This window comes from Actinomadura barringtoniae, assembly GCF_017573505.1.
GTDB classification, from domain to species: Bacteria; Actinomycetota; Actinomycetes; order Streptosporangiales; family Streptosporangiaceae; genus Spirillospora; species Spirillospora barringtoniae.
On sequence record NZ_JAGEOJ010000001.1, the window covers coordinates 55883 to 171225 of the forward strand.

At 70.6% G+C, this 115343-nt stretch carries 98 protein-coding genes and 1 tRNA gene (2 of these 99 running past the window's edge); 39 read left to right on the plus strand and 60 right to left on the minus strand.

Translation table 11 applies throughout. The features are described from left to right. Nucleotides 1-153, minus strand: the start of a protein-coding gene (locus J4573_RS00270; protein WP_208253138.1) for an MFS transporter. Its footprint begins 1212 nt before the window's first position; only the first 153 of its 1365 coding nucleotides appear in the window; it begins with the start codon at nt 151-153; its stop codon lies off the left edge, out of view. An 86-nt stretch (nt 154-239) separates the two neighbouring features. On the opposite strand from J4573_RS00270, the gene J4573_RS00275 reads away from it, so the two are divergent. Further along, a complete protein-coding gene (locus tag J4573_RS00275) occupies nt 240-989 on the plus strand; it encodes a TetR/AcrR family transcriptional regulator (RefSeq protein WP_208253139.1) in 750 nt (249 codons plus the stop codon). A gap of 87 nt (nt 990-1076) precedes the next feature. Here the strand turns inward: J4573_RS00275 and J4573_RS00280 are convergent, their stop codons facing one another. Continuing rightward, nucleotides 1077-2156 (minus strand): hypothetical protein, encoded by a 1080-nt coding sequence (locus J4573_RS00280; protein ID WP_208253140.1) that lies wholly within the window; start codon nt 2154-2156, stop codon nt 1077-1079. 63 nt (nt 2157-2219) lie between these two features. Next, the gene (locus J4573_RS00285; protein WP_208253141.1) at nt 2220-4835 is read right to left on the minus strand and encodes a valine--tRNA ligase; all 2616 of its coding nucleotides are present in this window, start codon (nt 4833-4835) and stop codon (nt 2220-2222) included. 124 nt (nt 4836-4959) lie between these two features. Between J4573_RS00285 and J4573_RS00290 the strand changes: the two genes are divergently transcribed. The 3 genes from J4573_RS00290 (at nt 4960) to J4573_RS00300 (ending at nt 7584) form a co-directional block, all read left to right on the plus strand. Next, nucleotides 4960-5910 (plus strand): hypothetical protein, encoded by a 951-nt coding sequence (locus J4573_RS00290; RefSeq protein WP_208253142.1) that lies wholly within the window; start codon nt 4960-4962, stop codon nt 5908-5910. Between the two features lie 242 nt (nt 5911-6152). Beyond that, nucleotides 6153-6968, plus strand: a complete 816-nt coding sequence (locus J4573_RS00295; protein ID WP_208253143.1) for a sensor histidine kinase — start codon at nt 6153-6155, stop codon at nt 6966-6968. After that, complete coding sequence (locus J4573_RS00300) at nt 6931-7584, plus strand: response regulator (protein ID WP_208253144.1); 654 nt, start codon at nt 6931-6933, stop codon at nt 7582-7584. Before J4573_RS00295 ends, J4573_RS00300 begins: the two co-directional genes overlap by 38 nt. 79 nt (nt 7585-7663) lie before the next feature. On the opposite strand, the gene J4573_RS00305 is transcribed toward J4573_RS00300, so the two are convergent. The 3 genes from J4573_RS00305 to J4573_RS00315 are packed head-to-tail and all read right to left on the minus strand — an operon-like array spanning nt 7664 to nt 10180. Then, nucleotides 7664-8101: an ArsR/SmtB family transcription factor gene (locus J4573_RS00305; RefSeq protein ID WP_208253145.1), complete on the minus strand. Its 438-nt coding sequence runs from the start codon at nt 8099-8101 to the stop codon at nt 7664-7666. 17 nt (nt 8102-8118) lie between these two features. Continuing rightward, the gene (locus tag J4573_RS00310) at nt 8119-9246 is read right to left on the minus strand and encodes a serine hydrolase domain-containing protein (protein ID WP_208253146.1); all 1128 of its coding nucleotides are present in this window, start codon (nt 9244-9246) and stop codon (nt 8119-8121) included. Nucleotides 9247-9301: 55 nt separating this feature from the next. Beyond that, nucleotides 9302-10180, minus strand: coding sequence for an alpha/beta fold hydrolase (locus J4573_RS00315; protein WP_208253147.1), 879 nt, complete (start codon nt 10178-10180; stop codon nt 9302-9304). Between the two features lie 55 nt (nt 10181-10235). Between J4573_RS00315 and J4573_RS00320 the strand changes: the two genes are divergently transcribed. Beyond that, nucleotides 10236-10766: a helix-turn-helix domain-containing protein gene (locus tag J4573_RS00320; protein WP_208253148.1), complete on the plus strand. Its 531-nt coding sequence runs from the start codon at nt 10236-10238 to the stop codon at nt 10764-10766. On the opposite strand, the gene J4573_RS00325 is transcribed toward J4573_RS00320, so the two are convergent. Together J4573_RS00325 and J4573_RS00330 are read right to left on the minus strand one after the other, a co-directional pair. Then, nucleotides 10720-11478, minus strand: a complete 759-nt coding sequence (locus tag J4573_RS00325; protein ID WP_208253149.1) for an enoyl-CoA hydratase/isomerase family protein — start codon at nt 11476-11478, stop codon at nt 10720-10722. The two genes, J4573_RS00320 and J4573_RS00325, sit on opposite strands and share 47 nt — an antisense overlap. 58 nt (nt 11479-11536) lie before the next feature. Continuing rightward, a complete protein-coding gene (locus J4573_RS00330) occupies nt 11537-11947 on the minus strand; it encodes an ATP-binding protein (protein ID WP_208253150.1) in 411 nt (136 codons plus the stop codon). Between the two features lie 143 nt (nt 11948-12090). Here J4573_RS00330 and J4573_RS00335 point away from each other — a divergent pair, with 143 nt between their 5' ends. Then, the gene (locus tag J4573_RS00335) at nt 12091-12858 is read left to right on the plus strand and encodes a DUF5919 domain-containing protein (protein WP_208253151.1); all 768 of its coding nucleotides are present in this window, start codon (nt 12091-12093) and stop codon (nt 12856-12858) included. On the opposite strand, the gene J4573_RS00340 is transcribed toward J4573_RS00335, so the two are convergent. The 9 genes from J4573_RS00340 to tig form a co-directional block, all read right to left on the minus strand. Then, complete coding sequence (locus tag J4573_RS00340) at nt 12837-13619, minus strand: phytanoyl-CoA dioxygenase family protein (RefSeq protein ID WP_243772269.1); 783 nt, start codon at nt 13617-13619, stop codon at nt 12837-12839. The two genes, J4573_RS00335 and J4573_RS00340, sit on opposite strands and share 22 nt — an antisense overlap. Further along, nucleotides 13612-13773 (minus strand): MarR family transcriptional regulator, encoded by a 162-nt coding sequence (locus tag J4573_RS53490; RefSeq protein ID WP_307796475.1) that lies wholly within the window; start codon nt 13771-13773, stop codon nt 13612-13614. Before J4573_RS53490 ends, J4573_RS00340 begins: the two co-directional genes overlap by 8 nt. 60 nt (nt 13774-13833) lie before the next feature. Beyond that, nucleotides 13834-14808, minus strand: a complete 975-nt coding sequence (locus tag J4573_RS00350) for a D-alanyl-D-alanine carboxypeptidase family protein (protein ID WP_208253152.1) — start codon at nt 14806-14808, stop codon at nt 13834-13836. A gap of 59 nt (nt 14809-14867) precedes the next feature. Continuing rightward, nucleotides 14868-16160 (minus strand): sensor histidine kinase, encoded by a 1293-nt coding sequence (locus J4573_RS00355; protein WP_208253153.1) that lies wholly within the window; start codon nt 16158-16160, stop codon nt 14868-14870. Between the two features lies 1 nt (nt 16161). Continuing rightward, on the minus strand, nt 16162-16911 hold the full coding sequence (gene cseB, locus J4573_RS00360; RefSeq protein WP_208253154.1) for a two-component system response regulator CseB: 750 nt from the start codon (nt 16909-16911) through the stop codon (nt 16162-16164). Between the two features lie 258 nt (nt 16912-17169). Beyond that, entirely contained in the window at nt 17170-18444 is a 1275-nt protein-coding gene (gene clpX / locus J4573_RS00365) for an ATP-dependent Clp protease ATP-binding subunit ClpX (RefSeq protein WP_208253155.1), read from the minus strand. A gap of 173 nt (nt 18445-18617) precedes the next feature. After that, nucleotides 18618-19268 carry an ATP-dependent Clp protease proteolytic subunit gene (locus J4573_RS00370; RefSeq protein ID WP_243772339.1) on the minus strand — a complete coding sequence of 217 codons (651 nt, stop codon included), beginning with the start codon at nt 19266-19268 and terminating at the stop codon, nt 18618-18620. Nucleotides 19269-19333: 65 nt separating this feature from the next. Beyond that, nucleotides 19334-19966: a ClpP family protease gene (locus tag J4573_RS00375; protein ID WP_243772340.1), complete on the minus strand. Its 633-nt coding sequence runs from the start codon at nt 19964-19966 to the stop codon at nt 19334-19336. A 325-nt stretch (nt 19967-20291) separates the two neighbouring features. Continuing rightward, entirely contained in the window at nt 20292-21818 is a 1527-nt protein-coding gene (gene tig, locus J4573_RS00380) for a trigger factor (RefSeq protein ID WP_208253156.1), read from the minus strand. Nucleotides 21819-22070: 252 nt separating this feature from the next. Here tig and J4573_RS00385 point away from each other — a divergent pair, with 252 nt between their 5' ends. Then, entirely contained in the window at nt 22071-23165 is a 1095-nt protein-coding gene (locus J4573_RS00385; protein WP_243772271.1) for a DMT family transporter, read from the plus strand. Between the two features lie 121 nt (nt 23166-23286). On the opposite strand, the gene J4573_RS00390 is transcribed toward J4573_RS00385, so the two are convergent. The 3 genes from J4573_RS00390 to J4573_RS00400 all read right to left on the minus strand — a co-directional run bounded on the left by J4573_RS00390 (nt 23287) and on the right by J4573_RS00400 (nt 31398). Further along, complete coding sequence (locus J4573_RS00390) at nt 23287-26310, minus strand: ABC transporter substrate-binding protein (protein ID WP_208253157.1); 3024 nt, start codon at nt 26308-26310, stop codon at nt 23287-23289. A gap of 96 nt (nt 26311-26406) precedes the next feature. After that, on the minus strand, nt 26407-29052 hold the full coding sequence (locus tag J4573_RS00395) for a Tex family protein (protein ID WP_208253158.1): 2646 nt from the start codon (nt 29050-29052) through the stop codon (nt 26407-26409). Between the two features lie 27 nt (nt 29053-29079). Beyond that, nucleotides 29080-31398, minus strand: coding sequence for an MMPL family transporter (locus J4573_RS00400; RefSeq protein WP_208253159.1), 2319 nt, complete (start codon nt 31396-31398; stop codon nt 29080-29082). 289 nt (nt 31399-31687) lie between these two features. Between J4573_RS00400 and J4573_RS00405 the strand changes: the two genes are divergently transcribed. The 3 genes from J4573_RS00405 to J4573_RS00415 all read left to right on the plus strand — a co-directional run bounded on the left by J4573_RS00405 (nt 31688) and on the right by J4573_RS00415 (nt 35865). Then, nucleotides 31688-32992, plus strand: a complete 1305-nt coding sequence (locus J4573_RS00405) for a sensor histidine kinase (protein ID WP_307796425.1) — start codon at nt 31688-31690, stop codon at nt 32990-32992. Next, nucleotides 32944-33588, plus strand: coding sequence for a LuxR C-terminal-related transcriptional regulator (locus tag J4573_RS00410; RefSeq protein WP_208253160.1), 645 nt, complete (start codon nt 32944-32946; stop codon nt 33586-33588). Before J4573_RS00405 ends, J4573_RS00410 begins: the two co-directional genes overlap by 49 nt. Before the next feature lie 438 nt (nt 33589-34026). Next, a complete protein-coding gene (locus J4573_RS00415; RefSeq protein ID WP_243772272.1) occupies nt 34027-35865 on the plus strand; it encodes a glycosyl hydrolase family 18 protein in 1839 nt (612 codons plus the stop codon). 252 nt (nt 35866-36117) lie between these two features. Here the strand turns inward: J4573_RS00415 and J4573_RS00420 are convergent, their stop codons facing one another. Then, nucleotides 36118-36906, minus strand: coding sequence for an SDR family oxidoreductase (locus J4573_RS00420; protein WP_208253161.1), 789 nt, complete (start codon nt 36904-36906; stop codon nt 36118-36120). Nucleotides 36907-36999: 93 nt separating this feature from the next. Between J4573_RS00420 and J4573_RS00425 the strand changes: the two genes are divergently transcribed. Further along, complete coding sequence (locus J4573_RS00425) at nt 37000-37638, plus strand: TetR/AcrR family transcriptional regulator (RefSeq protein ID WP_208253162.1); 639 nt, start codon at nt 37000-37002, stop codon at nt 37636-37638. A gap of 1185 nt (nt 37639-38823) precedes the next feature. Here the strand turns inward: J4573_RS00425 and J4573_RS00430 are convergent. Next, nucleotides 38824-39261, minus strand: coding sequence for a spore germination protein GerW family protein (locus J4573_RS00430; protein ID WP_208253163.1), 438 nt, complete (start codon nt 39259-39261; stop codon nt 38824-38826). An 86-nt stretch (nt 39262-39347) separates the two neighbouring features. Between J4573_RS00430 and J4573_RS00435 the strand changes: the two genes are divergently transcribed. Continuing rightward, on the plus strand, nt 39348-40163 hold the full coding sequence (locus J4573_RS00435) for an alpha/beta fold hydrolase (protein WP_307796426.1): 816 nt from the start codon (nt 39348-39350) through the stop codon (nt 40161-40163). Nucleotides 40164-40207: 44 nt separating this feature from the next. Further along, nucleotides 40208-40705 (plus strand): hypothetical protein, encoded by a 498-nt coding sequence (locus J4573_RS00440; protein ID WP_208253165.1) that lies wholly within the window; start codon nt 40208-40210, stop codon nt 40703-40705. A gap of 40 nt (nt 40706-40745) precedes the next feature. Here the strand turns inward: J4573_RS00440 and J4573_RS00445 are convergent, their stop codons facing one another. Both J4573_RS00445 and J4573_RS00450 read right to left on the minus strand, forming a co-directional pair. Beyond that, nucleotides 40746-41717 carry a hypothetical protein gene (locus J4573_RS00445; RefSeq protein WP_307796427.1) on the minus strand — a complete coding sequence of 324 codons (972 nt, stop codon included), beginning with the start codon at nt 41715-41717 and terminating at the stop codon, nt 40746-40748. After that, complete coding sequence (locus tag J4573_RS00450; RefSeq protein WP_208253166.1) at nt 41714-42622, minus strand: hypothetical protein; 909 nt, start codon at nt 42620-42622, stop codon at nt 41714-41716. The genes J4573_RS00445 and J4573_RS00450 overlap by 4 nt, the downstream gene beginning before the upstream one ends. 316 nt (nt 42623-42938) lie before the next feature. On the opposite strand from J4573_RS00450, the gene alaS reads away from it, so the two are divergent. Continuing rightward, complete coding sequence (gene alaS, locus J4573_RS00455; RefSeq protein WP_208253167.1) at nt 42939-45617, plus strand: alanine--tRNA ligase; 2679 nt, start codon at nt 42939-42941, stop codon at nt 45615-45617. A 288-nt stretch (nt 45618-45905) separates the two neighbouring features. Here the strand turns inward: alaS and J4573_RS00460 are convergent, their stop codons facing one another. Beyond that, nucleotides 45906-47105, minus strand: a complete 1200-nt coding sequence (locus tag J4573_RS00460; RefSeq protein ID WP_307796428.1) for an MFS transporter — start codon at nt 47103-47105, stop codon at nt 45906-45908. Nucleotides 47106-47178: 73 nt separating this feature from the next. On the opposite strand from J4573_RS00460, the gene J4573_RS00465 reads away from it, so the two are divergent. Then, on the plus strand, nt 47179-48336 hold the full coding sequence (locus tag J4573_RS00465) for an ROK family protein (RefSeq protein WP_208253168.1): 1158 nt from the start codon (nt 47179-47181) through the stop codon (nt 48334-48336). Between the two features lie 67 nt (nt 48337-48403). Continuing rightward, nucleotides 48404-48580, plus strand: a complete 177-nt coding sequence (locus J4573_RS00470) for a hypothetical protein (RefSeq protein ID WP_208253169.1) — start codon at nt 48404-48406, stop codon at nt 48578-48580. On the opposite strand, the gene J4573_RS00475 is transcribed toward J4573_RS00470, so the two are convergent. Then, nucleotides 48581-49222 carry a TetR/AcrR family transcriptional regulator gene (locus tag J4573_RS00475; protein WP_208253170.1) on the minus strand — a complete coding sequence of 214 codons (642 nt, stop codon included), beginning with the start codon at nt 49220-49222 and terminating at the stop codon, nt 48581-48583. A gap of 96 nt (nt 49223-49318) precedes the next feature. Here J4573_RS00475 and J4573_RS00480 point away from each other — a divergent pair, with 96 nt between their 5' ends. Both J4573_RS00480 and J4573_RS00485 read left to right on the plus strand, forming a co-directional pair. Then, a complete protein-coding gene (locus tag J4573_RS00480; protein ID WP_208253171.1) occupies nt 49319-50755 on the plus strand; it encodes a DHA2 family efflux MFS transporter permease subunit in 1437 nt (478 codons plus the stop codon). A gap of 82 nt (nt 50756-50837) precedes the next feature. Beyond that, complete coding sequence (locus J4573_RS00485) at nt 50838-51053, plus strand: hypothetical protein (protein ID WP_208253172.1); 216 nt, start codon at nt 50838-50840, stop codon at nt 51051-51053. Nucleotides 51054-51058: 5 nt separating this feature from the next. On the opposite strand, the gene J4573_RS00490 is transcribed toward J4573_RS00485, so the two are convergent. Both J4573_RS00490 and J4573_RS00495 read right to left on the minus strand, forming a co-directional pair. After that, nucleotides 51059-52108 carry an aldo/keto reductase gene (locus J4573_RS00490; protein WP_208253173.1) on the minus strand — a complete coding sequence of 350 codons (1050 nt, stop codon included), beginning with the start codon at nt 52106-52108 and terminating at the stop codon, nt 51059-51061. A 95-nt stretch (nt 52109-52203) separates the two neighbouring features. Then, a tRNA-Pro gene (locus tag J4573_RS00495) sits at nt 52204-52277 on the minus strand. A gap of 417 nt (nt 52278-52694) precedes the next feature. On the opposite strand from J4573_RS00495, the gene J4573_RS00500 reads away from it, so the two are divergent. Further along, nucleotides 52695-53408 (plus strand): permease prefix domain 1-containing protein, encoded by a 714-nt coding sequence (locus J4573_RS00500; RefSeq protein ID WP_208253174.1) that lies wholly within the window; start codon nt 52695-52697, stop codon nt 53406-53408. A 371-nt stretch (nt 53409-53779) separates the two neighbouring features. Here the strand turns inward: J4573_RS00500 and J4573_RS00505 are convergent, their stop codons facing one another. Continuing rightward, nucleotides 53780-54445 carry a hypothetical protein gene (locus tag J4573_RS00505; RefSeq protein ID WP_208253175.1) on the minus strand — a complete coding sequence of 222 codons (666 nt, stop codon included), beginning with the start codon at nt 54443-54445 and terminating at the stop codon, nt 53780-53782. A gap of 256 nt (nt 54446-54701) precedes the next feature. Then, nucleotides 54702-56138 carry a multicopper oxidase family protein gene (locus tag J4573_RS00510; protein ID WP_208253176.1) on the minus strand — a complete coding sequence of 479 codons (1437 nt, stop codon included), beginning with the start codon at nt 56136-56138 and terminating at the stop codon, nt 54702-54704. Between the two features lie 313 nt (nt 56139-56451). Between J4573_RS00510 and J4573_RS00515 the strand changes: the two genes are divergently transcribed. The 4 genes from J4573_RS00515 to J4573_RS00530 all read left to right on the plus strand — a co-directional run bounded on the left by J4573_RS00515 (nt 56452) and on the right by J4573_RS00530 (nt 60611). Beyond that, the gene (locus J4573_RS00515) at nt 56452-56919 is read left to right on the plus strand and encodes an anthrone oxygenase family protein (RefSeq protein WP_208253177.1); all 468 of its coding nucleotides are present in this window, start codon (nt 56452-56454) and stop codon (nt 56917-56919) included. A gap of 4 nt (nt 56920-56923) precedes the next feature. After that, nucleotides 56924-57262: an antibiotic biosynthesis monooxygenase family protein gene (locus J4573_RS00520; RefSeq protein WP_208253178.1), complete on the plus strand. Its 339-nt coding sequence runs from the start codon at nt 56924-56926 to the stop codon at nt 57260-57262. After that, the gene (locus J4573_RS00525) at nt 57255-58259 is read left to right on the plus strand and encodes a methyltransferase (protein WP_208253179.1); all 1005 of its coding nucleotides are present in this window, start codon (nt 57255-57257) and stop codon (nt 58257-58259) included. The genes J4573_RS00520 and J4573_RS00525 overlap by 8 nt, the downstream gene beginning before the upstream one ends. 192 nt (nt 58260-58451) lie before the next feature. Further along, on the plus strand, nt 58452-60611 hold the full coding sequence (locus tag J4573_RS00530; protein WP_208253180.1) for an MMPL family transporter: 2160 nt from the start codon (nt 58452-58454) through the stop codon (nt 60609-60611). A 173-nt stretch (nt 60612-60784) separates the two neighbouring features. Here the strand turns inward: J4573_RS00530 and accB are convergent, their stop codons facing one another. Then, nucleotides 60785-61243: an acetyl-CoA carboxylase biotin carboxyl carrier protein gene (gene accB / locus J4573_RS00535; RefSeq protein ID WP_208253181.1), complete on the minus strand. Its 459-nt coding sequence runs from the start codon at nt 61241-61243 to the stop codon at nt 60785-60787. Nucleotides 61244-61415: 172 nt separating this feature from the next. Between accB and J4573_RS00540 the strand changes: the two genes are divergently transcribed. Next, nucleotides 61416-62645, plus strand: coding sequence for a cytochrome P450 (locus J4573_RS00540; protein WP_208253182.1), 1230 nt, complete (start codon nt 61416-61418; stop codon nt 62643-62645). Between the two features lie 118 nt (nt 62646-62763). Here the strand turns inward: J4573_RS00540 and J4573_RS00545 are convergent, their stop codons facing one another. After that, nucleotides 62764-63942 carry a nucleotide disphospho-sugar-binding domain-containing protein gene (locus tag J4573_RS00545; RefSeq protein WP_208253183.1) on the minus strand — a complete coding sequence of 393 codons (1179 nt, stop codon included), beginning with the start codon at nt 63940-63942 and terminating at the stop codon, nt 62764-62766. 254 nt (nt 63943-64196) lie between these two features. Here J4573_RS00545 and J4573_RS00550 point away from each other — a divergent pair, with 254 nt between their 5' ends. From J4573_RS00550 to J4573_RS00565, 4 genes are read left to right on the plus strand one after another with little or no spacing between them, the layout of a single operon-like run. Further along, nucleotides 64197-70637 carry a type I polyketide synthase gene (locus J4573_RS00550; protein WP_208253184.1) on the plus strand — a complete coding sequence of 2147 codons (6441 nt, stop codon included), beginning with the start codon at nt 64197-64199 and terminating at the stop codon, nt 70635-70637. Nucleotides 70638-70693: 56 nt separating this feature from the next. Beyond that, on the plus strand, nt 70694-71155 hold the full coding sequence (locus J4573_RS00555; protein ID WP_208253185.1) for an anthrone oxygenase family protein: 462 nt from the start codon (nt 70694-70696) through the stop codon (nt 71153-71155). A 22-nt stretch (nt 71156-71177) separates the two neighbouring features. Further along, the gene (locus J4573_RS00560; protein WP_208253186.1) at nt 71178-71933 is read left to right on the plus strand and encodes an SDR family NAD(P)-dependent oxidoreductase; all 756 of its coding nucleotides are present in this window, start codon (nt 71178-71180) and stop codon (nt 71931-71933) included. 1 nt (nt 71934) lies between these two features. After that, nucleotides 71935-72816, plus strand: a complete 882-nt coding sequence (locus J4573_RS00565; RefSeq protein WP_243772274.1) for an NAD(P)-dependent oxidoreductase — start codon at nt 71935-71937, stop codon at nt 72814-72816. 86 nt (nt 72817-72902) lie between these two features. On the opposite strand, the gene J4573_RS00570 is transcribed toward J4573_RS00565, so the two are convergent. After that, nucleotides 72903-73745, minus strand: a complete 843-nt coding sequence (locus J4573_RS00570) for an SDR family NAD(P)-dependent oxidoreductase (protein WP_208253188.1) — start codon at nt 73743-73745, stop codon at nt 72903-72905. After that, nucleotides 73742-75436 (minus strand): FAD-dependent monooxygenase, encoded by a 1695-nt coding sequence (locus J4573_RS00575; RefSeq protein WP_208253189.1) that lies wholly within the window; start codon nt 75434-75436, stop codon nt 73742-73744. The genes J4573_RS00570 and J4573_RS00575 overlap by 4 nt, the downstream gene beginning before the upstream one ends. Before the next feature lie 166 nt (nt 75437-75602). Here J4573_RS00575 and J4573_RS00580 point away from each other — a divergent pair, with 166 nt between their 5' ends. Continuing rightward, nucleotides 75603-76790: a cytochrome P450 gene (locus J4573_RS00580; protein ID WP_208253190.1), complete on the plus strand. Its 1188-nt coding sequence runs from the start codon at nt 75603-75605 to the stop codon at nt 76788-76790. 79 nt (nt 76791-76869) lie between these two features. On the opposite strand, the gene J4573_RS00585 is transcribed toward J4573_RS00580, so the two are convergent. The 15 genes from J4573_RS00585 to J4573_RS00655 form a co-directional block, all read right to left on the minus strand. Continuing rightward, nucleotides 76870-78540, minus strand: a complete 1671-nt coding sequence (locus tag J4573_RS00585) for an FAD-dependent oxidoreductase (RefSeq protein ID WP_208253191.1) — start codon at nt 78538-78540, stop codon at nt 76870-76872. Continuing rightward, entirely contained in the window at nt 78533-80503 is a 1971-nt protein-coding gene (locus J4573_RS00590) for an AfsR/SARP family transcriptional regulator (RefSeq protein ID WP_307796429.1), read from the minus strand. Before J4573_RS00590 ends, J4573_RS00585 begins: the two co-directional genes overlap by 8 nt. A 158-nt stretch (nt 80504-80661) precedes the next feature. Then, a complete protein-coding gene (locus J4573_RS00595) occupies nt 80662-81573 on the minus strand; it encodes a hypothetical protein (RefSeq protein WP_208253193.1) in 912 nt (303 codons plus the stop codon). A gap of 173 nt (nt 81574-81746) precedes the next feature. After that, entirely contained in the window at nt 81747-83108 is a 1362-nt protein-coding gene (locus J4573_RS00600) for an acetyl-CoA carboxylase biotin carboxylase subunit (RefSeq protein WP_208253194.1), read from the minus strand. Between the two features lie 16 nt (nt 83109-83124). Then, on the minus strand, nt 83125-84831 hold the full coding sequence (accA, locus tag J4573_RS00605; RefSeq protein ID WP_208253195.1) for an acetyl-CoA carboxylase carboxyltransferase subunit alpha/beta: 1707 nt from the start codon (nt 84829-84831) through the stop codon (nt 83125-83127). 62 nt (nt 84832-84893) lie between these two features. Further along, entirely contained in the window at nt 84894-85277 is a 384-nt protein-coding gene (locus tag J4573_RS00610) for an antibiotic biosynthesis monooxygenase family protein (RefSeq protein ID WP_208253196.1), read from the minus strand. Beyond that, nucleotides 85274-85606, minus strand: coding sequence for an antibiotic biosynthesis monooxygenase family protein (locus J4573_RS00615; protein WP_208253197.1), 333 nt, complete (start codon nt 85604-85606; stop codon nt 85274-85276). The genes J4573_RS00610 and J4573_RS00615 overlap by 4 nt, the downstream gene beginning before the upstream one ends. Before the next feature lies 1 nt (nt 85607). Further along, the gene (locus J4573_RS00620; protein WP_208253198.1) at nt 85608-86360 is read right to left on the minus strand and encodes an SDR family NAD(P)-dependent oxidoreductase; all 753 of its coding nucleotides are present in this window, start codon (nt 86358-86360) and stop codon (nt 85608-85610) included. Next, a complete protein-coding gene (locus J4573_RS00625) occupies nt 86357-86833 on the minus strand; it encodes an SRPBCC family protein (RefSeq protein ID WP_208253199.1) in 477 nt (158 codons plus the stop codon). The genes J4573_RS00620 and J4573_RS00625 overlap by 4 nt, the downstream gene beginning before the upstream one ends. Nucleotides 86834-86836: 3 nt before the next feature. Further along, complete coding sequence (locus J4573_RS00630; protein WP_208253200.1) at nt 86837-87088, minus strand: acyl carrier protein; 252 nt, start codon at nt 87086-87088, stop codon at nt 86837-86839. Nucleotides 87089-87098: 10 nt separating this feature from the next. After that, nucleotides 87099-88388 (minus strand): ketosynthase chain-length factor, encoded by a 1290-nt coding sequence (locus J4573_RS00635; protein WP_208253201.1) that lies wholly within the window; start codon nt 88386-88388, stop codon nt 87099-87101. Further along, entirely contained in the window at nt 88385-89656 is a 1272-nt protein-coding gene (locus J4573_RS00640) for a beta-ketoacyl-[acyl-carrier-protein] synthase family protein (protein WP_208253202.1), read from the minus strand. The genes J4573_RS00635 and J4573_RS00640 overlap by 4 nt, the downstream gene beginning before the upstream one ends. Continuing rightward, nucleotides 89653-90021 (minus strand): TcmI family type II polyketide cyclase, encoded by a 369-nt coding sequence (locus J4573_RS00645; protein WP_243772275.1) that lies wholly within the window; start codon nt 90019-90021, stop codon nt 89653-89655. Before J4573_RS00645 ends, J4573_RS00640 begins: the two co-directional genes overlap by 4 nt. Before the next feature lie 138 nt (nt 90022-90159). Further along, the gene (locus tag J4573_RS00650) at nt 90160-91338 is read right to left on the minus strand and encodes a nucleotide disphospho-sugar-binding domain-containing protein (RefSeq protein WP_208253203.1); all 1179 of its coding nucleotides are present in this window, start codon (nt 91336-91338) and stop codon (nt 90160-90162) included. Nucleotides 91339-91383: 45 nt separating this feature from the next. After that, nucleotides 91384-92439: a ketoacyl-ACP synthase III family protein gene (locus tag J4573_RS00655; RefSeq protein WP_208253204.1), complete on the minus strand. Its 1056-nt coding sequence runs from the start codon at nt 92437-92439 to the stop codon at nt 91384-91386. 197 nt (nt 92440-92636) lie between these two features. Here J4573_RS00655 and J4573_RS00660 point away from each other — a divergent pair, with 197 nt between their 5' ends. Beyond that, nucleotides 92637-93842 carry a DegT/DnrJ/EryC1/StrS family aminotransferase gene (locus J4573_RS00660; RefSeq protein ID WP_208253205.1) on the plus strand — a complete coding sequence of 402 codons (1206 nt, stop codon included), beginning with the start codon at nt 92637-92639 and terminating at the stop codon, nt 93840-93842. A gap of 81 nt (nt 93843-93923) precedes the next feature. Here the strand turns inward: J4573_RS00660 and J4573_RS00665 are convergent, their stop codons facing one another. Further along, nucleotides 93924-95396, minus strand: coding sequence for a sialidase family protein (locus J4573_RS00665; protein WP_208253206.1), 1473 nt, complete (start codon nt 95394-95396; stop codon nt 93924-93926). Continuing rightward, nucleotides 95393-96178, minus strand: a complete 786-nt coding sequence (locus tag J4573_RS00670) for a SchA/CurD-like domain-containing protein (protein WP_208253207.1) — start codon at nt 96176-96178, stop codon at nt 95393-95395. Before J4573_RS00670 ends, J4573_RS00665 begins: the two co-directional genes overlap by 4 nt. A 296-nt stretch (nt 96179-96474) precedes the next feature. Between J4573_RS00670 and J4573_RS00675 the strand changes: the two genes are divergently transcribed. The 3 genes from J4573_RS00675 to J4573_RS00685 all read left to right on the plus strand — a co-directional run bounded on the left by J4573_RS00675 (nt 96475) and on the right by J4573_RS00685 (nt 99885). Continuing rightward, the gene (locus J4573_RS00675) at nt 96475-97950 is read left to right on the plus strand and encodes an outer membrane protein assembly factor BamB family protein (protein WP_279575318.1); all 1476 of its coding nucleotides are present in this window, start codon (nt 96475-96477) and stop codon (nt 97948-97950) included. Nucleotides 97951-98123: 173 nt separating this feature from the next. Continuing rightward, nucleotides 98124-99086, plus strand: coding sequence for an ATP-binding cassette domain-containing protein (locus J4573_RS00680; RefSeq protein WP_208253791.1), 963 nt, complete (start codon nt 98124-98126; stop codon nt 99084-99086). Nucleotides 99087-99117: 31 nt separating this feature from the next. Further along, on the plus strand, nt 99118-99885 hold the full coding sequence (locus J4573_RS00685; protein WP_307796430.1) for an ABC transporter permease: 768 nt from the start codon (nt 99118-99120) through the stop codon (nt 99883-99885). A gap of 190 nt (nt 99886-100075) precedes the next feature. Here the strand turns inward: J4573_RS00685 and J4573_RS00690 are convergent, their stop codons facing one another. The 3 genes from J4573_RS00690 to J4573_RS00700 all read right to left on the minus strand — a co-directional run bounded on the left by J4573_RS00690 (nt 100076) and on the right by J4573_RS00700 (nt 102529). Beyond that, nucleotides 100076-100396, minus strand: coding sequence for a PadR family transcriptional regulator (locus J4573_RS00690; RefSeq protein WP_208253209.1), 321 nt, complete (start codon nt 100394-100396; stop codon nt 100076-100078). A gap of 190 nt (nt 100397-100586) precedes the next feature. After that, nucleotides 100587-102209, minus strand: coding sequence for a multicopper oxidase family protein (locus tag J4573_RS00695; RefSeq protein ID WP_243772277.1), 1623 nt, complete (start codon nt 102207-102209; stop codon nt 100587-100589). Between the two features lie 44 nt (nt 102210-102253). Then, on the minus strand, nt 102254-102529 hold the full coding sequence (locus J4573_RS00700; protein ID WP_307796432.1) for a DUF6059 family protein: 276 nt from the start codon (nt 102527-102529) through the stop codon (nt 102254-102256). 250 nt (nt 102530-102779) lie between these two features. Here J4573_RS00700 and J4573_RS00705 point away from each other — a divergent pair, with 250 nt between their 5' ends. From J4573_RS00705 to J4573_RS00720, 4 genes are all read left to right on the plus strand, one after another. Continuing rightward, a complete protein-coding gene (locus J4573_RS00705) occupies nt 102780-103844 on the plus strand; it encodes a glucose-1-phosphate thymidylyltransferase (RefSeq protein ID WP_208253211.1) in 1065 nt (354 codons plus the stop codon). A 100-nt stretch (nt 103845-103944) separates the two neighbouring features. Continuing rightward, nucleotides 103945-104328, plus strand: coding sequence for a SchA/CurD-like domain-containing protein (locus J4573_RS00710; protein WP_208253212.1), 384 nt, complete (start codon nt 103945-103947; stop codon nt 104326-104328). A gap of 77 nt (nt 104329-104405) precedes the next feature. After that, the gene (locus J4573_RS00715) at nt 104406-104825 is read left to right on the plus strand and encodes a cupin domain-containing protein (RefSeq protein ID WP_208253213.1); all 420 of its coding nucleotides are present in this window, start codon (nt 104406-104408) and stop codon (nt 104823-104825) included. A 306-nt stretch (nt 104826-105131) separates the two neighbouring features. Further along, complete coding sequence (locus tag J4573_RS00720; protein WP_208253214.1) at nt 105132-106550, plus strand: sigma-70 family RNA polymerase sigma factor; 1419 nt, start codon at nt 105132-105134, stop codon at nt 106548-106550. 43 nt (nt 106551-106593) lie between these two features. Here the strand turns inward: J4573_RS00720 and J4573_RS00725 are convergent, their stop codons facing one another. After that, entirely contained in the window at nt 106594-107853 is a 1260-nt protein-coding gene (locus J4573_RS00725; protein WP_208253215.1) for a PucR family transcriptional regulator, read from the minus strand. A gap of 189 nt (nt 107854-108042) precedes the next feature. Between J4573_RS00725 and J4573_RS00730 the strand changes: the two genes are divergently transcribed. Continuing rightward, nucleotides 108043-108855, plus strand: coding sequence for a DUF6585 family protein (locus tag J4573_RS00730; protein ID WP_208253216.1), 813 nt, complete (start codon nt 108043-108045; stop codon nt 108853-108855). Nucleotides 108856-109050: 195 nt separating this feature from the next. Here J4573_RS00730 and J4573_RS00735 read toward each other — a convergent pair whose 3' ends face one another. Next, nucleotides 109051-110640: an MFS transporter gene (locus J4573_RS00735; RefSeq protein WP_208253217.1), complete on the minus strand. Its 1590-nt coding sequence runs from the start codon at nt 110638-110640 to the stop codon at nt 109051-109053. A 75-nt stretch (nt 110641-110715) separates the two neighbouring features. On the opposite strand from J4573_RS00735, the gene J4573_RS00740 reads away from it, so the two are divergent. Further along, entirely contained in the window at nt 110716-111198 is a 483-nt protein-coding gene (locus J4573_RS00740; RefSeq protein WP_208253218.1) for a winged helix-turn-helix transcriptional regulator, read from the plus strand. Between the two features lie 178 nt (nt 111199-111376). Here the strand turns inward: J4573_RS00740 and J4573_RS00745 are convergent, their stop codons facing one another. The 4 genes in view from J4573_RS00745 to J4573_RS00760 are tightly spaced (at most 7 nt apart) and all read right to left on the minus strand, a layout consistent with a single transcriptional unit that may run on beyond the window. Further along, nucleotides 111377-112057, minus strand: a complete 681-nt coding sequence (locus J4573_RS00745) for a GTP-binding protein (RefSeq protein WP_208253219.1) — start codon at nt 112055-112057, stop codon at nt 111377-111379. Further along, entirely contained in the window at nt 112038-112445 is a 408-nt protein-coding gene (locus J4573_RS00750) for a DUF742 domain-containing protein (RefSeq protein WP_208253220.1), read from the minus strand. The genes J4573_RS00745 and J4573_RS00750 overlap by 20 nt, the downstream gene beginning before the upstream one ends. Before the next feature lie 7 nt (nt 112446-112452). After that, nucleotides 112453-112872 carry a roadblock/LC7 domain-containing protein gene (locus J4573_RS00755; RefSeq protein WP_208253221.1) on the minus strand — a complete coding sequence of 140 codons (420 nt, stop codon included), beginning with the start codon at nt 112870-112872 and terminating at the stop codon, nt 112453-112455. Then, a protein-coding gene (locus tag J4573_RS00760; protein WP_208253222.1) for a nitrate- and nitrite sensing domain-containing protein crosses the window boundary here: on the minus strand, nt 112869-115343 show its 3' portion. 477 nt of this gene lie beyond the right edge of the window; 2475 of the gene's 2952 nt are visible here — the last part of the coding sequence; the start codon falls outside the window, past its right edge; the stop codon is at nt 112869-112871. The genes J4573_RS00755 and J4573_RS00760 overlap by 4 nt, the downstream gene beginning before the upstream one ends.

A 115343-nucleotide genomic window follows, 5' to 3' on the forward strand; every position in this document is an offset into this window, starting at 1 on the left:
CGCCCAGGTCGCGGCCGCCGGTGAGACGCCGAACTCGCGGCCGAACGCGGGCAGCGCGGCCAGCACGATCGTCTGGGCGAGCGCGGCGGACAGCGCCGCCGCCATCAGCGCGGGCACCATCAGGTCGTCCCGGCGCCTCCCCCACATCCCCATGTGCGACCCCTTCCGTGCGATTTAGGTTAGGCAAACCTAATTCTTGCGGACAGTTGTCCGCAAGAGGGTCGGATAGCGTTCGTTCCGTGACCGAGCCAGACGCTTCACCGACCGCCTCCCCGACCGCGCGGCGGGCCTGGGGCAGCCTCAGCCGGGCGGAGATCGTCGCCGCGGCGCTCGACATCGCCCGCGGCGAGGGCATGGCGGCGCTGACGATCCGGCGGCTCGCGTCCGAGCTGGGCGCGAGCCGGATGGCGCTCTACCGGCACGTGGAGGACAAGGAGGCCCTGGTCGACCTCGTGCTGAACGCGATCGCCGAGCACGACGTGGTCCCGCCCGACATCGAGGACGGGCCCTGGCAGGACCGGCTGCGGCGGCTGGCGGCGGGTATCCGGCGCGAGCTGCTCGCCTACCCGGGCATGACCGACGTGCTGATCTCACGGTCGTACCACGGGCCCGGGGCGCTGCACCTGGTGGAGACGATCCTGCGGGTGCTGGCGGACGCCGGGCTGGACGAGCGCCGGTCGGCACGGCTCTACCTGGTCTTCATCGACCTCGTGCTCGGCCGTCTCCACCGCGAGCTGCACGCCGATCCGGTCGGGCACCACCGCAACGCCAACATCGTGGCCGTGGCCGAGCGCAGCGACGGCGACCATCCCCGGCTGCGCGCCGTCGAGCCGTACCTGCGGGACGTCAGTGCGGCGGACGTGCTGGAGGCGGAGCTGGACATGTTCATCCTGGCCGTGGAGACGGCCGCGGAGGCGTCCGCGAAGGCGTCCGCGAAGGCGTCCGGGGAGACGGCCGCGGAGGCGGTCGCCGGGCGCGAGTCCCAGTGAATTCGACGAGCAAATCCGCTGTCCTTTATTCACCCCAATTCAGGGCGAATGAAAGCGGGCTGAATAACGGCTGAAGGTGCGGCGGGGTCAGAAGCGCTTGTCGAGGTCGCCGCGCATCTTGCCCATGAGCGCCGCCATGCCCGCGATGTCGGGGATCGGCGTCGGCATGTTGGTGGCGATCACGCCGAACGAGCCCTTCGTGGCCCAGGCGCAGTAGACGTGCACGTCGCTGAGGACCTGGAAGGTGCCGCACACCGCCTGGCCGCCGCCCTTGCCCGGCGCCTCGGTATTGGCGGTGAGGGCCGTGCTCGGCTTGACCTTGTTGAGGAACTCCAGCGGGTCGCCGGTGTCGGTGACGCCGCCGACGAACAGGAGCTGCTGCGGGCCCACCAGCGGCGCGGAGTAGACGGCGACGGCGTTGCCCGGCTCGTCGGCCCCGGCGGCGCGCACGCCCGCCATGACGAACGGGTAGGCGGCGGTGGCGGCGGGCAGTGCCGTGGTCCTGTTGAGGCCGCCCGCGACGCCGGCCGCGCCGACGACCCGCTTCTTCTGCACGGGCGTCGCGGTGCGGCCGTCGGCGGGCTTGAGGATCAGGTAGCCCGCGACCGCGACGATCACCAGCCCGACGCCGACGGCGAAGATCGCGCCGAACACCCCGGCCGTGGAGCGCTTCTTCCTGGGCCGGTCGGACGGCATCACCGGGTAGCCGCCGGACGTCTGCGGCCCCGGCTCCAGCACCGGGTAGCCGCCCGAGGTCAGCGACCCCTCGGACATGATCGGATATCCCCCGGTGCCGCCGTTGGCTCCGGAGGCGTACGCGTCCTGCCGCACGACCGGATAGCCGCCCGAGGCCAGGGACTCGTCGCTCACGATCGGGTAGCCGCCGGACGCCACCGGCTCGTCGTGGATGACGGGGAACCCGCCCGTGCCCGACATGCCGTCCGGCAGGTCGTCCGGCACGATCGGGTACCCGCCGGTGTTCGACGGGTCGTCCGAGACGATCGGATAACCGCCCGAGGCCGACACCGACGCCGGCGGGTCGGAGGGCGCCCGCATCCACCAGGGACCGTGCCCCGGATCGTCCAGCCCGGCGTGACCGGGGTCGTCGAGACCCGCGGCGTCCTCCGGCGCATCGGGCATGTCCGGTTGGGCAACCGACTCCGCCATCTCACCCCCAGCGTCGACAATCCCGCCCATAAATGCTCACCGGGATCGTAGCCGGAGATCCACTCACGCGCCGGGCAGAGCGGCCAGCTGGGCCTCCAGGCGCCGGATGTCGCTCTCGGCCTGGGCCAGACGCTCACGGTTCTTGGCGACGACGTTCTCGGGCGCCTTGGCCATGAACGCCTCGTTCCCCAGCTTCTTGTTGGTCTGCTCGACCTCCTTGCGCGCCGCGGCCAGGTCCTTCTCCAGCCGCTTGCGCTCGGCCGCGACGTCGATCGCCCCGGCGGTGTCGAGCTGGACCGTCACGCCCTCGACGGGCAGCGAGGCGGTCGCGGAGAACGCGTCGCCGGGCGGCGTCAGGCGCAGGAGGGAACGGATGCCCTCCTCGTGGCCGGCCAGCGGCGAACCGTCGAAGCTCAGCGCGGCCGCGACCTTCTGGCCGGGCTTCAGGCCCTGGTCGGCGCGGAACCGGCGGACCTCGGTGACCAGGCGCTGGAGCGACTCCACGATCGCCGTGGCGTCCTTGTCCAGCCGCGCCTCGTCGGCGGACGGCCACTCGGCCAGGACGAGCGTCTGCTCGCCGGTCAGCGACGTCCACAGCTCCTCGGTGACGAACGGGGTCACCGGGTGGAGCAGCCGCAGCAGCGTGTCCAGCACCTCGCCCAGCACGCGCCGGGTGTTGTCGGCGCGGTGGTCGTTCAGCTGCACCTTGGACAGCTCGACGTACCAGTCGCAGACCTCGTCCCACGCGAAGTGGTAGAGCGTCTCGCAGGCCTTGGCGAACTCGTAGTTCTCCAGCTGGTCGTCCACCTCGGCCACGACCGTGTTGAGGCGCGACAGGATCCAGCGGTCGATCGTGGTGAGCTCGCCCTCGGCGGGCAGCTCGCCGCGCACGTGCGCGCCGTTCAGCAGCGCGAAGCGGGTGGCGTTCCACAGCTTGTTGCAGAAGTTGCGCGAGCCCTGCGCCCACTCCTCGGCCACCGGGACGTCGCCGCCGGGGTTGGCGCCGCGCAGCAGGGTGAAGCGGGTCGCGTCGGCGCCGTAGCGCTCGATCCAGTCCAGCGGGTCGACGACGTTGCCGAACGACTTGGACATCTTCTTGCCGTGCTGGTCGCGGACCATGCCGTGCAGGACGATGGTCTTGAACGGCTCGACGCCGTCCATCGCGTACAGCCCGAACATCATCATCCGGGCGACCCAGAAGAACAGGATGTCGTAGCCGGTGACGAGCGCGGACGTCGGGTAGAAGCGCTTCAGGTCGGCGGTCTCGTCCGGCCAGCCGAGCGTGGAGAACGGCCAGAGCGCCGAGGAGAACCAGGTGTCCAGGACGTCGGTGTCCTGCGTCCAGCCTGCGGGCGGCTCCTCGTCGGGACCCGCGCAGAACGTCTCGCCGTCCGGGCCGTACCAGACCGGGATGCGGTGACCCCACCACAGCTGGCGGCTGATGCACCAGTCGTGCATGTTGTCGACCCAGGCGAAGTAGCGCGCGGCCATCTCCGGCGGGTGGATCTTCACGCGGTCGTCGCGGACGGCGTCACCGGCCGCCTTGGCCAGCGGCTCGACCTTGACGAACCACTGCAGCGAGACGCGCGGCTCGACGACCGTGGAGCAGCGCTGGCAGTGGCCGACGGCGTGCTCGTACGGGCGGATCTCCTTGACGATCAGGCCCTGCTCGCGCAGCGCCGCGACCACGGCCGGACGCGCCTCGAAGCGGTCCAGTCCCTCGAAGGGGCCGTGCGCGGTGATCACGCCGCGCTCGTCCAGGATCGTGATCGAGGGCAGCGAGTGGCGGCGGCCGATCTCGAAGTCGTTCGGGTCGTGCGCCGGGGTGACCTTGACCGCGCCGGTGCCGAACGCGGGGTCGACGTGCTCGTCGGCCACGATCGGGATGCGGCGGCCGGTCAGCGGCAGCTCGATGTCGGTGCCGACCAGGTGCCTGTAGCGGTCGTCCTCGGGGTGCACGGCCACGGCGGTGTCGCCGAGCATCGTCTCGGCCCGGGTCGTCGCCACCACGACGTCGTCGGAGTAGCGGATGGAGACCAGCTCGCCCTCGCGGTCGGCGTGCTCCACCTCGATGTCGGACAGGGCCGTCAGGCAGCGCGGGCACCAGTTGATGATCCGCTCGGCCCGGTAGATCAGCCCGTCCTCGAACAGCCGCTTGAAGATCGTCCGGACGGCGCGGGCGCGGTCGTCGTCCATGGTGAACGCCTCGCGGGCCCAGTCGACGCTGTCGCCCAGCCGCTTCATCTGGCCGAGGATCCGGCCGCCGGACTCGGTCTTCCACTGCCAGACCCGGTCCACGAACGCCTCGCGGCCGAGGTCGTGGCGGGACAGGCCCTCCTTGGCCAGCTCGCGCTCGACGACGTTCTGGGTGGCGATCCCGGCGTGGTCCATGCCCGGGACCCAGGCGGTCTCATGCCCCTGCATGCGGCGCCGCCTGATCAGCGTGTCCTGGATCGAGTGATCCAGGGCGTGACCCATGTGCAGCGATCCGGTGACATTGGGCGGGGGGATAACAATCGAGAACGCGGGGGCCTCGGGGTGCCGAGCAGCGTCGGCGGCGAAGTAGCCTGCGGATACCCAGCGTTCGTAGAGCCTGCCCTCGACGTTCGCCGGCTGGTACTGGGTGGGCAGGTCGACATCGGCGGCCCCCGGGCCGCTCTGACTGCTGGGCTGTGTCACGGGCCCAGATTCTACGGGGAGGCGGCAGGTAGAACGCGCCGCCTCGGACAAGCGTCAAAAGAAGAGCACTAACGGCCGGTAGGTCCTTCGCGTGAGCCCGCCCGGCGCTAGAGGAGATGACGACATGAGCGGTTGGAACCCCCCGCCGGGCCAAGGCGGTCAGGGTGGCTACGGCCAGCAGCCTCCGCAGGGTCCGGGTGGGTACGGCCAGCAGCCGCCTCAAGGCCCGGGTGGATATGGGCAGCAGCCTCCGCAGGGCCCCGGCGGCTATGGGCAGCAGCCGCCTCAGGGGCCTGGGGGCTATGGCCAGCAGCCCCCGCAGCAGCCGGGTTGGGGCCAGCCTCCGGGCGGTCCCGGTGGCCCCGGTGGCTATGGCGGGCAGCAGCCGCCTCCCCCCGGTGGCGGTTACCCGCCGCCCGGCGGGATGCCCGGCGCCCCGCCCCCGTACGGCCAGCCGACCAGCCCGTACGGCCCGCCCAAGCGCAAGTCGAGCGCCGGCCTGATCATCGGCCTGGTGGGCGGCGGCCTGGTGCTGGTCGTGGTCCTGGTGATCGTGGTCGTCGCCGTGTCCAGCAGCGGCGGCGGCAAGAAGTACGACATCGGTACCCCCTCGACCGCCGCGGGCCTGTCCCGCGACACCGCCACCGAGGCGGGCCTGTCGACCACGATCTCCTCGATCCGCAGCCAGATGGAGACCTCGGCCCGGGGCAAGATCGACTCGTTCAGCTCCGCGTTCTACAAGGACCCGAGCGGCACCTCCAGCGGCACCACCCCGGCCGGCGTGATGTTCATCGGCGGCACCGGCGACCTGGGCGGCCAGTCCGACGACTTCATCAAGGGCTTCAAGGAGGCCGCGTCCCGCACCGGGACGCCCGCCACCGACACCGACCCGGGCTCGCACGGCGGCCACGCCGCCTGCGCCCAGATCAGCCGCGTCGGTGTGACGATCTCCGAGTGCGCCTGGGCGACCGACAGCACCTTCGGCGTGGTCGTGCCGACCTCGCCCAACTCCTCGGTGTCCTCCACCGCCGACCTGATGCGCAAGTTCCGCGACGATGTGGAGACCGAGAAGTAAGTCTCCGCGGTGAGACTTTCCTGATCGCCGAGTAACGATCTGATCACCGGCCGGAGCGGCCGGGGACCGGCTGCCGGCCGGCGTGCGTCCAAGGTTCCGGATGCGCGCCGGCCGAGCCGTTTTGAAGATCAGAATGCGTTTTCCCGTACCGGCCGGGACACAGGTCACCTGACATCGGGTCACCGCGGCAGGCAGGGTGTCCGGGACATCCGCACACCGGCGCGCAACGGGAAGGGGGCGGGATGCGAGTCGCACTGGCGCGCACGGCCGGGTTGGCCGGGGCGTTCGCGGCCGGCGCTACCGCGGCGCACATCACGAGCATCCCGCACCTGGTGCGGCTCACCGCGAGCCTGCGCCGATCGCGCGCGAGCATCCTGGCGGCCCACGAGGAGGAGCGGCGGCGCCTCCGGCACGACCTGCACGACGGGCTGGGCCCCACGCTGGCCAGCCTCGCCATGTCGCTCGACGAGGCCCGGATCGCGCTGGTCAAGGATCCCGACCGGGTGGAGCCCATGCTGGCCGAGCTGCGCGACCGGCTCGCCGACACCGTCGGCGACGTCCGCGAGATGGCGCACGGCCTGCGCCCGCCCGCGCTGGACGACCTCGGCCTGGTCGCCGCGATCGAGTCGCTCGCCGAGGGCACCTGTGAACGGGTGGACGTGCGCTTCGACGGCGACCCCGACGGCCTGCCCGCCGCCGCGGAGGTCGCCGCGTACCGGATCGTGGAAGAGGCCCTGACCAACGTGCGCAGGCACGCCCGCGCGGCCTCCGCGATGGTCCTGATGAGCCGCGGCATCGATCTGCGGCTGATGGTCGCCGACTCCGGGCCGGGCCTGCCCGAGCGGCCCAAGAACGGCTCGCGCTGCACGCGCGGCCTCACCGCGATGCAGGAATGGGCCGCCGAGCTCGGCGGCGGGTGCACAATCACCTCTCGTGCGGGGGGCGGAACCGTGGTGTCCGCGCGACTGCCCCTGACACTGCCCGATACGATCGGTTTTCGATCCGTAAAGGCGGGCGATCATGAGCACAGAGGCCATCCGCGTTCTCATCACCGATGACCACCCTGTCTTCCGGCAGGGTCTGAAGGGTCTGCTGGTGGCGCTCGGCGTCGAGGTCGTCGCCGAGGCGGAGAGCGGCCCCGAGGCCGTACGGCTGGCGGCCGAACTGCAGCCCGACGTGGTGGTCATGGACCTCCACATGCCGGGCGGCAACGGCATAGAGGCCACCCGGACCATCACCCGCACCAGCCCCCGGATCGGCGTCCTGGTGCTGACGATGTTCCGCGACGACGACTCGGTCTTCGCCGCCATGCGCGCCGGTGCCCGCGGCTACCTGCTGAAGGAGTCGGGCGCCGAGGAGATCGCGCGGGCCGTACGTGCGGTCGCGGCGGGCGAGGCGATCTACGGCCCGGAGATCGCGCGCCGGGTGCTGGCCTACTTCACCGACATGCCCGACCCGCGCCAGGCCGCGTTCCCGCAGCTGACCGAGCGGGAACGGGAGGTGCTGGAGCTGATCGCCCAGGGCCGCAGCAACGCCGACATCGCCGCCGCGCTCTTCCTCAGCCAGAAGACCGTGCGCAACCACGTGTCCAACATCTTCATGAAGCTGCACGTGGCCGACCGCGCCCAGGCGATCGTGCTGGCCCGCGAGGCGGGCCTGGGCGGCAACGCCTAGGGAGCCAGCGGCGACACCTAGGGAGCCGGCGGCGACGCCCAGGGACCAGCGGCGATGCCTGACGGTCCGACCGTTCGGGCTACAGGTCTTCGCCTTCGACGGCCGGGGTGCTGCAGCGGTCGTCCTCCGGCGGCGGGCCCATCCCGATCGTCAGGGTCTCGGGCTGCGGCTCGGGGATGGCGAGCAGGCCGGTCAGGCGCTTCAGCGTCGCGGGCCGCAGCCAGTAGTAGACCCACGTGCCGCGGCGCTGCGACTCGATCAGCCCGGCCTCGCGCAGCACCCTCAGGTGATGGGAGATGGTCGGCGCGGTCACCCGGAACTCGTCGGTGAGCTCGCAGACGCAGACGCCCGCGCCCTCCCGGCGGCCGTTGCGATGGGCGCCGATCAACGACAGGAGGCGGAGGCGGATCGGGTCGCCCAGCGCCTTGAACATCCGCGCCAGCTCGTGTGCTTCGCGCTCGCCGACGGCCTCCTCGACCAGGGGCGAGCAGCACACGAGACCCACTTGTGTCTGCATGGAACCAATCTGACACGTCAGGCGGCGTACTGCCAGAAATCGTGCATGTGCTGGGGCTGGACGGGGCCGTTGGCCGCGAGTTGCGTGAGCAGGATCGTCACGGTGCCGGTGGACGGGGTGAGGTGCGCGGCCGTTCCGGTGCCGCCGACCCAGCCGTAGCGGCCCGGGACGTTCCACGGATCGACGGGCGCGACGTCGACCGAGCCGCCATAGCCCCAGCCTTGGCCCTCCAGGTAGAGCGCGCCGCCGTCGCGCTGCGCCTGCGTCAGCTGGTCGGTGGTCATCAGCCGTACGGACTCGGGTGACAGCAGGTCGCCGCCGTTGGCGAGCAGCATCCTGGCGAACGTCAGCCAGTCGTCGGCGGTCGAGACCAGGCCACCGCCGCCGGACGCGAACGCCGGGAGGGTGCTCCACTGGCCGTCCGGCCCGTCGAGCAATTCCAGGCCGTCGTTGTAGTAGCCGGTGAAGCGGTCGCGATCCGCGGCCGGAACGGCGAAGCCGGTGTCCTTCATGCCGAGCGGCTCGAAGATCCGCTCGGCGAAGAAGTCCGGCAGGGTGCGGCCCGTGACCCTGGCGATCAGGACGCCTTGCAGGTCGGAGCCGGTGTGGTAGAGGAAGGCCTCGCCCGGCTGGTGGAGCAGCGGGATCTTGGCATACGCGGCCATCCATTCGTCGGGCGGCGAGACGCGCTGCGGATCGCGGCCGTGCTTCTGCTGCCCCTGCTCGGCGAGCATCGCCACCTGCGGCGCCGACATCAGCTCGGCCGCGGGCCAGCCGAGGCCGGAACGGAAGGTGAGCAGGTCCTCGACCGTGATCGGGCGGAGGGCCGGGACCACGTCGTCGACCGGGCTCTGCGGCGTCCGGACGACCATCGGCGCCGCCAGCTCGGGCAGCCACCTGCCGATCGGGTCGTCCAGCGCGATCCGGCCCTCCTCGACCAGCATCATCACCGCCGTGGCGGTGATCGGCTTGGTGATCGAGGCGATCCGGAAGATCGAGTCCCGGGCCATCGGGATGCCGCGTTCGAGGTCGGCCGACCCCGCCGTCGCCACCTCGACCCGGTCGCCGCGCGCCACCAGGCCCACGGCCCCGGGCAGCGTCCGGTCGTCCACGTACCTCTGCAGAACGTCATGCAGCTCGGTCATCAACCCACCTTCTCGTATGCGCGGTCGATGAGGAGACTCCGGGCGGATCAGAAAGTCATCGCGCGGCGGTGAGGAGATCGTCGATGGCGTGGAGTACGGCGTCCCGCCGTTCCTCGTGCGGGTAACCGTGCCCGGCGTCGTCGAGAACGCGGTGCTCGCCGCGCGGGACCGAGGCCGCGAGCCGGGCGTGGAGGTCGAGCTTGGTCTCGTGGGTCTTGCGCACGATCTCCTCGGACCAGAGCGCGGCCTGGGTGGCGTCGTGGCCGGCGGCGGTGATCACGATGAGCGGGACGTCGGGCAGGGCCGGGGCGTTGCGAAGCTCGTCGGAGACCTCGTCGTAGAGGTTGTTGTCCTCCAGCATCGCGTTCCGCCAGGAGGCGAGGCGGTAGTCGACGAGCGGACCGCGCACGTCGTCCGGCCAGGCGGCGAAGTGCTTGTCCAGGGTTACCCGCGCCTGTTGAAGCTGTTCCGCGGTCAGGTCGGGCAGATCCTCGGGGCGCTTCATCTGCTCTAGCTTGTCCAGGACTTCCTGGGGAGCGTCCGCGGTGAGGTCCTCGTGGAAGGGGTCCAGCAGGAGCAGCCCTGCCACGTCGTTCGGGAAGCGGGCCGCGAAGAGCCTCGCATAGACACCGCCTAGCGAATGTCCGACCAGCACGTACGGGCCGGGCACTTCGGCCACCCGCAGGACGTCGCTCAGCTCGGCGGCCACGGCCGCGCCCGTACGAGGCAGTGGGGCCCGGTCGCTCCAGCCCGTGCCCGCCCGGTCGTAGATGACGCTCGTGGTCACCTCGGCTACCCGGTCGTGGGTGTTGATGTAGTCCAGCCCGACCAGGCCCGCGCCCGGGAGGAACACCACCGCCGGTCCCCCGCTTCCGGTCCGGTACAGCATCAGCCGGCGGTCTCCCACCTCGTACAGACGACCCAACGGCGGCATCGCGCCCTCCATTCTCAACTTTGAGAAAGGTATCAGTCATGAGAACATGAGCGCCATGGACACGGTCGACCTTCTGGTGCACCCGGTACGGCTGCGCATCGTGCACGCGCTCTCGGGCGACCGGACCCTCACCACGACCGACCTGTGCGCCCTGCTCCCGGATGTCTCGAAGGCCACCGTCTACCGGCACGTCGCGCTCCTGGCCGACGCCGGCGTCCTCACGGTCGCGGGCGAGCAGCGCGTCCGGGGCGCGGTCGAACGCAGCTACCGCCTGGACCGCGCCCGTGCCGCGCTGAACGCCGAGTCGGCCACGCCCGACGACCACCGCCGCGTATTCGCCACCGCCATGGCGATCCTGCTGGCCGAGTTCAATGCCTACCTGGACCGCGATCCCGACCCCGCCGCCGACGCGGTCGGCTACCGGCAGCACGCGGTCTGGCTGAGTCCCGCCGAGCTGAACGACCTGATCAGCGGCATGCGCGAGGCGATCGTTCCGCACCTGTCGAACGAGCCGTCACCCGAGCGGACCCGGCACCTGCTCAGCCCGATTCTGTTCCCCGCCGAGGACTCACCGTCCGGTCCATGAACGCCTGGATCCGCCCGTCGGTGGCCGCCCTCGCCCAGAGCTCCTCGACCATCGGCTCGTCGATCGCGTCGATCCGCGCGTTCGCCTCCCGCCGGAACTGGGCCTTGGTGTGGCGGAAGGTGTCGGCCGGGATGGCGGCCAGCTTCCCGACCGCGCTCAGCGCCCGTTCCGTGAGCGCGTCCGGCTCGCACACCTCGTCCACGAGCCCGAGCTCCAGCGCTGCCCCGGCATCGTGGTTGGCGCCGTCAAGGATCAGTTGGCGGGCTCTGACGGACCCGACCGCGAATCCCATGATCTCCAGCGCCGACCGCGGAAACGGCACTCCGACCAGCAGCTCCGGGACGCCGATCGTTCCACCCGCCATGACCCGGTGATCGCACGCCGCCGCGAGCACGCAGCCGCCCGCGATCGCGTGCCCGTTGATCCCCGCGACCACCGGCTTGCCCAGATCGAAGATGGCCCGGAACGCTCCGCCGAGCGCGGGCAGGTACTCCTTCACGTAGGCGCCGCCGCCCTCGACCACCCGCTTCAGGTCGACGCCCGCTGAGAACGCCCGACCGCTCCCGGTCAGCACCACCCCCCGCGCGTCGCCCTCGTCCAGGTCGCGCATCGTCCGCTCGATCGCCTGGCAGAACTCCAGGTCCAGGGCGTTCACCTTGCCGTGGGCCAGCCGCACGACCGCGATCCCGCCCACCACGTCGACCTCGATCACCGCGTTCTCCCGCCTCGCGAACCAGACCTTCCGGGCATCATGACACCGTCGGCCAGCCTCAGGTGCCGACGTCCCGCAGCCACATCGCCCAGATGGTCTTGCCGCCCCCGCCCCGCGGATCGATGCCGAACTTGTCGGCCATGTGGGAGGCCACCCACAGTCCCCGCCCGCCCTCCGCCTCCAGGTCCAGCCCCTTCGGCATCTCGGGAATGACGTTCGAGCAGTCCCAGACCTCCAGCCGCAGCCAGATGCCGCGCAGGTAGAGGCCGATCTCCACCTCGCTGCCCGGCACCTCCTTCCAGGCGTTGGTCACCAGTTCCGTCACCACGAGGGCGACGGTCGGCGCCAGCCGCGAGAGACCCCAGTTCTCGAGTGCGACCTCGGCCAGCTTGCGCGGAACCCGTACCGTTTTCGCATCGATGCTCAGAACGAGCCGGTAAGAGCGGTCGTCCGGAATACCTGGGGGCATATCGTCTCCGAACTGCAGGCCGTAATCCCCTCTCAGACTGCCGCCGGTCGCGGGACGGTCACACAGCGTTCTCGGGACGTCTGGGACGTTTCCAGCTACCTTCAACAAAGGTCCCGACTGTCCTACGCTCAAGGCGGACGACAATGCCGAACGACGCACTCCGGCAAGCCATGGCCGAGGCTCACCTCACGGAAGCGGCTCTGGCCGAACGGTGCGGCGTGGACACCAAGACGGTCAGTCGCTGGGTGGCCAGCGACGGGCGTCTTCCGCACGCCAGGCATCGATGGGCGGCGGCGGAGGCGCTAGGAGTTGATGAGGCCATGCTCTGGCCGCACGGCATCCGCAGGAACCTCAAGACCGGACCCGATCGGGAGATCGTCGCCACCTACCCCTACCGTTCCGCCTGCCCCCGATCGGTATGGCGGACCCTCATCACCGACGCCGAGCAAGAGCTGACCTTCGCCGGCTTCACCAACTACTTCCTCTGGCTGGAGCAGGCCAACCTGGGCACGGCCCTGCGCCGCAAGGCCGAACGAGGCTGCCGCGTACGTTTCCTGGTGGGCGACCCCGACGGCGAGGTCACCCGCCGCCGCGAGGCGGTCGAAGGCGTTCCCCTGACCGTGGGCACCCGCATCCGCATCACGCTGGCCGAGCTCAGCAAGCTCGACGGCACCCCCAACCTGGAGGCCCGCTTCGGCGACGAGCACATCGCCATGAGCGTCTTCCGCTTCGACGACGACATGCTCGTCACGCCCCACCTGGCCCGCCTGGTGGGGCACGACTCCCCGATGCTCCACCTCAGGCGCTGCCAGGAGGACGGCCTCTTCGACCGCTTCGCCTTCCACGTCTCCGAACTCTGGGACATGGGCCGCCCGGTAGACCTTTCCGCCTACGCGGCCCCACCCGAGTAGCCGAGCCTGAGCCGGATCGCCTCCTCGACAGCCGAGTAGCGGCCATCCGCCCGTTCCAGAGTCAGTTCCGCATCGCCGGCAGGCTGAAGGGGCGGCTGCGCCATGAAGCGCGGCTCGTTCCCCCGATGCGGCTGCGCGGCATGCACCAGGAACGGGTGGCACAGGTAGACGTCCCCCGCCCGTCCCGTCGCGTACGCCACACGCCGGTGCTCGCTCGCGGGAACGGCCTGCCTCGCCAGCCCCATGAACGAGAGCCCCTCATCACCGGCGCCCTTCAGGATCGCCGGCACATCCAGATGCGAGCCCACCCGCACACGCGTGGGCGCGTCGTTCTCCCCCACGTCCGAGAACAGAAAGAGCATCAGCAGCCGCCGTCCCCTCGACGCCAGGTTGATCCGGTAGCTCATGAAGTCGGAGGGGTCCTCCCCCGGGAAACTCCCCTCCACGTGCCAGCCGTCATCGCCGGGCGCGTCATCGCTGGGGAAGCGCACGGGAAACGTGCCCAAGCTGCCGCGCGCCGCCCATCGTCCCTCCCCGACCAGCGCATCGAACGCTTCATGCAGGCGCGGCGTATTGGCGGCCTCCCGGAAGGGCTCCTGCACGTAGTCGCCCAGCCGGACCACCGGCTGAGTCCAGGTGGACCGGTCGCCCGAATCCGCCCCCGTATCCCGCCACAGAATCTCCCGGCACGCCGTCACAAGCTCCCCAGGAACCGCCTGCTCAAGTCGCACGAAGCCGTCGCGGATGAAGTCGTCACGCATGATCCCCAGCATGCCGACCCGCCCCCGCGGGCGGCCAACCAATTTCAGACCCCGAGGACCTTGGCGAGCGGCGATCGTCCGGGTTGCGCTCGCGCCGGACGAATCCAGACCGTTCCAGGTCGTCACACAGGTTCACCATGACGCTGCGGTCGATGCGCCCGCCACCAAGTCCTCCACTGGGACCGCTGGTGACGAGGCAGGACGAGGCAGAACGCTAGGGGCGGGCGGCGACGATGCGCTGGGCGGCGGTGACGAGGCGGTGACTCCTGATCACGGCCGCCGCGAGAGTCTGTTCGGCGGGCTTGCCCGTCAGCTGGCCGAGGACCACCCCGAAGATCAGGGGACTGCGGCCGTTCTCCGGGTCGGAGTGGGCGGCCCACATGAGGCAGCCGCCCGAGGAACTGCTGGAGCCGGTCTTGAGGCCGATCACCCCGGACTTGCCGAGCAGCCGGTTGGTGTTGTCGACCGGTCCCTCGATGCCGGGGACGATGACGCTGGGCGTGGCGACGATCGCGCGCAGGACCCGGTCGCGCATGGCCCGGCGGGCGAGCTTGAGCTGGTCGGCGGCGGTGCTCCGGGTGTCGGTCTCGTAGCCGCTCGCGCCCGTGTAGCGGGTGTCGGTCATGCCGAGGGCGGAAGCGGCCCGGTTCATCTTCTGGACGAACGCCTCCTGGCTGCCCGAGTCCCAGCGGGCGAGCAGGCGGGCGACGTTGTTCCCGGACGGCAGCAGCATCAGGTAGAGCAGCTGGCGCTCGGTGAACCGCTGTCCCTCGCGTACGGGAGCGGTCGACTCGTCACGGTGCCCGGCCTCCTTGGCGGCCTGGCCGTCCACCGTGATGGCAGGCCCCTCCGCCGAGCCGCGCAGCGGGTGGTCCTTGAGGATCACATAGGCGGTCATCACCTTGGTGAGGCTGGCGATCGGCACGGGCTTCCGGTCGCCGCTGGAGCCCAGCTCCCCGACGCCCTCGGCATGCACGATCGACTGACCCTCGTCCGGCCAGGGCATTGTGGACGTGCCCGGCCTGCGGTCCTTGGTGTCCCGGCCACCGGTGACCATCGCGTACGAGTAGGGCAGCATGGCGGCCAGGGGGATGAGCAGAGCCGCGGCGACGAGCAGGTGGGCGAGGGGGCTGCGGAAGCCGAACCGGACGCCCGTGCCGGAGTCGGAAGCCTTCCTTGGTAGGTCCATGCCGACCAAGGTGCGCGAGCCGGTCATCCGCGGCGCCGCGACCGCGGCTCAACCAGTGATCAGCTGTGTATCGGCCGTGTATCAGCCTCGGGCAGCCGGAGAACGGCCACGGCGCCGCCGTCGGGAGCGTTGGCGAGGGTGAGGTCGGCGCCGAGCACCCGGGCCTGGCCCAGGGCGATCGTCAACCCGAGCCCGTGCCCGCGCCCGCGTTCGGCAGCCCCGGTCCGGAACCGCTGCGGCCCCTCGTCCAGCAGCACGGCGGGAAAGCCGGGCCCGTGGTCGCGGACGACGATCGTGGCGCCGTCCACCCGGACCTCGACCGGGGCGCGGCCGTGCTTGTGAGCGTTGCCGACGAGGTTGGCGACGATCCGGTCCAGCCGGCGCGGGTCGGTGTGCACGGTGGCGGTGTGCCCGGTCGCGGTGTGCCCGGTCGCGGTGTGCCCGGTGGCGGGGCCGGTGGTGAGGAACGAGTCGAGGCCCGTTCGCGCGAGGGAGTCCTCGACGACCGCCACCAGCGGGACGGCGCGGAGATCGGCCTCCTCGGCCCCGGCGTCGAGCCGCGAGATCTCCAGCAGGTCCTCGACGAGCCCTCGCAGCACGCTCACCCGGTCGCGGACGAGCGTGGTCGCCTCGCCGTCCGGCAGCAGCCCGGCCGAGGTGACCAGGCCCATCAGCGGGGTCCGCAGTTCGTGGGCGACGTCGGCGGTGAAGCGCTGCTCGGTCAGCAGGCGCCGCTGCAGGGACGCGGCCATCGAGTCGACCGCCTCGGCGATCGCCGCGATCTCGTCACCGCCGCGCCCGCCGCCGATCCGGGCGTCCAGGTCCCCGCCGGCGATGCGCCGGGCGGTGCCGGCCACGCGGCGCATGCGGCGGCTGAGGAACTCGGTCGCCGCGGCGGCGAACGGAACCACGACCAGAAGGGCGACCAGGACGGCCTTGACGATGCTCCGGTCGAAGGCCTGGAGGCTCTCCTGCCTGGGGCTCATGTCGATCCTGGCGGCCACGACCTTGCCCTCGAACAGCTGCCCCGCCCACATCCACGGCCCGCCCGGCGACTGGTCGTCGTACCAGGCGGCGGGCCAGCCGTGTTCGGCGCCCAGCCGGCGGAGCTGCGAGGGGACCCCGACTCCGACCTGCAGCGCTTTCTTCTTCGGGCTGGATCCCGTGTCGGCCACCGCGGCCTGCACCGCCTCGATCGCCTCTCTCTTGCCCTCGTCCTGCTGGCGTTCGGCGGTGGCGCGGTGCACGAGCAGGCCGACGACCAGCGCGACGGCGCAGGACGACACGGCCACCAAGGCGGCGATCTTCCAGCCCAGCGAACGCCAGTTGAGCAGTGCCCGGACGGCCTCCATCTCAGCGCCTCAGCTTGTAGCCGAAGCCGCGGACGGTCTCGATCCGCTCGGCGCCGATCTTGCGCCGCAGCCGCTGGACGCACAGGTCGACGACGCGGCTGTCGCCGTCCCAGCCGTAGTCCCACACGTTGCGCAGGAGCGTCTGGCGGTCGAGCACGATGCCCGGGTGCGCGGCGAACTCCAGGAGCAGCCGCAGCTCCGTAGGCGACAGTTCGATCCGTTCGCCGCCCCGGAACACCTCCAGGGAGGCGGTGTCGAGGGTGAGGTCGCCGAAGCGCAGCCGTTCGGCCGCATGATCGGCCGCGGGTTCGGCGGCCGGAACGGCGTCGGGGGTGAAGCTGGCACGCCGCAGCAGCGAGCGGATGCGGGCCACCAGCACCGGAACGTCGACCGGCTTGACCACGTAGTCGTCGGCTCCCGCCTCCAACCCCGTCACCACGTCGAGGGCGTCACCGCGGGCGGACATCATCAGGATGGGCACCAGGCTGACCTCCCGCACCCCGCGGGTGAGGCTGATCCCGTCCAGCTCGGGCAGCATCACGTCCAGGAGCAGCAGGTCATGGCCGCCCTCGCGGGCCCGTTCCAGGCCGGTCATGCCGTCCGCGACGGCGGTCACCGCGTAGCCGTACCGTTCCAGCGCCATCGTGACCGACTTGCGGATCACCTCGTCGTCCTCGACGAGCAGCACCGCCACCGGGGCCTGCGCGGACGCCGCACCGCCGGCGGATGCCGCACCGCCACCGTTCGCCATGCCGTCCCCTCCCACCGCGATACGTCGCCCGCCCGCCGGTGTCCCGCCGACCGCTGTCCCGCCTGCCGGTGTCCCGCCCGCCGATGTCTCGCCGACCGCTGTCCCCTGCCGATTCCCTTGATCGACGTTACCGGCCGTGAGGTGGCGGCGGTGACCACCGGAAGGGGGACGGAGGGGAACGGCGCCTCATACCGTGGGCCTACACGGCGAAGGAGCAGTGGGCCGCGTTCGCGGGCCACTGCTCCTTGGGATCGTTCGCTATGCCGACTTCTCGCGAGGCTCGCGCTTGGTGCGCTCGCGGGGGACGAGGGTCGGGTTGACGTGCTCCAGGACCGCCTCGCGGGTGATGACCACGCGGGCCACGTCCACGCGGGAGGGGACCTCGTACATCACCGAGAGGAGGACCTCCTCCATGATGGCGCGGAGGCCTCGGGCGCCCGTGCCGCGGAGGATGGCCTGGTCGGCGATCGCCTCGAGGGCGTCGTCGGTGAACTCCAGGTCGACACCGTCGAGCTCGAAGAGGCGGTGGTACTGGCGCACCAGCGCGTTCTTGGGCTCGGTGAGGATGTTGATCAGCGCCTCGCGGTCCAGGTTGTGGACGCTGGTGATGACCGGGAGGCGGCCGACGAACTCGGGGATCATGCCGAACTTGAGGAGGTCCTCGGGCATGACGTCCGCGAGCACGTTCACCGACTCGTCGAACTCGGTCTTGGAGCGGATCACGGCGCCGAAGCCCATGCCCTGCTTGCCGACGCGGGATTCGACGATCTTCTCCAGGCCGGCGAAGGCGCCGCCGCAGATGAACAGGACGTTCGTCGTGTCGATCTGGATGAACTCCTGGTGGGGGTGCTTGCGGCCGCCCTGGGGCGGAACGCTCGCGGTGGTGCCTTCCAGGATCTTCAGCAGAGCCTGCTGGACGCCCTCGCCCGAGACGTCGCGGGTGATCGACGGGTTCTCGCTCTTGCGAGCGATCTTGTCGACCTCATCGATGTAGATGATCCCGGTCTCGGCCTTCTTGACGTCGTAGTCGGCCGCTTGGATGAGCTTCAGGAGGATGTTCTCGACATCCTCGCCTACGTAGCCTGCCTCCGTCAGCGCCGTGGCGTCCGCGATGGCGAACGGGACGTTGAGGAGTTTGGCGAGCGTCTGCGCGAGCAGCGTCTTGCCCGATCCGGTCGGACCCAGGAGAAGGATGTTCGACTTGGCCAGCTCGACCGCGTCGTCTCGTGAGTTGTCGCCGGACTGGATGCGCTTGTAGTGGTTGTAGACGGCGACCGACAGGGCCTTCTTCGCCGTGTCCTGCCCGATGACGTAGGAGTCCAGGAACTCGTAGATCTCCCGCGGCTTGGGCAGGCTGTCCCACTTGAGGTCGGAGGTCTCGGAGAGCTCCTCCTCGATGATCTCGTTACAGAGATCGATGCACTCGTCGCAGATGTACACGCCCGGACCCGCGATGAGCTTCTTGACCTGCTTTTGGCTCTTTCCGCAGAACGAGCACTTGAGCAGGTCACCACCGTCGCCGATGCGTGCCACCCAACTGTCTCCTTTTCGTGGGGCCGCCCGCCTGAGAGGTTGCGGCGCAGCTCGGTTGCGTCCCGAAGGCTCTCGACGTTGGACTCGACGTTACCGCCTCCAACGGACTTGGTAAGCCCCTCGCCCGGAAGTGTGACGACCGGGCTGGGGGTCTCCCTCGTCCGTATGCCGTCTCAGGACGACACTACCTCGGCTCGCTTCTTCCTGCTGGAGAAGACATCGTCGATCAGACCGTACGCCTTGGCCTCGTCCGCTGTCAGAATTTTGTCACGTTCGATGTCGTGCCGGACGTCATCGATGGTCTTGCCGCTGTGCTTGGCCAGGATCTCCTCGAGCAGCTCGCGGATCCGCATGATCTCGCGGGCCTGGATCTCGATGTCGCTGGACTGGCCGTAGGTGCCCTCGGTCGCCGGCTGGTGGATCAGGATCCGGGAGTTGGGCAGCGCGGCCCGCTTCCCCTGGGTCCCGGCGGCGAGGAGAACGGCGGCGGCCGAGGCGGCCTGGCCGATGCACACGGTCTGCACGTCCGGCTTGACGAACTGCATCGTGTCGTAGATCGCCGTCATGGCGGTGAACGAGCCGCCGGGCGAGTTGATGTAGATCGAGATGTCGCGGTCCGGGTCGATCGACTCCAGCGTGATCAGCTGGGCCATCACGTCGTTGGCCGACGCGTCGTCGATCTGGACGCCGAGGAAGATGATCCGCTCCTCGAAGAGCTTGTTGTACGGGTTCATCTCCTTGACCCCGTACGTGGTGCGCTCGACGAAGGACGGGATGATGTAGCGGTTGTCGACGGGCATCGGGGCCCGCCCACCGGCCGCCATCACATCGGTGATGTTCGGCCTGATCAGGTCGCTCACTGCATGCCTCCGATAAGTGATTCAGGTCGTCAGGAGACGGGGCCCTCGGAGGGCACCTGGGTCGCGCTCTCCACCACGTGGTCGACGAGGCCGTAGTCCTTGGCCTCGGCGGCGGTGAACCAGCGGTCGCGGTCGGAGTCGCGCTCGATCTGCTCCAGCGACTGGCCGGTGTGCTCGGCGATCTTCTCCGCCAGCGTCTTCTTCACGTAGAGCATCTGCTCGGCCTGGATCTTGATGTCCGAGGCCGTGCCGCCGATGCCGCCGGACGGCTGGTGCATCATGATCCGCGCGTGCGGCAGGGCGTACCGCTTGCCGGCGGTGCCCGCGCACAGCAGGAACTGTCCCATCGACGCGGCCAGGCCCATGCCCACCGTCACGATGTCGTTCGGGACGTACTTCATGATGTCGTAGATCGCCATGCCGGCGGTGACGGAGCCGCCGGGCGAGTTGATGTAGAGCGTGATGTCGCGGCGGCCGTCCTCTGCGGACAGCAGCAGCAGCTCGGCGCAGATGCGGTTGGCGATGTCGTCGTCGACCTGCTGGCCGAGGACGACGATGCGCTGGCGCAGCAGGCGCTGGAAAAGCTGCTCGCCCAGAGGGAGCAGGGGCGCTTCGGCCACCCGCGCCTGGATCGGCGACGACTCATCGAAAGTCGGAGGCATGCTCACCGGGTGTTCCTCCGGTCCTTTAATCGGTTCGGATGATTGGACATTAACGCGCTGACGGCACCGTTCACGCCGCGAGGGCCGCCTTTTCGCCAGGGGCGTACCGGAGCATCAAGATCTCGGAAACGGGAACAAGAACGCCCCGTACCCCTTCGCGGGGGTACGGGGCGTTCGACGACGAACCTGAGGGCGGCCTGGAGACGGCCTGAGAGGCCCCTGAAGGGCACCCCAGGGCCGTACGGCACCTCGCGAGGCGTTCAGCGGCCCTGAGCCTTCACACCGGCTCTGGAGCGCGCCGACCGCGCTGCGTGCGCTGAGTGCGTCAGGCGTCCTTCTTGGCCTCGGCGGCCTCTTCGGCGTCCACGGCCTCGGCGGCGGCCGCGTTGGCCTCCTCGGCGGCCTTGGCGTCCGCGGCGTCGGCCTCGGCGGCGTCCTCCGCGTCGTCGGCGATCTCCTGGGCCTCGGCGGCGACCTCGGCCTCGGCATCGGCCTCGCTCTCGACCTCGATCGTCTCGCCGGTCTCACCGTTCAGCTCGGTGCGCACGGCGTCGACGTCGATCACGTTGCCGGACTCGTCCTTGATCACGACGTTCTCGACCACGAGGTTGAGGGCCTTGCTGCGCAGGACCTCCGACACGATCGCCGGGAGCTGGTTGTTCTCGGTGAGGTACTGGGCGAGCTGCTGCGGCTGGACGCCCATCTGCATCGCCTGCGTGACGACGTACTCGCTGAGCTCCTCGTTCTCGACGCCGAGCTCCTCCTGGACGGCGAGCTGGTCGAGCACGAAGCCGCCCTTGACCGCCAGCGCGGCGGCGTCGGCGACCTCCTTGTCGAACTCCTCCTCGGACTTCTCCTCGTCCTTGAGGTAGTCCTCCTTGGTCATGCCGGCCATCTGGAGCTGCTGCTCCAGCTGCTGGTTGCGGCGGGAGATCTCCTCCTCGACCACCTTGTCGGGCAGCGGGATCTCGACCTTCTCCAGCAGCGCCTCGAGGGCCTTGTCGCGGGCGTCCGACAGCTGCTGCATCTTGACCTGGCGGCCGAGCCGGGTCTGCACGTCCTCGCGGAGCTCGTCGATGGTGTCGAACTCGCTGGCCATCTGGGCGAAGTCGTCGTCCAGCTCCGGCAGGTTCTTCACCTTGACGCTCTGCACGGTGGCGGTGATCTCCGCCTCCTCGCCGGCGTGCTCGCCGCCGACCAGGGTGCTGGTGAACGTCTTGCTCTCGCCGGCCGACAGGCCGACCAGTGCGTCGTCCAGGCCCTCGACGGCCGACTTGCTGCCGACCTCGTAGGAGTAGCCACTGGTCGAGGCGTCCTCGACCTCCTCGTCGCCGATCTTGGCGGCCAGGTCGATGGTGGCGAAGTCGCCCTCCTCGACGGCCCGCTCGGCGGTGGTCAGCGACGCGAACCGCTCGCGCAGGTTGTCGATGGTCTCGGCGATCTGGTCGTCGGTGACCTCGGCGTCCTCGACGGTGACCTCGAGGCCGTCGTAGTCGGGCACGTCGAACTTGGGCCGGATGTCCACCTCGGCGGTGAACGCGAACTGGGTGCCGTCCTCGAGTTCGGTGACCTCGACGTCGGGCTGCCCGAGCACGAACAGCTCGCTCTCCTCGACGGCTCGGCCGTACAGCTCGGGAAGCGCGTCGTTGACCGCCTCCTGCAGGACCGCACCCCGGCCTACGTACTTGTCGATCAGCGGAGCGGGGACCTTGCCGGGCCGGAAGCCCTTGATCCGCACCTGCTGCGAGATCTCCTTGTACGCCTTGTCGAGGTTCGGCTTGAGCTCGTCGAACGGAACCTCGACGGTGAGCTTGACCCTCGTGGGGGTCAGCTCCTCGACATCGGTCTTCACTGGGGTAGGTCTCCTTGATCGGGCGCTGTCTCGGCCGACGGCGTTCGACGCGTGCTCAGCCAGTCAGTCTCTGGTGGGCGCGGGCACGCCGAGAACCGGCTCCGCGCCTTCGCGCGCCAAGTCTATGGGGTACGGAAGCCCGGTGCGGACACTGGTGGCCAGGAAGCTAGTGCAAACCCGCCTGAAGTTTCGTGTAACCGATGCATTACAGGCATGTGACACGCGGGACCGCAGACTGCATACTCGTTCGGGATGAACGGGATAGTTGCGGCCTTTGTGGCGACAGGGCTGTATTACGTCGGGTTCGCCATCTTCAAGCTGGCGGCCGACCGGATGGAGCCCATCCGCGGAAACCGGATCCCGCACATGGTCTGGACGATCGTGTCCAACTGGGTCTTCCTGCTCGGCCTGGCCCTGGTCCTGTGCGGACTCAGCCTGCAGATCCTCGCGCTCAGCAAGGAGTCGCTGGGCATCGCAGTGCCGATCTTCATGTCCGGCGTCATCCCGCTGATCATCATATCGATGATCTTCTTCGGCGAGCGGCTGACCGGGCGCGAATGGCTGAGCCTGCTGCTCATCGCCGCGGGCATGGCGCTGCTCACACTGTCCATCGGCAACCCGCCGCCGATCGAGGCCGTGGACGTGCCGGCATGGAAGCTCGGCGTCGTGGTCGGCCCGGCCATCCTGGTGCCACTGCTCATCATGGTCTTCGGCGACTACCGGCCCGACGGCCGGCACGCCCGGCCGGTCACCGGCATCGCGTACGGGCTGAGCTCGGGCTTCCCGGTCGGCACCGCGGAGCTGGCCATCAAGGGCTGGAGCGACTCGGGCTCCAAGGGCCTCAGCATCCTGGCCACCCCGTACCCCTACGTGACCGTGCTGGCCGCGGGGCTGGGCTTCGGCATCATGGTGATGGCCTTCCAGCGTTGCCGCGTCGCCATCGTCGCGACCGTCATGACGGTCGCCGCCAAGTCGTACCTCCTGCTCATGGGCACGTTCATGTACGACGAGCCCTGGCCGAGCGACGGCGGTCACTTCAGTCTCCGCCTGGCCGCGCTCGTGCTCGGCGCGATCGGCGTCCTGCAGTTCCCCCGGCACCGCCCGGTGGAGAACATCGAGCCGTACGAAGAGGTCCCGGCCGCGCAGGCCACGCAGCCGCCTCCGGGGATGGTGTTCCCGCAGGCCCGCGACCCGCTGGCGGGCGTTCCCCTGTCCGCGCCCACCCCCTACCCCGGCCAGCAGGCACCGCCGCCGCAGGCCCCGCCGCCGCGCAGCCCGTACGCCGAGGACCCGCTGGGCCAGTACCGCAACCAGCCCGGCGAGCAGAACCGCCGCTACCCCCGCTGACCGATCCCGGCCTGGCAGTCTGCCGTCTCGCCAGGCCTGCTGGCCTGTGCTCCCTAGGCCTGCTGGTCTGGCGTAGGGGTCCCCCGTCGTCTCGGCGGTCTCCCGGCGTCCTGGAGTGCGGCTACCTGAGGCCGATATGGGACAGGTCGTAGCCGCCGAAGTAGCGGTCGATCTTCAGGTTCGAGGTGCGGGTGCCCCGGTAGAAGAGCTCCTTGGGGAAGGCGATGGGCAGGATCGCCGCCTGCTGCATCACCTGGTCGTTGAGCTCGTTCGCCAGGCGCTGGCGCTCGGTCGGGTCGGTGGTGCGCTTGATCTGGTCGATCTTCGCGTTGATGGCGGGGTCGTTCAGCTGGGCGTAGTTGGTGCCGCTGTTGGTCGAGGTGAGGGTCCGGCCGTCGACCAGGGGACCCAGGTATCCGACGGCGGTCGGGAAGTCCGGGCCCCACGTGAGGCCCATCAGGCCGATCTGGTTCTTGCTCACGAACTGCGGGTTGCCGATGTTGGTCAGGTAATCCTTGAACGTGTAGCTCTTCACCGTCGCCGAGATGCCGGCCTTCTTCAGAGACGTCACCAGGACCTGCACTGTGGCCATGTCCTGCGGCTTGTCCGAACGTCCCGCGACGCTGATGGGGAAGCCGTCCGGCTTGCCGCACTGTTTCAGCTCGTCCCGGGCCTTGGCGGTGTCCCCGCTCGTTCCTGCCGGGTAGGGGTCGGGGCGTGCGGCACCGGGAATCGTCGGGGGGAGCAGGGAAGTGGCGGGCTCGGCGATAGAGCTGCCGCCGAGGGCGGAGACCATCGCGCCCCGGTCGACGGCGTACTCGACCGCGCGGCGGCAGTGCACGTTGTCGAGCGGCTTGGTCTTGGTGGAGATGAAGAAGAACGGGACGAAGCCGCTGTAGGCCAGGTCGGCGTTCACCTTCAGGCTCGCGTCGGCAAGGATCTTGGCGCGGACGGACGGGCCCACTCCCTTGGCCTGGACCGCGAGGTCGGTCTCGCCGCTCACCAGCTGGTTGTCCAGCGCGTTCGTGTCACCGCCGAGGGTCAGTGAGATCTGGTCGGGCAACTGACTGCGGGTGGGGTCTGTGCTCTGGTCCCAGGAGGGGTTGCGGACGAGGGTGAGCGACTTGTTCGGCTCGTACGCCTCGACCCTGTAGGGCCCTGTGGACACCGGCTTGCGCTCGTAGTCGGCGCCGTTGTCGGTGTCCTTGGCGGCCGGTACGGGAGCGGTCTGCGGCATGGCCACCAGGTAGTCGAACTCGGAGTTCGCCTCCTTCAGGTGGAAGACGACCGTGGAGTCGTCAGGTGTGGTCACGCCGGTGAACTTGTTGAGGTCCTTCTCCTTGTACGGGCCCGGGTAGGAGCCGGCGTCCAGCGTCGTCATGAAGTAGGACGGGCCGTATGGCAGCTTCTCCCGGTCGAAGGTGCGGGCGACGGCGTACTTGACGTCCTTGGAGGTGACCGGCGTCCCGTCCTCGAACTTCACGCCCTGCCGCAGCTTGTAGGTCCAGGTCTTCAGGTCGCTGCTGGGCGAGCCCGGGCTGGCCGCCAGGTCCGGGATCGGCGTTCCGGTGGCGGACTGGCCGTTATCGAACGCCATGAGCGGCCGGTAGAGAAGCCGGTCCAACTGCCAGCTGGCGCTGAAGTAGGCCTGGGCCGGGTCCAGGTAATCGAACGAGGGCATGCTGAGGCGCAGCGATCCCCCGCGCTTGTCGGACTTGTTGGCGACCGTGTTGATGGCGGCGTTGAAGCCCGTGGCCGAGGTGGTCGTGTCGTCGCCGCCGTCGTCCTTCTTCTTGTCCTTGGGAAGGTTGACGAGCACGACCGTGATGCCCGCGACGAGGGCCACGGCTGCTGCGGCGGCCGCGACCGGTATCCAGGGGCGCCGCTTCATGAGCCCGGCGCCGGTTTTGGTGGTCGGCGGTGACGTCTGGCCCCCGGAGGCCGGAGTCGTGGGCGGCCCGTAGTACGCGCCCTGCCCTTGATAGGGAGCCGGCGCCGGGGGCGCCGCGCCGACGCCCTGGAAGGGGGAAGGCGGTGGCGTGGCGGAGCCGCCGCTATCGGCCGGACCAACGGCCCACGGGACCGGGGGCGGCTGCAGAACGCCAGGCTGCTGGTGGGCTGCCTGCTGCTGTGGGTGTTGCTGCTGCTGTTGGTGTTGCTGCTGCTGCTGCGGTGGCTGCTGCTGATAGGGCTGCATCAGGCTGGCGGCCGGGCGTTCCCCGCGGAGCATCTGGAGCACCTGCTCGGCGTCCGGCCGCATCCTGGGGTCCTTGGTCAGCGCGTTCGCCACGACCTCGCGGAGCAGGGGCGGGAGCGGCCCGAGGTCCGGCGGCGCGTTCAGGATGCGGTGCATGATCGCCGGGATGGAGTCCTGGCCGAACGCGGCCAGGCCGCCCGCCGCGTAGACCATCGTCCCGCCCCAGGCGAAGACGTCGGCCACCGCGGTGATCTCGCCGCCCGCGAGCTGCTCGGGCGCCATGTAGGCGGGCGTGCCGATGACGCCGCTGGTCATCGACGCGGTGATGTCCAGCGCCCGCGCGATGCCGAAGTCGATCACCCGCGGGCCTTCGGCGCCGAGCAGCACGTTGCCGGGCTTGAAGTCGCGGTGCACCAGGTGGGCGCGGTGGATGGCGGCGAGCGCCTCCATCGTGCCGGCGGCCAGGCGTTCCAGCGCGACGCCGCTGATCGGCCCGCCGTCCCGTACCGCCGCGAGGAGGGACGGGCCGTCCACGTACTCGCTCACGATGTAGGGGACGTCGGCCTCCACGTCGGCGTCCAGCACCGCGGCCGTGTGCGGGCCGACGACCCGCTTGGTCGCCGAGAACTCGCGCGCGAAGTGGCGGCGGGCCCGCGGATCGCGGTTGAGGTGCGCGCGGAGCAGCTTGATCGCTACCAGCTGCTCCGCGGGCACCTCGACGTCGTCGGCCGGCTCGGCGTCCGCGCCCGAATCGGCCTTCTGCTGCGGAACGTCGTCGGCCGCGTCGCCATCGCCATCCCCATCGCCGGATTCCGCGGATTCGCCTTTGGCCTCGTCCTTGAAGCCGAGGTAGACGATGCCTTGCCCGCCTTCACCGATGAATCCGGTCAGGCGGTACGGACCGATGCGCTCTGGATCGCTTTCGCGCAACGGCAGGACTGTCGGCATCGTGCTGCCCCCGGTTGTCGCTGAACGTATGACCGGGCAATCATTCCGTGGACATATGCGGTTATGGAAGTGGTGTAGAGCGTTCCGTTACCTAGGTCATCGACGCTTACGGTCGTCGCCGCCGCCGGGCAGGCCCTTGTCGAGCCCGGCCCGCCGCAGCGCGTCGGCCATGGCGCCGCCGCCACCGCCGCCGCCCGAGCCGCCGGAGCCGCGACCGCCGCCGCCCTGGCTGCCACCACGGCCCTGACCGCCTTGGCCACCGCGTCCGCCTTGGCCGCCCTGACCACCGCGTCCGCCTTGGCCTCCCTGACCGCCTCGACCGCCCTGGCCGCCGCGTCCCTGGCCTCCCTGGCCGCCGCCCTGGCCTCCCTGGCCTCGCTGACCGCCCTGGCCGCCGCCTTGGGCTCCGCGACCGCCGCCGCCCTGGCCTCGGCCACCGCGGCCTCCGCCGCCACCCTGACCACGGCCGCCTCCGCCGCCGCCCTGGCGCCGTTCTCCGCCGCCATTGCCACCGCCGCCCTGCGCGGCCTCGTCGTCCAGCCGCAGCGTCAGCGAGATCCGCTTGCGCTGCAGGTCGACGTCCAGGACCTTCACGCGGACGATGTCGCCGGGCTTGACCACGTCGCGCGGGTCCTCGACGAACTTGTTCGACATCGCGGAGATGTGGACCAGCCCGTCCTGGTGCACGCCCACGTCCACGAACGCGCCGAACGCCGCCACGTTCGTGACGACGCCCTCCAGGAGCATCCCGGCCTCGAGGTCGGCGAGCTTGTCGACGCCCTCCTTGAACGCGGCCGTCTTGAAGGCCGGGCGCGGGTCGCGGCCGGGCTTCTCCAGCTCGGTCAGGATGTCGGTGACGGTCGGCAGCCCGAACGTGTCGTCCACGAAGTTCGCGGGCTTCAGCGAACGCAGCGCCGCCGTGTTGCCGATCAGGCCCTTCAGGTCGCCGCCCGCCGCGTCCAGGATGCGGCGGACCACCGGGTAGGACTCGGGGTGCACGCTGGAGGTGTCCAGCGGGTCGTCGCCGCCGGGGATGCGCAGGAAGCCCGCGCACTGCTCGAACGCCTTGGGCCCGAGCCGCGCGACGTCCTTCAGCCCTCCGCGCGTACGGAACGGGCCGTTGGCGTCACGGTGCGCGACGATGCTCTCGGCCAGGCTCTCGCCGATGCCCGACACCCGGGTGAGCAGCGGCGCGGACGCGGTGTTGACGTCCACGCCCACGGCGTTCACGCAGTCCTCGACCACCGCGTCCAGCGACCGGGACAGCTTCACCTCCGACAGGTCGTGCTGGTACTGGCCGACGCCGATCGACTTGGGGTCGATCTTGACGAGCTCGGCCAGTGGGTCCTGGAGCCGCCGGGCGATCGACACCGCGCCGCGCAGCGACACGTCCATGTCGGGCAGCTCGCGCGAGGCGAACGCGGACGCCGAGTACACCGAGGCGCCGGCCTCCGAGACCATGATCTTGGTCAGCGTGAGGTCGGGGTGCCGCGCGATCAGGTCGGCGGCGAGCTTGTCGGTCTCGCGCGAGGCGGTGCCGTTGCCGATCGAGACCAGGTCCACGTTGTGCTCGCGGGCCAGCCGGGCGAGCGTCTCGATCGACTCGTCCCACTTGCGGCGCGGCTCGTGCGGATAGATCGTGTCGGTCGCCACGACCTTGCCCGTCGCGTCCACGACGGCGACCTTCACGCCCGTGCGCAGGCCCGGGTCCAGGCCCATCGTGGAACGCGTGCCGGCCGGCGCGGCCAGCAGCAGGTCGCGCAGGTTGGTGGCGAACACCTTGACCGCCGCGTCCTCGGCGTCCTGCCGCAGCCGCGTCCGCAGGTCGATGCCGAGGTGGACGAGGATGCGCGTACGCCAGGCCCAGCGGACCGCGTCGCCGAGCCACTTGTCGGCCGGGCGGCCCTGGTCGCTGATCGCGAACTTGCGCGCGATCTCCACCTCGTAGGTGGTGCGGGCCGTCGTGTCCTCCGGAGTGGTCTCCTCGGGCTCCAGGTCGAGGTCGAGGATCTCCTCCTTCTCGCCGCGGAACAGCGCGAGGATGCGGTGCGAGGGCAGCTTGGTGAACGGCTCGGCGAACTCGAAGTAGTCGGAGAACTTGGCCCCGGCCTCCTCCTTGCCCTCGCGTACCTTCGACGTGACCCGGCCGCGCGTCCACATCTGCTCGCGCAGCGCGCCGATGAGGTCGGCGTCCTCGGCGAACCGTTCGACCAGGATCGCCCGCGCGCCCTCCAGCGCCGCCGCGGCGTCCGCGACGCCCTTGTCGGCGTCGACGTAGCCCGCGGCGGCGCTCTGCGGGTCGTTGCCCGGGTCGTTCAGCAGCAGCTCGGCCAGCGGCTCGAGCCCCGCCTCCCGCGCGATCTGCGCCTTGGTGCGGCGCTTGGGCTTGTACGGGAGGTAGATGTCCTCGAGCCGCGCCTTGGAGTCGGCGGCCATGATCTGGGCGCGGAGCTCGTCGGTCAGCTTGCCCTGCGACTCGATCGACTCGAGGATCGCGGTGCGCCGTTCGTCCATCTCCCGCAGGTAGCGCAGCCGCTCCTCCAGCGCGCGCAGCTGCGCGTCGTCGAGCGCGCCGGTCGCCTCCTTGCGGTAGCGGGCGATGAACGGCACCGTCGACCCGCCGTCGAGCAGGTCGACGGCGACCTGCACCTGCCCCTCTCGTACGCCGAGCTCGTCGGCGATGCGCTGGCTGATCGGCACCGGCGCGCCGGTGCTGCCCTGCTGGTCAATGGACGCTGTCACGACGTGATCCCGCTCTCTCCCCTGGACTTACGCCTGAGCATTGTCCAGGGAACCGGCACCTCTTGTCGCCTCGCCCGGCAAGTCGGCCTGCCGGGAGCCGCCCCGGCCGCCCCGTCGCCCGTCGCCACGCCCGTCGCCACGGCGGGTGCCGCGCCCGCTGCTGCGGGGGGTGCCGTGGCGGGTGCCACGGCCGCTGCCGCGCGAGAGGTGGGAGGGCCACCAGTTCGCCCTGCCCAGCAGGGCCATCAGCGACGGCAGCACGACGATGCGGATCACCACGGCGTCGATGAACACGGCCACGGCGAGCCCGATCCCCATCTGCTTCATGTCCATCATCCGCAGCGCGCCGAAGACCGAGAACACCGCGATCATGACCACGGCGGCGCTGGTGACCACGCCCGCCGAACGGGTGATCCCCTCCGCGACCGCCTGGCGCGTCGGCATCCCGTTCAGCGCCGCCTCCCGGATCCGGCTGACGACGAACACGTGGTAGTCCATCGACAGCCCGAACAGCACCGCGAACAGGAACAACGGGATCCAGGCGATCACGTGCCCGGTGGCGGTGAAGCCCAGCAGCCCCGCGCCCCAGCCGTGCTGGAAGATCAGCACCAGCGCGCCGAACGAGGCCCCGACCGACAGCACGTTCACCGCGATCGCCGTCAGCGCGACCACCACCGAGCGGAAGATCACGGCCATCATCAGGAAGGTCAGCAGCAGCACGAACCCGATCACCCACGGCATCCGCTGCTCCAGCCGTGCCCCGAAGTCATGGCTGTCGGCCGCCCCGCCGCCCACCCAGTGCTCGGCCCCCGCGACCTTTCCCACGGTGGACGGGACGAGGTCGGTGCGCAGCTGCTTGACCGCCTGCTGGGCCTGCTTGGAGTTGATCCCGTACGGCGTGGACAGCTTCACGGTGTGCACCTGCCTGTCGGCCGACTCCCGCACCTGGGCCCCGGGAGTTGGCACGAACAGCCGGTCTCCGTTGCCTCCTGCTCGGTCGGTCTTGGTGACCAGCCGGTGGAGGGCCTGCTCGACCTGGTTCGACTGCCCGGCCGGAGCCTGAACGACCACCAGGTGGGAGGTCGTCTCGCCGGGGAACGCGGCGGTCAGCCGGTCGTAGGACTGCATGGCCGGGATGGCGCGCGGCAGCTCGTCGGCGGTCGTCGAACGCAGATCGAGACCGAACGCGGGCAGGGCCAGCGCCGAGAGCGCGGCGACCGAGACGAGCAGCGTGGCGAGGGGGCGGCGCAGGGCGGGGCGCAGCAGCGCGGGCCACAGCCGCGGCGGGGTCGTACGGGCCTGCGTGAGGCGCCACACCACCGGAACGCGGGGCCGGTCCACGCGGCGGCCCAGCTTGGACAGGATCGCCGGCAGCACGGTCACCGAGCCCACCATCGCGACCGCCACGACCAGGATCGCGGCCGCCGCCAGCGACGAGAAGATGAGGTGCTGGGTCAGGAAGAGCCCGGCCATCGACACGATCACGGCCAGCGCGGACACGACCACCGAGTGCCCGGACGTCGCCGCCGCGATCTCGATGGCGTCGACATGCCCACGGCCCTTCGCCCGTTCCTCGCGTTCCCGCTTGAGGTAGAAGAGCGAGTAGTCGATCCCGACCGCCATCCCCATCAACATGATCATGCTGGTGGACGAGTCGTACATCGGGATCAGGTGCGAGACCAGCGCGGTCAGCCCGACCGCCCCGCCGACCGCGGTGATCGCCAGCAGCACCGGCACGCCCGCCGCGATGATCGCGCCGAACGCGACCAGCATCAGGATCAGGGTGATCGGCAGCCCGAACATGTCGGCCTTGAGCAGGTCCTCCACGAGGAGCTTGCCGAGGCCCTTCTGAACCGAGCCGTCGCCGGACTCCTCCACGCGCAGGTCAGGGTGCGCGTTCTGCACGGCCTCGGTCGCCTTCAGCAGCGGATCGACCCGGTCGGGCGCGGTCTCGGGGTCGCCGCGCATCGTGACCGGCACCAGCAGCGCGTCCCCCTTGGGCGAGGGCGTCGCGGTCCCGACCTCCGCCACGTCCGGCAGGGCCCGCATCCGCTTGGCGACCTCGGCCGCCGCCACCCGCGCCTGCCCGTGGTCGAGGGCGCCGCCCGAACGCGCCGTGATCAGCACGTTCTCCAGTGCCGGCTCCGCGACGCCGTGATCATGCGCGACCCGCGCCGCCCGCCCCGACTCCCCCGTTCCGATGTCCACCGTGGTCGCCTTGGTGGTCCCCACCGCTCCCCCGATGACCACGCACGCCACCACGAACGCGATCCACAACCCGATCGCGCGCCAAGGACGGGTCGCACTCCACCGAGCGACCCGTACGGTCACCGCTTGCCTTCCCATGGCCATGCCCTCCCGCTGAAGCCTTCGTCGGCCGGAATCCCCGCCGTCCAGGCGCCGCCGGCATCCCTGCCGGCTCGGCGCCGCCGGCATCCCTGCCGGCTGATGTCGTCGGCATCGATGATCTGGGCGAACGGGAGGGCGTTCACTGGCCCCAGCCCCCCGTGGGAGGTGGGCTCAGCTCCTCTGTTCCGGAGGGCGAAAGGGGGAGGTAGGCCTACCGCGCCGTGGATCGGCACAGGACACACTGGGGCAGGTCAGAATGGACATGATCGGACCTGGGGAGGGACCCGTGAGCGGCGAGGAGATTGACGACGGCCCCGGCGGGGTGGTGTGGCGCTGGTTCATGGCCAGCATCCGCGGCCTCGTCCTGGCGATGCTGTCGTTGGCCGCGGGCATTCCCCTGCTCGTCCTGTCGATCGTGTCGATCGCCCTGATCCCCATAGGCGTGGGCCTGGTGCTGGCACCCGCGGCACTGCTCGCGGTGCGAGGGCTGGCCGATCAGCAGCGTTCCTGGGCGGAGGAGTGGTCGGGGGTGCCGATCCGCAGGCCCTACCGTCCCGAGCCGCCCGCGTCACGCAACCCGTTCAAGCGGGTGACCTGGCTGCTGGGCGACCCGGCGACCTGGCGGGACGTGCTGTGGCTCGTGCTGAACATCCCGCTGGGACTCCTGCTCGGCATCCTGACCTGGGCCGCGTCGATCTACGGGCTGGAGGGCGTGCTGGTCGCGCCCTGGCTGCCCGACTCGGTGAACTACGGCTGGGGACCGTTCTGGCCGATCCACGACTACGGCCTGGCCGGAACGGTCGCGACGGTCGTCGGAGGCGCCGTCCTCACCGTGATCGGCCTGCCCGTGGCGCCGCGGATCCTCAAGGCGCACGCGCTGTTCTCGCAGTCGCTGCTGGCCCCGACCCGCACCCGCCTGCAGGAACGCGTTCAGGAGCTGACCGAGACCCGTTCGGAGACCGTGGACGCGTCCGCCGCCGAGCTGCGCCGCATCGAGCGCGACCTGCACGACGGCGCGCAGGCCCGGCTGGTGGCGCTCAGCATGAACATCGGCCTCGCCGAGGAGCTGATGAAGCACGACCCCGACGCCGCGCAGAAGCTGCTCACCGAGGCGCGCGAGGCCAGCGGCATGGCGCTCACCGAGCTCCGCGACCTGGTCCGGGGCATCCACCCGCCCGTGCTGGCCGAACGAGGCCTGGACGGCGGCGTTCAGGCCCTGGCGCTCACCCTGCCGCTGCCGGTCGAGGCCAAGGTCGACCTGCCCGGCCGCGCCGCCGCGCCGGTCGAGTCCGCCGCCTACTTCGCGGTCGCCGAGATCCTCACCAACACGGCCAAGCACAGCAACGCGCGCCGCGCGTGGGTCGACGTCCATTACGCTCGAGGCGCCCTCATCATGATCGTCGGCGACGACGGCGACGGTGGCGCCGATCCCGCTCGCGGTAGCGGGATGCGGGGCATCGAACGCCGGCTCGCCGCGTTCGATGGGACGATGGCGGTGACGAGCCCGCCGGGTGGACCGACCGTCGTGACCATGGAGCTGCCGTGCGCGTTGTCATCGCCGAGGACCTTGCCCTCCTCCGAGACGGGCTGATCCGCCTCCTCCAGGCGTTCGAGTTCGAGGTGGTCGAGGCCGTCGACAACGGCCCCTCCCTCCTCCGCGCGCTCATCGGCCACCGCCCCGACGTCGCCGTCGTGGACGTTCGGCTGCCGCCCACGTTCACCGACGAGGGCCTGAAGGCCGCGCTGGAGGCCCGCAAGGAAATCCCGGGCCTCCCCGTGCTGGTCCTCTCCCAGCACGTGGAGCAGCTGTACGCCCGCGAGCTCCTCAGCGACAGCTCCGGCGGCATCGGCTACCTGCTCAAGGACCGAGTCTCGGACGTGGGCCAGTTCGTCGAGGCCGTCCGCCGCGTCGCCAACGGCGGCACGGCCCTGGACCCCGACGTGGTCGCCCAGCTCCTCACCCGCCGCGCCCGCGAGGAGCCCCTCCAGGCCCTGACCGCCCGCGAACGCGAAGTCCTCGCCCTCATGGCGGAGGGCCGTTCCAACGCCGCCATCGCCGCCAAGCTCTTCATCACCGAGAAGGCGATCAGCAAGCACACCAACAACATCTTCGCCAAGCTCGACCTCCCGCCCGCCGAAGGCGACAACCGCCGAGTCCTAGCCGTCCTGGCGTACCTCAACGCGTAATTTCAGGGCTTTCACGGCCTCGGGCCCCTCGCTTGGCGGCTCGGGACCCGAACCGCAAAAGCGGCGAGCGCGACATCGCTTCGCGATCTGGCCTGCGGGCCGGTAGCGCCCTCGCGTGCATGGCTGAGGCCCACTTCGAACCGACCCCGGCCTTCAGCTGTAGCAGTGCAGGGATCCGGTCGCCCCTTTAAGGGGGCTTACGGTGGCCGTTGAATGGGCTCTCGATGCCTTTTCGTTCCGTGGCCGTGCGACTGCGGGCAGACGTCCCCAGGCAGCCGACAGGACCAGTGGAACGTGGTGAACCGGGATGTCACGGGCCCTTGATGGGCCACGTCGGCACGGTTACCATCCCCTCAACTCTTAGGAAACTTTCCTAAGCAAAGTTGCGCGCGCATCATCGGGGTTCGTATTGGTTCGGGGCGAACTGAACGGAGAACCATGTCCAGTCCCCGCGGGCGGCGAGCCGTCGGGCTCGCAAGCGTGCTGACCCTCGCGGTCGCCGGTGCGGTGGCCGCGGCCCCGCAGGCCTCCTCGGCGGCGGCCGTCACCGCCACCTGCGCCAAGACCTCCGACTGGGGCAGCGGCTTCGAGGGCAAGTGCACGATCACCAACGGAACGAGCGCCTCCATCGCGTCCTGGAAGCTGGAGTTCGACGTGCCGTCCGGCACGACCATCGGCTCCACCTGGGACGCGGTCAAGACCCAGTCGGCCAACCACTACACGTTCAACAACGCGGGCTACAACGGCACGGTCGCCGCCGGCGCCACGGCGAGTTTCGGCTTCAACGGCACTGGTACGGGCTGGATCTCCGCCTGCAAGATCAACGGCGGCGGGTGCGACGGCTCCACCGGCCCCGGCCCGGGTGACGACACCCAGGCGCCCACCGCTCCCGGCAACCTGCGTTCCACCGCCAAGACCTCCAGCAGCGTCTCGCTGGCGTGGAACGCCTCGACCGACAACGTGGGCGTCACCGGCTACGACGTCTACCAGGGCTCGACCAAGGCCGCCACGGTCACCGGCACCGACGCGACCGTCTCCGGCCTGTCCGCCAAGACCGCCTACGCGTTCACGGTCAAGGCCCACGACGCCGCGGGCAACAACTCCGCCGCGTCCAACTCCGTCTCCGTCACCACCGACGACGGCGGCACCGGCCCCGGCCCGGGCGGCGGCAAGGTGCTTGGCTACTTCGTCGACTGGGGCGTCTACCAGCGCAATTACCACGTCAAGAACATCGACACGAGCGGCTCGGCGAGCAAGCTGACGCACCTCAACTACGCGTTCGGCAACGTCACCAACGGCCAGTGCGCGGTCGGCGACAGCTACGCCGACTACGACAAGGCCTACACCGCCGACCAGTCCGTCGACGGCGTCGCCGACACCTGGGACCAGCCCCTGCGCGGCAGCTTCAACCAGTTGCGCAAGCTGAAGAAGAAGTACCCGAACCTGAAGATCCTCTGGTCGTTCGGCGGCTGGACCTGGTCCGGCGGCTTCGGCCAGGCCGCGGCCAACCCCACCGCGTTCGCCAACTCCTGCTACAACCTGGTCAAGGACTCGCGCTGGGCGGACGTGTTCGACGGCATCGACATCGACTGGGAGTACCCGAACGCCTGTGGCCTGTCCTGCGACACCAGCGGGGCCGCCGCGTTCAAGAACCTCATGGCCGCCCTCCGGGCCAAGTTCGGGTCGAGCAGCCTGGTCACCGCCGCCGTCTCCGCGGACGGCTCCTCCGGCGGCAAGATCGACGCGGCCGACTACGGCGGCGCCGCCCAGTACGTCGACTGGTACAACGTCATGACGTACGACTTCTTCGGCGCCTGGGACGCGCAGGGCCCGACCGCCCCGCACTCACCCCTCAACTCCTACACCGGCATCCCGCACGAGGGCTTCAACTCCGACGCGGCGATCCAGAAGTACAAGAGCAAGGGCGTCCCCGCAAGCAAACTGCTCCTCGGCATCGGCTTCTACGGACGCGGCTGGACCGGCGTAACGCAGAAGGCCCCCGGCGGCACCGCCACCGGTCCCGCCCCCGGAACCTACGAGCAGGGCATCGAGGACTACAAGGTGCTCAAGGGCAAGTGCCCCGCCACGAGCACCATCGCCGGCACCGCCTACAACCTGTGTGGCAGTGAATGGTGGAGCTACGACACCCCGTCCACCATCGCCGGAAAGATGAGCTACGCCAAGCAGCAAGGCCTGGGCGGCTCGTTCTTCTGGGAGCTCACCGGCGACACCTCCAACGGTGAGCTCATCACCGCCATGAAGAACGGCCTCGGCTGACGACGCGACCCCCGTCGAGCCGAGGTTGTCTCGGGGTCCCCGACCGCCGCGCCGGCCGGGGACCCCGTCTCCATCCCCCCAAAGCCCACAGCCCCAGCCCGCAGCCCCAGCCCACAGCCCCAGCCCGCAGCCCCAGCCCTTAGCGCGGCATCAAACGCGACGCATCCCCAGCATGTGGTGCCTAGCGCGTGGGCACAGCTGTGGGGACGCGATTGCTTGGAGGCGAGTCGGAATCGCATCGGTGGGCTGTGGTCAGGCGAGTGAGCCGCCGCCGTCGATGGTGAGAATCGAGCCGGTGACGTACGGGTTGGCCATCACGAAGACGGCCGCTGCGGCCGCCTCGTCGGCGGTTCCGTAGCGGCCGAGCGGCGTGGCCAAGGCGGCCTGCGCCATCTTCTCGTCGCCCTCGGTATCGGGTCCCGCGCCGGCCACGGTCCGCGCGAGCGGCGTGTCGATCACGCCGTACCGGACCGTGTTGACGCGCAGGCGGCGCGGGGCGAGCTCGACGGCGAGCTGGCGGGACAGGGGCTCCACGCCACCGGCGGCGGCGATCGTCCCCGCGAAGCCTGGGATGGGACGCATCAGCAGCGTTCCGGAGGTGAACGTGATGGACCCACCGACGGGCAGCCTGGACGCCGCTACTCGGGCCGTGGCGAGGACGCCCCAGAGCCGACTCTGAAAGTCCTCCCACGCGCCGTCGCGCGTGACCTCGGTGACCGGGGTGGGCCCACCGATCACACCCGCCGTGACCAGCACGTGGTCTACGGACCCTGCCCGCTCGAAGATCCCCTCCAGAGCGTCCAGATCGGCCACGTCGGCGGTCTCCCCGATCACCTGATCACCGCCTCCGACCCGTTCGACCGCGGCATCGAGGCGGCCCTTGTTGCGGCCTACCAAGACGACCCGGGCGCCGACGGACCGGAGCATGGCGCCGGCGGCCAGGCCGATGCCTGACGTTCCGCCGAGGATGACGACCGTGCTGCCCGCCAGGCCGTCGGGTAGCGGCGAACGAACGGGAATGGGGGCGGTTGCGGTGTCCATCGGGGAGCTCCTTCGATAAATAAACCAACCAGTTGATTTAGAGCATGGACCCGCCGACTCGAATAAGTCAACCGGGTGGTTTATTTTGGTCCCATGAGCTACGACGCGGAGGCGACCCGGCAGCGGATCTTCGATGCCGCCACCGCGGAGTTCGCCGAGCACGGCCTGGCGGGCGCCCGCATCGAGCGGATCGCCACCGCCGCCAAGGCCAACAAGCAGGCGATCTACCTCTACTTCGGCGGCAAGGAGAAGCTCTTCGGCTCGGTCGTTCGCGCCAAGATGGAAGAGATCTGCCACGCCGTCGCCCTGGACCCGACCACGTTCCCCGAATCGATCGGCAGGCTCTTCGACTGGTACGCGGAGCACCCCGAGCTACTCCGGCTGCTGCTGTGGGAGGCGCTGGAAACAGGCGACGGCCCCGTGGTCGGCGAGGAAGAACGCCGAGCCGAGTACCGGCAGAACATCAGCGAACTGGCCGCGGCCGGCGCAGGCGATGGAAGCCTCCAGGCCGCACAGGACTGGATGTTCACCGTCCTGGGCCTGGTCTCCTGGAACTTCGCGGCCCCGCAGCTGCGCCGCCTGATCCTCGACGAGCCCGACCAGAAGAAGGCCCTGGCCCGCCGCCGCGCTCACGTGATCGAGATGGCCCGTAACCTCCTCCCCGCCCGACCAGACCAACCCGCACCACCCCGCCACCCCTGGACCCACCCCGACACCCCCCGCCGCCGCTAGCCAACCGTTCACCCAACCCCGCCGCGAGCCCCACCAGACACACGCACCCCCAAGCACCCACCCGTGCAATCTCCCCCGACGCAGACGCCCCACTGAGCTCTGCATTTCACGCGCCACTTGACCGCACAGCGCCGACAACTCACCGCTGCAATCGGCGCAGCCGCGCGTCGTCCCACAGCGCTCCAAGCACCCACACGCACCCCGCCGGGCCCTGCGCACTCGCCCCGGGCGAGCTCCGCTCGGCCGCGAGCCGCACACCACCCGGCCGCCCAGCGCCCCAGCCCACCCTCGCCGCTGCAATCCGCGCGCCCTCTCGCGCCTCCGCGCACACCACCCGCGCGCCGGCCGCCGCGGCCGAACCCCTGCTGAATGGCCCCTCGCCCGCGCACCCGGACATGCGCTTCATCCGCTAGTCGAGTGCGAGGCGAGGGCGGGGCCCACGCACCGTCCCGCACCACCACACGTACTGTCGTACCGCCGCGCTCGCGCTGTACCCCGGTCCCCGGGAACACCGGCGGGGCGGTCGGGCAACGCCCGCCCGTACCCCGCTGCGTCCCGCGCACCGTCCCGCGCCGCTACACGTGCTGCCGTACTGCCGCGCGCACCGCTGCAGCCCACGCACCGTCCCGCACGGTCTCACCACGCGCCGGCGCACCGCCGCGCTCGCGCTGTACCCCGGCCTCCGGGAACACCGGCGGGGCGGTCGGGCAACGCCCGCCCGTACCCCGCTGCGTCCCGCGCACCGTCCCGCGCCGCTACACGTGCTGCCGTACTGCCGCGCGCACCGCTGCAGCCCACGCACCGTCCCGCACGGTCTCACCACGCGCCGCGCGTCACCGCAACGCACCGCGCACCAAACCGCTGCGGACACCGCTCGCGTGCACCCCGCGTCCCACGCGCCGGTCTGCACTGCCACGTGTGCTGCCGCATGCCGATGCATCCCCCGCGTCCCTCCCCGCACCCCAGTGCGCGCCGCCACACCGTCCGGGCGTACTGCCCGCCTGCCTGCAGCCCGCTGCGTCCCGCGCACCGCCGTACCGCCGCGCGGGTCGACCGCCCGCACTGGCCGCAGGCGGTTGCGGGTCGCGTGGGTCTCGTGTCGGAGTGTTGGGGCGGGGCTGTGTGTTGAGGGTGTGGGGGCTGATGTGGCGGTCGTGGGGTTTGAGGGGTGCGTGGGGTTGGGGGTTAGGGGTGGCGAAGGGTTCGGAGTTTGCGGATGGCTCGGGGGGCTGTGGCTCCTAGGACGGCTATGGCCATGGGGAGCCAGATGTCGACTAGGGGGTCGCGGATTGGTTTGTAGACGGCTGTGCCGTTGCTGATCTCGATGTAGCCGATGGGCTTGGCCATCGCGCCGCCACCGCCACCGCCGCCTCGGGAACGTTCGGCGGCCTTTTCGCCTGAGCCTTCGCCGCCGCCGAAGCCGAAGCGGACGGAGGCGACCGGGATCACTGTGATGTCGCCCTGTTGTACGGGGTCGCCGTAGACGGCCTTGGCGGTGGCGTTGCCGCCGAGGGTTGTCGCCAGGCGTTCCAGCATCTGGGAACGGGCGGCGGTCTCTGCTTGTTCGCGGGCTTCGGCTTCGCCGGGTACGGGGTCGCGGGGCTTGCTCTCGGAAACGGTCATGGCCGCCATCCCTTCGTCACCGGCCCATGTCCCTGCCTGCAACAATCGCACTAGGGCGGACGAGAAACATCAGGAGGAAACGGCCAGTGGCGGACTGGAAGCTGGACAGGACTTTTGCTAGCTCGTCGGGTGACGTTCGTTGGAACGTTCTCGGTGAGGGTGAGCCGGTTGTGCTCTGCCACGGGACGCCGTTCTCGTCGTATGTCTGGCGCGCCATAGGCCGTGCCTTGGCGGTGGAACGTTCTGTGTACGTGTGGGACATGCCGGGGTACGGCGCCTCGCAGATGTCGGACGGGCAGGACGTTTCGCTGGCCGCGCAGGGGCGGGTCTTTGCCGAGCTGATGGAGCACTGGGGGCTGAACGAGCCGCTGGTGGTCGCGCATGACTTCGGTGGGGCGGTGGCGTTGAGGGCCCATCTGCTGCATGGGGTGCGCTACCGGAAGCTCGCGCTTGTCGATCCGGTTGCGCTGGCGCCTTGGGGGTCGCCGTTCTTTCGGCTCGTGGGCGCTAATTCTGAGGTTTTCGAGCAGCTTCCGCCTGCGCTGCATCGGGCGCTCGTACGGGAGTACGTGACGTCGGCGAGCCACCCTGGTTTGCATCCGGCCACGTTGGAGGCGTTGGTGGCGCCGTGGCTCGGTGAGCAGGGGCAGGCCGCGTTCTATCGGCAGATCGCGCAGGCCGACCAGCGCTACACCGATGAGGTTCAGGGGAGGTATGGCGAGCTGGATCTGCCTGTTTTGGTTTGCTGGGGCGCTGATGACACCTGGATTCCCGTTGAGAAGGCGCACGAGTTGGCCGATGCCGTCCCGGGTGCGCAGTTGAGGCTCATTGAGGGTTCGGGGCATCTGGTGCAGGAGGATGCACCGGCCCAGCTCACGGCTGCCCTGCTCGGCTTCCTTTAGCGCGCGACGTAGAGTCCGAGCAGAGCCGTGGAAGGGAGCACACCGTGCTGCGCGCGTTCTGTTTCGCCAGTCTCGGGCTGACCGTCGAGGACCTCTACCTGATCGACCCCGATCCCGAACGGGGCGGGCATGAGCGCGGGGTACGCGTGGAGCTGCGCGTGGTGGATCCGCAGCCTTGGCGCGGTTCGCCGAACACGTCGCAGCGGATCGTCCTGGACCAGGCGTTGTGGCGTGCCGACTTTCTCGAGTCGGTGGCGGGCGGCCCGGGCACCAAGGACCGCATGCACCACCATCCCGGAATGCACGACAACCGGCCGGGGCGGCGCGTCTACGCTCCTGATCTGACCGACGATCCGATGGCCTGGCTGGAGAAGCAGCTCGGCGACCTCACGCCGCTCTTGGAGGCCGCGGACGTTCCCAACACCGCGGAGCATCAGAAGGCGGGCGCCGTGCTTCGGGACAACCTCGCCGAGATCGTGGCCACGGTGACGACCGTCCTTGGTGAGGTGCGTGCCGGGACGCTTGCCCGGCCCCCTGCGTAGGAGCAGCCAGGGAGCGACGATCTGGGTACGGCTTGGCCTGTTACTGCATTACTTGTTCGTGCGGGTGCTCGGGCGAGACGGGGCAGGTGTAGATCCATAGCGAGTAGCCGCGGCCGATGACGACTTCGGCCGGGTTGTTGCCGCAGGTCTCGTGGTCGGTGGGACGCCAGTGGCCCGTGCCGTCCCATTCGCCGCTGTCGATGCGCATGAGCAGTTCCAGCTCGGCACCGCAGGCGCAGGTGGGAAGGATCTCCGGCGGGTCGGAGAGGTTCCAGTTGGCCCAGCCGCCGACCTTCCAGCCCTCAGCGACGGACAGCCCGTAGAAGTAGCTGTGGCCCGTCGCCTCCTCCCACTGCGTGATGCGCTGGGCCAGGTCAGGCGGCAGGAGGTCGCTGTATTGATACTCGACGAGCTGCTCGGGGTGGACGACGCAGCGTTCGGGCACGTAGTCGGAGAGCTCGGCGATGGTCGGTTCTGGCTGCGCGGCCGGCGCGAGCGGCTCGCGTACGTCGGCCTCGCGACGCCATATCAACCTGACGGCCGGGCAGTAGCTCAAGTCGTCGTGGTCGAACGGGCACCAGAGGATCTGGAGCAGATCCTTGCCCGCGGGCGGCTTGAGGTCGGGTATGTCGCGCGCATAAAGCTGGGCCACGGGCAGGAGGGGCACTTCGGCCGGGGCCGAGGTGGGAGCACGGTCGTCCAGGGTCTGGAGCCGTCCGCGGAGCTCGTCGGTGAAGCCCGTGTCGCCCCAGGCCTCGCGGAGGATGACACGGCGGAGCCGCTCGTCCGCCACGTTCACCAGGTCACCGGGGTCGTGGGCGCCGGTGCAGACGGGCCACGGCTCGTCGGCCGGCCAGAGGAGCGGCCCGGCGACCGAGCTGTCGCGTACGCCGGGATCGCCCGGTCGCGGGTGCAGCCGGGTGGTGGTCTTGGCGTACGCCGCCAGCTCCGGGATCGCCGCGGCCATGTCGACGGCGCGCGGGATCGTGCGCGGGATCACGGGTTCGATCACGGGTGCGCCTCCATCCAGAGGGCGACAAGGTCGTCGGTGTACGGGGTGAGGGGGCTGGCGGTCTCCTCCTCGTGGTCGAACTCGAGACCGACCGGGCGCAGGTCGGGCAGCATGCCGCTGTGGAACGCGTCCGGCACGGGGATGCGCTCGTAGTCGCCGGGGCACCACCAGTAGACCTGCTTGGTGAGCGGCTTCTCGCCCTTCTCGTAGTGGGTGCGAGCGAGGTCCTGCATGGCCTCCATCGCCGCGAAGAGATGGGCGTCCGGGCCGATGACGTGGATGATCACGTACTCGGGGATGGGGACGGCGACGAGGGCGCCGAACGGAGCGTGGCCGTTCACGTGACGCAGGAGCAGGTGCAGGTGGGCGCTGACGTAGCGGTGCTGCTCCCCCACGTACGTGATCGGAACGCCGTAGACCTCGTCGGTCTGCACGTAGTGCGGCTCGCGGTCCAGGGACCACAGGATCGCGGCGCCGAACGCCTCGTTCTCCGAGAGGTTGCCGAGCGCGGACCGCTGGAGCGGGCTCAGGGACTCCGGGTAGTCGATCACGACCGTTTCCAGGAGGCCCGGCGCGAGCGGGCGGGCGACCAGGGAGTCGCGCAGGTCTCCCAGGTCGTCGGGGTGGTAGAGGCGCAGGCGGAGCTGGCCGGCGGCCAGGATCTCGTCGATCCCCGCCGTGTCGCGGGTGAACGCGGCGACGGCCCGTTCCACATAGTCGGCGGCGAGGCGCGGGAGCTCGGCGCGGGAGTTGACCGAGGCGCTCTGGCGGAACGCGTCGATGTGGATCGTCCAGGGGTCCATGCCCGGCTTGGTGATCTCGAGCGTGTCCCATTCGATCATGGTGGTCCGGAAGCCCCGCTCGGCGAACGCCCGCTGCAGAACTTCCCCGAAGATGTCGGACACGACTCTCCCATCGCAATGATTCAGACGATTCCGGTAATCAGCAGGCCACGCTAGCGATCTTTCACCTCAACCTCACCCGACGCGACGGCCCGGCGGAAAAGGGGAAGAGATCGGGCGGCGGTGGGCGTTACCCTGACATCCAGCGGACGTGAGGTCCGCGTCTGTCGCTACAGGAGAACGAGCAGCATCCGATGATCGGTCACGAGGCGGGGCGGCGAGCTATCCGCGCCGAGCTGGGGAACGGGTAACAGACCTTCCCGGCCCGGCTCGGCGGTGTGCGCCCATCACCCCACCGACCTCGTGAGGCGGCCGTTCCATGCGATCGACTGACATCCGCTCGACCTTTCTCGACTTCTTCACCGCGCGCGACCACAAGATCGCGCCGTCCAGCCCGCTGATCCCCGATGATCCGACGCTGCTGCTGACGGCGGCGGGCATGAACCAGTTCAAGCCGTACTACCTGGGCGAGAGCGTCCCGCCGCATCGGCGGATGACGTCCGTGCAGAAGTGCGTGCGCACCTCCGACATCGAGAACGTGGGCCGTACGACGCGGCACGCGACGTTCTTCGAGATGCTCGGCAACTTCTCGTTCGGTGACTACTTCAAGGGCGAGGTGATCGCCTGGTCGTGGGAATTGCTGACCGATCACTTCGGCCTCGACCCGGACCGGCTCTGGGTCACCGTCTTCCGGGACGACGATGAGGCGGAACGGCTGTGGCGCCGGATCGGCGTGCCCGGCGAACGCGTCCAGCGGCTCGGCATGGCCGACAACTACTGGTCCATGGGCGTTCCCGGACCGTGCGGCCCGTCGTCCGAGCTGCACTACGACCGCGGCCCCTCGTTCGGCAAGCGCGAAGGCCCAGGCGGGGGCGGTCCGGCGGTGGACGGGGAGCGCTACCAGGAGATCTGGAACCTGGTCTTCATGCACAAGCGCCGCGGCGAGGGCGACGGCAAGGACGGCTTCCCGATCCTGGGCGAGCTGCCGACGCGCAACATCGACACCGGCCTCGGCATGGACCGGCTCGCGGCGATCTTGCAGGACGTGGACACGGTGTGCGAGACCGATCTCCTCGCGCCGACGTTCCGGCTCGTTCAGGAGCTGGCGGAACGCGAGTATCCGGGCCGTGACGGCAGCGAGGAGTCGATGTCGTTCCGCGTCGTCGCCGAGCATGCGCGCTCGACCGCGTTCCTGATCGCGGACGGGGTGCTGCCGCACGGCGACGGGCGCGGGTTCGTGCTGCGCCGGCTGATGCGGCGGGCGGTACGGCACGCGCGGCTGCTCGGCGTCGAGGGCCCGGTGCTGCCCGCGCTCACCGCGAGCGTCGTCGACAACCTCGGCACGGCGTGGCCAGAGCTCGAACGGCGCCGCGACCACATCCGGAAGGTCGTCGAGGCGGAGGAGGACGGCTTCGACCGGACGCTCCGCCTGGGCTCGCGGTTCCTGGACACCGCGATCGACAAGGCGCGTTCGAACGGAACGTCGCAGCTGAACGGCCGGACGGTCTTCGACCTGCACAACTCCTACGGCTTCCCCGCGGACCTCACCCTGGACGCGGCGCGTTCGGCGGGGCTCAGCGTGGACGAGGAGGGTTTCGGCCTACTCCTGGAAGAGCACGCGCGGCGCGCGAAGGACGCGGAGCGCGACAGGAAGGGCGATGCGGTCGCGCGCCAGGACACCTACCGCAGGATCGTCGCGGAGCACGGGCTGACCGACTTCATCGGTTACGAGGCGACCGAAGGCGAGGGACGGATCCTGGCGCTCCTGAAAGGCCCAGATCTGGTCGAACGCGCAGTAGAAGGCGACGAGGTCGAACTCGTTCTGGACCGCAGCCCGTTCTATGCGGAGGCGGGCGGGCAGGTCGGCGACACCGGCACGCTCCGCACGCCGGGCGGCGGCGCCCTCCAGGTCGTCGATACCCGGCCCGGCCTGACCGGCCTGCACGTGCACACCGCGCGCGTGACCAGCGGCGAGGTCCGTACGGGCGAACCGACCGAGGTGACCGTCGACGCGGACCGCCGCGCGGCGACCGCGCGTTCGCACAGTGCGACCCACGTGCTGCACGCGATGCTGCGCAGCGTTCTCGGCGAGCACGCGACACAGCAGGGCTCGCGCGTCGAGCCGGGACGGCTGCGCTTTGACTTCTCGCACTTCTCCTCAGTCGAGCCGGGCGCGCTCCAGACCGTTCAGTCGCTGGTGAACGACTACCTCATGGACGATCCGGACGTGCGCGTGTGGGAGGCGAGCCGCGCAGAGGCGGAGGTGGCGGGCGCGGTCGCGCTGTTCGGCGAGAAGTACGGCGAGCACGTCCGCATCGTCGACATCGGCGACGCGTCCCGCGAACTGTGCGGCGGAACGCATGTGGGCCACGGCTCCCAGGCGGGCCCGGTGCACCTGGTCGGCGAGTCGTCCATCGGCGTCGGCCTCCGCCGCATCGAGGCGCTCACCGGCGCGGACGCGCTACGCCACTACGACCACCAGCAAACAGTCCTCAACGAACTCGCGACCCTCCTGGAGGTCCGCCCGGACGAGACACCCGGTGCGCTGCGCCGCCGCCTGGACGTTCTCGCTGAGACCCAGCGCGAACTCACCCGCCTGCGCCGCGCGGACCAGGCGGCGATCGGCGAACGCCTGACCTCCCGTTCAAAAAGAGCAGGGAGCGGCTGGCTGATCGCCGAGCAGGTGGACGGCGTCCCGCCCGAGGACCTCCGCTCGCTCGCGCTCACCCTCACCCACCGCGAAGGCCCAGGCGTCGTCGTCCTGGGCACCGCGAGCGAAGGCAAGGCGACGCTGGTCGCGGCGATCACCCGCGACCTCGCCGACACCGGCCTGCAGGCGCGCACCCTCCTGGCGAACGCGGGCAAGGCGGTAGGCGGCGGCGCGGGCGGCCGAGGCCCCGTCGCCCACGCGGGCGGCCGCAACCCAAGCGGCCTCCCGAACGCGCTCTCCATAGCGTCCAACGAAGCGCGCTCAGCCCTCACCACCCCAACCCCCTAACCACCCCCGCAACCCCCGGCCCGCCCGGCACCCAGCCGGGCGAGCCACTGGGCAGGCGGACCACCCGGCAGGTGCGCCACCGGGCAGGTAGACGACCGCGTTGGTAGACCGCCGAGCAGGCAGGCTGCCGAGCACCGGGCAGACAAGCCACCGGGCACGTCGGCCACCGGCAAGGCGGGCCACCGGCAAGGCGGGCCACCGCAAGCCCGGTCACCCAGCGGTGGGCTGCTGGGAGGTTGGCCGCTGGGAGGTGGGCCGCTGGAGTGAGGGCGGGTGTTTGGGGGTGGGTCAGGTTGTGGGGGTGGGGACTGGGGTTTGGTGGGGGCGGGTTGGGAGGAGGGCGCTGATGGCTCGGGGGCCTGCCAGGGCTACGAAGACGGCGAGGATGCCGGGGAGGGCCAGGGCTGCGGGGAGGGATGTCAGGTCGGCTAGGTGGCCGATGACGGCGGGGCCCGCGAGAAGGCCGCAGTAGAGGAACGTGGTGATCATGGCCAGGGCCCGGCCGGCGGCTTCTTGGCTGGCGCCTACGGAGGAGAAGGCGACAGGGACGACTGTGGCTAGGCCCGTTCCGACGAGGGCCCAGCCTGCCCAGGCGAGGGCCATCGAGGCGCCGGAGGTGAGGGGCGCGATCAGGACGAGCGCGTAGCCGCTGGCGGCGAGGCTGCCGGCAAGGCGGAGGGTTCGGGTGGCGCCGAGGCGGCCGCGGATGCGGTCGCCCAGGAAGCGCATCACGGTCATCGCGGTGGAGAAGACGGTGAAGGCGAGGGGTGCCAGGTCCGGATCGACCTCCAGGACGCGGCGGGCGTGGATGGCGGCCCAGTCCATGGCGGCGCCCTCGGCGATCGCGCCCGCGAAGACCACGGCGCCGAGGAGCAGGACGGCGGCTCGGCCTACGCTGCGGCGTTCGGCGGACTTGGCCTCGACTGGCTTGGGGCTTGTGCGGTCGTGCAGGAGCAGGGGGCCGGGGAGGAGGAAGAGGACCGCGCCGGCGATCGCGGTGATGGTCAGGAGGGTGCCGACGCCCAGGCCGCCGCGCAGGGCCGCCGAGGTGAGGAGGCCGCCCGCGGCGCCGCCCAGGCTCCACATGCCGTGGAACGAGGACATGATCGGCCGCTCGTAGACGAGCTCGACCTCGACGGCGTGCGCGTTCATGGCCAGTTCCAGCACGCCGAGGCCGAGGCCGAAGACGAAGGCGCAGGCCAGCAATACCCCGTACGAGCCCGCCAGCGCGGGGCCGAGCAGGACGAGGGCCGCGATCGGGCCCGAGATCAGGCAGACCCGGCGGCTGGACCAGCGGTCGGCCAGCCGCCCGGCGCCCTGCATGGACACCAGGACGCCCAGGGAGACCAGGAGTAGGACCGTTCCAGTGCGGCCGGTGCCGAGGTCCAGCCGTTCGTCGAGGGCGGGCAGGCTCGCGGCCCACATGCCGAACACCAGGCCGCATAGGCCGAAGTAGCAGAAAACGCCGATCCGAGCCCGTCTAGCCACATTCCCTCCCCGAATCACATAATTTGCTCGCTCCTAGAACATAATCGGGATCGACTGCTGGCACAATCGGGTGGTGACCGGAGCGACGACGAGCAGCGAGCTGCGCCAGCACAACCTGCTGCGCGTGCTCCGGGCCGTGCACGACGGCGAGGCGCGCATCACCAGGTCGGAGCTGACCCGCGACCTGGAGCTGGCCCGGGGCACCGCCGCGGTGCTGGTCGGCGACCTGGTCAACGCGCGCCTGATCCGCGAGGAGCCCGCGCCCGAGCCGCAGCGCACCCGCGGCCGCCCGACCGCCGTGCCCGGGCCGCATCCCGACGGGCCGCTGGCGATCGCGGTCGATCTCCGCGAGGACGCCTGGACGATCGCGGCGGCCGAGCTGGGCGGGCGGCTGACCGTTCTGGAGGACCGCCCGCACGACGAGAACCCCGCCGCCGACGTGCTCGCCGAGCTGGCCGCCGCCGTACGCCGGCACCGCGCCGACCTGGCGCCGCGCACGGTCGGCGTGGCGGTCGCGGCGCCCGGGCCCGTACGGGAAGGCAGGCTCCTGGACATCCCGCACCTGGACTGGCGCGACGTCGACGCGGTGGCCGCGCTGGACGGCGCGCTCCTGGACAACGACGCCACGGTCGCGGGGCTGGCGGAGGCGCGGCGCGGCGCCCTGCGGGACGCGAGCCTCGGCCTGCACCTGCACATCGAGTTCGACCTCGGCGGAACGCTCGTCGTGGCGGGCAACCCGCTGCCCGGCGCCCGCGGAACGTCCGGTGAGTTCGGCCACATGCCTCTGACCGGCACCGATGTCGCCTGCGCGTGCGGCGCGACCGGCTGCTGGGGAGTCGAGGTGGGCGGCAACGCGCTACTCAGGGCGGCGGGGCTACCCGTTCACGACCATGCGCGCGCCCTGCAGGTCCTGAAGGAGAACAAGGCCGCCGTGGACGAGGTGGCCGCTCCCCTGGGCGTCGGCATCAGCGCGCTGGTGAACGCCCTGGACCCCGGAGTGGTGACCCTGTCCGGCATGGGCCCGGGCATCCTCGACATGTCGATGGACGAGGTCCAGAAGACCTACCTGCCGGGCCTGATGACGTTCCGCCGCGAACAGCCCCCGGCGATCATCCCGTCGGCCCTGGGCACCAAGGCCACTCTCATCGGCGCCGCGGAACGAGTCTTCGACGCCTTCCTCACCCCCGAAGGCCTCACCACCTGGCACAACCGCGCCAACACCACCGTCTGACCTGCCGCGACCGAGCCGCCGCGTCTCCCTTACACTCCACTCGGACATAGACGGGGAAACGGGGCAAATGATCGACGATCCTTCTGGCTACAGCGTCGGCTGGCTGACGCTGAGCCTGATCAACGCGGGGCTGGCACAGGGCAAGGGCCGCAGCGGCTGGAACTGGTTCTTCGTATCGCTGTTCTTCGGGCCGTTCGCGACGTTCCTGATCGTCGTGTGGGACCGGCCTGCGCGCCGGACCTGATCAAACGGCTTCTGCCGGCTCCTTGCCGAAGGCGCGGAGGAACGTGTCCACGGCCGCCTTTGCCAGGTGGCGAAGCTCTTCTTCGGGGACCTCTTGGGTGCCTAGGCGGGTGCGTCGGTCCAGGGGGGCACTGAGCAGGGCGGCCAGTTGTTCGGCTGCCAGGAGCGGGTCGGTCAACTGGAGGCGGCCGGCCAGGGCCAGGCGGGCTAGGCGGTCGGCCAGGGCTTCCATGACCCGGTCGGCGGCGCGGCGCTGAACGATGTCGAGCAGGTCGGGCAGCTGGGATAGCTCGGCCGCCATCAAGCGGCGCAAGGCCCAGGAGCGTTCGTCGCAGTAGCAGTCCATCAGCGCCAGGCCGACGCTCTCCAGCCGTTCCCGCAGGTCCCCCTCCCCTGTCAGGCGTTCCACGGCGGCCATGTTCTTGGCCAGCGCGTCCTCGGCGACGGCGGCGAACGCCGCGCGCAGGAGGTTCTCCTTGTCGCCGAAGTGGTTGTAGACGGTCGCCTTCGCCACACCGGCCTCGGCGGCGACCGCGTCCACGCCCGCCTGGGCGTAGCCCTCGCGGGCGAAGACCGTGAACGCGGCATCCAGGATCGCCTGCCGTTTGTCGATGCGGCCGCGCGCGACCGTCGTTCCGCTCATGCACCGATCATACGTCCCGAGCCATGAGATTGGCCTCACGGGTCCAATTCGCTGGGCCCGGTTGCTCATGACTCGTTGGTCTCTTATGTTGAACTCATGAGTCTAGTTAACGAGAACCGGCTGGATCCCGCGCTGCGGCGGCTGGTCGCGGTGATCCTGCTGGGCGGGATCATGGGGATCCTCGACGGCACGATGGTCGCCGTAGCGGTGGACACGCTGGTCGCGGAGTTCCACAGCTCGCTGAGCACGATCGGCTGGGTCTCCACCGCCTACCTGCTGACGCTGATCGTCACCATCCCGGTCACCGGCTGGGCCATCGACCGGGTCGGCGCGAAACGGCTCTGGCTGGCCGGGCTGGTCCTGTTCGTCGCCGGGTCCGTGGCGTGCGGGCTGGCGTGGAACGTCGGCAGCCTGATCGTCTTCCGCGTCGCTCAGGGCCTGGGTGCCGGGATCCTCGACCCGCTGGTCCTGGTGCTGCTGGCGCGTTCCGCGGGACCCGCGCGTGCGGGACGGGTGATGGGCGTGATGACGGCGACGCTGTCCGCCGGGCCAGTTCTCGGCCCGATCGTGGGCGGGATCGTGCTGGACGGCCTGGGCTGGCGGTGGATGTTCCTCATCAACGTGCCCATCGGCATCGCGGCGTTCCTGCTCGCGCTGCGTGTGGTCCCGGGCGACTCTCCGGCCGAGGGACGCCCCCGGGACCGCCTCGACGTCATCGGCTTGGCCCTGCTCGCACCGGGCCTGGCAGCTCTCGGTCTGGCCCTCTCCCAGACTGCCGAACGGACCCAGATCACGGCCTGGCAGGCGCTCGTCCCTCTTCTGGCCGGGGTGCTGTTTCTGGCGGCCTATGCGATCCGTGCACTCCGCGCGCGAAAGACGCCGCCGCTGGTGGACCTGCGACTTTTCGCGCACGGAAGCTTCGCCGCGAGTGTCGCCGTCATCGCCCTCATAGGTTTGGCCACGTTCTCCGCCCTCTTCGTACTGCCGCTGTACTTCCAGCAGTTGCACGGATACGGGGCGCTCAAGGCAGGTCTCTTGGTGGCGCCCCTGGGACTGGGTGCGGTCCTGGCCGGTTCCCTCGCCGGGCGGCACAGCGACCGGATCGGCGGACGCAACCTCATCCGCCTCGGCACTCTGCTCGGCTTGGCCAGCCTGATCGGGCTCACGCGCCTGGGACCGGACACGAGCATCATCTGGCCTGCGTTGGCGGCGTTCGGGGCGGGTGTGGGTCTTGGTTCCGTGGGTGCTCCGACGATGGGCGGGCTCTACCGAACGCTTCCCGCACAGCTCGTTCCCCAGGGCAGCTCGGTCCTCTACATGCTCAACCAGCTCGGCGCCTCGATCGGCATCGCCGTGGTCGCGCTGCTCATGGAAACCGCCGGCAATCCCCTACAGGGCTTTCACCACGTGGCCTGGCTGGGCGTCGCCGCGGCCTTGCTCATCCTCGTCACCAGCGCGTTCCTGCCGGGCAAGCACACGGAATCCGCCGCCGAAGCTTCCGCAGAGGCCGTCACCGAAGGAGCATCCCGTTGAAGACCATCGTCATCACCGGCGGAACGGACGGCATCGGCAAGGGCCTGGGCCTGGGCCTGGGCCCGGACCCTAGGGTGGATGAATGAGCGACAGGGACCCCGACCCGGCGAAGAAGCCGTTCTCCAAGCGCACCCGCACCAAGGAAGGGCGCACGTACTACGACAACGTCTACGCGAGCTCCCTCGAAGAGGCGTACGAGCGGTACGGCGAGAGCCACATGGAGGGCGCCGAGGTCGACATCGTTCCGGCCGACGCCGACGACCTGGATCGAGGCGACCGCGGCCTGAGCTACCCCTGAGACCGTCAGCCGGCGGCGCGGTCGGGCTGGGGGCGGCGCCTGCGGGCGAGGTCGGTGAGGGACGTCGGGTTCCACACGGCGTCCGCCTTGAAGACGTCGGTGCCGGGCGGAACGATCTCGTCGATGCGGTCGAGGGTCGCGTCGTCGAGGGTGAGCGGGGCGCCCTTCAGCAGGCTCTCGAGCTGCTCCATCGTGCGGGGACCGATGATCACCGACGTGACCGCGGGGTGGGTGGCGGCGAAGGCGACGGCGAGTTCGGGCAGCGTGCAGCCGACCTCGTCGGCGAGCTCGGCCAGCCGCTCCACGGCGTCGAACTTGGCGGCGTTGCCGGGGATGGACGGGTCGAAGCGGAACGGCTGGCGCGCGGCGCGGCCCGAGGTCAGGTCGACGTCGCGGCCCTTGCGGTACTTGCCGGACAGGAAGCCGGCGGCGAGCGGGCTCCAGGTGAGCACGCCCATTCCGTAGCGTTCACAGACCGGGAGAACGGACCGCTCGATGCCGCGCGCCAGGATCGAGTACGGCGGCTGCTCGGTGCGCATTCGCAGGAGGCCGCGGTTCTCGGAGACGTGGTGGGCCTCGACCAGGTCCTCGGCGGGGAACGTGGAGCAGCCGAACGCCCGGATCTTGCCCTGGTGGACGAGGTCGGTCAGCGCCGACAGCGTCTCCTCGATGTCGGTGGACTCGTCGGGGCGGTGAATCTGGTAGAGGTCGATCCAGTCGGTCCGCAGCCGCCGCAGGCTCTCCTCGACCTCCTTGACGATCCAGCGCCGCGAGTTGCCGCCGCGGTTGCGGCCCTCGCCCATCTGGAAGTGCACCTTGGTGGCGAGCACGATGTCGTCGCGGCGGTCCTTCAGCGCCTTGCCGACGATGACCTCGCTCTCGCCCGCGGAGTACATGTCGGCGGTGTCGACGAAGTTGACGCCCTGGTCGAGGGCGGCGTGGATGATCCGGATGCTGTCGTCGTGGTCGGGGTTGCCGACCGCTCCGAACATCATCGTGCCGAGGCAGTGGACGCTGACTTCCATGCCTGTCTTGCCGAGCATGCGATAACGCAACGTGGCTCCTGTGCGCGGATCGTGCGGATGGTGCGGCGGAAAAGACTGCGGCCGCCGGGGCCGACTCGGCCCCGGCGGCCGCATTCTCTTCACGGTCGGGCTGGCGGGATTTGAACCCACGACCCCCGGCACCCAAAGCCGGTGCGCTACCAAACTGCGCTACAGCCCGTGATCTTCCGCGGACGCGCTGATCATGCACCCGAGGTGACCCGAGCAGTGTAGTGCCGATCAGGCCCTCCGCGCCCCTTCATATCGACGGTCAGGGGCCGGTGGCGCTCCGTGAGAACTCTTACCGTGTGCAGGCCGTCTGCAGCCCATCGATGATGATGGCACATCATGACAGATCGCCTGACATCGCGAATGGGCCTGGTCCGGGGCGCCCGGACTACGTACATTGGATTTCGGTGCACCCCCGCCAAACCTTTAGCTGTCCCCTCCGCCCGGACTCATTGATGTCCAGGTCTCAGCTGAGGAAGGAATTTCTCTTGAGCAACCGGTATGGCACGAGTAACACGAAGTTGGCTCCCCGGTGATTTATCCTGCTATGAGAAGCTCGGCGGCCTGTCCTGCCATGGAGGAACGAAGCGTGACACGGGGTCTCACGATCGTTTCCTATGTATCAGACCTGCAAAGAACGCTGACCGGCCCGCAACGCCTCAAGAAGGATCTTCTTGCGGAGGCGCGCGGCAGCCTCGAGGACGCGGCCGAGGACTACCACGAACAGGGCCACAGCCCGGCGGCCGCGGAGGAGCTCGCGGTCACCGACTTCGGCACGATCGCGCAGGTGGCACCCGGTTACCAGCGCGAACTGGCCATGGCACAGTCGGGCCGTACGGCCTGGTGGCTGCTGGTCTTCGTCGCCCTCCAGTTCATCCAGTCGAAGATCACCTGGAAGTCCACCGGCGCCTGGGACGGGCACCAGCCGAGCGACGGCTGGCTGCTGTTCAACCACGTGTGGGGCTGGGGTCAGATGATCATTCTGGCCGCCGCCGCGCTCACCGCCCTCAGCTTCCGCATCGGCGTGCGGTACATCGCCACGCCGTGGCGGCTCACCCCCTTTGTGGGCGCGGCCGCGCTGGTCATCCTGGGGGTCAAGCTGGTGGTGTCGGCCATCTTCCTCATCGCGACACCACATCTGGCGTCCGGCATCCTCGATCAGGCGCACTCGGGGCAGTACCTGCTGGTAGCACTCCCGTTCTTGCTGGTGCTCTGGATGCTCCCGAACGTCTATATCGGCCTTTCCGCGATCCGCTGCGTGACAAGCGCGAACAAGTGCGATTCGGAACTGGCCCCGATATAAACCCAGGACCGCTTAGTCCGTAATCGCATAACCCACAACCACATAGAGCGCAACCGCGTGACCGCAACCGGAAAGCCGCAATCACGTGACACGCCGCCGCTGACCGCGGCCGACGGCCACCGACCGCCACGGCCGACCGTGGCAGCCGAACGCCACGGCCAAACAAACGCCACGGCCGAACGCCGCAGCCGAACGCCGCGCCAAGGCCGAGCGCCACGGCCACGGCCACTGGCCTGGCCACAGGCACGGCCAAACGCCACCGGCCAGGGCCGGGACCAGGGCCACCGGCCAGGGCCACGGCCACGGCCACGGCCACGGCCACGGCTTGACGCCACCGACAGCGACCTGTGCCGCCGCAAGCCAGCGGTGCGTCAGGACGCGTCGGGGCCCCAGGCGGCTCTGGCCATGTAGGTGAGGAAGTCCCGGGCGCTCCGGTCGATCTCACCCTGCGCGAACACCGCCTTGCCGAGGCGGTCCCGCGTGGCGGTGAACCACTCCTCCGGACGGTCCCCGAGCACCGAGCCCACCCGGCCGCCCGAGTCGATGACGCAGGTGAGGCCGGTCGGGCACGGGCCGACGAGGATCGCGCCGAACCGGTCCAGATGGGAGTCCCGTGGCAGGGCCTCCAAGCCGGCCCGCACCTCGGCGTTGGACGTCGCGAGCAGGATGAGCCAGGGCTCGCTCCCGTCGGCCTCGTCGGCGCGGCGGCGGGCGAGCTCGAGCCGTACGAGCTCCATCACCTTCGCGCTGGTCGGCAACGTCATCAGCTCGGGCTTGGCGGGCACGTGGTGGCGCACCACCTCGAGCCCGGTGATGAACGTGAAGTCCTCGTCGGAACCGGTCAGGATCACGTCGGGATTCGACCGCGTCGAGATCAGGCCGGACAACATGCCGTACATCGCGTATACGGCTCCGATACCGGTCAGGCCGAGCCCGCCCGCACGGCAGAAGTCGATGACCACCGGGTCATCGTGTACGGACGGCAGGACCAGATCGCCCTGCTCGTCGAGCTTGGGCAATGGTGTTTTCCCGATCATGCTGTGATCAAATCCTCGGATCCGGCGATCCCACCCTCCGGGTAGTCCACTGTAGTAACCGCCTGGCTGCGTGACGTCATGGGGTGTACTCAACGCCCGGGCCGTGCGCCGCCGATGGCCGCCCACCGGACCGGCGAGCCGCCGGACCACCTGGTCACCGGCCTGACAGGTCGGTGTTCGGCGGTCGGCGGCCGGCGGTCAGCGGTGGCGGCCGGCGGGTCCCAGTCACGGCCGGCGGGCTCGGGCACGGCCCGCGCTAGTCGACGACCTCCAGCTGCGCCATCATCCCCATCGACGAGTGGTCGAGCAGGTGGCAGTGGAACAGGTAGCGGCCCGTGTAGTCCTGGTACCGCACCTTGATGCGCACCTGCCCGCCGACGGGCACCGCCACGGTGTCCTTCCAGCCCGTCTCGTGGCCCTCGACCGGCTGGCCGTTGCGGTCCAGGACCTGGAAGTGCACGCCGTGCAGGTGGATGTTGTGGGGTACGGACGGCTGGGTGTCGGGGTTCGACACGGTCCAGATCTCGGTGTCGCCGCGCTTCACGGTCTCGTCCACCCGGTCCATGTCGAACGACTTCCCGTTGATCACGAAGCCGCCGGTGGTCCGGTCGAGCTTGAAGACGATGTCCCGGTTCACGTCCGCGGCCCCGAGCCTGCGCATCGGGCGCAGCCGCGTCGGCACCCGGCTGACGTCGCGTACCGCCGAGCCGGTGACGTCGAAGCGCATGACGGGGGTGGTGGTGTTGTGGTCGAAGGTGTTCAGGACGATCTGGGTCCCGTCGGCGTAGCGCGAGAAGTCCACGACGACGTCGACGCGTTCGCCCGGCGTGAAGGTGATGCTGGTCGCCGGGATCGGCGCGGCCAGCAGCCCGCCGTCGCTGCCGATCTGGACCAGCGGGCTGCCGTCGCTCAGGCTGAGCGTGTAGTAGCGCTCGTTGGACCCGTTCAGCAGGCGGAACCGGTACTTGCGGGGAGCGACCTTGAAGTAGGGCTGCGGCTTGCCGTTGACCAGGAGCGTGGTGCGGTAACGGAAGTCGTCCATCTCGAAGACGATCTGGCCGTTGTCGTCGAACCGCGAGTCGCGCAGCATCAGCGGAACGTCGTACTGGCCCGTCGGGAGCCCGAGTGACGCTTCGGCCGGATCCTCGATGATGTAGAAGCCGGCGAGGCCGCGGAAGACCATCTCGGCTTCCATCATGTGCGTGTGGTCGTGGTACCACAGCGTCGTCGCGGGCTGCTTGTTCTCGTACTTGTAGTCGATGGTCTCGCCCGGCTCGATCGGGTCCTTCGGGTGACCGTCGTACTCGGGTGCGGTGTGGCCGCCGTGCAGGTGAACGACGGTCTCGTGCGCCATCTCGTTCTTGTGCTTGACGATCGCCCGGCGGCCCGCGCGCGCCTTGATCGTCGGCCCGGGGAACAGCCCCTCGTACCCCATGATCGTGGTCTTCAGCCCGGGCAGGACCTCGACCTGGGCCTCGCGGATCGACACCTCGTAGTAGTCGGTGGTGAGCGAGCGGTGCGTCGGCTCCAGCACCTTGGGGATGGTCAGCGGGACCGAGAACGGCGGCGGTACGGCCGCGGCCGCCCTCGCCGCCCGGGGGGCGAAGCCGTTGCGGCTCAGCCCGGTGCCCGGAACGACCAGCACCGCCCCGCTGAGCGTGGCGAGCTTCAGTACTTCTCTCCGGCTGGGCATCGAATCTCCTCGGGGGTCGGGATCCAGTCCCACAACCGTTGTGCCTGGCGCTCGAACGGCGATCCACGCTCCGCAGACACGGGACTGCGAATCGGGGTCGCCGCAGGTGAAGACGGACGGGAGATGCGGTGCGCGAGCGAGGCGATACGACGGGGACTGTTGCTTGACGCACCCTGGACCGCCCGACTCGATCGGTCGTCGAGACCGGCTTGAGCGCGGCTTGTCACCGTCCTTCACGTAGGGCGCTCGCGACGTCGCCGCCGGCACTCCGGGCGCCGCCCCGAACGACGTCCGGCTCCGTGGATGGTGAGACATGATCAGATTTCTCGTCGCGCTCGCGCTGCTCGGGACAGGGCTCTCGGCCGGGGGGCTGTCCATCGCCTCGCTCGGCGGCGCGCCCCTGCTCCTGGCGCTTCCCGTCGACAGGTACGTGCCCGTGCACAAGTTCCTCGTGACGAGGTTCGACCCGTTCATGCCCATCTGCCTCCTCACGGGACTGGTGACCGATCTCCTCCTGACGTTCTTCGGCGACGCGGGCGATGCCCGCGGCCTGTTCGCCGGCGCGGCGGCCGCCTGCTTCGCGGTCATGGTCGTCTCGCTGACCAAGAACGTGCCGATCAACAAGTGGGTGGAGAAGCTGAACCCCGACGAACTCCCGGCGGACTGGGACTCGGTGGATCCGCGGGAGCGGTGGCGGAACTGGAACGTCGTCCGCACCGGGTTCGCGGTGCTGGCGCTCGTGCTGAACGTCATCGCGGTCGCCATCCTCATCGGGCCCTGAAGCCATGGGCAGCGCCACCGACGCATCGCCGCTCTATGTGTTCGTTCACCATCGCGTCGCGCCGGAGCAGGCGGACCTGCTGCGCGGCGCCTACGAGAAGGCCGCCGAACGGCTCGCCGGTACGGCGGGCCTGCTCGGCACCGAGCTGCTGGTCTCCCCGGACGACCGGTCCCGGTACGTCCTGCTCATGCACTGGGACGGCAGGCGCCCGTTCCGGGAGTGGGCCAAGCGGGAGCGCGAGCTGGGCTATCCCTCCGCCATGCGCAAGTTCCAGGACCGGGAACGGCCCGGCGGGCATTTCGACGTCTTCAACGACCTGACACGAGTGAGGGACCTTGACTGAGCACAGCACGGCCGGGATCGCGGAACTGCGGATGCTCGGCGACATCATGACCCCGATGACCCTGCGGGTGGCCGCGACGCTACGCATCGCCGACCTCCTGGCCGCGGGCGAGCTGCCCGTGGACGAGCTCGCGGGCAAGGCCGGCGCCGACGCGGGCGCGCTCGAACGTCTGCTGCGCTATCTGGTCGCGCGCGGGATCTTCACCGAGCCGCGCCCGCGCGTGTTCGGCCTGTCCCCCGCCGCCGCGCTGCTCGCCGACGATCACCCGTCCGGGTCGCGGCGGTGGCTCGACCTTGAGGGGTTCGGCGGGCGCAGCGACCTCGCGCTCTTCGGGCTGCTGGACACGGTCCGCGCGGGCCATCCCGAGGAGAAGAGCCACAAGCCGGATCTCGACGAGAGCGTCGCGGCCTCCTACGACCTGGTCATGGAGGACCAGATCCGCAGCCGCGCACCCAAGATCGCGGCGGCGCGCGACTGGGGAACGAGCGGGCACATCGTCGACCTGGGCGGCGGCACCGGCGTGCTGCTGACCACGCTCCTGCGCACGAGCCCGGGGCTGCGCGGCACGCTCGTGGAGTTCCCCACGACCGCGCGGCGGGCCGGGCGGGTCGTCGAGGAGGCGGGCGTGGCCGAGCGGTGCGACATCGTGCCCGGCGACCTGCTCCAGGTGCCTCTGCCCGCCGCGGACACCTACGTCATGAAGGGCGTGCTGCACGGCTTCGACGACGACAACGTGGTGCGCGCCTTCGAGCGCTGCGCGGCCGCCGGCAACGAGGGCTTCCGCGTGGCCGTCATCGAACGCGTCGGGGCGCGGTCCGACGAGTTGGAGATGTTCACGGCGATGGACCTGCGCATGCTGATCCTCGGCGAGGGCCGCGAGCGCACGCTCGAGTCGTACGCCGAGCTCGCGGCCAAGGCCGGGCTCGTGCTCGACGAGGTCCATCCGCCCTGCCCCGATCGCAGCATCCTGGTGTTCATGACCGAGACCGCGTCCTGACCACCGGCGGGCCCGGAACCGCAGCCCGCCGGTGACCCGTCGCGTGATAACTTGGCTGCCTACATGTAGACAAGAAACCATATAGACACCATACGCAAACTCGATGCTGGACCGCGATCCCGCTTCGCGGTCGGGGTCAAGCGGTCGGGCTCACGCGGTTGGCGTCACGCGGTTGGGATCAAGGAGCCGACCATGTTCAGAGCGCTGGGTCGCGCGGTCGTCCGGCATCCGTGGTGGACCATCGGCCTGTGGCTGGTGGCGGCGGTGGCCATCATGGCCTTCGCCCCGAGCTTGAAGGGAACGTCGGACAACAGCGCGTTCCTGCCGTCGAAGTACGAGTCGGCGCAGGTCTCGGACCTGCTGTCCACGGCGTTCTCCGGCAACCAGAAGACACAGCCCGCCGCGGTCGTCGTGCAGCGGGGCGACAACGCCCCGCTGACCGCCGCCGACCAGGCGCGCGTCGGCGCCCTGGCCAAGGCGATCGAGGCGCGGCACTTCCCCAACGTCACGCAGGTCTACACCGGCCCGAAGCTGGCGGCGCCGGACCACTCGATCCAGATGGTCTCCGTCGCCCTGCCGAGCTCGTCGGGCAAGGGCACGGTGGAGACGCAGAACGAGGACACCGTCAAGAAGCTGCGCACGGCAGTGGGCGACCAGCTGCGCGGCAGCGGCCTCACCTACGGCGTGACCGGCCAGGTCGCCACGCAGGTGGACAACCAGGAGTCCAGCAAGAGCTCGTTCGCGCTGGTCGGGCTCGCCACGGTCGTGCTGATCCTGGTGCTCGTCCTGGTGATCTTCCGCAGCCCGCTCCTCGCGCTGATGCCGCTGATCGTGATCGGCATCGTGGTCGTCATCTCCTCGCGCCTCACCGCCATCGTGGGGAACGTCTTCGACCTGCAGTTCGACTCCAGTTACCAGCAGATCGTCCTGGTCGTGCTGTACGGGATCGGGACGGACTACATGCTGTTCCTGGTCTTCCGCTACCGGGAACGGCTGCGGGCCGGGGACGACAAGCGGACGGCGATGATCACGACCGTGGAACGGGTGGGCGAGGCGATCGCCTCCGCCGCCGGGGTCGTGGTCGTCGCGTTCCTGGTCCTGCTGCTGGCCCGGTTCAAGGCGTTCGGGGCGCTCGGCCCGAACCTCGCCATCGCGGTCGCCTGCATGTTCGTCACCTCGATGACCCTGCTCCCGGCGCTGGTGTCGGTCCTCGGGCGCGGGGCGTTCTGGCCGTCGCGGTCCTGGCGGAAGCAGCCGAAGCCCGGCATGTGGGCGCGCGCCGGCCGCCTGGTCTCCCACCGCTCCCTGGTCGCGGCGGTGGCCTCGGGCGTCGTGCTGATCGCGCTCGCCCTGCTGTCCTTCGGGTTCAAGGCCGACTACGACTTCAACGCCGGCTACCCGCAGGACACCGAGTCGGCCAAGGCCATGAAGCAGCTGGAGAAGGTGTTCCCCCGGGGTGAGCTGTCGCCCACGATCGTGCTGCTGAAGAGCCCGACCCCGGTCACCCAGCAGGAGGCCGGCGCGTTCGCCGCCAAGCTGCGGACCGGGCCGGGCGTCGGCGGCGCGCAGCCCACCGGGTGGAGCACCGACCAGAAGATCGTCAGGATCGACATGAGCCTGACCGAGAGCCCCGCCTCCGACACGGCGATCAAGCTGGTCAAGGGCCCGCTGCGCGACTACGTGCACGACGCCGCCCCGCCCGGCGCCCAGGCGATCACCGGCGGCGAGACGGCGATCTACGCCGACATCAACGTCGTCAACGACCGCGACCTGAAGGTGATCGTGCCGGTGGCCGTGGTGCTCATCGGGCTGATCCTCGCGCTCCTGCTGCGCTCGCTGGTCGCGCCGATCTACCTGGCCATCACGGTGCTGCTCGGCTTCACCGCGACGCTCGGGGCCTCGGTACTGGTCTTCCAGGATCTCGGCGGCAAGTCGGGGCTGATGTTCAACATCCCGATCGTGCTGTACCTGTTCGTGCTGGCGATCGGCACCGACTACAACATCCTGGTCGTCGCCCGGCTCCGCGAGGAGTACCGCGAGGGCCTGGAGACCAGGGAGGCGGCCCGTTCGGCGACCGAGCACGCCGGTCCGGCGGTCGGCGCGGCCGGCCTCATCCTGGCCGGTACGTTCGCCGCCCTGGTCATGTCCCCGATCGCGATGTTCGCGGAGATCGGGTTCGGGGTGGCGATCGGCATCGTGCTGTCGGCGTTCGTCGTCTCGACCGTCCTGGTCCCCTCGCTCACCGCCCTCATCGGCAAGAAGGCCTGGTGGCCCGGCGGCCGCCGGGCCGTCGCACCCTCCCCCGGCCCCGAGCAGGTCGCCGAGGAGACCGTCGAGCAGTCGGCGGGCTGATCCACCGATCCCTGATCCCCAACAGACCCCGCACCCGCACCCCGCCAAGACCCGGGCTGACCCCGTACAGCCCGTGCCTTGGCGGGGTGTCTTCTCACCGGTGAACGTCCGTAAAAGGCGACAGCGCCGGCCACTCGGCCGGCGCTGTCGCAGGTGCGGGGGGCGGTCGGGACTCAGTCCTCGGAGATGACGATGAGCGGCTGGTCGTACTCGACCGGGGTGCCGTCCGGAACGAGGATCGCGGTGACCCGGCCGTCCCGGTCGGCCTCGACCGAGTTCATCAGCTTCATCGCCTCCAGGATGGCGACCTGCTGGCCCGCCACCACGGTGTCGCCGACCTCGACGAAGGCCTTCTCGCCGGGTGAGGGCGACCGGTAGAAGGTCCCGACCAGCGGAGCGCGGACGGAGTGCTCGCCGGTCTCGGCGGCCTCCTCCGCGTCGGTCGCGGCGACGACGGCGAGCTGGACGGCCGGGCCCGCGTCGGCGGGGTCCACCCACTCCAGCTCCAGGCTCGCGTCGCCCGCGTTCACCTTGAGCCGCCGAAGCCTGCCGGCCGACTTGCCGACGAATTCGGAGGTGAGCCGATACAGCTCGGTGAGCTCGGCCGAATCGGTGACGTGGGGGTTGGACATTTCTACCCCTTCAGGCAGGCAGATCGGGTACCGGATCGCTTCATCGTGAACGGCCGCCCTCGAAGACGGCTCGAGGCCGCCTGTCACCCCGATCCCCTCGCGTCCCGGCCTGCCCGGGCCCGCCCGAGCCCGGGTGGAGCCATCCTCGAGGCGGGCTGTCGATCCTGGGACCATGCCAGCTGTCGACTTTGACCCCTTCGCTCCGGAGCACCGGCCGAATCCGTATCCGCTGTACCGGCGGCTGCGCGAGGAAGCACCCGTCTACCAGTCGCCGCGCGGCCCCTGGCTGCTGACCCGGTACGCCGACTGCGTCGCGCTGATGCGCGACGACCGGTTCGGGCACGGAACGCGCCAGCGCCTGCTCGACAAGAGCAAGTGGCGCAAGCCCGCCGAGGGCCGGGCGCTGCCGTTCATCCTGCTCGATCCCCCCGAGCACACCCGGCAGCGTGTCCTGGCCTCACGGGCGTTCACGCCGCGCGCCGTGCACCGGCAGATCCCCCTGATCGAGAAGCTCGTCGACGAGATGCTCGACGCGGTCATCGACGCGGGCGAGGTCGACCTGGTCGAGGCGTTCGCCTACCCGCTCCCGGCCACCGTGATCAGCGGGCTGCTCGGCGTGCCCGCCGCCGACCGGGAGCTCGTCCGGGGCTGGTCGAGCCTGATCGCCCGCGGCGTCGACCCCGACTACCAGTACTCGGCCGACCAGAAGCGCGAACGCGACGAGGCGCTGGCCTCGTTCGACGCCTACTTCGCCGAGCTCGCCGCCGAGAAGCGGCGCAACCCCGCCGACGACCTGCTGACCGCCCTCATCGCGGTACGCGACGAGGGCGCCGGCGGCGACGAAGGCGGCGAGGGCGAGGGCCGGCTGAGCGAGCCCGAGCTGCTCAGCATCTGCACGATGATCTATGTGGCGGGCCACGAGACGACCACCGACCTGCTGGCCAACGGGACGCTGGCGCTGCTGAAGAACCCGGAGGAGTTCCGGCGGCTGCGCGCCGACCCCGCCGGCCTGGCCGAGTCGGCGGTCGAGGAGTTCCTGCGGTACGACCCGCCGACGCAGCTCACGCGCCGCACGGCGCTGGAGGACGCCAAGCTGGACGGGCACCTGATCTCGCGCGGCGAGCAGGTGATCATCGTTCGCGGGGCCGCCAACCGGGACCCGTCGGTCTTCCCCGACCCGGACCGGCTGGACCTCGGCCGTACGCCCAACAAGCACATCGCCTTCGACGGCGGCATCCACTTCTGCCTCGGCGCGGCGCTGGCCCGGCTGGAGGGGCGGATCGCGTTCGCCGCGCTGGCGAACCGCACCAGCGACATCGAGCTCGCGACCGACGAGCCGGCCTACCGCTCCAACGTCACGATCCGCGGTCTGAGCGCGCTGCCTGTGCGCCTGCGCAGCTGATCCGGGCGGGACTGGATCCCGCGGGGAACGCTCCGCCCACGGCCTCCCCGCGGCGCCCGCCGGCCTGCAGATGACACCCCCAAGTGTCATCTGCAGGCCTCGTTCTTTTCCCAGCCGATCAGACGGACGCGGGCCGGCCAGAGGACCTCGCCTGGAGGTCCTCGATCTGGCCGACGACGCTCGACGGCTCGGGCTGGCGTTCGATCTCGTTCTTGAGCGCCTCGGCGGCGGAACGGTGCCGTACGTCGTGCAGCAGCGCGTCCACGTGCTCGCGGATCGAGTCGCGGTCCGCTTCGGCGAGGTCCAGGCCGAGCCCGGCGCCCTGCTCGGCGAGCTGCTCGGCGTTGTGCGGCTGATCCTGGATCGAGTGCAGGATCAGCTGCGGCACGCCGCACGACGCGGACGTCATCATGGTGCCCGCGCCGCCCTGGTGAACGATCGCCGAGCAGGTGGGCAGCAGCAGTTGCAGCGGCATGGACTCGATCAGGCGCGCGTGCGGCGGGAGCTCGCCCAGCAGCTTGGCCTCCTGCTTGAACTGCGCGACGATCACGTCCACGTCCATGTCGGCCAGCGCCTCGACGACGGTCTTCACCGGGTTCAGGTGCCCGGTGCGCTTGGCGTGCGTCACGCCCCAGGTGACGACGACGCGCGGCCGCTCAACGGGCTCGTTCACCCACTTCTGGGTCGAGCCGCCGCCGTTGTAGGGGATGTAGCGCATGAAGCGGCGGGGCAGGTCGCCGTCCACCTGGAGCGAGGGCGGGCACGGGTCGATCGTCATGTCGCCGTGCGGGCTCACGCCCTCCAGGCCGAACTCCTCCCACAGCGGCGCCAGGTACGGCCGTTCGATCTCCTCGCGGACACAGGTGTAGTCGGTGCCGCCCGACAGCGAGCGGATCGCGGGCACGCCCAGGTCGTTGGCCGCCTTGAGCGCGGCGTAGATGCGCGGCTCGTAGACGATGGCGTCGGGCCGGTAACTCCGCGCCAACTCCGCCATGCCGCCCGCCATGACACGCGAGCCCTCCATGAACATCCGTACCGCGGTCTCCTGCCGCGCGACCTCGCGCTCGGCGGCGGTCGCCTCGGGCGCCGCCGCCACCCGGAGCCTCGGCATGATCTCGTCCAGGTCCAGCCGCGGGCCGACGGCGGCGAACGGGATGCCGGAGTCGGCGACGACCTGCGCGCCGTCCGGCTGGGCCGCGACGCGCACGTCGTGCCCGGCGGCCATCAGCGCCCAGCCCAGCGGGACGAGCGGGAAGTAGTGCGATCGGTGCGCCCAGGTCGCGATGATGATCCTCATTCGCCGCCGCTCCTCATGTCGGTCTTTCCGCATGTCGGTTTTTCCGCGATGTCACAACGTCCCGGTCGGCACCGGCTCGAGCCCCGATCGAGCGAACCATCAGAGCGGCTTGCGAGGGGCGCCCGAGCCCGGCTCGAGCCAGGTCCCAGGGCCCGTGATTACAAAGAGCCCTGGTGCGCTGATGCCCCCGCGCGTCCGCCACCGAGCCGCCGCGAGCCGACAAGGGGCCGCGTTCCGCACGGAGGAGATGCTCGATGGACCAACTGCCCGAGCGCGAGCCGATCGCGGTCGTCGGAATAGGGTGCCGCTTTCCCGGAGCGGGCGGCGGGCCGGAGGAGTTCTGGCAGTTCCTGCGCGACGGCAAGGACGCCATCAGGAAGGTGCCCGCCGAACGCTGGGACGTCGAGACCTTCTATGACTCGGTCCCCGCGACGCCCGGCCACACGATCCAGCAGTTCGGCGGTTACCTGGACGACCTGGACCGCTTCGACGCCGGCTTCTTCGGCATCTCGCAGCGCGAGGCCGCCAAGCTCGACCCTCAGCAGCGCCTGCTGCTGGAGGTCACCTTCGAGGCGATCGAGGACGCCGGGCTGCGCGCCGAACGGCTGGAGGGCAGCCGTACGGGCGTCTTCGTCGGCGTGCACTGGGACGACAACCAGGACCTGCGGGTCGGCGACCTGCCCGAGTTCGACGTGCACACGATGCTCGGCGGGGCGCGCAGCGTGCTCGCCGGGCGCGTCTCCTACGCGTTCGGCCTGATGGGCACGAGCGTCGCGGTGGACGCGGCGTGCGCGTCGTCGCTGGTCTCGATCAACATGGCCTGGCAGAGCCTGCTCATGGGCGAGTCGGACGTGGCGCTGGCGGCCGGTGTCAACGTGATCCTGCACCCCGCGTTCAGCGTGGCGTTCTCGCAGGGCAAGATGCTCTCGCCGGACGGCCGGTCCAAGGCGTTCTCCGCGGACGCGGACGGGTTCGTGCGCAGCGAGGGCGCCGGCGTCATCGTGCTGAAGCGGCTGAGCCAGGCGCGCGCCGACGGCGACCGGGTGTACGCGGTGATCCGCGGCAGCTACACCAACAACGACGGCCGTACCAGCGGCGCGATGAGCACCCCGGCCGAGGCGGGCCAGGAGGAGCTGCTCCGCGAGGCCTACCGGATCGCGCACGTGGCGCCCGACCAGGTGCACTACGTGGAGGCGCACGGCACGGGGACGGCCGTCGGAGACCCGGTCGAGGCGGCCGCGATCGCGGCCGTGTTCGGCGAGGGCCGGCCCGCGGATCGCCCGCTGGCGATCGGCTCGGTCAAGACCAACATCGGGCACACCGAGGGCGCGTCGGGGATCGCGGGGTTCATCAAGGCGGCCCTCGCCCTGCACCACCGGGAGCTGCCGCCGTCGCTGCACAGCGAGCACCTCAACCCGGCGATCCCCTGGGACGACGTCCCCATCGTCGTCCAGCGCGAGCTGGAGCCGTGGCCGCAGGACCGCCCGCTGCTGGCGGGTGTGAGTTCGTTCGGCATCGGCGGCACCAACGCGCACATCGTGCTGGAGGGCGTCGAGGAGCCCGAGCCCGCCGCGGTTCCCGTTCCCGAAAAGGCGGGCGAAGGCGAGCTTCGGCTGCTCCCGATCTCGGCCCGTTCGGCGGAGGCACTGCGGGCGAGCGCGGGCGCGCTGGCCGAGGTGCTGCGGCCCGCGTCCGGGACCGGCGGCCTCTCCCTCGCGGACGTGTGCCGGACCAGCTCCGTGCACCGCAGCCACCACGAGCACCGGCTCGGCGTCGTCGGCGCCACGGCGGACGCGGTCGCGACCCGCCTGGCCGACTTCGCGGCGGGCGGCGCGGCGGCGGGCGGCCTGGAGGGCCGTACGCAGCGCGGCGGCAAGACCGTCTTCGTCTTCGCCGGGCAGGGAGCCCAGTGGCAGGGCATGTGCGCCGAGCTGATGCGGACCGAGCCGGTCTTCGACGCGGCGATCGAGGAGTGCGAGCAGGCGCTGCTGCCCCTGACGGGCTGGCCCCTGCGCGCCGTCCTCGCCGGTGAGCACGGCGACATCACCAAGGCCCCGATCGACATGATCCAGCCGACCGTGTTCGCGGCGCAGGTGGCGCTCGCGGCGCTGTGGCGGTCCTGGGGGATCGTGCCGGACGCCGTGGTCGGGCACAGCATGGGCGAGGTCGCCGCCGCGCATGTCGCGGGCGCGCTCTCACTCGCGGACGCGGCCCGCGTGATCTGCGGTACGAGCGGCCGCAAGCGCGAGGTCAGCAACCGCGGCGGCATGCTCGTCGTCGGCCTGCCGGAGCCGGCCGCGACCGAGATCGCCGCCAGGTATCCCGGCCGGTTGTCGATCGCGGCGGTCAACGGGCCGTCGACGACCAACCTCGCGGGCGACACCGACGCACTGCAGGAGGTCGCCGCCGAGCTGGCGGCGAACGGGACGTTCTGCCAGCCGGTCGCGATCGACGTCGCGACGCACAGCTTCCACATGGAGCCGCTGCGGGACGGCGTGCTCGGCGACCTGAAGGGGATCACCCCGGCCGCACCGAGCGTGCCGTTCCGTTCGACCGTGCCGGGCGGCGTCACGGGCGACGGGCTCGGCGCGCAGTACTGGTTCCGCAACATGCGCGAGCCGGTGCTGTTCTGGCCCGCGATCCAGGACCTGAGCGACCAGGGATACGACACCTTCATCGAGATCAGCGCCCACCCGGTGCTGCTCAGCGCCATCCGGCACGCCGAGTCGGCACCGGGCAAGATCCGGCTGCTGCCGTCCATGCGGCGCGGGCAGGAGCGCGAGGCGCTGCTGAACTCGCTCGGCACCCTCTACACCGCCGGTCGCCCCATCGACTGGAACGCCGTGCACGCGCAGGGCCGCCGGGTGCGCCTGCCCGCCTACCCGTGGCAGTACAGCAGCTTCCCGACCGGAGCCGCATCGGTGTCGAACGGCGGATTCGGCACCTCCGGCACGGCGGCGTCGGGCGGCGGCGGGCACCCGCTGCTCGGCCAGCGCCTGACCAGCCCCGTCCACGTCGGAACGGCCATCTTCGAGACGAGCCTCAACGCGCGCGCGATCCCGCTGCTCGCCGACCACCCCGTCCAGGGCATCCCGGTCGTGCCCGGCGCCGCGTACGCCGAGATGGCGCTCGCCGCGGCGGCCGACCTCGATCCGGGGCAGCGGCACGAGATAGCCGACCTGTCGTTCAGCCGCGCGCTCCCGCTGCCCGACGGCAGGTCCGTCCCGGTCCAGGTCGTGCTGACCCTGGTCGGCGGCGAGTGGCGGTTCCAGTGCTTCAGCGACCAGCGGACCGAGGGCGCCGAGAAGGCCGACTGGATGCCGCACGCCCAGGGCCGGGTGCGGCGCGGAGCCACCGCCACCGACGAACCCGAAGGCGTGACGCTGTGGCCGGTCGAAGGCCAGGAGGACGGCGCGCTCGTCCTCGACCGCGAGGAGTTCTACCGCGGCACCACCGCACGCGGTCTGGAGTACGGCCGTCGGTTCCAGTTGCTGGACCGCGTCCGGTGCGGGCAGGGCGAGGCCTGGGCGGTGATGCGCGACGCCTCCGGTGAGGACGGCGTGCACGACCCGTACGTGATCAGCCCCGCCGTGCTCGACGCGTGCTTCCAGGCCATGTTCGGCGCGCTTGAGGTCGACCCGGACGGGCAGACCCGCGACACGAGCACGGCTCTGTTCCTGCCGGTCGAGCTGGGCACGCTGACGATCTCCAGCCCGGCCGCCGTCAAGTACGTGTACGCCCACGTCACGCACGCCGACGACAGCGGCTTCGAGGGCGACATCATCGCCCGCGACGCCGACGGCAAGGTCGTGCTGGAGGCGGCGGGCCTGCGGATGCGGAAGATCGCCGGGCCTGGCGACACCGCACCGGAGACCGGCCGCTACCGGGTGAGCTGGGAGGCGGTCACCGCGCCGCCGGCCCAGGCCGGTCCCGAGCCGCGCCGCTACCTGCTGCTGGACGCCGACGACTGCGGTCTGCAGGGCGCGCTGAACGGGCGTGGCGACACTTGCGTCCGCGTCCGCCCAGGTGAGTTGTTCGAACACACCCGGGACGGCCTCTACACCGTGCCCGCCGACTCCCCCGGCGCCTTCCAGCGGCTGCTCGCCGAGGTCACCGAGAACGGAAGCCGCCCGCTTGACGGCGTGATCGCGGCCTGGGCGCTGCGGGCACCGAACGGAACCACCGGCCCCGACCCGGCCGACACCCTCCCGACGGTCTGCGGCGGCGCGCTGCACCTCGTTCAGGCACTGGCGGCCACGCCCGGCACCGCACCGCCCCGGCTGTGGCTGGTGTCGCAGGGCGGGCAGGCGATCTCGCCCGAGGACCACCTGCGGATCACCGACGCCGCGCTGTGGGGTCTCGGCCGTACCGCGGCCAACGAGCACCCCGAGCTCCGCTGCACGCTGGTCGACCTGGAGCCGGGCCGCCCCGGCGTGCCCGCGCTCCTCGCCGAACTCGCGGCAGGCGACGACGACGAGGACGAGGTCGCCTGGCGGCAGGGCTCCCGGTACGCCTCGCGGCTCACCGACGAGACGCGGGAGCTGCTGCCCCCGGCGCCGTTCCGGCTGGAGACCACCCGGCCCGGCCTGCTCGACGAGCTCAAGCTCCGCTCGGTGGCCAGGGACGAGCCCGGCCCCGGCGAGGTGGAGATCGAGGTCGACGTCGCGGGGCTCAACTTCAAGGACGTCATGCGGTCGATGGGCCTGCTGCCCGTCACCCCGCCCGTCCGCGTCGGCATCGAGTGCGCCGGGCGGATCACCGCGGTCGGCGCGGGCGTCCAGGGCCTGAGCCCAGGTCAACGGGTGGTCGCCGTCACCGATTCCTCGCGGGGCTGCGTCGGCTCGCACGTGCTCGCCGACGGCCGCGCGGTCGCGCCGATCCCGGACGACCTGGCGGCCGAGGACGCGGTGACGCTGCCGATCGTCTTCCTGACCGCGCACTACTCGCTGCACACGGTCGGCCGGATGGCGGCGGGCGAGACCGTGCTGATCCACGCGGGCACCGGCGGCGTCGGGATGGCCGCGATCCAGCTCGCTCGGAACGCCGGAGCCACGATCTACGCGACCGCAGGCAGCGACGAGAAGCGCGCCTACCTGCGGGACGAGCTCGGGATCGAGCACGTGATGGACTCGCGCAGCACCGACTTCGCCGAGGAGGTGCTGGAGCTGACCGGCGGGCGCGGCGTGGACATCATCCTCAACTCGCTCTCCGGCGACGGCATCGCGGCCGGGCTCGGCGCCCTCGCCATCGGCGGGCGCTTCATCGAGCTCGGCAAGCGCGACATCGAGGGCAACACCCACATCGCGCTGATGCCGTTCGCCAAGGCCATCTCGTTCTCGGCGATCGACCTGGAGGCGCTCCTGCTGGAGGACCCGGCGCTGGTCGGCGAGAACCTGCGGCACGTCGTCGACCTCGCCGCGCGCGGCGAGATCACCCCGCTGCCGCACGCGACCTTCCCGGTGCAGGAGGCCGGGGACGCCGTACGGCACCTGGCCCGCGCCCGCCACATGGGCAAGGTGCTGGTGTCGATGGAGTCCGCGCGCCAGGCCGGTCCGCCCGTACGGCCGGACGGCACGTACCTGGTGACCGGCGGGCTCGGCGCGCTCGGGCTGAGCACCGCCCGCATGCTCGCGGGCCGGGGCGCGCGGCACCTGCTCCTGATCGGACGCCGTGCGCCCTCCCCCGAGGCGATGGCCGAGATCGGCGAGCTGCGCCGCATCGGGGTGGACGTGGTCACCGCACAAGCCGACGTCGCGCAGCGGGAGGAACTCGCCCGCGCCTTGCTCTCCGTGGGGCCTGAACTGCCCCCGCTGCGCGGCGTCATCCACGCGGCCGGTGCCCTCGCCGACCGCATCCTGGAAGGGCTGACCTGGCAGGACTTCGCCGCCGTGCTCGCGCCGAAGGTCAGCGGGGCGCTGAATCTGCGGGATCTGACCGCCACCGCCGACCTGGACTTCTTCATCATGTTCTCGTCGGTCTCGGCGCTGATCGGCAACCCGGGCCAGGCCAACTACGCCGCCGCCAACGCCGGGATGGACGCGCTCGCGCATCTCATGCGCGCCGCCGGGCGGTCCGCCACGAGCATCAACTGGGGTCCGTGGTCGGAGATCGGCATGGCGGCCGATGCCACCCGCGGCGACCGGATGGACGCGATGGGGCTGCGCAGCGTTCGGCCGGCCGACGGCCTGGCCATGCTCGCGGCCGAGCTAGTCGGGGACGAGCCGCAGGTCGCCATCGGCAGCATCGACGCCCAGCGCTGGCGGCGGTTCCATCCGCGCAGCGCGCCCGCGTCGCTGCTGCGCGGACTGCTCCCCGAGGGCGGCGCCGACCTCGCGCCCGAGCACGAGGACGCCGCGGGTCCCGGGAACGTCCTGGCCGCGCCGCCCGAGGAACGCCGCACGCTGCTGACCGAGCTGGTCTCGCAGGGCATCGCGTCGGTGACCCGGAGCGAGGCGGCGGCGGTACGGCCCGACGACCGCATCACCTCGCTCGGCATCGACTCGCTGCTGGCGGTGGAGCTGCGGCACGCGCTGGAGACCCACACCACGGTGTCGGTGCCGACGGTGCTGATGCTCCAGGGCTCGACCGTGGACGAGCTCATCAACTACGTGCTGGAACGCCTGCCCGAGACGGGCGGGGAGACCGCGGGGACGAACGGCGGGACCGCGCTGGACGCGGCCCCCATCCCCGGCTGAGGACGGAGAGCGACAGTGACCGTACCCGACCACGACACCGGTGAAAGGCCGCGAACATGGTGAGAACCGTTCTCGACTCAGTGGCACTGCTCGGCAGCGGCATCACGACCGGCGTGTTCGTCGCCGTGGCCATCAGCATCGTCCCCGCGCTGCGCGACATGGACGGCGCCCGCTACATCGAGGTCAACCGGCTGCTCGGCCGCAACTGGGACCCGACCATGCCGGTGGTCGTCCTGGCGACGGTGGTCGCCGACGCGGCGCTGGCGGGGCTGAACGACGGATCGCCCGGGGCGGCGGCGCTCGGCCCGACCGCCGCCGTCCTCATGCTGGCGGTCGCCGGGGTCTCGCACCTGCTGAACGTACCGATCAACAAGAGGGTCAACGGCACCAGCCCGCAGGCGGCGCTGGAGCCGCAGTGGGACGACCCGCGACCCGTATGGCGACGGTGGCACTGGCTTCGCACCGGCCTCGCCGGCGCCGCGTTCGTCCTCAACATCGCGATCGCCGCCGCCGGCTGAGGCGGCTGCTCAGGAGGCAACGATGGATCTCCAGATCGACGGAAAGAACGCCCTGGTGACCGGGGGCACTCGCGGGATCGGCAGGGCGATCGTGACGGCGCTGGCCGAGAACGGCGCCAACGTCACCACCTGCTATCGAAGCGGCGCGGAGGCCGATGACCTGCGCGACGAGCTGAAGGGACTCGGGACCGGCAGGCATCAGGTCGTCCAGGCCGACGTGACCGGCGAGAAGGACGTGGCCGCGCTCGCGGACCGCTGCCGCGAGAACGGCGACGGCCTCGACATCGTGGTCAACAACGTCGGCATCGACGAGGCGGGCCCGATCGAGCGGACGTCGCTCGAGGACTGGGCGCGCGTGCGGGACACCAACCTGCGCTCGATGTTCACCGTGACGCAGGGCATGCTGCCGCTGCTGTCACAGGGCGCATCGGTGATCAACATGGGCGGCGCGGCGGCCCTGCGGGGCGTGCCGATGCGCGCCGCCTACAGCGCGTCCAAGGCGGCGATCATCGGGCTGACCCGTTCGATGGCCAAGGAGCTCGGGCCGAACGGCATCCGCGTGAACGTGGTGACCCCCGGCTTCGTCGAGGACGAGCCTGGCGGTGACGGTGGCGGTGGCGGCGGGATGCCCGAGCCCGTGCGGCAGCAGATCCTGGCCATGACGCCGCTGCGCAGGTTCGCCACGTCCGACGATGTCGCGGGCGTCGTGCTGTTCCTGGCCAGCGACCTGTCGCGCTACCTCACGGGCGCGACCCTGCAGGTGGACGGGGGTATCTGAGATGGCCGAAGCGGCGCGCAAGACCCGGGTGGCTTTGCTCGGGCTCGGCAACATGGGCGGCCAGATGGCCTCCCACCTGGTCAACACCGGTTTCCCGGTGCACGTCTACAACCGCACCCGGTCGGCCGCCAAGCCGCTCGGCGACGCGGGCGCGTGCGTCGCCGACACCGCCGCCGAGGCGGTCGCGGAGGCCGAGGTGGTGCTCGTCAGCCTCGCCGACGAGAACGCCGTGCGGGCGGTCCTGTTCGAGGACGCGCTGCAGCGGCTGCGCGACGGCGCGTTCGTGCTGGGCGCCTCGACGGTCTCCCCCTCGTTCGCGCACGAGGCGGCGGAACGGCTCGGCGCGGTCGGCGCCCACTACGTCGAGCTGTGCCTGCTCGGCAACCCGATGCTGGCCGGGACCGGGAAGCTGCGGATGTTCACGGCCGGCGACGGCGCGGACGCCGAGCCCGTACGGGAGGTGCTCGACGCCCTCGCCAACCAGGTGAGGCACGTCGGGGAGCTCGGTCTGGCCTCGACGATGAAGCTCGCGTTCAACCAGCTGATCGGCGCGCAGACCGCCTCGCTCGCGGAGGCCGTGACGTTCGGCGAACGGGCGGGCCTGGACCGCGAGATGCTGCTGACCGAGATCGCCAACAGCGGCTTCAGCTCGCTGGTCATGGCGTTCCGTGCCGCGCTGATGAAGGAGCGCAAGTACGAGCCCGCGGCGTTCTCGTCCAAGCTCATGCTGAAGGACCTGCGGCTGGCGCTGGACAACGCCAACGGCGCCGGCGTGGCCATGCCCGTCACCGCCCAGGTCGCCGCGCGCTACGAGCAGGTGCTCGCGCAGGGCTTCGGCGACCTTGACGCCGCGGTGGTCGGGGAGCTCCAGGACGACAGGTAAGAGCGGGAGGTAAGACGTGGCCCCCGTGGTCCGGTGATCCGGACCACGGGGGCCACGTTCTTTCGGCCGGGCTTTACCGGCCGGTCTTAACGGACGACCGGCGGCTGCTCCTGTGGCTCCTTCTCCAACTTCTCCAGCGAGTCGGCGAGCTTGGCTGCCATCTCCCCGCCCCAGCCGCGGAAGAGGACGCGTTCGCGCAGGCGGCGCGGCGCGTGCCGGGCCACGAACACCTTGAACTTGTACTGGGTGCCGGGGACGCAGACGGCGCGGCCGGCGTCCAGCGCCTTCAGCGCCTCCTCGACCACCCAGGAGGCCTCGTACACCCGGCCGATGCGGCTGCCGGTCGAGATCCCGCGCGGGGTACGGGTCGCTCCGGGACACAGCGCGAGCACGTTCACGTTCAGCGGCCGGAGCTCGGCGCCCAGGACGTCGCTGAAGCTGGTGATGAAGTTCTTCGCCGCCGTGTAGACCGCCGCTCCGGGCGCGTTGTAGAACGCCGCCGCCGAGCCCACGTTGATGATCCCGCCGCGGCGGCGCCGCGCCATCTGCGGGACGGCGGCGTTGGAGAGCCGGATGACGGGCAGCACGTTCAGCTCGATCGAGGCCTGCCCGGCGTCGGCCTCGCTCATGCCGAACGGGCCGACGATCCCCAGCATCCCGGCGTTGTTGATCAGCAGGTCGACCGGCTCGCCGGTGTCGGCGAGGCGCCGCTCCACCTCGGCGAGCGCGACCGGGTCGGTGAGGTCGGCGGGCATGACGGTGACCTGCACCGAATGCCGCTCCCGCAGCGTCCGGGCGAGTTCTTCGAGCTTGTCCTCGCGGCGGGCGACCAGGACGAGCGAGGCGCCCTGCGCGGCGAGGTGCTCGGCGAACGCGCTGCCGAGCCCGCTCGACGCGCCCGTCACCAGGGCCCTGCCGTACGCCGTCACCTGCCGCTCCCGGCGGTCTGGGCGGCCTGCGCGGCCTGCGCGGTCTGGGCGGCCTGCGCGGTCTGGGCGCGGTGCGTGACGACGGCGAGGGCGTCGCCGAGGATCTTCCGTTCGTCGCCCGGCGCGGCGTCCGCCGACCGCCAGCACACGAACCCGTCGGGGCGCACGAGCACGGCCCCGGCCTGGCCGACCTCGTAGGCGTCGCGCCAGCGTCCGGCCGGGTCGTCGACGACGTCGATGTCCGCACGCGGCCGTTCCCCGGTCTCGGCGACCCCGTAGGCGGTCAGCTCGACGCCCAGGTCCTGCGCGGCGTCGCGGGCGGCGTCGATCCAGGCCTCACCGCCGAATCCGGCGAGCAGCACGAAGTCCCGCCCGAAGAGGTCGACGGTGGAGATCTGCGCACCGTCGCGCTGGAGCACGACGTGGGGCGCACGCGTTCCCGGCGCGTCCGGGTAGGTGTAGCCAAAGATCACGTCGGGGTCGGACAGCAGCGGCCGTTCCGCCTCCTCCTGCTGCCCGGCGGCGACGCGCGGCCGGTCGTTCGAGCGCAGGACGGCCTGCTCGACGGTACGGGCCGCGACCGGCCGGCGTTCGGCGTCGTAGGTCGCAAGCAGGTCCGCGCCCGCGTGGCCGCGGTGCACGGCGGCGAGCTTCCACGCCAGGTTGTAGGCGTCCTGGATGCCGGTGTTCGAGCCGAACGCGCCGCTCGGCGGCATGACGTGCGCGGAGTCGCCCACCAGGAAGATCCGCCCCTCCTGGAGCCGTTCGGCCACCCGGCCCGCCGACTCCCACGGGATCGCGGCCTCGACCGTGACCTCCAGGTCGGGCACGCCGGTCGCCCGGCGCACCAGATCGGTGCACTGCTCGGTACTTCTCGAGGGGGGACGACCCCCCACACCCCCCGGGCCGGCTTCGTCGGAATCTGTGGTCTTGGCGCGGGCCTCGTCGGGCGGGCAGGCGACGTGCAGCAGCCAGCGGTCGGCGTTGTTCACCGGCAGCAGCGCAGCGCGCTCCTCCAGCGCGTTCAGGTAGCACATCACGAACCGGCGGTCGCGGAGCGCCTCCCGCAGGTCGGCGCGGAAGGAGATGTTGAGGAAGTGGCCGAGCGTGCCCTGACCCGTCGTGCCGATGCCGAGCCGCTCCCTGGTGTCGCCGCCGGCACCGTCGGCCGCGACCAGGTAGTCGCAGCGGAACGGCCGCTCGGTGCCCGTCTCGGCGTCGCGCAGGGTCACGGTGACGCCCTCCGCGTCCTGCCAGAAGCCGTCGGCCTCGGTGCCGAAGCGCAGATCGGCGCCGAGCGCGCGGGCACGCTCGGCGAGCACGGCCTCCGCCTCGTCCTGGTGGCACAGGCACCACGAGGACGGGGTGTAATCGGAATAGTCCGCGTCGGTGTCCATGAAATACGCGCGTTCCAGCCGCGTGATCTCCGGGCCCGCGAGGGTGCCGGCGACCACGATCCCCGAATTGTGCGCGAGTGCCCGGGCGGATTCGGTCGCGCGGAGCTCCTCCCCCACGCCGGCCTGCTCGAGCAGTTCCATCGTGCGGGGGTTGATCCCCCGGGCCCGCGGATGCGGCGAGACCCGGCCACGGCGTTCGACCAGAACGGTCTCCACACCGTGCTGCGCGAGGAAAACGGCTTGGGCAAGGCCCACCAGACTGCCGCCAATAATCAGTACCGTGCTGGACTCCATGGCCATGCTCCCGGATTCTCGGCGCCTTGATTATCCACTACACACAAAGCGAATTTTATCGTTCCGGGACTGGGCTCGATAGCTGTGAATACGCACGTCCGACTCGCGTTCAAGCGATCCTCGAGGCCATTGATGGATCGTTATACTCGTGCCAGAAGACCAAGAATTGACCACCGACATCGAATTTCCACCCGCCATTCCGGTGCCGTTCGAGCCGTCGCCGGTCTTCCGGGAGCTGCGGGAGGCCCGGCCGGTCGCCCGGGTCACGCTGCCGACCGGGGACCACGCGTGGCTGGTCACCCGGCATGCCGACAACCGCGAGCTTCTCGCGAGCCCCTGGCTCAGCCGCGCCGCGGCCGCCAAGCCCGGGGCGCCCAGGATCCGGCGCATCCCGCTCGACACCGAGTCGATGACCACGATGGACCCGCCGGAGCACACCCGGCTGCGCAAGCTCGTCCTGCGCGCGTTCACCACCCAGCGGGTGGCGGCGCTGACGCCGCGCATCGAGAAGCGCGCGGCCGAGCTGATCGACGACCTGATGGCGGCGGGGCAGCCCGCCGACCTGGTCAACGGGTTCGCCGAGCCGCTCTCGCTGGGCGTCATCGCGGAGCTTCTCGGCGTCCCGGCAAGCGACTTCGAGCGCTTCCGGACCTGGTCGATCGCCTACCTGGCGACGACCGGGCGCGACCCGGAGACCGTCGCGGAGGCCGAGCGGCAGCTCAAGGCCTACTTCGCCGAGCTGATCGCGGCGCGGCGGGAGGACCCCGCCGACGACCTGCTGAGCGACCTGGTGCGGGCCCGCAGCGAGGAACGCCTGACCGAGGGCGAACTGGTCACGCTCGCCGTGACGCTGCTGATCGCCGGCTACGAGACGACCGCCAGCCTGATCGCGGGCGCCGTGGTCGCTCTCTTCCGCCACCCGGATCAGCTGGAGATCCTGCGCTCCCGGCCCGAGGTGCTCCCGAGCGCCGTCGAGGAACTGCTGCGCTACACGCCCATCGCGGTGAGCGGCGGCACGATCCGGGTCGCGACGCGGGACATCGAGCTCGGCGGGACGGCGGTCCGGGAGGGGGAAGCCGTCCTGCCGTCCACCACCTCGGCGAACCGCGACGGCGCGGTCTTCGACGAGCCCGACCGGCTCGACGTCACGCGCGACCACAATCCCCATCTCGCGTTCGGGCACGGGCCGCACCGCTGCCTGGGCAGCCAGCTCGCCCGCGCCGAGCTGTCGGTCGCCCTCCGCACGCTGCTGTCGCGGCTGCCCGGCCTGCGGCTCGCCGTTCCGCTGGACGAGGTGCCGTGGCGGCTCGGCGGCATGATCCGCAGGCCCGAGAAGCTGCCGATCTCCTGGTAGCGCATGGAGGAACGTGAAAAGCGGGAGGAACGTGAAAAGCGGGCCGGGTCTGGCTGACCCGGCCCGCTTCTCTCGTGCGCTATACCGGCACGGTCTGCTCAGGGCACATCAGCCGCGCGATGGCTTCGCGCAGCTCCTGCCGTTCCGCCTCACCGGCGGAACGGGCGGTGCGCCAGGCGACCATGCCGTCGGGACGGACCACCACGGCGCCCTCCGCGCCGATCCGGTACGCCCCGGCGCACGCATCGTCCGGGTCGGCCAGGTCGGCGCCCAGCCGGTAGACGTCGACGTCGATCCCGAGGCCCGCGAACGCCGACTCCAGCTCGTCCGCCCACGGCGCCGCGTCCCGGCCGGTCAGCGCGACGAACCGCTGGCCGTACAGGTCGATGGTCGAGGCGGTGCTGCCGCCGAAACCGACGGACGCGTGCGGTGCGCGCGTGCCCGGCAGCCCGTCGAGCAGCCCGACGGACTCGGCATCGCCGTCCCCGTCCGGTCCCGATCCCTGTCCCTGCCCCTGTCCCGCGTCCACGGGGTAGCGGTAGCCGAAGATCACCCGGAATGAGGGGTGCAGCCTCCGGCGTACCTCGTCGGACGCGCGGCCCGCGTTCACCTCGCGCTTGACCGTCGCCTGCTCGACCGTGAACAGCGCGACCGGGCGCCGTTCGGCCTCGTAGGTGTCCAGCAGGGCGGTGGTGGCCCGGCCGGCCACCACCGCCGCGAGCTTCCAGGCCAGGTTGTGCGCGTCCTGGATGCCGGTCCCGGACCCGAAGGCCCCGGCCGGGGGCATCGAGTGCGCCGCGTCCCCGGCCAGGAAGACGGGCCCGTCGCGGAACCGCTCCGCGACGAACGCCGCGATGTCGTAGTCGAGGTTGGTGGTGCCGTCGGCGAGCTGAGGAACGATCTCGACCTCGAGATCGGGCAGCCCGATGGCGGCTCGGACGAGCGACGCGGCGTGCTCCGGAGTGAAGGTCTCCGGCCGGTCGCTCTTGTCGGGTGCGAAGGGGAAGCTGATGAGCCACCGGTTGTCGCCGTCGTGCGGCATGAGGACGACGCCCGGGCTCGGCTTCCCGAGGTGGCACAGCCCGACCGGACGGCCGCGCAGCGCCTCGGAGAGGTCCGCCTCGAAGACGAACGTCACCGTGTGCCCGAGCATGCCGGCGCCGTGCACGGGGATGCCCATGCGCCGGCGGATCGGGCTCTTGGCCCCGTCCGCCACCACCAGGAACCGGGCCGCGACGACCGACTCTCTCCCCGACGGCAGATCCCTGATCCGGGCGGTCACCCCGTCGTCGTCGGACTCGAAGCCGGTGAGCTCCGTGCCGAACCTGACGTCGGCGCCGAGGCGCTCCGCCCCGGCCCGCAAGATCACCTCCAGCCTGTCCTGGCCGATGGCGATCCACGAGCACGGGCTCACCAGGCTCGTCTCCTCCGGCGGCTCCATCTGGCTGGAGCGCGCCTCGGGCCCGGCGAGCGTGTCGCAGTGCACGATGACCCGGCCGCCGGTGAACGCGCGGGCGGACTGGATCTCCCGCTCGAGCCCGACCTGCCGGAACAGCTCGGCCGTGCGCGGGTTGACCGTCCGCGCCCGCGGATGGATCAGCGCGCCCTCGTGCCGTTCGACCAGGATCACCGGGGTCCCGTGCCGGGCGAGGAAGATCGCGGCGCTGAGCCCGGTCAGCCCACCGCCCACGATCAGGACGGCCGTCTTCTCCCCGGCCGCCTCCTCCCCGGACCTGCCTGCCTCAGACATCCGTCGCCTCTTGGGTGTGAGTCACGGGCTGCAGTTCCGCCTCGCCCTTGGGCAGGCCGGACCAGGACGTCATCACGCCCAGGTCGAACTGGGGCCCGCCCTTCGGTCTCGTTCCGGCCAGTTCGGTCGCGTAAAGGCCCGCGAGTTCCGGCACCCGGTAGAGGAACGGACCGTCGATCCCGTTCTCGGAAACGATGACCAGGCCCGCGCTCGCCAGATGGGAGAGCAGCCGTTCCGCGTTGGCGGCGCCGATGCCCGCCATGCTCGCCACCGTGTCGGCGGTGACGCACCGCCGATGGGCGGCCAGCAGGCGCAGGACATGGCTCGCCTCCTCGTCCAGTCCGTGGAACGTGTGATGAAAACGAGAGCGCAGATCCGAATCCCCGCAGCTCAGTTCCGCGAGACGATTCTCCTCGTCGGCGAACCGTTTCGCGAAACGCGTGATGGTCCAATGCCTGGCCACCGCGAGCCGTTCCCCGGAGATTCTTATGCCCAGCGGAAGTCCGTCGCACATGGTGACGATCTCCTGGGCGGACTGCGGTTCCCGCGCCACTCTGTCCCGGCCGGCGATCCTGGCCAGGAGTTCCATACCCTCCATCATGTCGAAACCGGCGAGATGCACGATCTCGGACGCGCCCAGGCCATAGATCGGGAGCCTGCTCGTGATGATGACAGCGCTTTCCGGCCCGGTGGGGAGCAGGGGCCGGACTTGTAGCGCTCCAAACGCGTCGTCCAAGAAGACCAGCAGCTTGCGGCTGGCACTCCAGGTACGGAACAGCCTGGCCCTTTCGTCGGTGGACCGTGGGATCGATCCATCGTCGAACCCCACCGTGCGCAGCACCGAGGCGAGCACGTCGCCCGGGTCGGCGCGGTTCAGCGTGGATCCCCCGAGGTTGATCCACAGCTGGCCGCCGTCGAACCTGGTCCTGATCTGGTGGCCGATGTGCGCGGCGAGCACGCTCTTGCCGACCCCCGGCATCCCGGTGATGCCGACGATCCTGGTGGCCTGGCCGCCTTCGGTCGCCTCCAGGGCGTCGCGAATTTGCTTCAGCGCGACGCCGCGCCCGACGAAGTCCCCGATGTCGGGTGGGAGCTCCGCCGGCGGCGGTGGCTGCCGTGGTGCCACCAGGGTGGTGGACTCGTGCGGCTCACCGGGCTCGGCCAGGGTCGGGTCCTCGCTGGCTGGATCGTCGGCGAGGAGCGCGTGGTGCAGCTGCTGGATCGGCCGGGAGGGTTCGAGCCCGAGCTCGGCGGCCAGCGTCCGGTGCAGCTTGCGGTAGGCCTCGAGCGCCTCGTCCCGCCGGTTCGACAGGTAGAGCGCGCGCATCAGCCGTGAGTAGAAGGCTTCACTGAGGGGATTGCCGGCGATGAGTCCCTTGAGTTCGCTGATGACCTCACGGTGCCGGCGGAGCTGGAGATCGGCGTCGATGCGCATTTCCAGCGCGTTCAGCCGGTTCTCCTCCATCATGATCGCTTGCGCTTCGAGGAGCTGCCCGCGAGGCACATCGATGAGCGCGGGACCGCGCCACAGGTCGAGTGCCTCGCGGAGCACCTCGGAGGCGCGGAGTGGTTCCCCCGCCAGCAGGGCGTCAGAGCCCTGCTTGGCGAGGTTTTCGAAATGGCAGAGGTCGATGGCCTCGGGCGGAATCCGTCCTTCGTAGCCGGCGGATCTTGTCACCAGCATTCGATCGGCACCGGATTCCGCGTCTCCGAGGATTCTGCGGAGCTGATAGACATAAGTCTGAAGGGTCGTGACCGCACTCATAGGAGGTTTGTCGCTCCAGAGTTCGTCTATGAGCGACGCGCTTTGGGTGACGTGGTTACTGTTCACCAAAAGCAGTGAAAGCACGCTGCGCAGCTTTGGTGCAGACAGCGTCAATTCTCCTCCATCTGTAGCGAGAACCAGAGCCCCTAGGACCCCGAAACGCATGTGACCAACCCCTTCCCGCCTCGGCCAATTCATGCGATTCCCGTTGTTATATCAGCGTAGCATTGGATGAGTAGCATGTCTACTGGTAACGCATTGCGCACACTTGTCCACAGGTGCTACAAAGCGCACAGCCGATGGCCCGTCACTCAATGCACATATGCGTGTATCGGTCACGCGAAATGTACGCTCGTCTAGCCGTCACTCCTTGTGCACACCTGGAGTTCGGCGTGCAGCCCTTGGTACGCCTGTTTCACGAGAGTGTCCGCGTCGTACAGAAATGACAGGAGGCTGTAATCTCCGGGCGGCATGTTCACCTGAATGCGAACGGTGCGGCCCGCCGAGATCGGCGGCGTCCCGCCCCCCGACCGCATGAACGGGTTCGGCGGGAGCGGCTGGCCGGCCTGCTGCGCGTCGAAGTAGGCCTGCACCGACTCGTGCGTCTCACCCGGCTTGATCCCGACGAAGATGGCCTCCTCGGGCTGCTTGTAGTGGTTCCGGTAGAGGATCGTCGCGTGCTGCGGGATGTGGGTCGGCACGCCGCTGAAGTGCGCCCGGTCGCGCCCGCCCACGTCGATGACGATCTGCGGGCGCGGCGGCGTGGCCGGGGTGACCTCGGAGGTGATGTCGAGCGTCTGGACGACCGAGGTGTCCGCCGCCGACGTCTCGACGAGGTAGTACCGGCCCTCGGTGAGGTACTGGGTCAGCGCCTCGGGGCTGCCGGGGTAGACCGCGGCACCGCCGAAGAAGTCGGTGTCGCGGTACTCGGCGCGGATCCCGGCCGCCCGCGTCGCCGGGTCGTTGGACGCGCCGTCGGCGAAGTCCTTCATGACCTGTTCGATGCCGACGCCCGGCCGCGGCCGCAGCAGCGCGAGCCAGCGGCCCTCCGCCACCGTCGTGCTCACCTGGAAGGTGATGTAGCCGCCGGGCCGCGGGTTGGCCCCCGGGATCGTGAAGCCGTCCGTGTTCAGCTCGATCGGCACCTGCGGCGGCGGGGGCGCCACCTTCGCGGCGGCGGACGGGATCGCCGGGGTCGCGAGCGGAATCATCACCGCGAGCGCGGCGGCGGCGAGGCCCGAGCGGACGTGCTTTCTGCGGATCATCATGATTCTCCTGACTTCACGGGTTGCGGGGCGGCCTTGATGGCCCGGTCGAAAAGAGCGGCCGGCCGTTCCGGCCGGCCGCTCACTGAATGGGTTCTGGCGGTCCGTACTGCCAGCGGTCGTCGCCGCTGGCGGTTGTGGCTGCCGGCGTTCGTGGCTGCCGGCAGTTCGCGGGGCTAGCGGGTGACGCCGTCGCCGAGCATCTGGTCGACGAGGGACGTGGTGTGCTTGGCGTCGCGGAAGAGCGGGTGCGCGAGGATCTCGCGCAGCAGCGGACGGGTGGTGTGCACGCGCGCGCCCTCCACCCGCATCTCGGCGAGCGCGCGGTCCATGCGGGCGAGCGCCTGGTCACGGTCCGGCGCCCACGTGATGATCTTCGCGAGCAGGGAGTCGTAGTCCGGGCCGATGCGGTAGCCGGTGAAGGCGTGCGAGTCGACCCGGACGAACGGGCCGCCCGGCGGGACGAACGAGGTCAGCTGGCCGGGGGTCGGCATGAAGCCGCGCGAGGGGTTCTCGGCGTTGATCCGGCACTCGACCGCGACCCCGGACGGGACCAGGTCCTCCTGCCGGAGGCTGAGCGGCTCGCCCGAGGCGACCAGGAGCTGCTCGCGGACCAGGTCCAGGCCCGTGACCATCTCGGTGACCGGGTGCTCGACCTGGATCCGGCAGTTGATCTCCATGAAGTGGTACGAGCCGTCCTGGTCGACGATGAACTCCATCGTCCCGGCGCCCACGTACCCCGCCGCGAGCGCGCCGCGCACCGCGTCGGCGCCCATCCGGGCGGTGAGCTCGGTCGGGAGCCCCGGCGAGGGGGTCTCCTCGATCAGCTTCTGGTGGCGCCGCTGGACCGAGCAGTCCCGCTCGCCCAGGTGGACGCCGTTGCCGTACGCGTCGCACAGGATCTGGATCTCCACGTGCCGCGCGGTCTCGCAGAACCGCTCGATGTAGACGCGGCTGTCACCGAAGATCGCCTGCGCGTGCGCCCGGGTGTCGGCGTACACGCGCATGAAGTCGCTCCGGCGGTGGACGACGCCCATGCCGCGCCCGCCGCCGCCCGCGGCGGCCTTGATGATGACCGGGAAACCGATCTCGATGGCGGTGGCGAGGGCCTCGCCGGCGTTGTCCAGCGTGTGCCGGCTGCCGGGGAACACCGGCAGGCCGGCGTCGGACATGACGGCGCGGGCGCGGGCCTTGTCGCCGAGCATCGCGATCACGTCGGACGGCGGGCCGATGAAGACCAGGCCGTTCTTCTCGCAGATCTCGGAGAAGTAGGGGTCTTCGGACAGGAAGCCGTAGCCCGGGTGAACGGCCTCCGCGCCCGTGGCGAGCGCGGCCTCGATGACGGCGGGGATGTTGAGGTAGCTGTCCTTGGCCGACGGCGGCCCGATCAGGACGGCCTGGTCGGCGAGTGCGACCGCGGGCGAGTCACGGTCGGCGGCGGAGTAGACGACGACGGTGCGGATACCGAGTTCTTGGCAGGTTCGCAGAACGCGGAGCGCGATCTCGCCACGGTTGGCGATCAGAATCGTTGAGAACACCCCGTACCTCCTCAGGTCACAGGTATGCGTCGGAACCGATGCGCCTGAAGCGGGCACGGCGGCTGTTGACCAGGTCGGCCGGGTCGCGGCCGACAAGCTCGGAAAGCGCGGACGTGATGGCGTCGCGCAGGTATTGGGCGGCGAGCGCCGGGTCGGTCTGGGTGCCGTCCTGCGGTTCGGGGACGACGCCGTCGACCAGCCCGAGCCGCAGCAGCTCGCGGGAGGTCACCCGCAGCGCGGCGGCGGCGCGGGGTCCCTGCGACGCGTCGTGCCACAGGATCGCCGCGCAGCCCTCGGGGCTGATGATCGAATAGACGGCGTTCTCCAGGGCCAGCACGCGGTCGGCGACGCCGAGGGCGAGCGCGCCACCGCTGCCGCCCTCGCCGGTGACGACCGCCACGATCGGGACCGGGAGGCCCGACATCAGCCGCAGGCTCTCGGCGATCGCGATGGCCTGGCCGTTCTCCTCGGCGCTGATCCCGGGCTCGGCGCCCTGAGTGTCGATCAGCGTGACGATGGGGAGCCCGAGCTTGGCGGCCATCCGCATGAGCCGGGCGGCCTTGCGGTGCCCCTCGGGGGTGGCGCGGCCGAAGTTGCGGGCCAGCAGGTCGGCGGTGGAGTGGCCCTTCTGGTGACCGATCAGCATGATCGGCATCCCGGCGAAGTGGCCGATGCCGCCGACGATCGCCGGGCAGTCGCCGCCGATCCGGTCGCCGTGCAGTTCGAGGAAGCCGTCGAGCAGGTAGCTGACGTACTCCAGCGTGGTCGGCCGGCCGAGGTCGCGGGCGCGCTGCACCGCGGTCCACGCCTCGTGCTCTGGCAGCCGGGCCGGGTCGGTCACGATCGCGCCCGGCACCGCCTCGGGCGCGGCCACCGCGTCCTGCCGCAGCGAGAACAGCCGCCCGAGCATCGCCCGGTGCTGCTGCCGCGACCCGATCGCGTCGATCAGGCCGTGCCCGAACAGGAACTCGGCGGTCTGGAAGTCGGCCGGCAGCCGTTCACCGATCGTCTGCTCGATCACCCGCCGGCCGGCGAAGCCCATCCGGGCGCCCGGCTCGGCGATCAGGACGTCGCCGAGCGAGGCGAACGACGCCGCGACGCCCGCGTAGGTCGGGTCGGTGATGAGGACGACGCTGAGGACGCCCGCCTCGTCGAGCTCGGCGAAGACCTGCGCGGTCTTGGCCATCTGCATCAGCGAGAACAGGCCCTCCTGCATGCGCGCCCCGCCCGAGGCCGTGACGACCAGGAACGGCACGCGCCTGGCGAGCGAGACCTCGGCGGCGCGCGTGATCAGCTCGCCCGTCGCCGACCCGAGGCTGCCGCCGAAGAAGTCGAAGTCCATGACCGCGACCACGACCTCGTGGCCCTCGATCCTGCCCTCGGCGCAGACCACGGCCTCGTCCAGCCCGGTACGCGCCCGGGCCGCGGCGACCCGTTCGGGATAGGGCACCGTGTCGACGAACTCCAGCGGGTCGAACGGCGTGGGGGCGGGCACGGCCGCCAGCGGCCGGATCGAGTCCGGGTCGAGGAGCGCCTCCAGCCGGGCGTGCGCCGGCAGCCGCGCGTGGTGCGCGCAGCTCGGGCAGACCGACAGCGAGTCGGCGAACCTCCTGCGATAGATGAGGCCGCGGCAGCCCCGGCACACGAGCCAGTCGCTCTGCTCGTGGCCGGTCCGCTCGTGGCCGTTCTGCTCCTGGTCGGCGGCGACGGCGTTTCCGCCCATGCTTGTCTCCCGCTTCCTGCGTTCGTGGGTAGTGAGGGGAGCGGCTGTCTCGGACCGGTGCGTCAGTACGCGGCCGTGACCTCGTACAGCTCGAACCTGCGGTCCGGGGCCCGGTCCAGGTAGGGAACGAGCGGCGCGGTGCTGGCCTGGTGCGACGGTCCGCGTTCCCAGGTGTCGAACGCCTGGCCGCTCTCCCAGTGGCTCATGACGGCGAACGACGCCTTGTCGGTCGCCGACCTGAGCAGTTCGTTGCTGAGCAGGCCGGGCGTTCCCTCCAGGGTCCGGCTGACCTCGTGGTACGCGGTCTCCACGGCGGCGGCGTCGCTGCTCGGAGCCCGGTACCAGACGACCACCCTGACGGGGGTCGTCGGCAGCGCCGGCCGGCTCTGCTGGTCAGCCGGCCGGCTCTGCTGGTCAGCCGGCCGGGCCTGCTGGTCGGCGCTCATCGCCCGGCCACCCCGGCCGCGGCGCCCTGGAGCTGGACGACGACGTGCGCCGTCGTCATCGAGCCGCCGGAACGGTAGGGGTGCAGCTTGGTGCGGTGCTCCAGGTGCTGGTCGCTGGTCTCGAACTCGCGGAACAGCGGCTCGTCCACCCAGTCGCTCATGATGTGGTAGACGTTCTCGTCCTCGGCGTTCTTCAGCAGCCACTGCCCGAGGTTGGCCGGGTGGTCGGTGATGACGTTCCCGACCTCGGTCCAGACCCGTTCGAACTGCTCGCCCATGCCCGGCTTGATCTCCATCCGGAGCATCACGCGGAAAACCTGGTCGCTCATCTCACATCCCGCCGTCGACGTTCAGGGTCTCGCCGTTGATGAAGGCCGCGCCGTCGCCGCTGAGGAACAGCACGGCGGCCGCGATGTCCTCGGACCGGCCGAGGCGGCCGAGCGGGACGCGCTTGCGGTAGGCGTCCAGCCGCTCCTGCATCGCGTTGTACTCCTCCGGCGGCATGCGGTCCGGGTCGCTGGTGTCGATGATCCCCGGGGCCACCACGTTCACCCTGATCCCGCGCGCGCCGAGCTCCTTGGACAGCGACCGCGCGAGGCCGACCATGCCCGCCTTGGCGGCGGTGTAGTGCGCCCGCATGGGCACGCCGACCATGGCGACCTTGGACCCGACGTAGATGATGGAGGCGCTCTCCGACAGCGCCGGGATGACCTCCTGCGTGAGCTGGAACGCGGCGGTCAGGTTGGTGTCGACCACCCGGTTCCAGCCCTCCAGGGAGAGCTTGTCGAACGGGACGTGGGTGATGGCGCCGGCGTTGTGCACCACGATGTCGACGGTGCCCAGGTGCGCGGCGGCCGCGCGGACGAACTCGGCCAGCTCGGCCTGCTCCCCCACGTCCGCCTTCAGCACGTGGTGCTCCCCCGCCGTCACGGCCAGCTCCTTGCGGAGCAGGTCCACCGCGTCCGACTCCTGCCGGTAGCACGTCACGACGTTGGCGCCCGCCTCGGCGAGCGCGAGCACGATGGCCCGGCCGATGCCGCGGGTGCCGCCGGTGACCAGCGCGTTGCGTCCGTTGAGCGTCATCGCGCGTCACCCGCCGTCGCCATGTCCGCGGCCGCCTTCTCGACCTTCTCCTTGATGAGCGCCATCTGGATCTTGCTGTTGCGGGTGATGTTGGCGGCCATCGTGTCGTCGTCCACCGGCGCGGCCGGCTTCATGTGGAAGTCCTGGACCCAGCGCATCAGCACGCCGCCGTCGACCTCGCTGTACTCCCAGTGGATGTTCATGAAGTCGAACGGCCCGGTCTCCACGCGGTGCGCCTTCACGGTCCGCGTCGCGGGGTCGGAGGTCCGCTCGGAGACCCAGCTCCAGACGTTGCCGTCCTCGTCGGGGTGCATGGTGAGCCGGAACGTCACCGTGTCGCCCTCGCGCGACAGGATGTCGGCCGCGGAGTACTCGCTGTAGAGATCAGGCCAGTTCGCCACGTCGTTGGTGATGTCCCACACCACCTGCATCGGCGCGGCGATGACGATCTCTGATTCGGTGTGCGCCGCCATCGTTCAGGCTCCAATCAGTAGGCCGTTGACGAAGTTCAGAAGCTCTTCGGGGGTGCGCATCTTGTCCAGGTCGTCCTCCGAGAGCCGGAGGCCGAACCTGTTCTCGATCTGCGCGAGGATCTGGAGCAGGGCGAGCGAGTCGTAGTCGAGCTCCTCGAAGGTCACCCGCGTGATGTCGCTGTCCAGATCGGTGTCTTCGCTGACCCCGCAGTTCCGCATGAGCTGCTTGAGGGTCTCCAGCGTGAGGTTGGACATCGGTTCTCCTCTACCGACGGGCCCGTACGACCAGGGCCGAGTTGAAACCTCCGTGACCACGTGCGAGCACGAGCGCGGTCCGGACCGTTCGTTCGCGGGGGCCGCCCCTGACCAGGTCGATCGGGCAGTCGTCCGCAAGCTCCGCCGAGCCCGGCGTCGCGGGGATCACGCCGTCGCGGATCGACAGCAGCGCGAGCATCACGTCGAGGGCACCGCCGCCCGCGTACAGCCGCCCGGTCCCGGCCTTCGGCGCGGTCACGGGGACGCCGCGTTCGCCGAACACCGCGCCGATCGCCTCGGACTCGAGCCGGTCGGCCTCCGGGACGCCGAGCGCGTCGGCGAAGACCACGTCGACGTCCGCCGCGGTGATCGCGGCGTCGGCCAGCGCCCTGTCGATGGCGGCGCGCAGCGTCGGCGGCCGGCCGCTGCCCGGCGGCGGGTCGAACGAGGCGCCGTACCCGGCGATCTCGCCGTAGCGGCGCGGCGCACCGCGCTCGTCGGCGCCCTGCTCGTCCTCGACGACCACCATGGCGCCGCCCTCGCCGGGCACGTAGCCGCCCGCTTCCACGCTGAACGGCTGGTAGGCGCGCTGCGGGTCGGACTCGGTGCTGAGCAGGCCGTTGCTGAGCTGCGCCACCACGCCGTACGGGCACAGCGAGGCGTCGGTGCCACCGGTGACCACCAGCCGCGCGCCGTCGCGCAGGTTGCGCCGCGCCTGGGCCAGCGCGTCCAGGCCGCCCGCCTCCTCCGTGCAGATCACGCCGCACGGGCCCTTCATGCCATGCCGGATGGAGATCTGGCCGGTGCTCGCCGCGTAGAACCACGCGATCGACTGGTAGGCGCCCACGTGGCTCGGGCCCGACGACCAGAGCCGCTCGATCTCCCGCTGCCCGAACTCGGTGCCGCCGGACGAGCTCGCGGTGACCACCGCCATCTCGTCGGCGGGCAGCGAGTCCAGGTCGGCCTCGGCGTCGGCGAGCGCCATCTCGGCGGCCACCAGGCTCAGGTGCGTCCAGCGGTCGGTCTCGACCGACAGCCTGCTCGGCACCCGGCCCTTGGCCTCGAACTCGCGCACCTCGCCGGCCACGCGCAGCGGATAGTCGTTCTCCGGCAGGCGCGTCAGCGGCCCGATGCTCATGCGGCCCTCGATCGCGGCGGCCCAGACCTCCTCGGTCCCGATGCCGCCCGGCGCGACCGCGCCGATGCCGGTGACGACCGCCGCCCCGACCGCACGCGTGGCAGCGTCGGCGACGAGGGACGCTGCGTCGGAACGTTCCGACGCGGTACGGGTCGCGTTCATGTCCTCCGTCTTTCCGGGTCGGCGAGCACCATCGCGGTCTGGAATCCCCCGAAGCCGCTGCCGACCGTCACCACCGTGTCCACGGGGCATTCGCGCGCCGTGCGCGGCACGTAGTCCAGGTCGCATTCGGGGTCGGCCTCGTTCAGGTTGGCCGTCGGGGGGACCGTGTCGTGCTCGATGGCCAGCAGCGACGCGGCGATCTCGATCGAGCCGATCGCGCCGAGCGAGTGGCCGACCATCGACTTGATCGAGCTCACCGGCACCTCGTAGGCGCGGTGGCCGATGCTGCGCTTGAACGCCGCCGTCTCGTGCCGGTCGTTCTGCTTGGTGCCGGAGCCGTGGGCGTTGATGTAGTCCACGTCCGACGGGTTGATCTCGGCCTGCCGCATCGCCGCGTCGATGGCCAGGGCCATCTCACGGCCGTCGGGCTTCAGGCCGGTCATGTGGTAGGCGTTGCTGCGGCCGGCGAACCCGGCGATCTCGCCGTAGATGTGCGCGCCGCGGGCGCGGGCCCGGGACAGCTCCTCCAGGACGAAGACCGCCGACCCCTCCCCCAGCACGAAGCCGTCGCGGCTGGCGTCGAACGGCCGGGATGCGTGGTGGGGGTCGTCGTTGCGCGGGGAGGTCGCGCGGATGGCATCGAAGCACGCCGAGGTGATCGGCGAGATCGGCGCGTCGGTGGCACCGGCGATCATCACGTCCGCCGAGCCCTCCTGGATCAGCCGGGCTCCGTGGGCGACCGAGTCCAGGCCGGAGGTGCACCCGGTGGAGATCAGCGCCACCGGGCCTTCCGCGCCACACGCCCACGCTGCCTCCACGGCGAGCGTGCTCGGCACCATGTAGCCGTACAGGTGCGGCACGCCGTACTCGTGGTCGACCAGCCAGTTGCGGCCGCCGTCGCTGAGCACGACGTACTCCTCCTCCAGGCCGGTCGTGCAGCCGACGGCGCTGCCGATGCTCACGCCGGTGCGCGAGGCGGGCAGGTCGTCCGGCGTCAGGCCGGCGTCGGCCAGGGCGTCGCGCGTGCAGACCACGACGAACTGCCCCGCCCGGTCCATCCGGCGGATCTCCTGCGGGGACAGCCCCTCGTGCGCCGGGTCGAAGTCGACCTCGGCGGCGATGCGGGACCGGAAGCCGGAGGCGTCGAAGAGGCTGATCGTCCGGGTCGCGGTGCGGCCATCGGTCAGCAGCTCCCAGAACGCCTTGGTGCCGACGCCTCCCGGCGCGACGACGCCCATCCCGGTGACGACGACTCTGCGCTCGTTCATCGGCCGTTACCGCCCGACCGGTTGTTCTCCCAGACGTAGAAGGGCTCGGCCATCGCGTCCTTGGGCTCCTTCCAGTTCGGGTCGTACGGCCGCACGTGGTTCTGGAGCGCGTCGCTCAGGCCGGTGTAGAGGGGGTGTTTGCGGGCCTCGTAAAGGTTCGGCGTGATCTCCTCGTCGGCCTCGACGAGGTGGAAATACAGGTCGTGGAAACGGAACAGGGTGCGGCGGGAAACGCCGACCATGTGAGGCAGTTCCGTCGCGTCCGACTCGGCGAACAGTTCCGCGATCGATTCCGCGGGCCCCGGGTCGAGCCGGGCGACGATCAAGGTCCGGTTCATGGCGCGTTCGCCCTTCTTTCCGGTCATTCTTTTCGGTCTTTCCGGGCTGGCACCGCCGGTCAGAACGGCACCTGTACTGAGCGAGATACTGGTTGAGCGGCCTCAAGGCGGGCTGGAGGCGGGTTGGAGTTCGACGCGACCTGCGAAAGGCCGTCAGATGACATGTCAGCCGATGATCTTCTCGAGTTCCGACACCACCGCGGCTGGACTCGGGCGGCTGGAATTCTCATCCCGCAGGCGTTCGGCGCCGGCCTTCAGGTCGTCGTCATCGAGCAAAGCAAGCGCCTGCTTCCGAACGGACTCGACATCGAATTCGTCCGCCGGAACGACGCGTGCGGCACCGGCGCTCGCGAGCTGGCGCGCGCTGAACCGCTGGTCGGGCATTTGCGGAATCACCAGTTGCGGTACGCCGCACGCGGCCGCCGTGAGCAACGTGCCGCCGCCGCCCTGGTGAATGAGCCCGTCGCAGGTGGGCAGCAGCAGGCGCAGCTCCATCTCCACCACGCGCGGCTCGACGCCCGGCGCGGCCACCAGGTGGTGATGATCCTGCCGCGCGGCCACGACGATCTCGATCGGGAGCCCGCGCAGCGCCTCCAGCACCTGCGGCACCAGGAAAGCCTCACCGCCGGTGAGCGCGAACGTCGAGACGCCCCAGCTCACGGCGATCCGCGGCTTGACCGGGTCGGGAAGCGGCGCCGGTGGCCGCCGTATCGCGCCGTTGTACGGCACGTACCGCATCGGCAGCCGCCTGCACTCGATCTGCGGCTGCAGGCTGGCCGGGCACGGGTCGATGGTCACGTCGCCGCGGTTGTCGAAGGTCGGCACGCCGAACTGCGAGGCCAGCGCGTCCAGCGCCTCGCTCTCCAGCCGTCCGCCGCGGCCCGGGCCGGCGGAGGTGCCGTCCGGGCCCCACAGGTGCCTGGCCGCGAGGACGCCGAACACCTCACCGACCATCGGCCCGACGAACGCGGTCGGCTCGTAGACAACGAGATCCGGCCGCCACTTCTCGGCAAAGGCCACGGTGTCGTGCGCCATGGCCTCCGCGACCTGCTCGTAGATGCCGATCGAGGCGCGGGTGCGGCGCTTGCGGAGCTCGGTCACCGCGCCCTCGCTCTCCTCCCGCACCTTTCCCATCAGCGGGAGGACCTCGCGCTTGTGGATCTCGGCGATGTCCACGTCCCGCGATCCGGCCGGGACGGCGATCTGCCCGGAGCGCGCCACCACCTCGGCGTGCCGGGGCGGGACCGCGACGCGCACCTGGTGACCGGCGGCGTTCAGCGCCCACGCGAGCGGCACCATCGGCTGCCAGTGGGTCGGCCACGTGGCGGCGAACAAAACACGCATTGGACACTCCTGGAGGTAGGTTCCCGGCACCGGGGAGGCGGAGCGCTAGCGGCCCTCGGCCGGCACGTGCCAGCCGGGGTCCTCGTCGATCCGGATCAGCGCGCAGGCGATCGACTGCCCGGGCGCGCTGGTGAACAGCAGCACGTGGTCGCCGGGCCCCACCTGCCGCGTCTCGACGAGGTGGGTGAACGAGGCGACCGTGTCGCTCGCGGTCATATGGCCGTTCTGGCGGCCGAAGTCCATCGTGCCGATGGTCGGGTCGAGGCCGAGCGGCTCGAGAACGAAGCGCTTGAGGAAGCCGTCGTTCACGTTGACGTGGCAGACCCGCTTGATGTCGGTGACCTTGATGCCCGCGTCCGCGGCGCACTGCTCGATGGTCTTGGTCATCGCGGCGGGCAGCAGCATGAACAGGGGCGGCATCCCGGTGGTGAAGCTGTCGATGTAGCGGCGCGCCCGGATCCGGTGGTCGGCCATCACGCCGAGGGTGATGCCGGGCGGGTGCATCTCCTCGCCGTAGCGGTCGGACTCCTCGAGTTCGGTGATCGAGGTCAGGGTGACGGCGAGCAGCCGGGCGAAACCCTCCCGCCTGGACAGCATCAGCGCCGTGGCCCCGTCCCCGAAGGCACTGGCCGGGCTCGAGTGCCAGCGGTCCACCAGCGGCGTCTCGAAGTTCTCCGCGGCGGCGATCAGCGCGGCCGTCCGGTCCGGGGACGCGAGCAGGTAGCTGGCGGCCAGCTCCAGCGCGGCGACGAAGCCGTTGCACCCCTGCCGCACCTCGAACGCCGGAATGTCGCGGCCCAGGCCGTGGCGCAGCACGTAGAACTGCGGCGACCAGCCCTCCGGGCCCTGGTGCCAGCCCGTGACGTAGAAGAACGCGTCGACGTCACCGGCGGCCTGCGCCCCGGCCCGTTCGACCACCTCCCTGGTCGCGCGGACCGCCAGGTCGGCGGCGGGCGTCGACCCCGCCACGCGCACGGCGGTGACCGAGAGCTCCTCCCGGTCGGACTCGTCGGCCTCGCCGCGCGCGATGGCCTCGTCCAGGGTGCGCTTGGGAGGAAGGTGCATTCCCGCGGACGCGATGAACATGTCGTGGAACCTCATCAGGCAATTCCTCCGCTCGGGCCGGCCCCGTGGCTTCCGACGGGATCGTCGCCCGCGCCGCTCAAGAACGCCTCACCCGGCGATCGAGCCAGATTCGAGCCCGCGTTGGCAGCTTGGCCATGAAGCAGCGGGAGACCGACTCGTGATGGCTGATGCCCGCGGAACCAGGTCGAGTCCCGCCCGGCCGAAGGGCTCCCATGACCAAGCAACGTCTTGACGACCTCGCCGTCTTCGGCGGCACGCCCGCGTTCGCCGCCCATGAACGGCTCACCGTCGGCGTCCCGAACATCGGCGACAGAGACCGGCTCTTCCAGCGCCTCACCATGGCCCTCGACAAGCGGTGGCTCAGCAACAACGGCGCCCTCGTCCAGGACTTCGAGGAGCGGGTCGCCGACACCTCCGCGGTGCGGCACTGCGTGGCGATGTGCAACGCGACCGTCGCGCTCCAGGTGGGGATCAAGGCCCTGGGCATGACCGGCGAGGTGATCGTCCCGTCCTTCACCTTCTCGGCGACCGCCCACGCGGTCGGCTGGCTCGGCCTCACCCCGGTGTTCTGCGACGTCGACCCGGTGACGCACCTGCTGGACCCCGCCCACGCGGAGTCGCTGATCACGCCGCGCACCTCCGGCATCATCGGCGTGCACGTCTGGGGGCAGCCGTGCTCCGACGAGCTGACCGAGGTGGCCCGGCGGAACGGGCTGAAGCTGCTGTTCGACGGCGCGCACTCGTTCGGCTGCCTGGAGGAGGGCCGGTCGTTCGCCGGCCGCGGCGACGCGACGGTGTTCAGCTTCCACGCGACCAAGGTGGTCAACGCCTTCGAGGGCGGCGCCCTGGTCACCGATGACGCGGCGCTGGCCCGCCGGGTCCGCGCGATCCAGAACTTCGGCCTGGTGGCCGAGGACACCGTGAACTGGGTCGGCACCAACGCCAAGATGTCGGAGGCGTCGGCCGCGATGGGCCTGACCTCACTCGACGCGATGCCGGAGATCTTCGCCCACAACCGCGACATCTACCGCGCGTACCGGGCGGGACTGGCCCACGTTCCCGGCATCCGGATGCTCGACTACGACCCCTCGGCGAACAACTGCCAGTACGTCGTGATCGAGGTGGACGAGGACGCCGCGGGGTTCGGGCCCGACCTCCTGCGGACCGTGCTGCGCGCCGAGGGCGTCACCTGCCGCCGCTACTTCTCCCCGGCCTGCCACGCCATGACCCCGTACAACACCGGCGCGAGCCTCCCGCAGACCGACGCGGTGACGCGGCGCGTGCTCCAGCTGCCGACCGGCATGGTCGTCACCCGCGCCGACGTGGCCCGCGTCTGCGGCCTCATCCAGCTCGCTGCGGCGCTGGGGAACGACATCACCGAGCGGTACGAGGCCACGACCGCGACCGCCCTGATCTGACCCGGCCAACGCCTGAACCGGCCCGCGCGATGTGCGCGGGCCGGTTCTCGTGTTCGTTCGCGTTGCTACTGCGTTGCCGCGTTACCGCGACGGGATCGAGGACAGGTAGACGTCCTGCTGGTTGGCCGGGTCGGCGTTGGTCATGACGAAGGCCGCCTCGAACCGGTCCCCCGCGTGGGCGAGCCCGACGGACGTGCCGAGGTAGGGGGTGCCCGACCAGACGGCGGCGCGTTCCATGTCGAACGAGCTCGCCAGACCGGACTCGCGCCAGGCCGCGCGGTCCCGGACGCAGCGGGGACCGCGGCACTTCAGGAACCAGGCGTTGGTCGGGGTGCCCGCGGCCGGGGTGTTGTTCCGGAAGTCGTAGTAGAAGACGCCGACGGCGCCGTCGTCGGTCACCTCCACCTGCGGAAGGAACGCCTGGCCGTTGCCGCCGCGCACGCTTTCGGGGGTGTGGTCGATCCGGATCGGCTTGGACCAGCTGGACCCGCCGTTGTAGGACGCGGCGAAGCCGACGGCGCTCTCGCTCGTGGACAGGCTCGCGTCGCCCCAGACGGCGTAGAGCGCACCGGTGCGCTCGTTCACGCCGATGTCGGGGATCAGCCCGCTGCCGGTGGCCGGCTTGAAGGTGTCGGGGATGACCGGGGTGTTGAGCTTGGCGTTGGCGATGGTGATCGGGCGCGACCACGTCGTGCCGTGGTCGGCCGACTTGATGATCTGGATGTGTTCGGCCAGGTCCGGGTTGGACGGCGAGCTGACCGGGAAGTCGCCCTCGTAGAAGATGTTGACCAGGGTGCCGTTCGGCAGGACGGCGATCTGGTTGCCGACCGTGCCCGCGCCCTTCTCGGCGGGCGTGTAGACCGCCCGTGCGGGGGTCCAGGTCTTGCCGCCGTCGGCGGTACGGCTGAACATCAGCTCGTTCTGGTTGTCGGCGGCCCGGTTGCGGTTCCAGACCGCGTAGGCGACGCGGGGGTCGCGCGAGTCGGGCGTGATCGACGGGCGGTCGCTGAAGTACGCCGGGCTCGGGTCGCTGAGCAGCGTCGCGGGCTGTGACCATGAAGCGCCGTCGTTGTCGGACGTCGAGACCAGGACCGCCGACGAGACGCCCCACGAGAACCCGGCGGTGATCGCGTACAGCCGGCCGTTCTTCGCGTAGCTCACGGCGGGGTTGGCCGTGCTGGAGAACGTTCCGCCGGTGCAGGGGGTGAGCGACGGGAAGCCGCTGGTACGCCACGTCCGGCCGTGGTCGGCGCTCGTCGCCACGGTGACGCCGCCGCGCGCCGCGCCGGTCGTCGAACGGTCCTGCTCCCAGGCGATCGCCAGGTGCGAGGGCGCGCCGGGGCGGGCGGTGATCCAGGGTTCGAAGTCGGCGTTGAGCTGGCCCTTGTTGGTCGCGCAGGCCGCGTACGGGCTCGGGCCTGAGACGAGCACGGGGCCCGGCCCGCGGCGCGCGTCCGCCCATGCCCCGCCGGTGGCCGGCCCGAGGAGCGTGAACGCGGCGACGACCGGAGCGATCGCGCGGCGCCGGATCCGGATCCTGGGGATGCCGATCATGAGCTGCTCCCCGAGGCCGCGGAGTCGGCGGTCTGGTCGGCGGAGGCCGTCATGGAGATCTGGCGCATGTTGTGGCGCCACCAGAGGGCCTCGAACTCTTCAGGCGTGTCGAAGCTCCGGTCCTCGTCCATGTACGGATCGAGGAGGCTCTCGAGGTTGGAACGGGCTCCCCAGTCGCGCATGAAGGCCGCGATGTCGGCGAGCTCACCGTTGTACTGGACGACGCGGACCATGGTCTGCTCGTGCACGAACAGCGCCACGGCCTCGATCAGCCCCGGGCCACCGCCTGGGCCGCCGTTCCCGCCGCCCGGACCACCGGGACCGCCGGGACCGCCGGGACCGCCGGGACCGCCGCCTCCGGGACCGCCGCCTCCGGGACGGCCGGCGGCGGGCTTGGTGTTGGCGAACACCTCGGCGATCGCCTCCGCCGAGCCCGGCTTGATGGTGTGCCGCATGGCGGCCAGCTGCCGGGCCGGGCGGTCGGCGATGAGCCGCTGCTGGATCCGGCGCATCGTGCCGCGCTCACCGTCGCCGGCGAGGTAGGGCGCGAGGCGCTCCTCGGTCTCCAGGATGTGCTTGTGGCCCTCGAGCTCGACGGAGTCGTCGTCGAGCTGGACGACCACGGCCATGGTGTCGTCGTGGATGAACAGGGCGGTGCTGATCAGGGTGCCGTCGGCCTCGGTCGAGTCCGCCCCGCCGGCGTCGCCTGACGGCGCCAGGGCCCCGGCGATCTCGTCCTCGAATCCGGGCTTCACCTTGTATGAGATGGCCGCGAAAGTCATAAGAGCTCCGATGCGGTTGTCCAGCCGCGGGCGGACTTCGCCCCACTGACATCGGTCGAGGGTGACCCCGCGCGCTATCGCGGGCCTCGAATTCGCCTAGAGCCGTGCCGGGATCGATGCTCGAGCAAGATTCGAGGCCGCCGAGACTCCCGCTGCCTACGCTCTGACCTCGAAGTTTGGCTCATTTCCGAGAAGTTCGATCGGGGAATGTGAAGGGAGGCCGGATCGGCATGCGTCTACGCGGATCCCTGTGGCCCCGGACGGCAATGGCCGCGGCCGGAGTTCTTCTAGCCGCCATGTTGCCGTTCACGCCCGCGGGAGCACAAAGCACGAAAACATTCTCTGGAGAAGACTGGCCATTGGCCGGGCAGAATCTCCACAACACCCGGAACAACGCCTCCGAGAGGAAAATCAATTCCTCGAATGTGGCGAACCTGAAGGTCAAATGGTCGCTGCAGACCGAGGGTGACGTCGTCGCCACCCCGACCGTGTACCAGGGCGCCCTTTACACGACCGATCGCGGCGGGAACCTTTTCTCCGTCAACACCTCGACCGGCAAGGTCATCTGGTCCAAGAAGGTCGGCGACTACACCGGGATCACCGGCGACGCCTCCCGTACCAGCCCCCTCGTCTTCGGCGACGAGATCATCATCGGCACCGGCGGCGGCGCGAACCTGGTCGGCGTCGACCGCTTCACCGGCGCGTTCCGCTGGAAGACCGCGCTCGAGAACGACAACATCTACGCCCGGGTGACCGGGTCGCCGATCATCGACAACGGCATCGTCTACATCGGCGTCTCCTCGGGCGAGGAGACGGCTCCCCCGGACCACAAGATGGTCTTCCGCGGCACCGTTCAGGCGCTGGACGCCCGCACCGGCAAGCTGCTCTGGAAGACCTTCATGGTCCCCGAGGGCTACACCGGCGGTGCCGTCTGGAGCAGCACGCCGGTGATGGACCACCGCCGCGGCCTGCTGTACGTGAGCACCGGCAACAACTACACGGTCCCCGACGGCGTGTGCGAGACGCCCGACGAGACCGGGTGCGCCCCGATGGCCGAGGACAACTACATCGACGCGGTCGTCGCGCTGAACCCGAGGACCGGCAAGGTCGCCTGGGCGCAGAAGACGCTGAGCGCCGATGTCTTCCCGCTCCCGGGCCGCGGCCTCGACTATGACTTCGCCTCCGGCCCGAACCTGTACACCACCACGATCCGCGGCCGTCACAAGGACATCATCGGCGTCGGGCAGAAGAGCGGTTACTACTACGCCTTCGACCCCGACAACAAGGGCAAGCCCATGTGGCAGACGCTGGTCGGCCCCGGCAGCAAGTTCGGCGGGATCCAGTGGGGCTCGGCCACCGACGGGCGCCGCATCTACACCGCCATCAACAACTACGACCACAAGTCGTACGAGATCACCTCGGTGGACGGGAAGAAGACGACCATCACCGGCGGATCCTGGGCGGCGCTCGACGCGGCGACCGGCAAGATCCTCTGGCAGACCGCCGACCCGCAGGGCCAGGGCGACATGGGGTTCGTCTCGGCGGCCAACGGCGTCGTGTACGCCAACTCGCTGTCCCCGACCGGGAACAGCATGTACGCCCTCGACGGCGCGACCGGCGCGGTCCGCTGGGGCTTCGACAGCGGCGGCTCGGTCGTCGCCGGCGCCGCGGTCGTGAACGGCACCGTGTACTGGGGTTCGGGCTACTGGATCCCGTGGACCAACGAGGGTGAGAACAACATGCTCTACGCGTTCTCGCTCGACGGCCGCTGACCGCCCGAGACCAGCGCCACACGAAACCAGCACTGCGGGAATTCACAACCGCACCGAACCAGCGGTTCCAGTCGGGGATCCCGGGACGTACGGGATCCCCGACGTCGCTTCGTGTCATCGCCCACCGGCTCACGGCGAGCCGTTCGAGGGAGCATCGAGGAGCAAACATGCCGATCATCGAGGCGGTCGACCTCACCCGCGTGTTCAAGACGGGCAAGTCAACGGTCGAGGCCGTCCGCGGGGTGACGCTCAGCGTCGAGGCCGGGGAGATCGTCGGCTTCCTCGGCCCGAACGGGGCCGGCAAGACCACGACCCTGCGCATGCTGGCAACGCTGCTGCGCCCGACGTCGGGCAGCGCCACCGTGGCCGGCGCCGACCTGCTGAACGATCCCGTCGGCGTGCGCCGGCGGATCGGCTACGTCGGCCAGGCCATGGGCAAGTTCGGCGGGGGCAGCGACCCCAATTGCCGGGTGAACGAGGAGATCATCGTTCAGGCCCAGCTCTACCGGCACTCCAAGGCCTACGCGGTCGAGCGGGCGGAGCGGCTCATGAGCCAGCTCGACCTCGGCGGCCTCGGCCGACGGCTGATCAAGACGCTGTCGGGCGGCGAACGGCGCCGCCTGGACATCGCGCTCGGCCTGGTCCACGACCCCGAGCTGGTGTTCCTCGACGAGCCGAGCACCGGCCTTGACCCGCAGAGCCGCAGCAACCTGTGGGAGCACGTCCGCAAGCTGCGCGCCGACCTGAACACCACCGTCTACATCACCACGCACTATCTCGACGAGGCGGACGCGCTGTGCGACCGGATCCTGGTCATCGACCGGGGCAAGATCGTGGCCGAGGGGACGCCGCAGCAGCTGAAGCAGCGGGTCGCCGGCGACGTCGTCACCCTGGTCGTGGACTGCGAGGCCGCCCGCGCGGCCGAGCACCTGGAGGGGCGGCGCGGCGTGCGCGACGTGAAGGCCGACGACCACACGGTCCGCCTCACGGTCGAGCACGGCGACCAGGCGCTGCCCTGGATCCTGGAGACGCTGAGCGGCACCGGGATCACGATGACGTCGGTGCAGCTCACCCGCCCGACCCTGGACGACGTGTTCCTGACCCTGACCGGCCGTTCGCTGCGCGACGGCTCGTGACCCCCCTCATGATCTCTTCAAGGAGCCGGCCGTGCACTTCTTCCGCGACACCTATCTGATCTTCAAGCGGCAGATGATGCTGGCGCTGCGCAACCCCGCGTTGATCGCCACCACGCTGCTGCAGCCCGTGCTGTTCCTCGCCTTCTTCGGGCCGCTGTTCACCAGGGTCTACGACAAGGGCGTGCTGGAGGTGCCGGGATCCAACGCCTACGCGTTCTTCGTGCCCGGACTGCTGGTGCAGCTCGGGCTGTTCGGCGCGGCGTTCGTCGGGTTCACGATCATCGCCGACTGGCGGGCCGGGGTGGTGGAGCGCATGCGGGTCACGCCGGCCAGCCGGCTCTCGATCCTGCTCGGCAGGGTGCTGCGGGACGTCGTCATCCTCGTCACGCAGTCGATCGTGCTCGTGCTCGCGGGGCTGCTGTTCGGGATGCGGGCGCCGGTCGGCGGGATCCTGCTCGCGCTGGCGTTCATCGCGGCGCTCGCCACCGCGCTCGCGTCGTTCTCCTACACCCTGGGCCTGCTGACCAAAAGCGAGGACGCGTTCGCGCCCATCCTGAACTCGCTGATGATGCCGATGCTGCTGCTGTCGGGGATCATGCTGCCGATGCAGATCGGCCCGTCCTGGCTGAACTGGATCTCGCGGTTCACGCCGTTCCGCTACATCATCGACGCGATCCGGGACGGCTTCCGCGGCGACTACACCAGCTCGGCCATGGCCGAGGGCGGCGCCGTGGCGATCGGTCTCGCCGCGGTCTGCGTCGCGGTGGGCGTGCGGACCTTCCTGCGCGAGAACGCCTGACGAAAGCCCGATACGAAGACCCGGCACAAGACCCCGATCACCTGGCGCCCGGGCTGCGGCCCGGGCGCCAGATCATGTTCGGGGGTGGGGGTGGTGGGGTGGGCGATGTCTGGGGTGGTGGTGTCTTAGGGGGTATCCGAGGGGTGGTGTCCGAGGGTGGTCGGCGCTGCGACGACTCAGCCGGGCCGGCTCAACCGGTGCCGAGAACACCGCCGACGATCGACGCGAACTCGCGCCAGGTGTCGCGTTCGCTGGTCAGTTCGGTCCTACCGCGAGGAGTGAGGCTGTAGGTGCGCCGCTTGCGGCCGTCCACCTCGCTCCACTTGCTGTCGACGAAGCCCGCCCGCTCGAGGCGGCGCAGGGCCGGATAGATGGTGCCCGAGGGCAGATCGAGAGCACCGCCGCTACGCGAACGAAGCGCCGCAATGATCCCGTACCCGTGGAGGGGCCCATCCTCTAGTACAGCGAGAACCAGCGAATCCAATCGCCCACGGAGTACTTCCAGCTTCATAGTAGAAAGTCTACACATTGTGGGGACGGTTCTGGCAAGCCTCGGGCGGCCGACCAGCGATAATGCGGTCGGCTCCCCCGGACTTCGTTAATTCGTTCGTTCACGAGGTCCCACCTCCAATTGTCAGGTATTCGGCTACCGCCTCGTGTTAAGACCTAACCCGTCAGTTAGTTGAGTCCTACCTCGTATCTCACGTCACTTCGAGGTTGGCCATCATGGCCATGTCCTCGTGTTCGAGGTTGTGGCAATGGAACACGTAGCGGCCGCGGTATCCGGCGAAGCGGATGCCGATCTCGACCTCCTCCTCCGGCAGCACGTCGACCGTGTCCTTCCAGCCGGCGTCGCTCGGCCGCGGGTCCTTGCCGTTCCTGGCGAGGACCTGGAAGTGGCCCATGTGGATGTGCACGGGATGGTGCGCGTTGCTCTTGATGAGCCACCGTTCGGTGCTGCCGAGGGTCACCCGGGCATCGACGCGGTTCGGGTCGAAGGCGTTGCCGTTGATCGTCCAGGTCTCGTAGCCGGAGCCGCTGCGGGAGAACTTCACCGAGCGGGTGACCGAGGACGGCGCGGCCAGCGGATCGCGCTTGACCAGCGTCGACGGCACCGAGCTGTCGTCGGAGGCCTTCCGCGCCACATGGAAGCGCATCACGTGGCCGGTCGTCCCCGACCCGAACCTGTTCACCAGCGTGACCTGGGTGCCGACCGGGTAGGCGCTGAAGTCGACCACGACCTCGAAGCGCTCGGCCGACGCGATGGCGAACGAGTCATGGTTCACCGGCCGTTCCAGCAGGCCGACGTCGCTGCCGATCTGGGTGAACGCGGCGCCCTTGGGCGGCGGCGGGTCCAGCGCGAGCTGGTAGCGGCGCGCGTTGGAGGCGTTCAGGATCCGGAACCGGTACTTGGCCGCGTCGACCTCCAGGACCGGCCATGGCGTGCCGTTCACCAGGATGACGTCGCCCAGCAGGCCCTTCATGTAGTCGTGCGTGACGCCCGGCTTGCCGGTCAGCGAAGGGTCGATCGACGGGTAGTGGAACGAGCCGTCGGCGGCGAACGAGCGGTCGCAGATCATCAGCGGGATGTCGCGGTCCCCGCGCGGCAGCGGCAGCGCCTGCTCGGCGTCGTCGCGGATCAGATGGAATCCCGCCAGGCCGCGGTACACCTGAGGGCCGGTGAAGTCCATCCGGTGGTCGTGGTACCAGAGCGTCGCCGCCGGCTGCGCGAGCGGGTAGACGTAGTCGTAGCTGCCCTGGGCGATCGACTTGTCCACGCGGACCCGGCCGCCGTTGCCCGGCAGCAGGAAGTCGGTCGGATAGCCGTCGTACTGCGTCGGCGTCACCCCGCCGTGCAGGTGGGTCACGGTCGGCAGCGACAGCTGGTTGGTGTGCCGTACGACGGTCTTGCGGCCGCTGCGGGACTCGATCGTGGGGCCGGGGAAGCGGCCCTCGTAGCCCCAGACCTCGGTGGTGTATCCGGGCAGGATCTGCGCCTTGGCGGACTTCTGCGTGATCTCGTAGTAGTCGGCGTCGGCGTCGCTGCGGACCGGCTTCAGCACCGGCGGGATCGCCAGCGGGGCGGTGAACGGCTGCGGCAGCTTCGCGTCGCTCTTCAGCAGTTCACCCTCGCTGGACTTGTCGTCCTTGCCGCTCTTCTCGTCCTTGTCGTCCCCGTCGTCGCCCGAACCGTGGGAGCCATGACCGTCCGAGCCGGAACGGCCCGCGTCATGTTCGTGCGACTGGCAGGCGACCGCGATGGAGACCAGGGCCATGCCGCCGCCGAGCCCCAGCACTTCCCTGCGCGTGAATTTCGATGCCATCGTCCTCTTCCGGCAGGTGAGCAGTGTGCCTACATGTAGTTTACCTACACGGTAGGCCATCCGCCCATGTTCAGTTCGGCCCATAGCCGAGATGCCTCTTCGGACAGGGGTTCGTCCGGAACCAGACGCTCGGGGTGCGCGGCCGGCGGCAGCGCCGGGGTCGCGAGCGCCTCCCCCGGGCACTCCTCCTCGTCCTCGTCCTCGGAGGTGAGGTAGTGGTGGAGCTGCCTGGGCGTCATGCCCATCACTGAACAGCCGTAGTAACTCAGCCCGGCCCAGAATTCGCGCAGCAGTCGCCGCGGCAGGCTCGGTCGCATCATGTCCTCCCGGCGGGAGCGTGGTCCTTCCCCAGGACGCAGTCTGGAAGCCGCCTCTCAAGCGACGCTGGAACCGCGATAAACCCCCGATGGCGCCCGTTCGAGCCGTACTGGACGCGCCCTGGACGCACGCTGCCCGCACCCGCGACGGCATGCGGCGGCCCTCGACCTCTGCTCGAGCGGGGCGTCCGACCATGGCGTCGTTCAGCGGTGGCGTCCATCGGCGGCGCCGCCCGACTCTGGGAGGTCGCTCATGAAGGCGCTGGTACTGTGCGGCGGGCACGGGACCCGGCTGAGACCGATCACGCACACGTCCGCGAAGCAGCTGGTGCCCATCGCCAACAAGCCCGTTCTGTACTACGGGCTGGAGGCGCTGCGCGACGCCGGCATCGAGGACGTCGGGATCATCGTCGGGGACACCGCGGCCGAGGTGCGCCGCGCCGTCGGCGACGGGTCGGGCTTCGGGCTGCGCGTCACCTACATCGAGCAGGAGGCGCCGCTCGGGCTCGCGCACGCGGTGCTCATCGCGCGCGACTACCTCGGCGACGACGACTTCGTCATGTACCTCGGGGACAACTTCCTCGTCGACGGCCTGACCGAGGTGGTCGACCGGTTCCGCGCGACCCGGCCGGACGTCCAGATCATGCTCACCCCGGTCGCCGACCCCAGCCAGTTCGGCGTCGCCGAGCTGGACGCCGACGGGCGGCTGGTCAGGGTGGAGGAGAAGCCACGGTCGCCGCGCAGCGACCTGGCGATCATGGGCATCTACCTGTTCACCCCGGTCGTGCACGAGGCCGTACGGTCCATCAAGCCCGACCCGCGCGGCGAGCTGGAGATCACCACGGCGATCGAGTGGCTGCTGGAGCACGACGCGCGCATCACCTCGCACATCGTGCACGGCTACTGGAAGGACACCGGCCGCGTCGAGGACATGCTCGAGTGCAACCGCCTGGTCCTGGAGGACCTGGAGACGCGCGTCGAGGGCCACGTGGACGAGCGCACCGACGTCGTCGGCCGGGTCGTGGTCGAGGAGGGCGCGCGGATCAGCGGCTCGCGGCTGGTCGGCCCGCTCATCATCGGCGCCGACGCGGTGATCAAGGACAGCTATGTCGGCCCGTTCACCTCGATCGGGCCCGACTGCCTGCTCGCCGACACCGAGGTGGAGTTCTCGATCGTGATGGAGCGCTCGTCGGTGCTGGGCGTACGGCGGCTGCGCGACTCGCTGATCGGCAAGGACGTCGCGATCAAGCCGGCCTCCGTCACCTCCACCGCCCACCAGCTCGTTCTCGGCGACCACAGCCAGGTCAGGATCGCCTGACCCGGCCCGTCCGGCGCACGCCAGTGATTCATAGTCCAGCGCGATTCGAGCGGCCGGGTGTGCGATGTGCTCACTGGCCACCGTGCAAGGAGAGGTTTCCATGCCATACGCGGCAATCACCTATCGCGTCGTACCGGGCAGCGACGACGCGCTGGCCGAGATCTTCGGCGACTTCCAGCGGGTGGACACCCCCGAGCTGCGCGGCGAGGACGGCGAGCCGGTCGGGCGGCTGCTCGGCACCGCCGTCTTCGTCAAGGACGAGTTCATGGTCCGGGTCATCCACTACGAGGGCGACTTCGTGGCCATCGCTCAGCACATGGCCCGGCAGCAGGGCGTTCACAACGTCGAGGAGCGGCTGGCGCCCTACCTCACGCACCGGCGCCCGGCCTCGACGCCCGAGGAGTTCAAGGAGAACTTCCGCAACGCCCTGATGCGCTGCGTCATGCAGCTCTCCGTCGACACCCACCCGGCCGACGCCTCCTAGGCCGAGCCGGCCGACCACCGTCCGCCGGGGCTGACCACCATCCGCCTCCACCGGCTCCGACCTCCTAGGAGGGCTCTGTGTCCACACCGCTCATCAACAAGATCACGGCGCAGGACGTCGCCGCCAACCGCCGCCGCGGCGGGGACATCCGCGTGCTGCTCAGCCCGAAGACCGTGGCGTCCACCTCCGGGTTCTTCGGCGTGCTGACGCTGGAGGCCGGCGAGTTCATCTCCGAGCACCGCCACCCCTACTCGGAGGAGTTCCTGTACGTCGTGCGGGGCTCCCTGCTCATGCGGATCGAGGGCCGGCCGATCCGGCTGGAGCCCGGGGACTCGCTGATGGTGCCGATCAACGAGCGGCACCGGCTGGAGAACGACGGCGACCACCAGGCGTTCGTGGTCTTCCACCTCAGCCCGCTGGCGCCGCGCCCCGACCTGGGCCACGTCGACTGCGAGCCGCTGCCGAACCCGGATGAGGCGGCCCCGCACGTCGGATGAACCGCCGTCCGGGCAGGCCCTCCGGCCTGCCCGGCGGCCGGTCATCGGCCGGTCATCGGCCGGGCGGCGATCCGTCGGCGACCCGTCGGCGACCCGTCGGCGGCCGGTCGTCGGCCGGTCGGCGGCCGGTCGGCGGCCGGTCGTCGGCCGGTCGGCGGCCGGTCGGCGGACAGGCCGCGAGAAAAAATCGCCGAACCCGCATAATCAACCGCTTACCTTTCCGTCGTACTCAGAAGGTGACAACTGGGACCGGTGAGGGTTGTGGTGAAGTGCGAGCTTGGGTTTGATGGCGGAGTGGTAACTGGCGTGAGCCTGGAGTCGGACGCCGACCTCGCGGCGGCCGCCCGTTCGGGCGACGAGCAGGCCTCGGACGAGCTCTTCCGGCGTCACCACGAGGCCGTCCTCCGGTACGCCCGCGGCCTGGTGCGCGACCAGCACACGGCCGAGGACCTGACCAGCGAGGCCTTCACCCGGACGATCGCGGCGCTGCGCCAGGGCATGGGACCGCGCGAGGCGTACCGGCCCTATCTCTACACGGTCGTACGGAACGCGGCGGTCGACTGGGCCCGCGACGGCCGCCGGACGGTGGTGACCGACGAGGTCGCCGAGTGGGCCGAGGGCCCCGCCGAGGACCTGCCGGACGTCGACGAGCTGGACACGCTCGTGCGTGCCTTCCGGTCGCTGCCCGAACGCTGGCAGACCGTCCTCTGGCACACGATCATCGAGGACGAGCCCGTTGAGCGCGTCGCTGAGCTCCTCGGCATGGAGACCAACGCCGTCACCCAGCTCGCGTTCCGCGCCCGCGAGGGGCTCCGTCAGGCCTTCCTGGCGGCGAGTTTCGACGGCCGCCCGGAATGCGCGGAGTTCACTGCTCAACTCGCGGCTCACGCGAGGCGGCCGGGGCGGCGGCGCGGGCGCGCGCTGCGCCAGCACCTGGAGTCGTGCGACCGCTGCCGCCAGGCGGCCGAGGAGATGACCGACCTGAACACGCGGCTGCGGCGCGTTCTGCCGATCGGGATCGCGATGCTGGGCGCGCCGTCGGTCTCGCTGGCCGCCTTGCCCGCCGCGGCCACCTTCCCGGGCTGGGCGATCCCCGCCATCGTCGGCGGGGTCGGTGCCGCGATCGTGGCGATGTTGTTCGCGACGGTGGGGAACGGTCCGGACAAGCCGCCTCAGGCCGGTCCGCCGCCCTCGGCCGTGCCGTTCCCGGTGGCCCCTGCGAGCCCGACCGTTTCGCCGCAGACCGAGGACTCGCGCAAGGGCGGGCCCAAGGCGGCGCCCAAGAAGGCCAAGCCGCCCAAGAGGACCGCGGCGACACAGGGGCAGTCGCAGATTCGCAACACGACGCTTCAGTCATGCCTGGCGGCAAGCGGCAGCTCGGTCAAGCAGACGTCCTGCGGGGGCAAGTCGACGAGCTGGCGGCGTACTACCAAGAGCGGCGGATTCACGCTCACCAATGCCGCGACCGGGACCTGCCTGGCGCGCGGTGCCGCGGCCCCAGGGGTTCCCTGGGAAAGCAGCACCGAGTACGCGGTCGTCCTGGCCCCTTGTGGGGGCGCACATCAGGTGTGGAAGCTGGACGGCTCAGCCCCTACCGGCGCGCGTCTTTCCAACGGCGACGGCTGGTACCTGCAGGCCAGCTGGTCCGGCCTCGCGCCGGTGACCCTGAAGAAGGCCTCGTACGCGGGAATGGCCGCCCAGGGCTGGTCCATAGAACGCGGCTAGCAGTAGCTCCAGCTCGGTCTCTGAGCGCTGGAAGGGCATCTCGTCAGCCGATCCGGAGCTGGTCACGGGCCGGGATGGGCTGCTCGGAGTTGAGCGTGAGCCAGGCCTGCAGCACCATCTGGAGCTCCAGGCGGCCCTCGGTGGCGTGCAGGGTGTCGCCGAAGAGCTCCTCGAGCTGGCGGATGCGGTAGCGCACGGTCTGCGCGTGAACGTGCAGGCGACCCGAGACCTCGGCGGCGTTGAACCCGCACTCCAGGGAGATCAGCAGGGTCTCGGCCAGCCGGTAGCGCTGCGCCGGCCGGACGCTGAGCAGCGGCCCGAGCCGCCGCCGGATGGCCCGTTCGACGAACTCGCGGTCCTGCATCATCACGATGATCGGCATGTGCGCCTCGGCGACGACCAGCCGGGTGCCCGAGATCAGGCCCTCGTCGGCCAGCGCCAGGGCCTGGCGGGCCCAGCGCAGCGACTTGGCGACCTCGGTGATCTCGACCGTCGGGCCGATCGCCGCGCTCCAGCCGCGCAGCTGCCTGGCCAGCGTACGGTCGCGGCCGGGCCCGTCCGGGTCCGGAACGATCAGGCACGGCTCGGGCAGGTGCAGGCCCACCAGCACGTCGGGGAACAGCGTGGGCCGCTTGGTGTCGGTCCCGCGTTCCTTCAGCGCCACGGCCGCGACGGTACGGGGCAGTGGCCAGGCCGCCTCGTGGGCGGGCTCCCTGAGGTCCTTGGCGTCGGCGGGCTCGCCGAGCAGCAGGTCGAGCAGGCGCCGCCGCCGGTCCTGGCGGGTGCCCTCCGCGCGGGCCTCGGCGTCGGCGTGCCCCTCCGCGACGATCGCCGCGATCTGGTTCAGGTAGCCGAACACCGCGTTGGTGATGCCCGCGACCGTGGCCGCGCTCGTCTTGTGGCCGAGCTGGAGGCCGCGTTCGGTGAGGCGTTCCACCGCCACGCCGGCGCCGATCCTGATCGAGGCCTGCCACGTGTCGAGCGTCCGCCCCTCGGCGGCCTCGCCGGCACCGACGCGCCGCCAGAAGTCCACCACGTCGGCCGAGGGCGTGTCCGGGTCGGCCATCAACTCCAGGAAATGGCCGATGGCGTACTCCACCCCCAGCACGAGCGCCTTGCCGTACCTGGGGTCGTGCGGCCGAACGAACTCCGGCAGGTCCTTCTCGATGCTGGCCACCGCCTCGGCGGCGATGGCCGGCACGTATCCCCGAAGATCGTCGGCGATCCGGGCGCCCTGCTCGAACGAGAAGCCGAGCTCGAAGCGGCGCACGGGAAGGGGGACCACCTGGCTGAGGTCAGTCAATGAGATCTCCTTCACTGGAACGTCGTGACGGAGAGACGACAGGTGCCCGGCGAGATTACGGACTTTCATCAAGATTTTCTTCGCCCGCCGCCCGCCGCCGGTGGACCATTCATTGACAGACAACATTGTCTTTTAGAGGATGGCCGTCAAGCGTCCCCGCCCAGCCCCTCGAAACACCGGAGCTCCCCGATGACCCAGCCGACCGCAAGCCACGGCCAGTCTCCGCAGGTCAACCAAGCGGCCGGCGCGCAACGCCTGGGCACGCACCGGGCCGCCTACATCCCCGAGCCGGTGACACCCTCGTCCCGGCTCCCCCTCCTCATCGCGCTCACCGTCATCTCGGCCCTGGTCCTGGTCATCGGCCTCATCACGACCACGGTCGTGATGTTCATCATCGGCATGGCGTTCACCGTCGTCCTCGCGCCCCGCTGCATCCGCGAGGTCTACATGAACCAGCGCAACCAGAACGTGGGCCGCCGCCGCGCGAACTCCGAGCTGCACCTCTACGACCAGGGCCTGGTGGTCGTCCTCAACGGCGACCTGGTCCGCGCGTTCCGCTGGGACACCGTCACCGTGCTCCAGGAGATCGTCCGCCACCACCGCAACGGCGTGCACATGTACACCACGTACGCCTACACAATGTCCGACGCCAACGGCCCCGACATGATCCTCAAGGGCGGCTTCCCCCGCCCCGACGAGTGGGGCCCCGCCATCCAGGACGCCGTCACCCGGGCCCAGCTCCCGAACGCCATCACCGCCCTCCGCGAGGGCCGCACCCTCTCGTTCGGCGACATCCAGCTCGCCCACGACGCCGTCACCGCCCGCGGCAAGTCGGTCCCCTGGTCCCAGATCGACGAGACCCGCGTCAAGGACGGCCAGGTCTCCCTCAAGGTCGCCGGCAAGTGGCGTTCCCTCACCACCACCCCGGTCAGCCGCATCCCGAACTTCCTCATCTTCTACGCGGTCGCCGAGGAACTCCGCACCTCAGCCCACCGCGCCTGAAGACTCCGCGCCTTGGACGCGCACCCCGGACGCGCACCCCGGACGCGCACCCCGGACGCGCACCCCGGACGCGCACCCCGGACGCGCACCCCGGACGCGCACCCCGGACGCGCACCCCGGACGTTATGGCGCCCGGTGCATCCTGGTTGCGGAGAAACCAGGATGACCGGGCGCTCAGGGTGACCGGTCCCGCGGTCACCCCTGGGGACGCGTCGGCACACTCGGGCGACGGTGTGCGCGCGTCCGCGGTTCTCCCCTTAGGTCTGTGTCGAGTCGATGCCCCGGACTGGGGTCGACCAGCTGGATGACTCTTCTGGGCTCCTGGAGGCGGATCGCAGCGGTGGCCGCTTCGGGCACCGGCAGCGCCAGGCTCGCCTGCGGCAGGCGGGCGGAGGGCTGCAGGACCGGCTGCGGCTTGATGCGGGCCGGGGTCATGCCCAGCGCCGCCACGGCCGCGACGATCATGAAGGCGCCCACGACCAGCCAGGCGTTGATGAACGCCTCGTGCGCGTCGGCGTAGCCGCGCGGGGTGCCGAGGACGGCCACGGCGAGGGCGACGCCCAGCACGCTGCCGATCTGGCGGCTCATGTTCACCACGGCGCTGCCGGTGGCGTAGTTCTGCGGCGGCAGGTCGGCGGCGGCGGTCGACAGGATGGTGGGCAGGGCCAGGCCCACGCCCACTCCGCCGACCAGCCAGCCCGGCAGCAGTTCGCTGACGTACTGCGGGCTCGAGCCGAGGTTGGTCACCATCATGGAGATGCCGAGCGCGACGAGCAGGCAGCCGACGCCGGTCACGACGCCGACCGGGATGCGCTTGGCGACCAGGATCCCCGCGATGACGGCGAACACCGGGACCATCAGCGGGCCGGGTGCGACGCCCAGGCCGGTGCGGATGGCCGAGTAGCCCCAGACCTCCTGCATCCAGAGCACGCCGATGAGCAGGTTTCCGGCGAACGCGACGCTGAAGAGCAGGATCGTGGCGTTGGACCAGGCGAAGGTCCGTACCGCCAGGAGCCCGGGCTCGATGACCGGCGAGCTGTGCCGCAGCGAGCGCAGCCAGAACACCGCCAGCACGAGGACGGAGACGCCGATCATCACCAGGACGCGGTCGCGCGACCAGTCGTTGATCTTCACCAGGCCGAGCGACAGCAGCGCGACCGCCGTCGTCAGCAGCACCGTGCCGGGAAGGTCGGGGATCCGGGTCGACGCGCCCTCGTTCGAGTCGGGCACGTAGCGGAGCGCCAGCAGGCCCGCGACGATGCCGATCGGAACGTTGACCTCGAAGACCCAGCGCCACGACGCCTCGACGAGAACTCCTCCAAAGGCCGGGCCGGCCGCGGCCGCCAGCGCCGCGGAGGCCGACCAGATGCGGACGGCACCGGCCCGGCGCTCAGGAGGGAACACCGCCAGCAGGAGGGCGAGACTGGTGGGGATCAGTGCTGCCGCACCGAAGGCCTGGAGCACACGGAAGGTGACCAGCGACCACATGCTGGGAGCTATGGCGCAGGCTTGGGACGCCAGGACGAAGACCTCGATCCCGAGCAGGAACCCGGTCTTGCGCCCGTAGCGGTCGGAGAGCCGGCCGAGCGGGACGAGCAGCGCGGCGAAGACGATCGTGTAGCCGTTCAGGACCCAGGACAGGTCGGAGAGGGATGCCCCGGGGAAGTCACGGCCGATGTCGTCGAACGCCACGTTGACGATGAACAAGTCCAGGCCCGCCATGAAGGAGGCCAGGCAGAGCACCGCGAGAACTATCCGCGACCGCACCTGACTTTGGACTGCCATAGTCAGGGACTCTAGCGAGGAAAGCTGACTTTGGTCAATAGAAGTCAGCCTTGGATTCGGCGTATACTCAGCGATGTGACCATCACACTGCAGGGGCACTATGCGGACCGGGACAACTGGTCGATGCAGAACTGCCCGGTCGCCAGGACTCTGACAGCGATCGGCCCGCCCTCGGCCGTCCTCGTACTCTGCGAGGCGTACTTCGGCACCAACAGGTTCGGCGACTTCGTCCGCAACCTGGAGATGACCGAATCCGCCGTGACCGACCGACTGCGTCACCTGGTCGCCGCCGGAATGCTCACCCGGGAGCCCTACCAGGAGCCCGGGCAGCGGACGCGGTACGAGTACCACATGACGAAGATGGGCCTGGCGCTCGCTCCCGCCCTCATCAGCCTCATGGAATGGGGCGACACCTATCTCCAGGGGGAAGACGGCCGCCTGGTCAACCTCGTGCACGCCGACTGCGGCGAGGCCGTCCGCACCGAAGTGCGGTGCGAAGCCGGCCACGACGTCGCCATGGACGAGGTCATCATGCGCGCCCCCTGGGATGCACACTGACCGGACTCCCTTCCAGGGGTCCGGACGGATAAGGGAGTCCGGTCAGCGACCGGGGCCCGGGCCAGAGTCCGTGCGGGACTGAGTCCGGGAGCGACAGGCACCGGTCCGGGAGCGAAGATCGCCGGCCCGGAAAGGGCGGTCGTCAGCGGGGAATGATTCCTCGGCAGGGGTTCGGTCGTCAGCGCAGGCGGCCCTCCAAGGGGCTCTCCACCGCGTCGCCCACACCCGACGGGACCGGATTGCCGGCCAGCCGCAGGGCGTGCTCGACCAGGCCCACCAGGACCCGCTTGGCGGAGTCGTTCCGCCGCGCGTCGCACAGGATGACGGGGACGCGGGGGTCGATGTCCAGCGCGTTGCGGATCTCCGGTGCGTTGTAGCGGTCCGCGTCGTCGAAGCAGTTGACCGCCACGACGAACGGCGTGCCCTTCTCCTCGAAGTAGTCGATGGAGGCGAAGCTGGCGGTGAGCCTGCGGGTGTCGGCCAGCACGACGGCGCCGAGGGCGCCGCGCGACAGCTCGTTCCACATGAACCAGAACCGTTCCTGGCCCGGCGTGCCGAACAGGTAGATGGCGACGCCGTCCCTCAGCGTGATGCGGCCGAAGTCCATGGCCACGGTCGTGGTCGTCTTGGCCGCCACGCCGTCGAGGTCATCGACGCCCACACTGGCGTCGGTGAGCGCCTCCTCGGTGCGCAGCGGCCGGATCTCGCTGACCGCGCCGACGAGGGTCGTCTTGCCGACGCCGAAGCCGCCGGCGACGAGGATCTTCAGCGCGACCCGCGGGCCGTCGTGTTCCTCCCGTTCCGGGTCCGCTCGGCCGTTGGCCGGATCTTTCGGTCGGTCAGAGCGCGCGGAGTTCATCAAGAACCCTCCTGAGCAGGTTCTGATCTGTATGGGGGGCGGCGGCGGGCGACGTCCACCGCTGAACGGCGACCAGCCCGGAGTCGAGCAGGTCACCGGCGAGCACCCGGATCACGCCGAACGGCAGATCCAGCTCGGAGGCCAGATCCGCCACGGCGTGCGGGCGACGGCAGAGGGCCAAGAGGCGCCGCTGCTCTCGGGTCAGGCGGCCGGGCTCGGCAGGCGGCGTACCGGTCGCGACGAGAATGGTCACGATGTCGAGCGGTTCGCCGCGGGGCCGGGTCCGGCCGCGCGTCACTGCGTACGGACGGACAATCGGCCCGGCGGCTTCGTCGAACCATCGCTCCCTGCCCGGACCGTACTGGCCGCCAGGGGCATGCTGTTCCATTTCCGGCTCACCCGGATCCCGTTCCCGCTCCGTTGTGCCGTAGGCCGGTGGAGAGTTGCCGGCCGACGCGTTTGACCAGCATCGTCATCTCGTACGCGACCAGGCCGGCGTTGGCGCCGGCCTCGCTCAGCAGGGCGAGACAGCTGTTGGCCCCGGCGGGCACCACGAAGAACAGGCCCTTGTCCATCTCGATGATGGTCTGCCTTATCTCCCCGGAGTCCAGTTGGGGCTTGGCCCCGATCGCGAGGCTGTGGAACCCGGCCGCCAGCGCGGCCAGGTACTCCGAGTCCTCGCGGCCGACGTCGCGGGACGACCCCATCACCAGGCCGTCGCGTGACAGGACCACGACCTTGCGTACCTGAGGTACCCGATCGACCAGGTCGTTGAGCAACCAGCTCAACTCCGAGCCGACTCCCTGCTGGGTCATGACGGTCCTCTTCCTTCTGGGTGATCGGCCGGCCCCTCGTCCTCGTCCCTGCCCCGCAGCCAACCCGCTTGCAAGGCCGCGAACAGGTCCCTGGACGCCTCCGCCGAACGTTCCTCCCAGGCGACCAGTGTGTCGTCCGGGTCGTACTGGCCGTACGGGTTGACCGGCTCCTCGTTGCGCAGCTGCGGAGCGAGGCTGGCCCGCTTGACGCGCCGCGGCAGCGGGGCGCGTGACCCGCCGGGGCCGTCTCCCTGGTCGCCGAAGGACGTCGGCGTCTCCCAGGGCATCGGCTCGGTCGTCGGCGCGCGATAGGTCTCCGGCGCCTTGTACGGCCCGTTGAACGAGCCGGGGGGCTCGTGACCGTGCGACGTGTCGAAGTGCGACGTGTCGTGGGTCGAGGGCGCGTTGTAGGAGGTGGGGACGCTGTAGAAGGTGGGCGTGTCCTCGTCGAACGCCGGGGCGTCCTGGTAGGTCGGCGCCGCGTGATAGGTCGGCCCGCTGTCGGCCGCGGGGTCGGGCGCGGACGTGCCGCCCGGTCCGGGCTCCCATTCTGAAGGAGCGGTCTGCTCGCCGCCGGGCGTCGAGCCCGGCATGGCGGTGCCCGCCACCGGGGTGTCGCCGGCGTTCACCCCACCGACGTCGCCGATCTGTGGATCGTGGACGTCCTGCGTGCCGTTGGGCGGCTGCGGACCCATGCGGGTCTGCGGGCCGCTCGGCGTCTGCGGGTCACGGATCGCCCGCACGTCACGGAGTGCCTGCGGGTCATGGAGCGCCTGCGTGTCGCCGGACGTCTGGGCGCCGTTGAAGTGACCGTTCGGGTGGCCGTTGCCGTTGCCGTTGCCCGTCGGTGAAGGTCCGGGGCCGGTGTCGTACGGCGTCGGCGCGTTGAGCATCGACCGGGACTGGGGCGTCCAGGTCTTTCCGTCGCCGCTGCCGTTGCCGTTGCCGTTCCCATTGCCGTTGCCCGTGCCGTTGCCGTTGCCGTTGCCGTGGCTGTCGGCCGAGATCGGGTGGATCTCCTTGGTGATCGGCCGCACGTTCTTCGGCATCGCGTTCGCCGGCTGCCTCCGTACGGTCGGCACGCCGCTGACCACGTCGTCGTCCGCCTGATCCAGGTCCACGATCAGCTCACGCGGGATCAGCACGACCGCGCTCACTCCGCCGTACACCGACGGCTGCAGTGCGACGCGGATGCCGTGCCGGCCGGCGAGCCGGGCGACCACGAACAGGCCGAGGCGGTCGGTGACGGCCAGGTCGAACTCGGGCGGCTGCGACAGCCGCAGGTTGAGCGCGTCCAGCTCCGCCTGGTCGAGCCCGATCCCCCGGTCGACGATGTCGACCGCGAAGCCGTTCGCACCCATCTCACCGCGCACCAGCACCTCGGTCGGCGCGGGCGAGAAGACGGTCGCGTTCTCGATCAGCTCGGCGAGCAGGTGCACGACGTCGGCGACGGTCTCGCCGATGAGCGCGGCACCCTCGGTGACCACGATGACCTCGACCCGGGTGTAGTCCTCGACCTCGGCGACCGCCGCGCGGATCACGTCCTCGACGGGCACCGGCCGGTTCCAGCCGCGGCCGGGTGACGTACCGGACAGGATGACCAGGCCTTCCGCGTGCCGGCGCATGCGGGTGGTGAGGTGGTCCAGCCGGAACAGGTCCTCGAGCACCTCGGGATCGGAGGCGCGGCGTTCCATCTCGTCCAGCATCCGCAGCTGCCGGTGCAGCAGCGACTGGCTGCGCCATGCCACGTTGAGGAACACGCGGCTGATGCCCTGCCGCAGGTACGACTCGCGTACCGCCGTCTCGATCGCGGTGTGCTGCACCTTGGTGAACGCGTCGCCGACCCTGGCGACCTCCTTGGTCTTGCCGGTGGGCAGCGGCGGGGCCTCCGCCTCGACGTCGACCTCTTCACCACGGCGGAGTCTCGCCACCACCCCCGGCAGCCGGTCCTCGGCCAGCTGGAGCGCCGCGCGCTGCAGGTTGCGCAGCTCGCGCGAGAGGCTCCGCCCGGCGAGAACCGACAGGATGATGGACGCGACCACCGCGAGCAGCCCGAGGCCGCCCGCCAGGATGAGCCGGTTCACGACCCGCTGGCCGATCGGCTTCGCCAGGTCGTTCAGCGCCAGGGTCGCCTGCATCACGGTCTGTCCCCAGCCCTGCGACACCAGCGACGTCGTCGCGGTCCAGTTGGCCGCCTCGGGAGGCAGCTGCGAACCGCGCGAGTTGACGATGGCCGACTCCATGGCGCGGTACCGCTTGTACGCGTCGGAGTTGGCGAGCCGTTCCAAAGGTGCGCGCAGCGCGGGCTTCAGGTCCGCGAACCCGGCCTCGAACTCCAGCCGCCCGTTCGCCGCCCACTGCACGAAGGCCAGGTGCTCGGTCGCCGACAGCTTGCCGTTCTTGGCCAGCGCGGACGAGACCAGCGCGTCCTCGCGCAGCATGAACGCGCGGGAGTTGCCCATGTTGATGAG

What these genes read in the sequence shown, in the direction of transcription:
- J4573_RS00290 (WP_208253142.1), top strand. Translation starts at nt 4,960, where the DNA reads ATGAGCGGTTGGAACCCCCCGCCGGGCCAAGGCGGTCAGGGTGGCTAC.
- J4573_RS00660 (WP_208253205.1), top strand. Translation starts at nt 92,637, where the DNA reads ATGACCAAGCAACGTCTTGACGACCTCGCCGTCTTCGGCGGCACGCCC.
- J4573_RS00515 (WP_208253177.1), top strand. Translation starts at nt 56,452, where the DNA reads ATGATCAGATTTCTCGTCGCGCTCGCGCTGCTCGGGACAGGGCTCTCG.
- J4573_RS00485 (WP_208253172.1), top strand. Translation starts at nt 50,838, where the DNA reads ATGAGCGACAGGGACCCCGACCCGGCGAAGAAGCCGTTCTCCAAGCGC.
- J4573_RS00705 (WP_208253211.1), top strand. Translation starts at nt 102,780, where the DNA reads ATGAAGGCGCTGGTACTGTGCGGCGGGCACGGGACCCGGCTGAGACCG.
- J4573_RS00355 (WP_208253153.1), bottom strand. Translation starts at nt 16,160, where the DNA reads ATGGAGGCCGTCCGGGCACTGCTCAACTGGCGTTCGCTGGGCTGGAAG.
- J4573_RS00675 (WP_279575318.1), top strand. Translation starts at nt 96,475, where the DNA reads ATGTTGCCGTTCACGCCCGCGGGAGCACAAAGCACGAAAACATTCTCT.
- J4573_RS00530 (WP_208253180.1), top strand. Translation starts at nt 58,452, where the DNA reads ATGTTCAGAGCGCTGGGTCGCGCGGTCGTCCGGCATCCGTGGTGGACC.
- J4573_RS00295 (WP_208253143.1), top strand. Translation starts at nt 6,153, where the DNA reads ATGCGAGTCGCACTGGCGCGCACGGCCGGGTTGGCCGGGGCGTTCGCG.
- J4573_RS00595 (WP_208253193.1), bottom strand. Translation starts at nt 81,573, where the DNA reads ATGATGATCCGCAGAAAGCACGTCCGCTCGGGCCTCGCCGCCGCCGCG.
- J4573_RS00430 (WP_208253163.1), bottom strand. Translation starts at nt 39,261, where the DNA reads ATGACCGTTTCCGAGAGCAAGCCCCGCGACCCCGTACCCGGCGAAGCC.
- J4573_RS00635 (WP_208253201.1), bottom strand. Translation starts at nt 88,388, where the DNA reads ATGAACGCGACCCGTACCGCGTCGGAACGTTCCGACGCAGCGTCCCTC.
- J4573_RS00310 (WP_208253146.1), bottom strand. Translation starts at nt 9,246, where the DNA reads ATGACCGAGCTGCATGACGTTCTGCAGAGGTACGTGGACGACCGGACG.
- alaS (WP_208253167.1), top strand. Translation starts at nt 42,939, where the DNA reads ATGCGATCGACTGACATCCGCTCGACCTTTCTCGACTTCTTCACCGCG.
- J4573_RS00735 (WP_208253217.1), bottom strand. Translation starts at nt 110,640, where the DNA reads ATGGCAGTCCAAAGTCAGGTGCGGTCGCGGATAGTTCTCGCGGTGCTC.
- J4573_RS00305 (WP_208253145.1), bottom strand. Translation starts at nt 8,101, where the DNA reads ATGCAGACACAAGTGGGTCTCGTGTGCTGCTCGCCCCTGGTCGAGGAG.
- J4573_RS00630 (WP_208253200.1), bottom strand. Translation starts at nt 87,088, where the DNA reads ATGTCCAACCTCACGCTGGAGACCCTCAAGCAGCTCATGCGGAACTGC.
- J4573_RS00520 (WP_208253178.1), top strand. Translation starts at nt 56,924, where the DNA reads ATGGGCAGCGCCACCGACGCATCGCCGCTCTATGTGTTCGTTCACCAT.
- J4573_RS00610 (WP_208253196.1), bottom strand. Translation starts at nt 85,277, where the DNA reads ATGAGCGCCGACCAGCAGGCCCGGCCGGCTGACCAGCAGAGCCGGCCG.
- J4573_RS00400 (WP_208253159.1), bottom strand. Translation starts at nt 31,398, where the DNA reads ATGGGAAGGCAAGCGGTGACCGTACGGGTCGCTCGGTGGAGTGCGACC.
- J4573_RS00710 (WP_208253212.1), top strand. Translation starts at nt 103,945, where the DNA reads ATGCCATACGCGGCAATCACCTATCGCGTCGTACCGGGCAGCGACGAC.
- J4573_RS00350 (WP_208253152.1), bottom strand. Translation starts at nt 14,808, where the DNA reads ATGGACCTACCAAGGAAGGCTTCCGACTCCGGCACGGGCGTCCGGTTC.
- J4573_RS00415 (WP_243772272.1), top strand. Translation starts at nt 34,027, where the DNA reads ATGTCCAGTCCCCGCGGGCGGCGAGCCGTCGGGCTCGCAAGCGTGCTG.
- J4573_RS00745 (WP_208253219.1), bottom strand. Translation starts at nt 112,057, where the DNA reads ATGAACTCCGCGCGCTCTGACCGACCGAAAGATCCGGCCAACGGCCGA.
- J4573_RS00750 (WP_208253220.1), bottom strand. Translation starts at nt 112,445, where the DNA reads ATGGAACAGCATGCCCCTGGCGGCCAGTACGGTCCGGGCAGGGAGCGA.
- J4573_RS00700 (WP_307796432.1), bottom strand. Translation starts at nt 102,529, where the DNA reads ATGATGCGACCGAGCCTGCCGCGGCGACTGCTGCGCGAATTCTGGGCC.
- J4573_RS00335 (WP_208253151.1), top strand. Translation starts at nt 12,091, where the DNA reads ATGCCGAACGACGCACTCCGGCAAGCCATGGCCGAGGCTCACCTCACG.
- J4573_RS00315 (WP_208253147.1), bottom strand. Translation starts at nt 10,180, where the DNA reads ATGCCGCCGTTGGGTCGTCTGTACGAGGTGGGAGACCGCCGGCTGATG.
- J4573_RS00510 (WP_208253176.1), bottom strand. Translation starts at nt 56,138, where the DNA reads ATGCCCAGCCGGAGAGAAGTACTGAAGCTCGCCACGCTCAGCGGGGCG.
- J4573_RS00670 (WP_208253207.1), bottom strand. Translation starts at nt 96,178, where the DNA reads ATGACTTTCGCGGCCATCTCATACAAGGTGAAGCCCGGATTCGAGGAC.
- J4573_RS00375 (WP_243772340.1), bottom strand. Translation starts at nt 19,966, where the DNA reads ATGCCTCCGACTTTCGATGAGTCGTCGCCGATCCAGGCGCGGGTGGCC.
- J4573_RS00475 (WP_208253170.1), bottom strand. Translation starts at nt 49,222, where the DNA reads ATGAGCGGAACGACGGTCGCGCGCGGCCGCATCGACAAACGGCAGGCG.
- J4573_RS00590 (WP_307796429.1), bottom strand. Translation starts at nt 80,503, where the DNA reads ATGAATTGGCCGAGGCGGGAAGGGGTTGGTCACATGCGTTTCGGGGTC.
- J4573_RS00665 (WP_208253206.1), bottom strand. Translation starts at nt 95,396, where the DNA reads ATGATCGGCATCCCCAGGATCCGGATCCGGCGCCGCGCGATCGCTCCG.
- J4573_RS00545 (WP_208253183.1), bottom strand. Translation starts at nt 63,942, where the DNA reads ATGAGGATCATCATCGCGACCTGGGCGCACCGATCGCACTACTTCCCG.
- J4573_RS00420 (WP_208253161.1), bottom strand. Translation starts at nt 36,906, where the DNA reads ATGGACACCGCAACCGCCCCCATTCCCGTTCGTTCGCCGCTACCCGAC.
- J4573_RS00585 (WP_208253191.1), bottom strand. Translation starts at nt 78,540, where the DNA reads ATGTCTGAGGCAGGCAGGTCCGGGGAGGAGGCGGCCGGGGAGAAGACG.
- J4573_RS00425 (WP_208253162.1), top strand. Translation starts at nt 37,000, where the DNA reads ATGAGCTACGACGCGGAGGCGACCCGGCAGCGGATCTTCGATGCCGCC.
- J4573_RS00505 (WP_208253175.1), bottom strand. Translation starts at nt 54,445, where the DNA reads ATGATCGGGAAAACACCATTGCCCAAGCTCGACGAGCAGGGCGATCTG.
- J4573_RS00560 (WP_208253186.1), top strand. Translation starts at nt 71,178, where the DNA reads ATGGATCTCCAGATCGACGGAAAGAACGCCCTGGTGACCGGGGGCACT.
- J4573_RS00690 (WP_208253209.1), bottom strand. Translation starts at nt 100,396, where the DNA reads ATGAAGCTGGAAGTACTCCGTGGGCGATTGGATTCGCTGGTTCTCGCT.
- J4573_RS00370 (WP_243772339.1), bottom strand. Translation starts at nt 19,268, where the DNA reads ATGGCGGCCGGTGGGCGGGCCCCGATGCCCGTCGACAACCGCTACATC.
- cseB (WP_208253154.1), bottom strand. Translation starts at nt 16,911, where the DNA reads ATGGCGAACGGTGGCGGTGCGGCATCCGCCGGCGGTGCGGCGTCCGCG.
- accA (WP_208253195.1), bottom strand. Translation starts at nt 84,831, where the DNA reads ATGGGCGGAAACGCCGTCGCCGCCGACCAGGAGCAGAACGGCCACGAG.
- J4573_RS00470 (WP_208253169.1), top strand. Translation starts at nt 48,404, where the DNA reads ATGATCGACGATCCTTCTGGCTACAGCGTCGGCTGGCTGACGCTGAGC.
- J4573_RS00555 (WP_208253185.1), top strand. Translation starts at nt 70,694, where the DNA reads ATGGTGAGAACCGTTCTCGACTCAGTGGCACTGCTCGGCAGCGGCATC.
- J4573_RS00625 (WP_208253199.1), bottom strand. Translation starts at nt 86,833, where the DNA reads ATGGCGGCGCACACCGAATCAGAGATCGTCATCGCCGCGCCGATGCAG.
- J4573_RS00730 (WP_208253216.1), top strand. Translation starts at nt 108,043, where the DNA reads ATGACCCAGCCGACCGCAAGCCACGGCCAGTCTCCGCAGGTCAACCAA.
- J4573_RS00480 (WP_208253171.1), top strand. Translation starts at nt 49,319, where the DNA reads ATGAGTCTAGTTAACGAGAACCGGCTGGATCCCGCGCTGCGGCGGCTG.
- J4573_RS00615 (WP_208253197.1), bottom strand. Translation starts at nt 85,606, where the DNA reads ATGAGCGACCAGGTTTTCCGCGTGATGCTCCGGATGGAGATCAAGCCG.
- J4573_RS00655 (WP_208253204.1), bottom strand. Translation starts at nt 92,439, where the DNA reads ATGAGGTTCCACGACATGTTCATCGCGTCCGCGGGAATGCACCTTCCT.
- J4573_RS00320 (WP_208253148.1), top strand. Translation starts at nt 10,236, where the DNA reads ATGGACACGGTCGACCTTCTGGTGCACCCGGTACGGCTGCGCATCGTG.
- J4573_RS00650 (WP_208253203.1), bottom strand. Translation starts at nt 91,338, where the DNA reads ATGCGTGTTTTGTTCGCCGCCACGTGGCCGACCCACTGGCAGCCGATG.
- J4573_RS00550 (WP_208253184.1), top strand. Translation starts at nt 64,197, where the DNA reads ATGGACCAACTGCCCGAGCGCGAGCCGATCGCGGTCGTCGGAATAGGG.
- J4573_RS00620 (WP_208253198.1), bottom strand. Translation starts at nt 86,360, where the DNA reads ATGACGCTCAACGGACGCAACGCGCTGGTCACCGGCGGCACCCGCGGC.
- J4573_RS00330 (WP_208253150.1), bottom strand. Translation starts at nt 11,947, where the DNA reads ATGCCCCCAGGTATTCCGGACGACCGCTCTTACCGGCTCGTTCTGAGC.
- J4573_RS00695 (WP_243772277.1), bottom strand. Translation starts at nt 102,209, where the DNA reads ATGGCATCGAAATTCACGCGCAGGGAAGTGCTGGGGCTCGGCGGCGGC.
- J4573_RS00385 (WP_243772271.1), top strand. Translation starts at nt 22,071, where the DNA reads ATGAACGGGATAGTTGCGGCCTTTGTGGCGACAGGGCTGTATTACGTC.
- J4573_RS00575 (WP_208253189.1), bottom strand. Translation starts at nt 75,436, where the DNA reads ATGGAGTCCAGCACGGTACTGATTATTGGCGGCAGTCTGGTGGGCCTT.
- accB (WP_208253181.1), bottom strand. Translation starts at nt 61,243, where the DNA reads ATGTCCAACCCCCACGTCACCGATTCGGCCGAGCTCACCGAGCTGTAT.
- J4573_RS00540 (WP_208253182.1), top strand. Translation starts at nt 61,416, where the DNA reads ATGCCAGCTGTCGACTTTGACCCCTTCGCTCCGGAGCACCGGCCGAAT.
- J4573_RS00280 (WP_208253140.1), bottom strand. Translation starts at nt 2,156, where the DNA reads ATGGCGGAGTCGGTTGCCCAACCGGACATGCCCGATGCGCCGGAGGAC.
- J4573_RS00390 (WP_208253157.1), bottom strand. Translation starts at nt 26,310, where the DNA reads ATGCCGACAGTCCTGCCGTTGCGCGAAAGCGATCCAGAGCGCATCGGT.
- J4573_RS00640 (WP_208253202.1), bottom strand. Translation starts at nt 89,656, where the DNA reads ATGAACGAGCGCAGAGTCGTCGTCACCGGGATGGGCGTCGTCGCGCCG.
- J4573_RS00340 (WP_243772269.1), bottom strand. Translation starts at nt 13,619, where the DNA reads ATGCGTGACGACTTCATCCGCGACGGCTTCGTGCGACTTGAGCAGGCG.
- J4573_RS00755 (WP_208253221.1), bottom strand. Translation starts at nt 112,872, where the DNA reads ATGACCCAGCAGGGAGTCGGCTCGGAGTTGAGCTGGTTGCTCAACGAC.
- J4573_RS00565 (WP_243772274.1), top strand. Translation starts at nt 71,935, where the DNA reads ATGGCCGAAGCGGCGCGCAAGACCCGGGTGGCTTTGCTCGGGCTCGGC.
- J4573_RS00300 (WP_208253144.1), top strand. Translation starts at nt 6,931, where the DNA reads ATGAGCACAGAGGCCATCCGCGTTCTCATCACCGATGACCACCCTGTC.
- J4573_RS00645 (WP_243772275.1), bottom strand. Translation starts at nt 90,021, where the DNA reads ATGACCGGAAAGAAGGGCGAACGCGCCATGAACCGGACCTTGATCGTC.